This is a genomic window from Ornithinimicrobium cavernae (assembly GCF_003121625.1).
Classification (GTDB): Bacteria; Actinomycetota; Actinomycetes; order Actinomycetales; family Dermatophilaceae; genus Ornithinicoccus; species Ornithinicoccus cavernae.
Genome location: NZ_QDDJ01000019.1, coordinates 1 through 112,582, shown reverse-complemented (window position 1 = coordinate 112,582; position 112,582 = coordinate 1). Strand labels below are relative to the sequence as shown.

The 112,582-nt window shown below is 70.6% G+C and carries 105 protein-coding genes; 33 read left to right on the top strand and 72 right to left on the bottom strand.

Annotated features, from left to right (window positions below):
* Positions 1-164 precede the first annotated feature (164 nt).
* Positions 165-1,661: a UDP-N-acetylmuramoyl-L-alanyl-D-glutamate--2,6-diaminopimelate ligase gene (locus DA085_RS19350; RefSeq protein WP_109474627.1), complete on the bottom strand. Its 1,497-nt coding sequence runs from the start codon at positions 1,659-1,661 to the stop codon at positions 165-167.
* Between the two features lie 138 nt (positions 1,662-1,799).
* On the opposite strand from DA085_RS19350, the gene DA085_RS19345 reads away from it, so the two are divergent.
* The gene (locus DA085_RS19345) at positions 1,800-2,375 is read left to right on the top strand and encodes a DUF4262 domain-containing protein (RefSeq protein ID WP_109474626.1); all 576 of its coding nucleotides are present in this window, start codon (positions 1,800-1,802) and stop codon (positions 2,373-2,375) included.
* Positions 2,376-2,591: 216 nt separating this feature from the next.
* Positions 2,592-3,557, top strand: coding sequence for a peptidoglycan DD-metalloendopeptidase family protein (locus DA085_RS19340; protein ID WP_202619328.1), 966 nt, complete (start codon positions 2,592-2,594; stop codon positions 3,555-3,557).
* 42 nt (positions 3,558-3,599) lie between these two features.
* Here the strand turns inward: DA085_RS19340 and DA085_RS19335 are convergent, their stop codons facing one another.
* From DA085_RS19335 to DA085_RS19320, 4 genes are all read right to left on the bottom strand, one after another.
* Positions 3,600-4,343 (bottom strand): HAAS signaling domain-containing protein, encoded by a 744-nt coding sequence (locus DA085_RS19335; RefSeq protein WP_109474625.1) that lies wholly within the window; start codon positions 4,341-4,343, stop codon positions 3,600-3,602.
* Complete coding sequence (locus tag DA085_RS19330) at positions 4,340-4,687, bottom strand: PadR family transcriptional regulator (RefSeq protein WP_109474624.1); 348 nt, start codon at positions 4,685-4,687, stop codon at positions 4,340-4,342. The genes DA085_RS19335 and DA085_RS19330 overlap by 4 nt, the downstream gene beginning before the upstream one ends.
* A gap of 60 nt (positions 4,688-4,747) precedes the next feature.
* Positions 4,748-5,149, bottom strand: a complete 402-nt coding sequence (locus DA085_RS19325; protein WP_237565620.1) for a VOC family protein — start codon at positions 5,147-5,149, stop codon at positions 4,748-4,750.
* Between the two features lie 75 nt (positions 5,150-5,224).
* Positions 5,225-5,407, bottom strand: a complete 183-nt coding sequence (locus DA085_RS19320) for a hypothetical protein (RefSeq protein WP_109474623.1) — start codon at positions 5,405-5,407, stop codon at positions 5,225-5,227.
* Between the two features lie 129 nt (positions 5,408-5,536).
* On the opposite strand from DA085_RS19320, the gene DA085_RS19315 reads away from it, so the two are divergent.
* On the top strand, positions 5,537-6,289 hold the full coding sequence (locus tag DA085_RS19315; RefSeq protein ID WP_237565619.1) for a class I SAM-dependent DNA methyltransferase: 753 nt from the start codon (positions 5,537-5,539) through the stop codon (positions 6,287-6,289).
* 87 nt (positions 6,290-6,376) lie between these two features.
* Here the strand turns inward: DA085_RS19315 and DA085_RS19310 are convergent, their stop codons facing one another.
* Genes DA085_RS19310 through DA085_RS19290 form a run of 5 tightly spaced genes read right to left on the bottom strand, consistent with a single transcriptional unit; the run spans position 6,377 to position 10,931 of the window.
* Positions 6,377-7,183, bottom strand: a complete 807-nt coding sequence (locus DA085_RS19310) for an amino acid ABC transporter ATP-binding protein (protein ID WP_109474621.1) — start codon at positions 7,181-7,183, stop codon at positions 6,377-6,379.
* Entirely contained in the window at positions 7,180-8,142 is a 963-nt protein-coding gene (locus tag DA085_RS19305; protein ID WP_237565618.1) for an amino acid ABC transporter permease, read from the bottom strand. The genes DA085_RS19310 and DA085_RS19305 overlap by 4 nt, the downstream gene beginning before the upstream one ends.
* A 2-nt stretch (positions 8,143-8,144) precedes the next feature.
* Positions 8,145-9,110, bottom strand: coding sequence for an ABC transporter substrate-binding protein (locus tag DA085_RS19300; protein WP_109474620.1), 966 nt, complete (start codon positions 9,108-9,110; stop codon positions 8,145-8,147).
* Positions 9,111-9,132: 22 nt separating this feature from the next.
* Positions 9,133-9,957, bottom strand: a complete 825-nt coding sequence (locus tag DA085_RS19295) for a carbon-nitrogen hydrolase family protein (RefSeq protein ID WP_202619327.1) — start codon at positions 9,955-9,957, stop codon at positions 9,133-9,135.
* Entirely contained in the window at positions 9,954-10,931 is a 978-nt protein-coding gene (locus tag DA085_RS19290) for an ABC transporter substrate-binding protein (protein ID WP_109474619.1), read from the bottom strand. Before DA085_RS19290 ends, DA085_RS19295 begins: the two co-directional genes overlap by 4 nt.
* 71 nt (positions 10,932-11,002) lie before the next feature.
* Here DA085_RS19290 and DA085_RS19285 point away from each other — a divergent pair, with 71 nt between their 5' ends.
* From DA085_RS19285 to DA085_RS19275, 3 genes are all read left to right on the top strand, one after another.
* Positions 11,003-12,349: an aminotransferase class I/II-fold pyridoxal phosphate-dependent enzyme gene (locus DA085_RS19285; RefSeq protein ID WP_109474618.1), complete on the top strand. Its 1,347-nt coding sequence runs from the start codon at positions 11,003-11,005 to the stop codon at positions 12,347-12,349.
* Positions 12,350-12,468: 119 nt separating this feature from the next.
* Complete coding sequence (locus tag DA085_RS19280) at positions 12,469-13,263, top strand: enoyl-CoA hydratase (RefSeq protein WP_109474617.1); 795 nt, start codon at positions 12,469-12,471, stop codon at positions 13,261-13,263.
* Between the two features lie 3 nt (positions 13,264-13,266).
* Complete coding sequence (locus tag DA085_RS19275) at positions 13,267-13,737, top strand: TIGR00725 family protein (RefSeq protein WP_109474616.1); 471 nt, start codon at positions 13,267-13,269, stop codon at positions 13,735-13,737.
* Here the strand turns inward: DA085_RS19275 and DA085_RS19270 are convergent.
* Complete coding sequence (locus DA085_RS19270; protein ID WP_109474615.1) at positions 13,728-14,144, bottom strand: YccF domain-containing protein; 417 nt, start codon at positions 14,142-14,144, stop codon at positions 13,728-13,730. The two genes, DA085_RS19275 and DA085_RS19270, sit on opposite strands and share 10 nt — an antisense overlap.
* A gap of 99 nt (positions 14,145-14,243) precedes the next feature.
* Between DA085_RS19270 and DA085_RS19265 the strand changes: the two genes are divergently transcribed.
* Positions 14,244-14,609, top strand: a complete 366-nt coding sequence (locus DA085_RS19265; RefSeq protein WP_109474614.1) for a PRC-barrel domain-containing protein — start codon at positions 14,244-14,246, stop codon at positions 14,607-14,609.
* 21 nt (positions 14,610-14,630) lie between these two features.
* On the opposite strand, the gene DA085_RS19260 is transcribed toward DA085_RS19265, so the two are convergent.
* The gene (locus tag DA085_RS19260) at positions 14,631-15,386 is read right to left on the bottom strand and encodes a DinB family protein (RefSeq protein ID WP_109474613.1); all 756 of its coding nucleotides are present in this window, start codon (positions 15,384-15,386) and stop codon (positions 14,631-14,633) included.
* A 198-nt stretch (positions 15,387-15,584) separates the two neighbouring features.
* On the opposite strand from DA085_RS19260, the gene DA085_RS19255 reads away from it, so the two are divergent.
* Together DA085_RS19255 and DA085_RS19250 are read left to right on the top strand one after the other, a co-directional pair.
* Positions 15,585-15,944: an SPW repeat protein gene (locus tag DA085_RS19255; RefSeq protein ID WP_109474612.1), complete on the top strand. Its 360-nt coding sequence runs from the start codon at positions 15,585-15,587 to the stop codon at positions 15,942-15,944.
* A 62-nt stretch (positions 15,945-16,006) separates the two neighbouring features.
* Positions 16,007-16,567: a TetR/AcrR family transcriptional regulator gene (locus DA085_RS19250; RefSeq protein WP_109474611.1), complete on the top strand. Its 561-nt coding sequence runs from the start codon at positions 16,007-16,009 to the stop codon at positions 16,565-16,567.
* A 54-nt stretch (positions 16,568-16,621) separates the two neighbouring features.
* On the opposite strand, the gene DA085_RS19245 is transcribed toward DA085_RS19250, so the two are convergent.
* Genes DA085_RS19245 through DA085_RS19210 form a run of 8 tightly spaced genes read right to left on the bottom strand, consistent with a single transcriptional unit; the run spans position 16,622 to position 24,253 of the window.
* Positions 16,622-17,719: an ABC transporter substrate-binding protein gene (locus DA085_RS19245; RefSeq protein ID WP_109474610.1), complete on the bottom strand. Its 1,098-nt coding sequence runs from the start codon at positions 17,717-17,719 to the stop codon at positions 16,622-16,624.
* 30 nt (positions 17,720-17,749) lie between these two features.
* The gene (locus DA085_RS19240; protein ID WP_161958575.1) at positions 17,750-18,454 is read right to left on the bottom strand and encodes an SDR family NAD(P)-dependent oxidoreductase; all 705 of its coding nucleotides are present in this window, start codon (positions 18,452-18,454) and stop codon (positions 17,750-17,752) included.
* Positions 18,447-19,271, bottom strand: coding sequence for a polysaccharide deacetylase family protein (locus DA085_RS19235; RefSeq protein WP_109474608.1), 825 nt, complete (start codon positions 19,269-19,271; stop codon positions 18,447-18,449). The genes DA085_RS19240 and DA085_RS19235 overlap by 8 nt, the downstream gene beginning before the upstream one ends.
* Complete coding sequence (locus tag DA085_RS19230) at positions 19,268-20,686, bottom strand: amidase (protein ID WP_161958574.1); 1,419 nt, start codon at positions 20,684-20,686, stop codon at positions 19,268-19,270. Before DA085_RS19230 ends, DA085_RS19235 begins: the two co-directional genes overlap by 4 nt.
* Entirely contained in the window at positions 20,686-21,468 is a 783-nt protein-coding gene (locus DA085_RS19225; protein WP_109474606.1) for an SDR family NAD(P)-dependent oxidoreductase, read from the bottom strand. Before DA085_RS19225 ends, DA085_RS19230 begins: the two co-directional genes overlap by 1 nt.
* Positions 21,458-22,219: an ABC transporter permease gene (locus DA085_RS19220; RefSeq protein ID WP_109474605.1), complete on the bottom strand. Its 762-nt coding sequence runs from the start codon at positions 22,217-22,219 to the stop codon at positions 21,458-21,460. Before DA085_RS19220 ends, DA085_RS19225 begins: the two co-directional genes overlap by 11 nt.
* Positions 22,220-22,235: 16 nt before the next feature.
* Positions 22,236-23,138 (bottom strand): ABC transporter permease, encoded by a 903-nt coding sequence (locus tag DA085_RS19215; protein WP_109474604.1) that lies wholly within the window; start codon positions 23,136-23,138, stop codon positions 22,236-22,238.
* On the bottom strand, positions 23,135-24,253 hold the full coding sequence (locus DA085_RS19210) for an ABC transporter ATP-binding protein (RefSeq protein ID WP_202619326.1): 1,119 nt from the start codon (positions 24,251-24,253) through the stop codon (positions 23,135-23,137). The genes DA085_RS19215 and DA085_RS19210 overlap by 4 nt, the downstream gene beginning before the upstream one ends.
* Positions 24,254-24,398: 145 nt before the next feature.
* On the opposite strand from DA085_RS19210, the gene DA085_RS19205 reads away from it, so the two are divergent.
* Positions 24,399-25,133 carry a FadR/GntR family transcriptional regulator gene (locus DA085_RS19205; protein WP_161958573.1) on the top strand — a complete coding sequence of 245 codons (735 nt, stop codon included), beginning with the start codon at positions 24,399-24,401 and terminating at the stop codon, positions 25,131-25,133.
* Between the two features lie 679 nt (positions 25,134-25,812).
* Here the strand turns inward: DA085_RS19205 and DA085_RS19195 are convergent.
* From DA085_RS19195 to DA085_RS19175, 5 genes are all read right to left on the bottom strand, one after another.
* Complete coding sequence (locus DA085_RS19195; protein WP_109474601.1) at positions 25,813-26,487, bottom strand: hypothetical protein; 675 nt, start codon at positions 26,485-26,487, stop codon at positions 25,813-25,815.
* A gap of 51 nt (positions 26,488-26,538) precedes the next feature.
* Complete coding sequence (locus DA085_RS19190) at positions 26,539-26,796, bottom strand: type II toxin-antitoxin system RelE family toxin (RefSeq protein WP_109474600.1); 258 nt, start codon at positions 26,794-26,796, stop codon at positions 26,539-26,541.
* Positions 26,796-27,077 carry a type II toxin-antitoxin system Phd/YefM family antitoxin gene (locus tag DA085_RS19185; protein WP_237565617.1) on the bottom strand — a complete coding sequence of 94 codons (282 nt, stop codon included), beginning with the start codon at positions 27,075-27,077 and terminating at the stop codon, positions 26,796-26,798. The genes DA085_RS19190 and DA085_RS19185 overlap by 1 nt, the downstream gene beginning before the upstream one ends.
* 187 nt (positions 27,078-27,264) lie before the next feature.
* Complete coding sequence (locus DA085_RS19180) at positions 27,265-28,476, bottom strand: ATP-binding protein (protein ID WP_109474598.1); 1,212 nt, start codon at positions 28,474-28,476, stop codon at positions 27,265-27,267.
* The gene (locus DA085_RS19175) at positions 28,460-29,320 is read right to left on the bottom strand and encodes an alpha/beta hydrolase-fold protein (protein ID WP_161958572.1); all 861 of its coding nucleotides are present in this window, start codon (positions 29,318-29,320) and stop codon (positions 28,460-28,462) included. The genes DA085_RS19180 and DA085_RS19175 overlap by 17 nt, the downstream gene beginning before the upstream one ends.
* Before the next feature lie 62 nt (positions 29,321-29,382).
* Here DA085_RS19175 and DA085_RS19170 point away from each other — a divergent pair, with 62 nt between their 5' ends.
* The 3 genes from DA085_RS19170 to DA085_RS19160 all read left to right on the top strand — a co-directional run bounded on the left by DA085_RS19170 (position 29,383) and on the right by DA085_RS19160 (position 31,249).
* The gene (locus DA085_RS19170) at positions 29,383-30,300 is read left to right on the top strand and encodes an AEC family transporter (protein WP_109474596.1); all 918 of its coding nucleotides are present in this window, start codon (positions 29,383-29,385) and stop codon (positions 30,298-30,300) included.
* A gap of 152 nt (positions 30,301-30,452) precedes the next feature.
* Complete coding sequence (locus DA085_RS19165) at positions 30,453-30,689, top strand: putative acetyltransferase (RefSeq protein ID WP_109474595.1); 237 nt, start codon at positions 30,453-30,455, stop codon at positions 30,687-30,689.
* A gap of 128 nt (positions 30,690-30,817) precedes the next feature.
* Positions 30,818-31,249: a hypothetical protein gene (locus DA085_RS19160; RefSeq protein WP_109474594.1), complete on the top strand. Its 432-nt coding sequence runs from the start codon at positions 30,818-30,820 to the stop codon at positions 31,247-31,249.
* 81 nt (positions 31,250-31,330) lie between these two features.
* Here the strand turns inward: DA085_RS19160 and DA085_RS19155 are convergent, their stop codons facing one another.
* The 4 genes from DA085_RS19155 to DA085_RS19140 form a co-directional block, all read right to left on the bottom strand.
* Entirely contained in the window at positions 31,331-31,660 is a 330-nt protein-coding gene (locus tag DA085_RS19155; RefSeq protein ID WP_109474593.1) for a rhodanese-like domain-containing protein, read from the bottom strand.
* 102 nt (positions 31,661-31,762) lie between these two features.
* Positions 31,763-32,623, bottom strand: a complete 861-nt coding sequence (locus tag DA085_RS19150) for an Fpg/Nei family DNA glycosylase (protein WP_109474592.1) — start codon at positions 32,621-32,623, stop codon at positions 31,763-31,765.
* Positions 32,616-33,761, bottom strand: coding sequence for an App1 family protein (locus DA085_RS19145; RefSeq protein WP_109474591.1), 1,146 nt, complete (start codon positions 33,759-33,761; stop codon positions 32,616-32,618). Before DA085_RS19145 ends, DA085_RS19150 begins: the two co-directional genes overlap by 8 nt.
* A 61-nt stretch (positions 33,762-33,822) precedes the next feature.
* A complete protein-coding gene (locus tag DA085_RS19140; protein WP_109474590.1) occupies positions 33,823-34,170 on the bottom strand; it encodes a UBP-type zinc finger domain-containing protein in 348 nt (115 codons plus the stop codon).
* Positions 34,171-34,236: 66 nt separating this feature from the next.
* On the opposite strand from DA085_RS19140, the gene DA085_RS19135 reads away from it, so the two are divergent.
* On the top strand, positions 34,237-35,328 hold the full coding sequence (locus DA085_RS19135; RefSeq protein ID WP_237565616.1) for an NAD(P)-binding domain-containing protein: 1,092 nt from the start codon (positions 34,237-34,239) through the stop codon (positions 35,326-35,328).
* Position 35,329: 1 nt separating this feature from the next.
* On the opposite strand, the gene DA085_RS19130 is transcribed toward DA085_RS19135, so the two are convergent.
* The 10 genes from DA085_RS19130 to DA085_RS19085 all read right to left on the bottom strand — a co-directional run bounded on the left by DA085_RS19130 (position 35,330) and on the right by DA085_RS19085 (position 47,310).
* On the bottom strand, positions 35,330-37,516 hold the full coding sequence (locus tag DA085_RS19130) for a thiamine pyrophosphate-dependent enzyme (protein ID WP_109474589.1): 2,187 nt from the start codon (positions 37,514-37,516) through the stop codon (positions 35,330-35,332).
* Between the two features lie 61 nt (positions 37,517-37,577).
* Positions 37,578-39,113, bottom strand: coding sequence for an L-piperidine-6-carboxylate dehydrogenase (gene amaB / locus DA085_RS19125; protein ID WP_109474588.1), 1,536 nt, complete (start codon positions 39,111-39,113; stop codon positions 37,578-37,580).
* Between the two features lie 19 nt (positions 39,114-39,132).
* A complete protein-coding gene (locus DA085_RS19120; RefSeq protein ID WP_109474587.1) occupies positions 39,133-40,299 on the bottom strand; it encodes an NAD(P)/FAD-dependent oxidoreductase in 1,167 nt (388 codons plus the stop codon).
* Positions 40,296-41,093: an SDR family NAD(P)-dependent oxidoreductase gene (locus DA085_RS19115; RefSeq protein WP_109474586.1), complete on the bottom strand. Its 798-nt coding sequence runs from the start codon at positions 41,091-41,093 to the stop codon at positions 40,296-40,298. The genes DA085_RS19120 and DA085_RS19115 overlap by 4 nt, the downstream gene beginning before the upstream one ends.
* Positions 41,090-42,367, bottom strand: a complete 1,278-nt coding sequence (locus DA085_RS19110; protein WP_161958571.1) for an NAD(P)/FAD-dependent oxidoreductase — start codon at positions 42,365-42,367, stop codon at positions 41,090-41,092. Before DA085_RS19110 ends, DA085_RS19115 begins: the two co-directional genes overlap by 4 nt.
* Before the next feature lie 24 nt (positions 42,368-42,391).
* Entirely contained in the window at positions 42,392-43,234 is an 843-nt protein-coding gene (locus DA085_RS19105; RefSeq protein WP_109474584.1) for a substrate-binding periplasmic protein, read from the bottom strand.
* Between the two features lie 52 nt (positions 43,235-43,286).
* Positions 43,287-43,940, bottom strand: coding sequence for an amino acid ABC transporter permease (locus DA085_RS19100; protein WP_109474583.1), 654 nt, complete (start codon positions 43,938-43,940; stop codon positions 43,287-43,289).
* Positions 43,937-44,581, bottom strand: coding sequence for an amino acid ABC transporter permease (locus tag DA085_RS19095; protein ID WP_109474582.1), 645 nt, complete (start codon positions 44,579-44,581; stop codon positions 43,937-43,939). The genes DA085_RS19100 and DA085_RS19095 overlap by 4 nt, the downstream gene beginning before the upstream one ends.
* Positions 44,578-45,333: an amino acid ABC transporter ATP-binding protein gene (locus DA085_RS19090; protein WP_109474581.1), complete on the bottom strand. Its 756-nt coding sequence runs from the start codon at positions 45,331-45,333 to the stop codon at positions 44,578-44,580. The genes DA085_RS19095 and DA085_RS19090 overlap by 4 nt, the downstream gene beginning before the upstream one ends.
* A gap of 27 nt (positions 45,334-45,360) precedes the next feature.
* Positions 45,361-47,310, bottom strand: a complete 1,950-nt coding sequence (locus DA085_RS19085) for an oxidoreductase (RefSeq protein WP_161958570.1) — start codon at positions 47,308-47,310, stop codon at positions 45,361-45,363.
* A gap of 178 nt (positions 47,311-47,488) precedes the next feature.
* Between DA085_RS19085 and DA085_RS19080 the strand changes: the two genes are divergently transcribed.
* Complete coding sequence (locus DA085_RS19080; protein WP_161958569.1) at positions 47,489-48,412, top strand: LysR family transcriptional regulator; 924 nt, start codon at positions 47,489-47,491, stop codon at positions 48,410-48,412.
* On the opposite strand, the gene DA085_RS19075 is transcribed toward DA085_RS19080, so the two are convergent.
* The 3 genes from DA085_RS19075 to DA085_RS19065 form a co-directional block, all read right to left on the bottom strand.
* Entirely contained in the window at positions 48,393-49,376 is a 984-nt protein-coding gene (locus DA085_RS19075) for an ornithine cyclodeaminase family protein (RefSeq protein WP_109474578.1), read from the bottom strand. The two genes, DA085_RS19080 and DA085_RS19075, sit on opposite strands and share 20 nt — an antisense overlap.
* A gap of 51 nt (positions 49,377-49,427) precedes the next feature.
* Positions 49,428-50,597, bottom strand: a complete 1,170-nt coding sequence (locus tag DA085_RS19070; protein ID WP_237565615.1) for a Glu/Leu/Phe/Val family dehydrogenase — start codon at positions 50,595-50,597, stop codon at positions 49,428-49,430.
* A gap of 71 nt (positions 50,598-50,668) precedes the next feature.
* Positions 50,669-51,301: a TetR/AcrR family transcriptional regulator gene (locus DA085_RS19065; RefSeq protein ID WP_109474577.1), complete on the bottom strand. Its 633-nt coding sequence runs from the start codon at positions 51,299-51,301 to the stop codon at positions 50,669-50,671.
* A 132-nt stretch (positions 51,302-51,433) separates the two neighbouring features.
* Between DA085_RS19065 and DA085_RS19060 the strand changes: the two genes are divergently transcribed.
* The gene (locus DA085_RS19060; RefSeq protein ID WP_109474576.1) at positions 51,434-52,615 is read left to right on the top strand and encodes an acyl-CoA dehydrogenase family protein; all 1,182 of its coding nucleotides are present in this window, start codon (positions 51,434-51,436) and stop codon (positions 52,613-52,615) included.
* Positions 52,616-52,667: 52 nt separating this feature from the next.
* Here the strand turns inward: DA085_RS19060 and DA085_RS19055 are convergent, their stop codons facing one another.
* From DA085_RS19055 to DA085_RS21435, 9 genes are all read right to left on the bottom strand, one after another.
* Positions 52,668-54,149, bottom strand: coding sequence for an FGGY-family carbohydrate kinase (locus tag DA085_RS19055; RefSeq protein WP_109474575.1), 1,482 nt, complete (start codon positions 54,147-54,149; stop codon positions 52,668-52,670).
* A gap of 30 nt (positions 54,150-54,179) precedes the next feature.
* Complete coding sequence (locus tag DA085_RS19050; protein ID WP_109474574.1) at positions 54,180-55,154, bottom strand: aldo/keto reductase; 975 nt, start codon at positions 55,152-55,154, stop codon at positions 54,180-54,182.
* Between the two features lie 51 nt (positions 55,155-55,205).
* Positions 55,206-57,248, bottom strand: a complete 2,043-nt coding sequence (locus DA085_RS19045; protein WP_109474573.1) for an oxidoreductase — start codon at positions 57,246-57,248, stop codon at positions 55,206-55,208.
* A 29-nt stretch (positions 57,249-57,277) separates the two neighbouring features.
* Entirely contained in the window at positions 57,278-58,561 is a 1,284-nt protein-coding gene (locus DA085_RS19040; protein ID WP_202619325.1) for a TRAP transporter large permease, read from the bottom strand.
* The gene (locus DA085_RS19035; protein ID WP_109474572.1) at positions 58,558-59,109 is read right to left on the bottom strand and encodes a TRAP transporter small permease; all 552 of its coding nucleotides are present in this window, start codon (positions 59,107-59,109) and stop codon (positions 58,558-58,560) included. Before DA085_RS19035 ends, DA085_RS19040 begins: the two co-directional genes overlap by 4 nt.
* A 69-nt stretch (positions 59,110-59,178) precedes the next feature.
* Complete coding sequence (dctP, locus tag DA085_RS19030) at positions 59,179-60,141, bottom strand: TRAP transporter substrate-binding protein DctP (protein WP_272914505.1); 963 nt, start codon at positions 60,139-60,141, stop codon at positions 59,179-59,181.
* 91 nt (positions 60,142-60,232) lie between these two features.
* Complete coding sequence (locus DA085_RS19025) at positions 60,233-60,970, bottom strand: GntR family transcriptional regulator (protein WP_161958567.1); 738 nt, start codon at positions 60,968-60,970, stop codon at positions 60,233-60,235.
* A gap of 427 nt (positions 60,971-61,397) precedes the next feature.
* Positions 61,398-62,195, bottom strand: a complete 798-nt coding sequence (gene ddaH, locus DA085_RS19020) for a dimethylargininase (RefSeq protein ID WP_109474569.1) — start codon at positions 62,193-62,195, stop codon at positions 61,398-61,400.
* A 5-nt stretch (positions 62,196-62,200) separates the two neighbouring features.
* Positions 62,201-63,985: a peptidoglycan-binding protein gene (locus DA085_RS21435; RefSeq protein WP_154402257.1), complete on the bottom strand. Its 1,785-nt coding sequence runs from the start codon at positions 63,983-63,985 to the stop codon at positions 62,201-62,203.
* A 328-nt stretch (positions 63,986-64,313) separates the two neighbouring features.
* On the opposite strand from DA085_RS21435, the gene DA085_RS19010 reads away from it, so the two are divergent.
* Both DA085_RS19010 and DA085_RS19005 read left to right on the top strand, forming a co-directional pair.
* Complete coding sequence (locus tag DA085_RS19010) at positions 64,314-65,411, top strand: sensor histidine kinase (RefSeq protein ID WP_237565614.1); 1,098 nt, start codon at positions 64,314-64,316, stop codon at positions 65,409-65,411.
* A complete protein-coding gene (locus DA085_RS19005) occupies positions 65,408-66,046 on the top strand; it encodes a response regulator transcription factor (protein ID WP_237565613.1) in 639 nt (212 codons plus the stop codon). Before DA085_RS19010 ends, DA085_RS19005 begins: the two co-directional genes overlap by 4 nt.
* A gap of 34 nt (positions 66,047-66,080) precedes the next feature.
* Here the strand turns inward: DA085_RS19005 and DA085_RS19000 are convergent, their stop codons facing one another.
* A complete protein-coding gene (locus DA085_RS19000; RefSeq protein ID WP_161958566.1) occupies positions 66,081-68,855 on the bottom strand; it encodes an AfsR/SARP family transcriptional regulator in 2,775 nt (924 codons plus the stop codon).
* 153 nt (positions 68,856-69,008) lie between these two features.
* Between DA085_RS19000 and DA085_RS18995 the strand changes: the two genes are divergently transcribed.
* On the top strand, positions 69,009-69,641 hold the full coding sequence (locus DA085_RS18995) for a LysE family translocator (protein WP_109474565.1): 633 nt from the start codon (positions 69,009-69,011) through the stop codon (positions 69,639-69,641).
* A 112-nt stretch (positions 69,642-69,753) separates the two neighbouring features.
* The gene (nadE, locus tag DA085_RS18990) at positions 69,754-70,581 is read left to right on the top strand and encodes an ammonia-dependent NAD(+) synthetase (protein ID WP_109474564.1); all 828 of its coding nucleotides are present in this window, start codon (positions 69,754-69,756) and stop codon (positions 70,579-70,581) included.
* A 13-nt stretch (positions 70,582-70,594) separates the two neighbouring features.
* Here nadE and DA085_RS18985 read toward each other — a convergent pair whose 3' ends face one another.
* Together DA085_RS18985 and DA085_RS18980 are read right to left on the bottom strand one after the other, a co-directional pair.
* On the bottom strand, positions 70,595-72,112 hold the full coding sequence (locus DA085_RS18985; protein WP_109474563.1) for an ATP-dependent DNA ligase: 1,518 nt from the start codon (positions 72,110-72,112) through the stop codon (positions 70,595-70,597).
* Positions 72,113-72,141: 29 nt separating this feature from the next.
* Positions 72,142-72,927 carry a VOC family protein gene (locus DA085_RS18980; RefSeq protein ID WP_109474562.1) on the bottom strand — a complete coding sequence of 262 codons (786 nt, stop codon included), beginning with the start codon at positions 72,925-72,927 and terminating at the stop codon, positions 72,142-72,144.
* A 133-nt stretch (positions 72,928-73,060) separates the two neighbouring features.
* Between DA085_RS18980 and DA085_RS18975 the strand changes: the two genes are divergently transcribed.
* Positions 73,061-74,227 (top strand): dipeptidase, encoded by a 1,167-nt coding sequence (locus tag DA085_RS18975; RefSeq protein ID WP_237565612.1) that lies wholly within the window; start codon positions 73,061-73,063, stop codon positions 74,225-74,227.
* Positions 74,228-74,344: 117 nt separating this feature from the next.
* Here DA085_RS18975 and DA085_RS18970 read toward each other — a convergent pair whose 3' ends face one another.
* The 4 genes from DA085_RS18970 to DA085_RS18955 all read right to left on the bottom strand — a co-directional run bounded on the left by DA085_RS18970 (position 74,345) and on the right by DA085_RS18955 (position 79,823).
* Positions 74,345-77,071 carry a cell wall-binding repeat-containing protein gene (locus DA085_RS18970; RefSeq protein WP_161958565.1) on the bottom strand — a complete coding sequence of 909 codons (2,727 nt, stop codon included), beginning with the start codon at positions 77,069-77,071 and terminating at the stop codon, positions 74,345-74,347.
* Positions 77,072-77,308: 237 nt separating this feature from the next.
* Positions 77,309-78,811, bottom strand: a complete 1,503-nt coding sequence (locus DA085_RS18965; RefSeq protein ID WP_109474559.1) for a DEAD/DEAH box helicase — start codon at positions 78,809-78,811, stop codon at positions 77,309-77,311.
* 212 nt (positions 78,812-79,023) lie between these two features.
* Positions 79,024-79,569, bottom strand: coding sequence for a DUF6328 family protein (locus tag DA085_RS18960; protein WP_202619324.1), 546 nt, complete (start codon positions 79,567-79,569; stop codon positions 79,024-79,026).
* A complete protein-coding gene (locus DA085_RS18955; RefSeq protein ID WP_109474558.1) occupies positions 79,566-79,823 on the bottom strand; it encodes a DUF7218 family protein in 258 nt (85 codons plus the stop codon). The genes DA085_RS18960 and DA085_RS18955 overlap by 4 nt, the downstream gene beginning before the upstream one ends.
* A 152-nt stretch (positions 79,824-79,975) precedes the next feature.
* Here DA085_RS18955 and DA085_RS18950 point away from each other — a divergent pair, with 152 nt between their 5' ends.
* The 4 genes from DA085_RS18950 to DA085_RS18940 all read left to right on the top strand — a co-directional run bounded on the left by DA085_RS18950 (position 79,976) and on the right by DA085_RS18940 (position 85,186).
* Positions 79,976-81,061, top strand: coding sequence for a winged helix DNA-binding domain-containing protein (locus tag DA085_RS18950; protein WP_161958564.1), 1,086 nt, complete (start codon positions 79,976-79,978; stop codon positions 81,059-81,061).
* Between the two features lie 168 nt (positions 81,062-81,229).
* A complete protein-coding gene (locus DA085_RS21430; protein WP_202619323.1) occupies positions 81,230-82,456 on the top strand; it encodes a S8 family serine peptidase in 1,227 nt (408 codons plus the stop codon).
* Positions 82,453-83,724 (top strand): S8 family serine peptidase, encoded by a 1,272-nt coding sequence (locus DA085_RS21425; protein WP_202619322.1) that lies wholly within the window; start codon positions 82,453-82,455, stop codon positions 83,722-83,724. Before DA085_RS21430 ends, DA085_RS21425 begins: the two co-directional genes overlap by 4 nt.
* 130 nt (positions 83,725-83,854) lie before the next feature.
* Complete coding sequence (locus tag DA085_RS18940; RefSeq protein WP_109474556.1) at positions 83,855-85,186, top strand: YjiH family protein; 1,332 nt, start codon at positions 83,855-83,857, stop codon at positions 85,184-85,186.
* A gap of 44 nt (positions 85,187-85,230) precedes the next feature.
* Here DA085_RS18940 and DA085_RS18935 read toward each other — a convergent pair whose 3' ends face one another.
* Positions 85,231-86,169, bottom strand: coding sequence for a phosphotransferase (locus DA085_RS18935; RefSeq protein WP_109474555.1), 939 nt, complete (start codon positions 86,167-86,169; stop codon positions 85,231-85,233).
* 78 nt (positions 86,170-86,247) lie between these two features.
* On the opposite strand from DA085_RS18935, the gene DA085_RS18930 reads away from it, so the two are divergent.
* The gene (locus tag DA085_RS18930) at positions 86,248-88,299 is read left to right on the top strand and encodes a M3 family metallopeptidase (RefSeq protein WP_237565611.1); all 2,052 of its coding nucleotides are present in this window, start codon (positions 86,248-86,250) and stop codon (positions 88,297-88,299) included.
* On the opposite strand, the gene DA085_RS18925 is transcribed toward DA085_RS18930, so the two are convergent.
* Together DA085_RS18925 and DA085_RS18920 are read right to left on the bottom strand one after the other, a co-directional pair.
* Positions 88,289-89,659, bottom strand: coding sequence for an MFS transporter (locus DA085_RS18925; RefSeq protein ID WP_109474554.1), 1,371 nt, complete (start codon positions 89,657-89,659; stop codon positions 88,289-88,291). The two genes, DA085_RS18930 and DA085_RS18925, sit on opposite strands and share 11 nt — an antisense overlap.
* A 9-nt stretch (positions 89,660-89,668) precedes the next feature.
* On the bottom strand, positions 89,669-90,376 hold the full coding sequence (locus DA085_RS18920) for an RraA family protein (RefSeq protein ID WP_109474553.1): 708 nt from the start codon (positions 90,374-90,376) through the stop codon (positions 89,669-89,671).
* 180 nt (positions 90,377-90,556) lie between these two features.
* On the opposite strand from DA085_RS18920, the gene DA085_RS18915 reads away from it, so the two are divergent.
* Positions 90,557-91,288 carry an IclR family transcriptional regulator gene (locus DA085_RS18915; protein WP_161958563.1) on the top strand — a complete coding sequence of 244 codons (732 nt, stop codon included), beginning with the start codon at positions 90,557-90,559 and terminating at the stop codon, positions 91,286-91,288.
* Here DA085_RS18915 and DA085_RS18910 read toward each other — a convergent pair.
* A complete protein-coding gene (locus tag DA085_RS18910; protein WP_202619321.1) occupies positions 91,282-92,253 on the bottom strand; it encodes a DMT family transporter in 972 nt (323 codons plus the stop codon). The genes DA085_RS18915 and DA085_RS18910 overlap by 7 nt on opposite strands.
* A gap of 83 nt (positions 92,254-92,336) precedes the next feature.
* On the opposite strand from DA085_RS18910, the gene DA085_RS18905 reads away from it, so the two are divergent.
* The gene (locus DA085_RS18905) at positions 92,337-93,251 is read left to right on the top strand and encodes a LysR family transcriptional regulator (RefSeq protein ID WP_109474551.1); all 915 of its coding nucleotides are present in this window, start codon (positions 92,337-92,339) and stop codon (positions 93,249-93,251) included.
* Positions 93,252-93,343: 92 nt separating this feature from the next.
* On the opposite strand, the gene DA085_RS18900 is transcribed toward DA085_RS18905, so the two are convergent.
* Positions 93,344-95,692 carry a glycoside hydrolase family 3 protein gene (locus DA085_RS18900; protein WP_109474550.1) on the bottom strand — a complete coding sequence of 783 codons (2,349 nt, stop codon included), beginning with the start codon at positions 95,690-95,692 and terminating at the stop codon, positions 93,344-93,346.
* A gap of 593 nt (positions 95,693-96,285) precedes the next feature.
* Between DA085_RS18900 and DA085_RS18895 the strand changes: the two genes are divergently transcribed.
* A complete protein-coding gene (locus tag DA085_RS18895; RefSeq protein ID WP_109474549.1) occupies positions 96,286-98,217 on the top strand; it encodes a hypothetical protein in 1,932 nt (643 codons plus the stop codon).
* Positions 98,218-98,336: 119 nt separating this feature from the next.
* Positions 98,337-99,284, top strand: coding sequence for an NADP-dependent oxidoreductase (locus DA085_RS18890; RefSeq protein ID WP_109474548.1), 948 nt, complete (start codon positions 98,337-98,339; stop codon positions 99,282-99,284).
* A 7-nt stretch (positions 99,285-99,291) separates the two neighbouring features.
* On the opposite strand, the gene DA085_RS18885 is transcribed toward DA085_RS18890, so the two are convergent.
* From DA085_RS18885 to DA085_RS18855, 7 genes are read right to left on the bottom strand one after another with little or no spacing between them, the layout of a single operon-like run.
* Positions 99,292-100,260: a LacI family DNA-binding transcriptional regulator gene (locus tag DA085_RS18885; protein ID WP_161958562.1), complete on the bottom strand. Its 969-nt coding sequence runs from the start codon at positions 100,258-100,260 to the stop codon at positions 99,292-99,294.
* Positions 100,261-100,262: 2 nt separating this feature from the next.
* Positions 100,263-101,417, bottom strand: coding sequence for an N-acetylglucosamine-6-phosphate deacetylase (locus DA085_RS18880; protein ID WP_109474547.1), 1,155 nt, complete (start codon positions 101,415-101,417; stop codon positions 100,263-100,265).
* Positions 101,414-102,136: a 6-phosphogluconolactonase gene (locus DA085_RS18875; RefSeq protein ID WP_202619320.1), complete on the bottom strand. Its 723-nt coding sequence runs from the start codon at positions 102,134-102,136 to the stop codon at positions 101,414-101,416. Before DA085_RS18875 ends, DA085_RS18880 begins: the two co-directional genes overlap by 4 nt.
* A 50-nt stretch (positions 102,137-102,186) precedes the next feature.
* On the bottom strand, positions 102,187-102,933 hold the full coding sequence (locus DA085_RS18870; RefSeq protein WP_109474628.1) for a sugar isomerase domain-containing protein: 747 nt from the start codon (positions 102,931-102,933) through the stop codon (positions 102,187-102,189).
* Positions 102,934-102,993: 60 nt separating this feature from the next.
* Positions 102,994-104,277, bottom strand: a complete 1,284-nt coding sequence (locus DA085_RS18865; RefSeq protein WP_109474546.1) for a TRAP transporter large permease — start codon at positions 104,275-104,277, stop codon at positions 102,994-102,996.
* Positions 104,277-104,852, bottom strand: a complete 576-nt coding sequence (locus DA085_RS18860; protein WP_109474545.1) for a TRAP transporter small permease — start codon at positions 104,850-104,852, stop codon at positions 104,277-104,279. The genes DA085_RS18865 and DA085_RS18860 overlap by 1 nt, the downstream gene beginning before the upstream one ends.
* Entirely contained in the window at positions 104,849-105,850 is a 1,002-nt protein-coding gene (locus DA085_RS18855; RefSeq protein ID WP_161958561.1) for a TRAP transporter substrate-binding protein, read from the bottom strand. The genes DA085_RS18860 and DA085_RS18855 overlap by 4 nt, the downstream gene beginning before the upstream one ends.
* Before the next feature lie 311 nt (positions 105,851-106,161).
* Here DA085_RS18855 and DA085_RS18850 point away from each other — a divergent pair, with 311 nt between their 5' ends.
* On the top strand, positions 106,162-107,721 hold the full coding sequence (locus DA085_RS18850) for a SulP family inorganic anion transporter (protein WP_419866525.1): 1,560 nt from the start codon (positions 106,162-106,164) through the stop codon (positions 107,719-107,721).
* Positions 107,722-107,781: 60 nt separating this feature from the next.
* Here DA085_RS18850 and DA085_RS18845 read toward each other — a convergent pair whose 3' ends face one another.
* Positions 107,782-109,821 (bottom strand): ElyC/SanA/YdcF family protein, encoded by a 2,040-nt coding sequence (locus DA085_RS18845; RefSeq protein ID WP_161958560.1) that lies wholly within the window; start codon positions 109,819-109,821, stop codon positions 107,782-107,784.
* A 139-nt stretch (positions 109,822-109,960) separates the two neighbouring features.
* Between DA085_RS18845 and DA085_RS18840 the strand changes: the two genes are divergently transcribed.
* Both DA085_RS18840 and surE read left to right on the top strand, forming a co-directional pair.
* Positions 109,961-110,908 carry a PfkB family carbohydrate kinase gene (locus DA085_RS18840; protein WP_109474541.1) on the top strand — a complete coding sequence of 316 codons (948 nt, stop codon included), beginning with the start codon at positions 109,961-109,963 and terminating at the stop codon, positions 110,906-110,908.
* Entirely contained in the window at positions 110,908-111,747 is an 840-nt protein-coding gene (gene surE / locus DA085_RS18835; protein ID WP_109474540.1) for a 5'/3'-nucleotidase SurE, read from the top strand. The genes DA085_RS18840 and surE overlap by 1 nt, the downstream gene beginning before the upstream one ends.
* 108 nt (positions 111,748-111,855) lie before the next feature.
* Here surE and DA085_RS18830 read toward each other — a convergent pair whose 3' ends face one another.
* A complete protein-coding gene (locus DA085_RS18830; protein ID WP_109474539.1) occupies positions 111,856-112,362 on the bottom strand; it encodes a low molecular weight protein-tyrosine-phosphatase in 507 nt (168 codons plus the stop codon).
* Positions 112,363-112,582 lie beyond the last annotated feature (220 nt).

Sequence of the window (112,582 nt, the reverse complement as noted above, 5' to 3'; positions counted from 1 at the left end):
GGCGACCCAGCGGCATACCCCCGCTCGTCCGCCACCCCCGCCTGCCGATCCATACCTCGAACATACATACGACCACCGACAGAGCGCTGACCAGCACGTTTGTCGGAACGGCCACTGAGCGCGGGCGGCTCAGCAGTAGCCCTCAGGCAGTCCCGCCAGCGGGGTCAGGGCCGCGGTTCGGCACGACCGGCGCCGGGCGCCTCGCGTCGCAGCGCAGCCCGCGCCTCCCCCATCTCGTCCCACGGGATCGTCTCGGTGTCCCGCTCGAGCGTCTCCTCCGGGCCCTTGCCCGCAAGGACGACGGTGTCGTCGGGGCCGGCCGCGCCCACGGCATACGCGATGGCCTCCCGGCGGTCACCGATCGCGACGTAGTTGTCCCGTCCGGCCTCGCGCGCGCCGCGCTCCATCTCGTCGAGGATCTCTTGCAGGGGCGTGTCCCGGTGGTCCTCCTCGGTGAACACCGCGACATCCGCGAGGGTGGTCGCCGTCGCGCCGAGGGGCGCCCTCTTGGAGGGGTCGCGGGGGCCACCGGCGGACCCCAGCACGACCCAGAGCCGTCCGGCGGTGGTGACCCGCACCGTCGTCAGCGCCTTCTCCAGGCTCGGCGGCGTGTGCGCGAAGTCCACGATCACCCGCGGCGCCCCGGCGGTGCGCTCCACCATCTCCATCCGGCCCGGCACCCCGCCGAACGTCGCCAGGCCGGCCACGAGGGTCGGCACGTCGACGCCGAGCGAGTGCACACCGGCCAGCGCGGCCAGCGCGTTGGCGACGTTGAACCGGCCGATCATCGGCAGCACCGCGTCGAACTCGCCCTCGGGCGAGTGGACGGCAAACCGCAGGTCGTCCGGCCCCTCCACCACACCGGTCGCCCGCCAGTCGGCGTCGGTCCCCTCGGCCGAGTATGCCGTGTGGCTGGGGGCCATGGGCCGCAGCCGCTCGGTCCACGGGTCGTCGGCGTTGAGCACGGCGTGCCGCGCCCGCTGCACCAGCTTGGCCTTGTCGGCGAAGTAGCCCTCCATGGACCCGTGGAAGTCGAGGTGCTCCCCGGTGAGGTTGGTCCAGACGGCCACGTCGAAGTCGACCGCACGCACCCGGTCCAGGGCCAGGGCGTGGCTGGAGGCCTCGACCACCACGTCCTCCGCCCCTGCGGCCAGCTGGTCGGCGAGGATCTGCTGCACCTGGGGCGCCTCGGGAGTGGTGAAGTGGGCCGGCGGCTGGCGCAGCACCCCGTCCGGCAGCTCGTAGCCGATCGTGGACAGCAGGCCCGTGGCCCGGCCCGCCTCGCGGAGCAGGTGACGGGCCAGGCAGGAGGTCGTGGTCTTGCCGTCGGTGCCGGTGACACCGAGCACCTTCAGCGACCGGCTCGGGTGGCCGGCCAGCTCCGCCGCGGCGTCGGCGAGCGCGGCCCGCGCCCCCGGCACCACGACATACGGCACGGGACAGTCGACGCCCTCCGGCAGCCCTTCCCCCAGGACCGCCACGGCACCTCGCCGGAGCGCCTCGGGGATGAAGGTGTGGCCGTCGACCCGTGTGCCGCGGATGGCCACGAACGCGTCCCCGGGCCTCGCCCAGTCCGCCTGGTGGGTGACGCCCGTGACCTCGACCGCCGGGTCGCCGTCGAGGGTCAGGTCGAGCGCGGCCGCGAGGTCACCCAGTCTCATGGCGCCACCCTAAGACGTGGTGGGCACCAGACGGTCCACGCGCCGGTGGCGGGACTGTGGATAACCGCGTCGCGGTGTCGGATCGCGGCCCTAGCGTCCTGGACAGAGCGCGCACCGGGTGCGCACGGGGAGGACGACATGGACGACTCAGCAGCACTGAAGGCCTTCGAGGACCGCCAGCGGAGCCTGATGACAGAACACATCCGCACCTACGGGGTGCATCTGACGTACGTCTTCGGCGGTGAGGAGGCCGACTGCGACTGTTGCCGCGTGCTCGGCGACGCGGCCCCCGACGTGGGGGACCCGGTCGCCGAACAGCTCGGCGGACCCGAGGGACTCCCGCAGCGGCTCGGTCAGCCGTTCTGCTACACGACGGGCCTCTACGGCGTCGGCCACCCCGAGCTCGTGGTCCTGGGCCTGCCACAGGACGTCTCGATGGCGCTGCTCAACACGGCAGCGCACCAGGTCACCGGCCACCACCAGGACCTCGTGCCCGGCCAGCTGGTCCCCCACCTGTCCCTGGCGGTCCTGGTCGAGGAGATCCCCAACCCGGGCATGGTGGTCTTCGAGGCCAACAACTACTACCGCCGACCGTTCCTGGAGTCGGTGCCGGCCTATCAGCTCACGTGGGCGGATCCTCAGGGCAGGTTCCCGTGGGACGAAGGACACGAAGGACCCTGGGCCCAGCCGCGACCGGGCACCTACCGCGCCTAGGAGAGGGGTCCCTTCCTGGCTGGGATCCCGTCCGGATCCGTTCCGGCAGACCGCGACACGGCTGACAAGGCAACGCCGTGAACCACGGGTCAACGTCTGGTCTGCACTGGCCTAAATCTTCGTCCGTGCCCTGGCTGGCCGAGTCGGTTCACTGGCAGGCTCGGGCCGACGGGCTCGCCGCCTGGTGGCCCGCACTGTCACTGGAGGGGATCCACCATGAACCACATCACCACACCACAGGACCCGGCGCGGGACGAGGGGCTCTCTCGGCGCACCGTCCTGATGGCACTCGCCGGCGGGGTCGCCCTGACCGGCGCCACCACCGCGTGGGGCCCGGGACTGCCGGCCGCCAGCGCCGCGACCCTGCGCAACGGCCGCTGGTGCAACCCGGCCAGGGGGAGGTTGTCGTCCGCCTACGGGTGGCGCACCCTCAACGGGAAGACGACCTGGCACGCGGGGTGGGACATCGCCAACTCCACCGGGACGGCGGTGTATGCCGCGGCGGCCGGCACCGTGGTCCGGCGCGGCTGGAATGTCGTCACGGGGCGCACCGGCAACGGCCTGGTCGTCTCCCACGGGGGTGGCGTCTACAGCTACTACGGCCACCTCAACACCTTCCGGGTCTCCAACGGGGCCTCGGTCTCGGCGGGCCAGCGGATCGCCGACATGGGCGCGACCGGCAACGTCACGGGACCGCACCTGCACTTCGAGGTGCAGATCGGGTCCATCGGTGATGACGTCAACCCGCGCACCCATCTGACCAACCGGGGCGCCGTGATCGGCGGCGGCTGGCCGACGCTGGACCCGGAGGCACGCGGCCAGCGGGTGAAGGCGATGCAGTACCTGCTGCGCCAGCGCGGCCGGTCGATCACGGTCGACGGCTACCACGGCCCGAAGTCGACGGCCACACTGGCGGCCTGGCAGAAGGCTGTCGGGCTGGTCGGGGACGGGCAGGCAGGCCCCAAGACCTGGCCCGTCCTGGACTACGTGCTGCGCAAGGGTCATGGTGGCGACCACGTGCGGGCACTGCAGACGGTGCTCAACAAGCACGGTGCCGGGCTGTCGGTGGACGGCGCGTTCGGCAGTGTCACGGACTCCGCTGTCCGGACCTATCAGTCCGTCAACCGCCTGGTGATCGACGGCGAGGCCGGCGGCGTGACCTGGCAGGCGCTCACGTCCTGAGGCGCCGACCCACCGGCGGGCGGGTCGAGCCCGTCGGTGGGTCTACGCGTCCGCCGGGAGACTCTGGCCGTCGAGCCGGCGCCGCGCGGCAGAGGTGAGGCGCGCGAGCAGCCAGCCACCGCCGAGCACGACGAGGGCGATGGTGGTCCAGGAGGCGGCCACCAGGCCGATGGGTCCGCCGAGCGCCCAGCCGAGCGTGGGGAGGGCGGCCAGCAGGAGCACGGTCACGGGCAGGAACAGCAGGTGGGCGGCCTTCTGCGGTCCGACCCACAAGCGGGAGCTGCCGACGAAGAGGGCCACGGCGATCCACAGGGGCAGCGCCATCACAGCCCCCGTGACCGCGCCGACGAGCGCCCCGCCGCCGTAGCTATTGGTCGTCACCACCTCTGCCCCGTCAGAGGTCGACGTGGCCTCGACCATGAAGGCCGCCGTGCCGCCCACCGTCAGCAGCACGATGACAACGGCGAGCACCTGGAGGACGGCGACCGTCACCGGCACCCAGCCCCGGTCGGCGATCGGCCGCCTCACTGGAGGTGAGGGGTGAGGTGAGCGGACGGCATACTGCCCGGACTCGTAGGCCTCGCGGGCCACGAGATCTGGTGGCCCCAGCTCCGCGAGGACGGACTGCACGTCGGTCTCGGCGCCGGGACGCTCGGCCAGCGCGGCGTCGATGTGCTCACGCACGCCCGCCAGGACCTCGGCGCGGTCCTCGGGGGGCAGGTCGGCCAACATGCGGGCGAGGTCGTCAAGATACGTGGACACGAGGCGGTGCTGGGTGCTGTTCATGAGGTTGCTCCCTCGCTGAGGACGGTGTCGACGGCATCACGGAATGATGGCCAGGTGCGGTGGAACGCCTCGAGGGCGGCGGCCCCCGAGCCGGTGAGGGCGTAGTAGCGGCGGGGGGGCCCGCTGGTGGACTCCTGCCAGGTCGTGTCGACGAGACCGGCCTTGCGGAGGCGGGACAGGAGCGGATAGAGGGTGCCCTCGCTGGTCATGAGCACGCCGTCACGGGTGAGGTGGCGGGCGATGTCGAAACCGTAGGTGGGCCCGTCGCGGAGCATGGCCAGGACGCAGTACTCCAACGCACCCCGCCTGAGGTGGGTGAGGATCGCACTGTCGCTAGGTACCATGCGTCACAAGGTAGCGCTTAGATGACGATGCCACAAGAGGGTGTGCCGACCGTTCTCGTCCTACCTGTCCAGCGCAGGGCCCTCAGGAGGCGGCGCGTGGAACACTGCCTCCACGTTGTTTCCGTCGGGATCGCGCACGAACGCGCCGAAATAACCCGGGTGGTACTCCGGGAACAGCCTGGGCGCGTGCAGCTCCTCGGCGCCCAGGCTCAGGGCAGCCTGGTGGAAGGCACGGACCTGCTCCTGGCTGTCCGCCCTGAAGGCGATGTGCACCTCGCGGTTGGGCCCGTCCGCGGCGCCGTTGCTGATCCAGAAGCTGGGAAACCGGTCGCCGTAGCCCATGGCGACGCCGTGGTCCATCATGCGGCGCAGCCCCAGGGTGGCGAGCACCGTGTCGTAGAACGTCGCGCTCGCCGTGAGGTCCGCGCAGTTGATGCCGAAATGGTCGATCACAGGTCGCATGCCGCGTCCTCCTCGGGTCGGTGACGGCCAACCGGTCGTCGTTCGCGAGTCAAGCACCGCCCGCCGACAGCCCCCTCAGCCGCGACCAGGGGTCTCGTCGTCGCGGCCCAGCATGCCGACGCTCACCCAGGAGACCGCGACCACGATGGCGCCGACCACGGCGTAGGTGGTGCGGACGTCGTCGCCGACCACGGCGAAGAGCCCCCCATAGATGATGGTGATCACGAGCGCGATGTATGACAGCTTCTTGCGTTCCATGGGCGCCATCCTGACTGGTGCCGTGCCTGCTCACCCGTGACTGGCCGCCCGTGTGCGGCAGGACAGATGTCACGGCCGACCGGAGTTAACCCGTCGACAGCACACCACGGGTCTGACAGCGTGGCACGCGTGCGTGACCTCTTCGACGCCAGCCAGGACGAGCTGTGGGACGCCGCCGCCGCGGCCCGCTACGACACCCCGGGCAGCGGCATGTTCGCCCCCGAGGTGCTCGGTCCGACGATCGACACCCTCGCCCGCCTGGCCGGGGACGGAGCCGCCCTGGAGTTCGCCGTCGGGACCGGACGGGTCGGCATACCACTGTCCGAGCGGGGCGTGCCGGTGACCGGCGTCGAGCTCTCGCGGCCGATGATCGCCCGCCTCCGGGAGAAGGTCGGCGAGCAGACCCTCCCCGTCGTCCACGGCGACATGGCCACGACCCGGGTGCCGGGCGAGTTCACCCTCGTCTACCTGGTCTTCAACACGATCGCGAACCTGCTCACCCAGGCCACGCAGGTCGAGTGCTTCCGCAACGCGGCTCGGCACCTGCGCCCCGGCGGTCGCTTCGTGATCGAGCTGTGGGTGCCCGAGCTGCAGGCCCTGCCACCCGGTCGAGCGGCGACCGTGTCCGCCGTGACCGAGGGCTACCTGGGGCTGGACAGCTACGACGTGCTGCGCCAGCGGGTCGTCTCCCACCACGTCCGGTTCGGGGACGGGCCGGAGGCCCGGATCGGTCGCACGCCGCACCGCTACATCTGGCCGGCCGAGCTGGACCTGATGGGCCAGCTGGCCGGCTTCGAGCTGGAGAGCCGCTCGGCGGACTGGGACGGTGTCGAGTTCACCGCGGAGTCCCGCTCGCACGTCTCGGTCTACCGGTTGGCCTGAGGGTCCGTATGCCGTGCGGCCGGCTACGGCGACCCGTCGACCTGACCCGTGGGCACCGGTCGGCACCCACGGGTCACGTCGGTCGGCTCAGAGGAAGCGGGCGAGGAACGCCTTGGTGCGCTCGTGCTGCGGGTTGTCGAGCACCTGGGCCGGGGGGCCCTGCTCGACGATGACGCCCTTGTCCATGAAGACCACCCGGTCGGCCGCCTCGCGGGCAAAGCTGATCTCGTGCGTCACCACGGCCATGGTCAGGCCCTCGTTGGCGAGGTCCCGCATGGTGGCCAGCACCTCACCGACCAGCTCCGGGTCCAGGGCCGAGGTGGGCTCGTCGAACAGCATGAGCTGGGGCTGCATCGCCAGCGCCCGGGCGATCGCCACGCGCTGCTGCTGCCCGCCGGAGAGCTGGCGCGGGTAGGACTTCTCCCGCCCGGACAGTCCCACGCGCTCGAGCAGCGACTGCGCCGTCCGGATGGCCTCCGCCCGGTTCTGTCCGCGCACGCCGACGGGGCCCTCGATGATGTTCTGGAGCACGTTCAGGTGCGGGAACAGGTTGAAGTGCTGGAACACCATGCCGATGTCGGCCCGGCGACGGGCCAGCTCGGCGGGCGCCAGCTCGTGCAGCCGGCCCTTGCGGACCTCGTAGCCCACGTCCCGTCCACCCACCTGGATGCGCCCGGCGTCGAGCGTCTCCAGGAGGTTGATGCACCGCAGGAACGTCGACTTGCCCGAGCCCGAGGGCCCGAGGATGACCACGGTCTCGCCCTTGGCGATCTGCAGGTCGATGCCCTGGAGCACCTCGAGGTGCCCGAAGCTCTTGTGCACGCCCCGAGCGTCCAGGACGGGGCCGGAGCCGGCCGCTCCGGCGGACCGGTCGAGCGTGGTTGCCGAGGTCATGCGGTCACCCCTTCGGTCACCGCGGGAGGCGTCGGCCTGCCCTTCGGACGGATCCGGAGGAAGTCCCAGAAGCTCGTCCTCTGGTGACGGTCGCCACGGCTGTAGTGGTTCTCGATCCGGGACTGGACCACGTACAGGATCGAGGTGATGATCAGGTACCAGACGCAGGCGACGATGAGCATCGGGATGGTCTCGAAGGTCCGGTTGTAGATCGCCTGCACGGTGTAGAGCAGGTCGGCCAGGGCGATGACACTCACCAGCGCCGTCGCCTTGACCATGCTGATGACCTGGTTGCCCGTCGGCGGCACGATGAACCGCATCGCTTGCGGCAGCACGATCCGGCGCATGATGCGACGGTCCGTCATGCCGATCGCGGCGCCCGCCTCACGCTGCCCGTGGTCCACCGAGAGCAGGCCACCACGGACGATTTCGGCCATGTAGGCGCCCTCGTTGAGCCCGAGGCCCAGGATCGCGGCCAGCATCGGCGTGATGAGGGTGTTGGTCTCGAAGACCACGAACTCCGGCCCGAACGGGATGCCGAGGGAGATCTCGGGCATCAGCGCGGACAGGTTGTAGAAGAAGATCAGCTGCACCAGCGTGGGCGTGCCGCGGAAGAACCAGATGTAGGCGTTCGCGGTCGAGCTCAGCAGGGGGTTCGCCGAGAGCCGGCACACGGCGAGGAGGACCCCGAGGACGATGCCGATCACCATCGCGATGACGGTGAGCAGCAGGGTGACGCCGAGTCCCTTCATGATCGACTCTGCCGTCAACCAGGCGAAGACGACGTCCCACTCGAAGTTCTCGTTGGTGATCAGCATGTTCACCAACATCGCGAGCAGCACCAGCACGACGCCCGCGCCGATCCAGCGCCAGGGGTGGGGCCGGCGGCTGGCGTCCTTGACGTCCAGCTCGGGCGGGTCCTGGGTCACCGCCTGCTGGCTACCTGTGGTGGCCGTCACGGTCACTGCCCCAGGTTGATTCCGGGCGTGTCGAGCGTGTTGCCCTCGAGGCCCCACTTGGTCATGATCGCGTCGTAGGTGCCGTTGGCGTGCAGCTCCTCGAACGCGGCCAGCAGGACGTCCGCGGTCGGCGAGTCCTTGGGGACGACGGCGCCCTGGAAGAGGTCGTCGAAGCCGTTGGCCTCACCGGTGCCGGCGAGCTCCAGCTCACCGTCGGACTGCTGCACGAAGTAGGTCAGCGGGGCCTGGGAGGAGAAGAAGGCGTCGGCGCGACCGGACTGCACGGCGAGGATCGAGGAGGGCTGGTCCTTGTAGGACTGGACCTCCACGGGCTCCTCACCGTTCTCCTCGCAGGTCACGGACTGCTCCTTGATGGTGCGCTCGGCCGAGCCCGCGGCCTGGACGGCGATGCGGGTGCCGCAGGTGGAGGCGATGTCCTCGATCTCGGCCGGGTTCCCGGCGGGGACGGCGAAGACGACGTACTCCTGGACGTAGTCGACGAAGGTGGCCTGCTCCTGGCGCTCGGGGAAGTCGCCGATCGGGCCGAGGTCGAGGTCGTAACGACCACCGTCCATGCCCTGCAGCACGCTGGCCAGGCCGTCGATGGTGGTGTGCTCGATCGTGATGTCGAGCATCTGCTCCAGCGCGGTGGCGAGGTCGGCGGTGGCGCCGGTGACCTCGTTGTCGCCCTGGACGATCGTGTAGGGAGGGAAGGAGCCGGTGTTGACCGACACCATGGTGCCGCTCTCCTGGACGTCCTCCGGCAGCTGCGAGCGCAGGTCCTCGTTGAGCTCCTGGGTGGGGATCTCGACCTCGGCTGCGGCCGAGGCGGTGGAGCTGTCGGTGTCGGCGCCGGTGGAGCCGCCCCCGGCGCCGCCGGTCGACGGCTCGGGGTCGGAGGTGCAGGCCGCGAGGACCAGGGCGGGGACAGCCAGGAGGCTCAGGGCGGCGGTGCGGGTGCGGGACATAGCGGGTTCCTTTCGGGGCGCGTCAGGACGCGGGGACGACAGTGAGGGCGCGAGGCGTGGCCTCGACGTTGAACCGGTAGTTCTGGAGGACGGGCAGGCGACGGCGGGCGTCGTCGAGCCGGTCCCTGGTCAGCGTGGCGGTGATCGAGCCCGGGGCCTCGGTGCCCTGGGCCAGGGCGACGCCGAGGGGGTCGACGATGAGGCTCTGCCCGATGTTCGCCTCGCCGCACTCGCCGCTGGCGACCAGGTATGCCGTGTTGTCCAGGGCGCGGGCGGTCACCAGGGTGCGCCAGTGGTGCTCCTTGAGTGGACCCTTCACCCAGGCGGCGGGCAGGACGAGGACGTCGGCACCGTTGAGGGTCAGGATCCGGGCCAGCTCGGGGAAGCGGACGTCGTAGCAGGTCATCAGGCCGACCTGGAAGCCGTTGACCTCGACCAGCGGCGGGATGTCCTCGGCCGCGGTGACGTTGTCGGACTCGAGGGCGTTGAAGGCGTCGTAGAGGTGCAGCTTGCGGTAGACCTCGATGACCCTGCCGCCACGCAGGACGACCAGGGTGTTGAAGGGCCGCTCGGTGGCGGACCGCTCGTGGATGCCGACGACGACGGTGACCTGCTTGCCCTCGGTCAGTGCCGCTGCGCCGGTGACGAACGGGCCGTCGAGCGGCTGGGCGAGCTCGCGGATCCGCTCCTTCTGGTCGATGAACCGCGCCATGACACCCTCGGGCAGGACGAGGAGGTCGACGCCGTCGACCTCGGCCTGGTCGATGATCGGGCCGATCGTGGCGAGGTTCTCCTGCCAGTCGATGCTGGCGGCGAACTGGCTGGCACGCACGTTCAGGGTGCTCACGCGACATACTCCTTGCTCGTGGACGGGGCCACCTGGTGGGGGAAGAGCTCGTGGTCCGGCACCGGTGCCGGGAGCAGGTCCTGGGTGACCAGGGCCTGCTGGAAGTCGGCGACCATCGGTTGGTCACCGGGCCACCCGTAGGGCAGCCAGTCGGTCCCGAACGTGCGCGCGGTGCGGGCCTGCTCGCGGTCGTGCCACGGGAAGGCGTCCTGCAGCTTGTCGCGCAGCCGGGCGTTGTGCTGCTTCGCCTCCTCGAAGGCGTCGACCAGTCCCTGGGCGAGCGCCGGCTGACGGTCCAGCAGCGCGGTCCGTACGGCGATCAGGTGCATGCCGGGGAGGTAGCCACGCTCACGGTAGTACGCCTCCTCCGCCGACTGGGAGTCGCGGTGCAGGGTCCGCAGTCCCGACCGGGTGTAGAAGCCGGGTGGCATGAAGGGGGTCATGATCGCGTCGAGGTGACCGCGTTCGAGGGCGTGGGTGAGCCCGTCGCCGGCCTCCAGCTCGTGCACGTTGCCCGCGAGCTCGACGCCACCACTGCGGTCGAACTGTGGCGCGTCCGGGGTGAGCGGGCCGAGGAACCACTCGATCCCTCCGAGGTCCACCCCCTCGCGGGTGAGCAGCTCACGGGTCCACGTGTTGCCGCTGTCGGGCCAGCCGGTCAGCCCGATCCGGCGGCCCGCCAGGTCGGCCGCGCTCTCGAGCGGGCTGCTCTCGGGCACCAGGATGCAGCGCTGGCGGAACCCACGCATGACGAAGATCGGCAGGCCGGTGACGCTGTCGTCGCCCGCCGAGCGGGCGCGGACGTACTGGCTCAGGGAGGTCTCGGCGACATCGAGGTCGGGCTCGTCCCAGATCCGCGGGGTGGTCGCCAGGGCGTGGTAGTCGACGGCGTGTCCGGCGACCGTCACCCCGGCGCCCAGGGCTGTGACGTGCGCCCAGGGGCGCGCGCCGACACGGAGAGGTTTCAGGGCCATGCTGCGAGACTTTATGTTCAGTCGTGCATGATTACAATACGATCGAATGTTACTGAACATAAGGGGATTCCATGACGCGGGACGCTGAGGAGGCCGCCCCGGCCGCCTGGCTGGCAGCGCAGATCGAGGAGGCCAGTGCGGCGGGCATCGCGGCGACGGTGTCCCGACTGATCCGCGACGGCACGCTGGAGGCGGGCACGAGGCTGCCCACGGTCCGCGATCTGGCACCGCGGCTCCACGTCGGTCCGGGCACCGTCTCGGCCGCCTGGCGGGCCCTGCGCGAGCAGCGGTTCGTCGAGGGCGGGGGCCGCGGCGGGATGCGCGTGGCCGGCAGCGTGGGCGGCCCGAGTCCGTTGCGCTACACCAACATCACGAGGTACTGGAGCCCGGACACCCTCAACCTGTCCCGCGCCGTGCCGGACCCCGCGCTGCTGCCGGACCTGGCGCCCGCGCTGCAGCACGCCCTCACCGACCCCAAGCTCCACTCCTACGAGGTGGACCCGATCACCGCGTCCCTGCAGGCCGCGGCCGCGTCGACCTGGCCGTTCCCGGCCGAGGCGTGGCTGTGCAGCCGCGGCGGCTACGACGGCCTGCTCGGCCTCATCTCGACCTCGGTCGTGGCCGGCGAGACGGTGGCGATCGAGGAGCCTGCGACGCCCCGGCTCCTCGACATCCTCGACCACGTCGGAGCGCGCGTGCTGCCGGTCGCGCTCGATGACGACGGGCCGGTCCCCGAGCGGCTCGCCGCGGCCCTGCGCCACAAGCCCGTGGCCTTCATCTACGAACCGCGCAACTCCTCCTGGGCGGGCGCGACGGTCACGCCGACCCGGCAGGCCGAGCTCGCGCAGCTGCTCGAGCACGAGAACCTCCTCGTCATCGAGGACGACGCCTGGGGCACGCTGAGCGCCGAGCCCTACCACGGCGTCGGGGCCCTCCTGCCCCACAAGACGGTGATGGTCCGCAGCTACTCCAAGTCCCACTCCCCGGACCTGCGGATCGGCGTCGTCGGGGGGGCCGCCTCCCCCATCGAACGCGTGCGGGTGTTCCGGCAGTTCGGCGACGGGTGGACGAGCCGGATCCTGCAGGACGCCCTCGCCTGGCTGCTGACCGACCCGGAGAGCCAGGCGACGGTCACCCGGGCCTCCGAGGTCTACACGGAGCGCCGCCAACGGTTCGCGGCCCTGCTCCGGGAGCGCGGGCTGGAGGTGCACGGCGGGGACAACCTCGCCCTGTGGGTGCCCGTCCGCAACGAGCACCAGGCGATGCTCGTCATGGCCTCCCACGGCATCGCCACGATCGCCAGCAGCGCGAGCTGGTCCGGCAGAGGGCCCGAGGGCGTGCGCGTGGTGACCGCCCACCACGTGCCGGAGCTGGAGAAGGTCGCCGACGTCATCGCCCTGGCGGCGCAGGCACACTGACCCGCTGCGTCCGTATGCCGTCGCGCCGGCCGGGTGCCAGGGGCCGGCTGACCGGGGGCCTGCCCGGTCTGCGCGTCCGTGCGTAGGCTGGCACGGACCGCCGCCGAAAGGATCCACCGATGACCACCACCGTCGCCGCCCCCACCGTGCTCACCGAGATCGACGCCGAGGCCCGCGTCGCGACGGTGACGCTCAACCGCCCCGAGAAGCGCAACGCCCTCTCCCTGGCGCTGATGAGCGAGCTGATCGAGGTGCTGCGCGGGCTCGGCTCCCGCCGGGACGTCTCGGTCGTGATCCTGGCCGGGGCGGGTCCGGCCTTCAGCGCCGGCCACGACCTCGGGGAGATGACCGGCCGCAGCGTCGAGGAGTACCGCGAGATCTTCGACCGCTGCTGCGAGCTGATGGAGCTGGTCCAGTCCATCCCGCAGCCGGTCATCGCCCAGGTGCAGGGCATCGCCACCGCCGCCGGCTGCCAGCTCGCGGCCACCTGCGACCTGGTCGTCGCCGAGGAGGGGGCCCGCTTCGGCACGCCGGGTGTGAAGATCGGCCTGTTCTGCTCCACCCCGATGGTCGCGATCAGCCGCGTCGTGGGCCAGAAGCGCGCCATGCAGCTGCTCCTCACCGGTGTCCCGATCGACGCGCCGACCGCCGCCGACTGGGGCCTGGTCAACGAGGTCGTCCCCGCCGACCGGCTCGCCTCGCGCACCCGTGAGCTGGCCGGGCAGATCGCCGCCGCGAGCTCGGTGGTCACGGGCATCGGCAAGGAGGCGTTCTACGCCCAGATCTCCCGGGACCAGCACTCGGCCTACGACTACGCCAAGACGGTCATGACGATGAATGCCCTCGCCGCCGACGCCCAGGAGGGCATCTGCGCGTTCCTGGAGAAGCGGCAGCCCACCTGGTCGGACCGTTAGGACGTGTCACGCACAGCGCAGTATGTCGGCGTGGTCGGGCCCGGCTCCGACGTCACCGAGGAGGTGCTCGCCGAGGCGGCGGAGGTCGGCCGCCTGCTCGCCATCGCCGGGTGCATCGTGGTCACCGGCGGCCTGGGCGGCGTCATGGAGGCCACCTCGAGAGGTGCCTCGGTCGCTGGCGGGGTGACTGTCGGCATACTGCCCGGTGCGGTGCGGGACGAGGGGAACGAGCACCTGACGATCGCCCTGCCCACCGGGATGGGTGAGATGCGCAACGCCCTGCTCGTCCGCACCTGTGACGCGATCATCTGCGTCGGCGGCAGCTGGGGCACGCTCAGCGAGGTCGCCCTCGCGGTGCGGACCGGCGTCCCGGTCGTGATGGTCCGCGGCTGGGACCTGCCCGAGGGTCCCCTCCCCGCACCGGACGCCAGCGCGGCGGTGGAGCTCGCCCTCACGCTCCTGGATCAGCGCTGAGGCTGGGGCACCGCGAACCGGTCGTGGTGTGCGCGGGCTACCGGCACGACCTCCTGACCCAGGGGGAGCAGCGCCAGCGGCACCATCTTCCAGCAGGCGATGCCGAACGGGATCCCCACGATGGTGAGACAGAGGAACAGCCCGGCCAGCAGGTGACCGATCGCCAGCTCCCAGCCCAGCAGCAGGATCCAGATGATGTTCCCCACCACCGACCAGAAGCCCGCATCGCGCCGCCAGACGGCCGTCCGCCCGAACGGCCAGACGACGAAGCCGGCCAACCGGAACGAGGCGATGCCGAACGGGATGGTGATGATCAGCACGCACGCGAAGAGGCCGGCGACCAGATAGAGCAGCGCGAGCCACCAGCCGGCCAGGAGGAACCACAGGACGTTGCCGAGGGTGCGCACGCCCCGAGCCTAACGATCCGACCGGCGGACGGTGTTGCGCACCGACCCGGAGAGTGGTTGCGTTGAGCGGGTCAGCCCCCTGAACGGGAGGAGCAAGCCATGATCACCAAGGAGCAGCTCCACGACCTCATCGCCAACCAGGCGGAGGTGGAGGACAACCACGGCCGGACGGTGGGCCGCATCGGCCGGATGTTCTTCGACGAGAGCACCGGGGACCTGGAGTGGGTCACCGTGCAGACGGGCCTGTATGCCGGCCACGAGACCTACGTCCCGCTCCGGGGGGCCGAGATGGACGGGGAGAGCGACCCGCCGCGGTTGAGGGTCGGGTTCGGCAAGGGCCTCATCGAGGACGCACCCCTGGTCGCGGAGGAGTACATCTCCCACCACGAGCACCACCTCTCGGCTGCGCAGGAGAAGCAGCTCTACGCCTACTACCGGTACGACACGCACGGCAGCGACGACTGACGCCCCCTCGGGTGCCGACGCTCAGCCGGGGCGCGCCTCGAGCGCGTCGAGGTCGCGCACCGCGTACCTGTGGTGCTCCCATTCCTCCTCGAGGATCGTGTGCAGGCAGGACAGGACCGTCTCCGCGTGCTGCGGCGCCCAGGGGTTGGTGCGCGGTTCTGCCAGGACGGCCGGGGTCACCTGCCCGAGGAAGTCGCGCACCATCCTGACTCGCTCGGACCTGGCGCGGAGCACGTCCGGGTAGCTCGGGGCCTCCGTCGTGAAGGGCGACAGGTCAAGCCCGTCCTCCTCCGCCCCGGCGTTGGCCAGGCCGAGCGGGTGGTAGGGCTGCTCCGCCCGCAGGACGGCTTTGCCGAGCCAGGTGTCCGTGGCCATGACCAGGTGGCGCAGTGTCTGGCTGAACGACCACTCGCCGGCCACCGACTCCTCGACCGTGCCCTCCGGCATACCGGCGACGCGGGCGAGCGTGCCCTCCCAGGTCTGCTCGAGGGCGGCCCACGCGGACCGCAGCCCCTCGGGGTCGCTCGCGCGCCGTTGTGCGCGGCCCGGGAACCGGTCGTTCAGCGCCGCGTCCACCAGGGGCACGATGTCGACGCCGTTGACGAGCAGGGAGCCGTCGCCCTCCGTCAGCCACGGTGAGTCGAGCTCGATCCCGGCGATCTCGCTGCCCCGCACCACGACGCCGGTCAGGTCACTGTCGCGGAAGCGCGCACCCCTGAGGTTCGCGCCGACGAACTCGGCCCCCTCGAGGTCATCAGATCGGCCGAACGTCGTCATGAGCTCTCCTCCGTGGTCCCGGAACGCCCGTGTGGACCCGGCCCCGGCGGCGCGCCGTCCGTCGCGGTCGTCCGCTCCGACACTAGCGACGAGACCTGCTCACCGCACCTCTTGACCGGGCGGTCAATCAGGCCGGAGAATAAGAGCACCCGCCTCCAGGACGGTCGACGGGTACCGGCTCAGAGATGGAGGTTTGCCATGAAGAAGTGGACACGATGGCAGGACTGGGCGGCGCTGCTGGCTGGCGCCTACGCAGCCCTCGCACCGCTGTGGACCGAGACGACCACCAGGGCGACCTGGACGATGGTCGCGCTGGGAGTTCTCACCGCAGCAGTCTCACTGTGGTCGCTGGCGACGCCGGACGACCGCAACTCCGAGATCGCCCACGTCGTGCTGGGCGCGCTCTTCGTCATCTCACCGTGGGTGATGGGCTTCAGCGACATGATGCCGATGGCCTGGACGGCCTGGATCGTCGGCGCCGTCGCCATCATCGCCGGCGGCCTGGCTCTGCCGGAGAGCAACCGGCTGCACCGGGAGCACCACGCCGTGGCGCACTGACGCCCGCACTGCCGGCGGACCGGCCCGGTCCGCCGGCACACCCGGGCGCTGAGAGGAGAGCTATGGCCCAGGACCGTCGCACGTCGATCCTCGATGCCGCCGAGCGGCTCTTCGCCGAGTCCGGCTTCGACGCCACCCCGACCGCCCGGGTCGCCGCGGAGGCGAAGGTGCCCAAGGGTCTGGTCTTCTACTACTTCCCGCACAAGATCGACCTGCTGCTCGCGCTGGTCACCGAGCGGCTGCCGACGCACGGCCCGGACGAGGCCGACCGGGTCGTCGAGCCCGGCGACGCGACCACCTCTCTGATCCGCCTCGATGAGCACGTCGGCCTCGCCGAGCACGCCTCGGCGACCCTCCGCACGATCCTGTTCCGCGAGGCAGGGACCCACCCGGAGGTCGGCAAGCACCTCCGGCACCTCCGCCAGAACCTCGTCGCCCTCACCGAGAACGTGCTCGACCGCACCGTCGGCGTGGTCCTGGACCCCGGGCTGCGTCGGGACGCCGCGCACACCTTTGTCGCGGCGATGCTCGACCGGGCGAACACCGTGCGGACCGGTGAGGTCGCTCCGGACCTCGCCGGCGTGGCACGCGTGGTGTCGATGGCGCTGCAGCCGGCCCGCTAGACCACCGGCCCGACGACGCGGCGGCGCTGCCCGACCGCGTCGTCGACGCCTGCCTCAGTTCGCGATCTCGGACTGCCAGCGGGTGACCCAGTCGGCCAGGTTCTCGGCGATCGCCTGGTTGTCGAGGGCGACCAGCTGCTCGATCGCCTCCGTGCCGTAGGGGATGTAGTTCTCGTCCAGGAAGGCCTGGTCGAGCTCGACCGTGCTGTTGGTCGGGCCCTCGGCGATCGTGGTGATGAACTTCTTGTTCACCTCCGCGGAGATCTGGAAGTCGATGTAGTTGTGGGCCAGGTCGAGCTGGGAGGTGCCCTTGGGGATGCACATCGAGGACAGGATGGCCATCGCCCCCTCCTCCGGTGTCACGAACGCCACGGGCGCGCCCTGGCGCTTGAGGGAGCTGAGCCGGTCGGCGTACCAGGGGCCGAGCCACGCCTCCCCGCTCGAGAGCAGCCGGCTCATCTCGTCCGGGGTGTTGTAGATCGCGGCCAGGTTGGGCTTGAGCTTGGCGACCGCCTCGAACCCCGGGTCGATCTCCGTCTCGCTCCCGCCGTGGATCCGGGCCATCTGCGCGAGGAACTGGTAGCCGGCGGTGCCCGAGACGTTGCTGATCGCGACCCGGCCCTCGTACTCCTTGTCCCACAGCTGCTTCCACGACGTCGGCGGGGTCTTGACGTGCTCGGTGTTGTAGGCGATCCCGGTCATCGAGACCAGCTCGGCCACCCAGTAGCCCTCCTCGTCGACGGCGAGCGGGTACATCTCGCCCAGGCTGGGGATCTTGGCCCGGTCCATGGGCTGCAGCAGTCCTGCGGCCCTGGCCTGGTAGATCGGGACGAGGTCCATGTAGGCCACGTCGAGAGCCGGCTTGCCCTCGGGGGACGAGCGCAGCTGGGTCAGCGCCTCGCTCGAGATGGCGGTGGTGACGCTGACCTGTGCGTCGAACTTCTCCTGGAAGGGGTCGACAACGACACTCTGGACGGCCTCCTGGAAGGTGCCGCCGAAGCTGTTGATCTTCAGGACGTTCTGGGCACCTCCGTTGGCGGCGCCCTCACCGCCGGAGCGGGCACAGGCGCCGAGCGAGCCGGCCAGGCCTACGCCCATCAGGGCCAGACTGCTGGCCTTCAGGAAACCGCGGCGGTCAAGGTGGGGATACATCGGTGACTCCAATCGGGGTGGGGGTGGGGGTCAGTGCATCGTGCGGCCGCCGTCGACGGCCAGGGTCGAGCCGGTGACGAAGCCAGTGCGCGGTGAGGCCAGGAAGCTGATCGCCGCCGCGATCTCGTCGGGGGTCGCGGACCGGCCCAGGACGTTGCGCTCGCCCGGGACCCCCGCATCCACCGGCTCGCGTTGCGAGCGGACCAGGTCGTTGAGCGGGCTGTCGACCGGTCCGGGAGCCACGCAGTTGACGCGGATCCCCCGCCCGGCAAGGTCGAGGGCCAGGGAGCGGGTCAGACCCACGACGGCGTGCTTGGAGGCCACGTAGGCCGCCATGCCCGGGGCCGGTCGCAGCCCCGCCCCGGATGCGACATTGACGACGGACGCCCCCTCCGGCATGAGCGGCGCCAGGTGCTTGGTCATCAGCCAGGCGCCGGTGACATTGACGGCAAAGGCGTCGTTCCACTCGGCCACCGTGCAGGCGAGGCCGTCCCCGACCGGCGCGACGCCGGCGCTGTTGACCAGCACGTCGCACCGGCCGTGGGTGCGACGGACGTGGTTGGCGAAGGCCACCACGGAGGTCTCGTCGGTGATGTCGACCGACACCGCGTCGCCGGGTGCCAGATCGGCCACGACCACGTCGGCACCCTCGTGCCGCAGGGCCGTGCACACCGCCGCCCCGATGGCCCCCAGGCCTCCGGTGACGACCGCGATCCGGCGACCCGGGTCAGGCACGGCCGACACCGGCATGACCGTCGGTCAGTCGCGGGCGCACCCGCTCCGCATACCCCGCGCAGCCGAGGAACTCGCCGGTGCCGGCCTCCTGGATGTGGCGGATGGTCTGCTCGAGGACCCACAGCCGTGAGGGGCGGCCCACGACCTGCGGGTGCATGCCCAGCATGAAGTGGGTGTCGTCCTCCTGGCTGATGCCGTCGTACTCCAGCGTCCAGGTCTCCAGCACGGCGCTGGGCGCCGACATGCTCCTGCCCGGCAGCCGGTTGCTGTAGAGGAAGAAGGGTGCGTCGTCCAGCGCCCAGGCGAACGGCAGCTCGACGATCTCGGTCGTCCGGTCACCGTCGGCCAGGAAGTGGGCCGAGTCCGAGCCGAACAGGTTGCTGGAGAAGTCGAACCCGAACTGCTCCATGAGTCCCACCGTGTGCGGCGTCAGCTCCCCGGCAGGTGAGCGCCAGCCCCGCGGCTCGCGGCCCGTCGCGGAGACGATCGCGTCCCAGCCGCGCTGGAACTCCTCGGCCTCCTGCTCGGCCGTCAGCGTCTCGGACCAGGCGTGGGAGTAGGAGTGGTGCTCGATCTCGATCCCGGCCTCGAGGATGCTCTCCACGGCGGCCGGGTAGCGCTCGACGACGAGACCCGGGATGAAGAAGGTGGCGGCCACCTCGTAGCGCTCGAGGAGGGACAGGATGCGGGGCAGGCCGACGTTCGGTCCGTAGTGTCCCTGGGAGAGCCAGACGGGCCGGTTGGTCGACTCCGGGTCCCGGGCCGTCCACAGGGTCTCGGCGTCCATGTCGAAGGTGAGCAGGACCGGCGTGGTCACGGGGTGACTCCTTCTGTCAGGGTGGATCGGGCTGGCAGCCCGACGGGGGCGGTGCCGTCCTGGAACTGCCTGGCCAGGTCCAGCAGCATCGGCTCGGACCCGGGCCGACCGATGAGCTGCAGGCCCACGGGCAGCGAGCGCACCGTCCCGCAGGGCACCGTGACCGCGGGGAAGCCGGTGTAGTTCATGAGGAAGGTGAAGGCGACGAAGCCCCGACGGGCGTCCTCGGGGAGTGCCTCCGGCCCCTCGGGGACCGGAGGCGCCACGAACGCCAGGGTGGGCGTCAGCAGTGCGTCGTGCCCCTCGAGCAGGCCCAGCAGGTGCTCGGTGGCGACCAGCTGCGTCTCCAGGGCGCGGGAGTATGCCGCACCGCTCACCTGGGTGCCCCGCTGGAAGTGGTGCCGGGCATAGCCGGTCAGCTGCTCCCTGGTCCCCGGGTCGGTGAGCAGGTCGCCACCACCCGTGGAGATACGGTCCGCCTGCATCATCACGTAAAAGTCGTCGCTGAACCGCGACGAGTCGAGGCTGACGGGCTCCGCCGTGAGGGAGTGTCCGGTCTCTGCCGCGAACCGGCGGACGCCGGCCGAGACGTGGCTGACCACGTCGGTCTCGGCCCCGGGCACGCCGCTGTCGCCGACCCACCGCAGCCGAGCCGGCCGGTCCTGCGGCCACGGCTCCGCGAGGACGCCGGTGGGGCTGAGTCCCCGCGACACGGGGTCACTGTCGGAGGGGCCGGCCATGACGGCCAGCACCGCGGCCGCGTCGTCCACCGTGGTGGTGACCGGGCCGGAGGACGAGAAGCGCCGGGTGCCGATGAAACCACCGCGTGGGACCGTGCCCCGGGAGGGCAGGATGCCGACCAGCCCGCACAGTGCCGAGGGGATGCGCGTCGAGCCACCACCGTCGCTGGCGACTGCGAAGGGCACCATGCCGGCGGCGACCGCCGCAGCGGAGCCGCCGCTGGACCCGCCGGTCGTGCGGCTCGGGTCCCACGGGTTGCGCGACTCGGGCTGGAGGTCGTTCACCGTGCGGATGTAGATCGCGAACTCGGGGGTGTTGGTCTTGCCGACCAGCACCGCACCCGCGGCCCGCAGCCTGGCCACCACAATGGCGTCCCGGTCCGGCACGTTGTCGGCGAAGGCCCGGGAGCCGTAGGTCGTGCGCACACCCTTCGTCTCATAGAGGTCCTTCACCCCGAACGGCACGCCGCACAACGGGCCCGGCTCCTCCCCGGCCGCCAGGCGGGCGTCCAGCTGGTCGGCCTGCGCCAGGGCCTCGTCGGCACAGACCGTGAGGAACGCGTGCAACGGTCCGTCGCGCTCCTCGATGCGCCGCAACGCCTCCTCCACGACCGCACGCACCGTCGTGCTCCGTTCGGCGACCGCGCGACGGATGCCCAGGACCGTCCACTCCATCAGGACCAGCCTCCCCAGATCGACCATCCACCATCGACGGCGAGCACCTGCCCGGTCACGTAGGACGCGTCGCCGGACAGCAGGAACGCCACGGCGGTGCCGATCTCGCCCGCCTCGCCGAAGCGCCCGAGCGGTGTGCGCTCCAGCACCGCCTCGGGGTCCAGGAGGCCGCGCTCAAAGTTCCGCTGCACCAACGGGGTGCGGATGGTGCCCGGCGAGATGGCGTTGACCCGCACCCCGGACGCGGCCCACTCGGCGGCCAGGCCCCGTGTGAGACCCTCCAGGGCGGCCTTGGCCGTGCCGTATGCCGTGCGGCCGGGGAGGGCACGGGTGGCCGCGACCGAGGACATCACCACCATCGCGCCGCGGGCGGCGGCCAGGTGCGGCCCCGCCTCCCGCGCCAGGCGCACAGCCGTGTCGAGGTGCACCGACAGCACGGTGTGCCAGTCGTCGTCGGTCAGGTCCGCAAAAGGCTTCGTGAGCCCCGACCCGGCGTTGCTGACGACCGCGTCGAGCCGACCGAAACTGTCGGTCGCGCACCCGACGAGACGCCGCGGCATACCCTCCTCGCGGACGTCACCCACCACGGCGGCGACCCGGGCACCCGCCGCCTCCACCTCGGCCCGGGCCGACTCGAGCTCGGGACCGTCGTCGAGGCCGTGCAGCACGAGGTCGTAGCCCCGCGCCGCGAGCACGGCGGCCGTGCCGCGCCCGATGCCGGAGGAGGACCCGGTCACCACGGCGACCTTGCGCTCGGGGCCGGTCGTGGGGTCAGCGGTCATCGGAGTCCTTCGGGGAGCGCATGGTGAGCGCCACGAGCACGAAGCTGATCGCGATCAGCACGGTCGAGACGGCGGCGATGGTGGGGTCGTTGGAGTACTGCACGTAGGTGAAGATCGTCACCGGCAGGGTCTCGAACGAGGGGCCGGTGAGGAACAGGGTGACCACGGCCTCGTCGAAGGAGATGACGAAGGCGAAGACCAGCCCGCTCATCGCGCTGCCCAGCACCGAGGGCAGGGTGACTGTGAGGAAGGCCCGCAACCTGCTGGCCCCCAGCGACATCGCGGCATCTTCCAGGTGCGGGTCCATGTCCCGGAACCCCGCCAGCACCGACCGGATGACGAAGGGTGAGGCGATGATGACGTGGCCGAGGAGCCCACCGACGAAGGTGCCGCGGTAGCCCAGCGCCGACAGCACGAAGAGCAGGCCGAGCCCGAAGACGACCGCTGGCAGCATCAGGGGCGAGAGGAACACCTGCTCCAGCAGCGTGGCGGTCCGACCCGGGTGCCGGGCGATGGCGTAGGACGCGGGGATGCTGACCAGGGCGCAGATCGCGGCGACCGCCAGCGCCAGCTGCAGGCTGGTGAGGAAGGAGTCGACGAAGGTGCTGTTCCGGGCCGCCGCGCCGTACCACTCCAGGGAGAACCCCTCGGGCGGGAAGGCGAGGTAGCCGGTCGCGGTGAACGAGCTGGCCACCACGACGGCGAGCGGCGCGACGATGAAGGCGAGGACGGCCAGCACGGTCGCCCACATCGCCACCCTGACGGGCCTAGTTCCGGGAGCCACGGCCCATCACCACCGAGTTCAGGAGCAGGATCAGGAAGGTGATCGCCAGGAGCACCAGGCCCAGCGCCGAGGCCAGCGGCCAGTTCTGTGCCGAGGTGGCCTGGGTGTAGATGACCGTGACCAGGGTGTTGACCCGCCCGCCACCCAGCAGCTGGGGTGTGACCAGTGCGCTCATGCTCGTGACGAAGGTGAGCACCATGCCGGCGGCCAGCCCGTTGCGGGTCTGCGGGAGCGTGACCTTGAAGAAGACGCCGAGCGGACCGGAGCCGAGGGAGGTGGCAGCCTCCTCGGTCCGCCGGTCGATTCTGGCCAGGGCCGCGACCAGGCTCAGCGCCATGAACGGCATGTAGGTGTGGACCAGGCCGATGACCACACCCAGCGGGGTGAATAGCAGCTGCACGGGGATCCCGAGCGAGTCCAGCACCCCCTGGAGGAACCCCTCCCGGCTCAGCAGCACCGTCCAGCCGAAGGTCTTCACCACGACGCTGGTGAGCATCGGCATCAGGGTCAGCGCCATCAGGATGCCGCGCAGCCGCCGCGGTCCACGCGTGATCGCCAGCGCCAGGGGGTAGCAGATCAGGATCGACACCAGGGTCGTGACGAGCGCCAGGAGCAGGGTCCGCACCAGCAGGTCGCGGTAGACCTCGGTGCCCAAGATCGCCGAGAACTGCTCGGTCGACCAGGCCGGGATCTGCCCGACGGCGGACTCGAACCGGTCGAAGGCGAACCTGCCGACCGTGAGGAGCGGGTAGGCAAAACCGAAGGCGAAGACGAGGAGCAGCGGGGTCAGCAGGAGCAGGAAGGTGCCGCGACCCACCGGCTGGTAGGCCGATCCCTTCGCCTTCCGTGAGCCCGCCCGCGACGCGTCGGGGACCACCGCCGTCATGTGTCACCGCCCGGCACGAGCACCGCCACCTCCGGGCTGTAACCGAGCGTGACGACGGACTCCTGCGCCGGAGCCGGCGTCGAGCCCGGCAGATCCACCGTCAGCACCACCCCGGCCGTCTCGACCTCGGCCACCAGGCTGCTGCCGTAGTAGAACGTGTCCACCACCCGGCCCTGCAGCCGCGGACCGTCCTCGGTCCCGGACACGAGGTGCAGGTCCTCGGGACGCACGAGCAGCTGGGCCGACTCCCCCGCCACGGCCTGGCCCCGGCCGGGGAGCGTGCCGGCCGCCGTGCGCACCCACGCCAGACCGCCGTCGGACCGCTCGACGGTGCCCGGGATCAGGTTGGCCTCTCCGACGAACCGGGCCATGAAGGGCGTGGCCGGCGTGGTGTACAGCTCGCGGGGAGTCCCGAGCTGCTCGATCCGCCCACCGCGCAGCACGGCGATCCGGTCGGCCATCCCGAACGCCTCCTGGCGGTCGTGGGTGACCATGATGGCGGTCGTGCCGGTGCGCTGCTGCAGCCGCCGGATCTCCTCACCGACATCCCGTCGCAGGTTCGCATCGAGGTTGGACAGCGGTTCGTCCAGGAGCAGGACCTCCGGTCCCATCGCCAGCGCCCGGGCCAGGGCCACCCGCTGCTGCTGACCGCCTGAGAGACGCGCCGGCTTCTTGTGCCCCTGGCCGTCGAGGCGGACCAGCTCGAGCAGCTCCGTCACCCGGGTGCGGACCTGCTCGCGCCGGGTGCCCTGCACCTTCAGGGGGTAGGCGATGTTCTGCTCGACCGTCAGGTGCGGGAAGAGGGCATAGCTCTGGAAGACGAGGCCGATGCCGCGCTTGTTGGGGGCGGTTCGCGTGACGTCCTTGCCGTCCAGGCGCACCCGACCGGAGTCGGGTGTGAGGAAGCCGGCCAGGATGCGCAGCGCCGTGGTCTTGCCGCTGCCACTGGGACCGAGCAGCGCCACGAGCTCGCCCCGCGTGACCTGCAGGCTGAAGTCGTGAAGGACCTGGTGAGCCCCGTAGCTCTGGGTCACTCCGTCGAACTCGACGACGACAGCGCCTGCGCCCGTGTCGGGCCGCCCGGGCTCCGCCCGCTGTTCCGAGATCTGACTCAACCTTCGGCTCCATCACATCGTTGTCCGGTGAGCTACTGGTCAGACCAGTAGTCGAAGTCGTGCCAGTTTCGTGGCAGAGTGATCCCTTGTCAACCCCTCCGACGGCAAGGAAGCCGTGGGCGGCAGGGTCCGGAAGGAGTCGCGGGTGTTCCAAGAGGTGGAGCGATCACGGGCGTATGAGCAGGTCGTGGAGCAGATCGAGCAGGCCATCCACGAGCAACGCCTGCGCCCCGGGGACCACCTGCCGTCCGAGCGCAACCTCGTCGCGCAGTTCGGGGTCGGACGCTCCACGATCCGGGAGGCGCTGCGCGTCCTCGAGAGCCTGGGCCTGGTCGAGACCGTCCACGGCAGCCCGAAGGGACCGCGCGTCTCGAGCTCGACCGCCGGCCTGCGTCGCGCCCTGATCGGTGCGGTCAAGCTGGAGCAGACCGGACTGGTGGACCTGGTGCAGTACCGCATGATGACCGGCTCCACGGCCAACCGGCTCGCGGCACGGCTGCGCACCGAGGAGGACCTCCTCGAGATGGAGGCGAGCCTGCGCGGGATGCAAGACTCCTCCACGTCGCCGGAGGAGTTCGCCCGCAACGACTGGAGCTTCCACGCCGCCATCGCCCGGGCCTCGGGCAACGTCATGCTCAGCGTGATCGGGCGGGTCGTCGAGCAGGCCATCGAGGAGCTGGTCGCGACCCGGGTGGCCACGGCCACGGAGGGCGCCGAGGCGACCCGGGCCCAGTTCATCGCCGTGCACGAGGAGATCCTGCAGCGGATCCGGGACGGCGACGGGGACGAGGCGGCACGCCTGTCCCGCGCCACCCTCTACGAGGTCTATGCGCCGATGCTCCCCGAGGACGAGCGCGAGCGGTTGCGGCTGCTGCTCTGACCACGCCACGGCCGTGCGAGGCGATCGAGGCGGGTGGCGACCGGCTCGGCGGCGTGGTCATCACCCACGCCCAGTGGGACCACTGCTTCGCCCTCGAGTCGCTGGCGGGCCTGCCCGCCCATGCGCACCCGACAGCCATCGAGGGGCTCCGCGAACACGGCGAGGCACAGCGGTCTGCTGTTCTCGGGATGGCGGGACCGGAGACCACCGCGCCACTGTGCGAACTGACCATCACCCTGCCCGACGTGGCGATGGCTCGACCGCTGACGCTGCACGTCGGGAGCCGTGAGGTCGCGAGCGTCTCGAGCACCACCGGACGCTGTTCACGCAGTCGTCGGAATCCGCACCCTGAGGTGCCGAAGGCAGCCTTGACCCCGCCCGTCGGAACCAGTGGAGGCCGAGGTCGGTGACCGCGGACGTCACGCAGAGTTGGATCACGTCTCCATGACTGTCAGCGATGAAGCGTCATACCACCCAGCAGATCAGCGCTCGTTGGACCAGATGAAGGGCGGCGCATCCGCCCGCATATACCGAGTGTCGGACGTGCTCCTTCGGGCTCCGATGTCGTCTTGGAGCCGCCAAGCGTTCTTCGAGCCGGCTATTTCACGCTCTGAGAACGATGCGCGGCTCCAAGACGACATCCGCGCCGCCCACACGGTCGTATCCGCATCTGCCGCGCTCAGGCTCGTGACAGTCTCTCGGTGAGTTTCAGGACGTCGGCAGCGACGGTTGCTGGGTCGAAGAGGAAGTGCAGGTGACCGCCGGCGACCACCGTGTACGGCCACCCGCTTTTCTGCGCGAAGGCGAGCTCCTCCGCATAGGTACTCCCGAAGGCCAAGTAGGCGTTGGGTGCATCAACCCACCCTTGGGGCGCAACTATCTGAGCGTCGAAGTAACTCACCGGCAGCCGGGGACAGTCACGATCGAGCTCGTCGAACCTGTCCGCCGGGATGACACCGTCCAGGTCCTCAAGGGACCACCAACGGGTCCAAGGCGGGAGCTGGCCGTCATCACTAGCCAGGCTCGAGATGTGGTCGCGGAACTGGCTCGGCGCGAGGAGTGTTGGCCCGGACTCCGGAGGAAGTGCGGCGTCCATGAAGATCACGCGCCCGCCCCTGCCCGCAAGGTCCCTGACCGCGGGTGCGAGGTAGCCGGCGTTGCTGTGGGCAATCAGGGTCGCGCCTGGGCCCGCCAACGCTGCCCAGGTCCGTACGAGGGTCCTGGCGTCAGCGGCCTCCCCGGATGTAACCGACGCCACCGTGACGTCGGCGCCTGCCTGCACCAGTGACGCGGCAAGCCCGCCATAGGCCGACACCGGCAGCAGCGGGCTGGGCAACAGGAGGGCGCTCTCCACAACTCGACTCTACGTCCCTCAGGAACGTCCTGAGCTGCCGCGGACGGTATGTCACCGATAGACGTCAGCGCGGTGCTCGATAGCGGTGATGGTGACGCGCGTGTCGATCCGGTAGATGATCCGGTAGTCGCCGCGGCGTGCGCTGTGGAGCCCCTCAAGATTGAGGCGCAACGCTTTGCCGACGCGTTGGGGGTTACTGGCCAGGGGGCCGTAGATGAACTCGATGGCCGCCGTCGCGACCTTCTCGGGAAGTCGCTGGAGTGCGCGCTTTGCGGTAGGGGTCCACGCGACCTCGTACGCGTTGGCCATCAGTCGCGCAGCGTCCCGAGGATCTCTTCCTTGCCCAGAACCTCCGCTTCGCCGGCGGCGAGCTCAGTGAGACTGTCCCGGACCTGCGCCATGAGCTTCGGCCGGCTCATGACTTCCAAGGTCTCTTCCAGGGAAGCCAGGTCATCGGTGCTGATGACGACCGCTGCCGGCTTGCCGTGGCGGGTGATGACGACCCTGTCATGCTCACGCTCAACCTGGTCTACGACCTCGGACAGGCGGTTCTTCACATCCCGTAGGGCCATTGCAGCGTCCACACTCATAGCCACAAGTGTAGCCACATTCTGTGAGCCGTCAATGTTCCGCTCTTGCCGCGGCGGGCGCTTGGGTCGTGGCCTCATCCGCGCGAGTTCCACCGCATGCCTCGCAGGGTCCACCCCCGAAGCGCCGATCTGTCGCAGGCAGTCGCGAACTCTTCAGGGTGGCGCAGAATCCCCTGTTGGCAGCGGGTTACGCCTGGGCGCGCAGGTACCGCCCGAAGTGCGGCACGGTGAAGGCGATACGCCCGCGCTCGCCGGAGTAGATCAGGCCCTTCTTCAAGAGCGCGTCGCGAGCCGGTGAGAGCGACTGCGGTTTGCGGTCCAGGTGGGCCGCGACGTCGGCGGTCGGCACCGACTCGACGACGTCGACGGACTCCGGGTCCTCCGCGGCCGCCTGCGCGCCGAGGTCGGCCATGGCGCGCAGGTACTCCCGCTCCCCCGGCGTGGCCCGCTCATAGCGCGACCCGAAGAAGCCGACGGCCAGCTCCTCCTCCGCCTCGGGTGAGGCGACCCGCACGTCCTCGGCGGTGATCGGCGTCTCGGGCGCGTGGTCCCAGACGGCCTTGCCGTAGGCCTGGATGAAGTACGGATACCCACCGGTCGCGGCATACAGGGCGTCGAGAGCCTCCGGCGTGAAGTCGGCGTCCTCGTCCTGGGCCGGCATCCGCAGGGCCTTCTCGGCATTGTCGCGGTCGAGCCGGTCGATCCGGCTGTAGCGGAACAGCCGCTCGGAGTAGGACTTGCTCGCCGAGAGCACCGCGGGCAGGTGCGGCAGACCGGCCCCGACGACGATCACCGGCAGGGCCGACTGGGACAGCTCGTGGCACGCGGCGCAGATCGCCGAGATGTCCTCCGGCGAGAGGTCCTGCATCTCGTCGATGAAGATCGCCACCCCCTTGCCGACGTCCGCGGCGAGCCCACCGACATCGGTGAACAGCTCGACGAGATCGATCTCGATGTCACCGGAGTCGGCTCGTCCCGTGATGGCCGGCACGTCGATGCCGGGGTTCCAGCGGTCCCGCAGCTTCGACCCGGGCTGGTCCTTCTGCGCGAAGGCCTTGATCACGCCGAGGACGTGGTCGACCTCCTCGCCCTGCGGGTGGCCCAGCTCGCGCACCGCCATGTGCAGGGCGGCCGCCGTCGGCCGACGCATCCCCTGGTCGGGGCGTGCCTCGTACTTGCCGGTCCCCCACCGGGACCGCACGGCGGTCGAGCGGAGGGCGTTGAGGAGCACCGTCTTGCCGACCCCGCGCAGACCGGTGAGGATCATCGAGCGCTCCGGTCGCCCCCGCTGGATCCGCTCGAGGACCACGTGGAAGCGGTCGAGCTGCTCGTCGCGGCCGGCGAGCTCGGGCGGGCGCTGCCCGGCACCAGGGGCATAAGGGTTACGGATCGGGTCCACGATCGGAGCGTATCCGGCTATCTAGGGGCTTTCTGATATCTCGGGATACTGCGCGATCGGCGTGTCGGACAGGAACTCCGCGCCCCGGGGCCAGTGGGCCTCGAGGTAGTCCCGGTCGTGACCGCCGTCGTCGAACTGCGTGACGGCCCGGGGCAGCTGGTCGGCGAGCGCCCGGTTGGTCTCGGCAAAGCTGTCGTCGTCGCCGCAGGCCAGCCAGACGGGCAGCCCGCAGCGCGCCGACCCGCTCGAAGAGGTCGTGCCGCGCGAAGTCGTGGGCGTCATCGAAGGCTCCGGGCGCCGCCTCGGCCGCGGAGAGGTAGACCGCGGCGCTCACCGCGGCCACACCCAGGACGCGTTCGCGCGGCAACCGGGTGGCGAGCAGGAGCGCGCCGTAGCCACCCATCGAGAAGCCCGTCAGTCCCACCCGGTCGACGGGCGCACCGGCACGCTCGAGCACGGGCAGCAGGTCGTCGATCACCATCGTGCCGGTGTCGGTGCCGTCCGCTCGGGCGTGCCAGTAGCTGTTGCCACCGTCGACGGCCGCCACGGCGATCCCGAGCCGCTGCGCGGTGCTCGGCGCGAGCGGCGGGTCGAACCACCACCCCGCGTCCCCGCCGTAGCCGTGCAGCGCGATCACCGTCGCGCTGGCCGCCTCGGGCAGCGCCAGCATCCAGCGCGGTTCCACCCCGGGCCAGTGGGCCGTGATCAGCCGGCCCTCCTCGACCGGGGCCAGGTCACCACGGGGCGAGCCGCATCCGGAGAGTCCAGCCGCACCCGCGAGGGCGAGGAGGCCGCCCTCCAGCACCGCCCGGCGCGCGGGGCGAGGAGGCGGGAGCCGGGTCACACGGTCCATTCTGAGCCGACCCGACCCAATCCACCACGGACCGATGAAGCAGAGTTCCTCCCGTGGAACTCGTGGTGACGGCCATCGTGCCGATCGTGCTGCTGCTGGCCCTCGGTTGGACGCTGCGCCACCGCCTGCTCACCGACGCGGGCTTCTGGCAGGGACTGGAGTGGACCAGCTACTACGTGTTCATGCCCGCCCTGTTCATCAGCTCGATCACCGGAGCGGACCTCTCCGCCGTCTCGCCGGGACCGCTGCTCGCCAGTCTCGTCGCGCCGGTGCTCGCCGTGGCCACCATCGTGGTCGTGCTGCGCCGGCCGCTCCACGCGGACGGGCCGGCGCTGACCTCGCTGGTCCAGGGAAGCATCCGCTTCAACACCTACCTCGGCCTGGTGCTCGCCGCGGCCCTGCACGGTCGGGAGGGCATCGCGACCTTCGCCCTCGCCGCCGCCCTGATGGTGCCCCTGGTCAACGTGCTCAGCGTGAGCCTCCTCGCCGTCCACGGCGACCGCGGTGCGCATCGCCCGCGCCTCTGGCGGGAGCTGGCCGGCAACCCGCTCATCCTCAGCTGTGTCACGGCGCTCGTGCTCACCGCGCTCGACATCCCCCTGCCCGGCCCGCTCGGCACGACGGTCGACCTGCTGGCCGGGCCGGCCCTGGTGTGCGGCACGCTCGTCGCGGGGGCCGCCATCACACTGCGCGTCGACCGCCGCGACGTGCTGCACATCGTGGTGACCTCGCTCCTCAAGCTGGTGCTGCTACCCCTCGGCGCCGGGGCACTGGCCAGCACCCTGGGGATCTCCGGCGTGATGCTCGCCAGCATCGTGATCATCACCGCGATCCCGACCCCGCCGACGGCCTATGTGCTCGCCAGCCGGATGGGCGGCGACACCCGGTTGATGGCCTCCCTCACCGGGGCACAGACGGTGGTGGCCATGCTCTCCCTGCCCGTCATCGTCCCGCTCGCGACGAGTCTCTAGCCGCTCTCCCAGTCAGTGCCCGGTGGTTTCGCTCGCCGTTGATCCCCTTGTATGCCGGAGTCTCACCTGATTCGTAGAGGTCCAGATAATCTTCGATCGTCGGTCGATCACGGCCGATAGCCTTCTCTACCGGTTGTGACAGAGTGACCGATATGACGGCAGCGAGACTCCGGACACTCCCGCTCGGGAGCCGCGTGGTGGTGCGCTACCTGATCGAGGAGGGCGAGCGCGCGACCGACGCCCTGGGCGAGCTGGTCGAGCGCACCGAGGACCACGTGGTGGTCCGGACGCGACGCGGCACCGAGCGGGTCCCGCTGGCACAGGTGCTGCTGGCCAAGCCCGTGCCGCCTCCCCCTCCGAGGCGGAGCCGGGGTCCGGGCACGGGCTGAGGGCTGCACAGTCATCCGCAGGGATGACACGGATCATCCGTGCGGACGATGCCGCACTCCTCCCACCACCGGTTGAGTGTCACCAGCAGTTCCGTGACACACCATCCGCACACCCCTGGAGGAAAGCTATGTCCCGCTCAACCATCGTCCGTCGCGGCGTCGTCGGCGGAGTGGCCGCGTTCGCGGCCGTCGCCCTCGCCGCCGGCCCGGCCCTCGCGCACCACTGTTACGTCCCGATGTACTCGTTGAACGGCCCGACCTCAGCCAACTGGGAGGTCTACACCGCTGAGGACGGAGCAGCCCTGTTCTTCGGGTTCATGGCCGAGTGCGACGAGCAGGTCGACGCCGGCTACGACGCCCTGCGGGCCGAGGGCCTGCCCGTCGGCATCAAGATCAACGCCAAGATGACCATCGGTGACCCCAAGGGTGAGGAGCGGATCCCGAACCCCAACGGCGCCAACGGCAAGGGCCTGGAGTACTTCGGTGCCGGCTCCACCCTGGCCGACCAGATGATCGTCACGTGGGTCGGAGCCGCCGAGGAGGTCGACTGCGGAGCCTGACCACCCGGGCCGCCCCCGGCTCACCGACGATGTCGGTGCCGGGGGCGTGTCCGTGTCAGCGTGGGAAGGCAGCCACGCTGGTCAGATGACGGTCGGCTCGCTGCCGTCCTCGCTGCGCATCTGCTTGCCGGCGGCGGCCCAGGCGCGCATGCCGCCGTCGACGTTGACCACGTCGAAGCCCTGCTGGACCAGCCACTGGACCACGCGGCCCGACCGGCCGCCGCTGCGGCAGATGACCGGGACGGGCTCGTCGGTGGCTGGCAGCGCCCCCAGGTTCTCCGGGACGGTGCCCATCGGCACATGGATCGCGTTCGGTGCGTGTCCGGCGTGCCACTCGTTGTCCTCGCGGACGTCCACGACGACAGCGTCATCGGGCAGGTCGGACACGGAGATCAGTGGCGTCTGGCTCATGGGCCCATGGTCACACGACGCGCTCGGTCGGACGAAAACCCGGGCGACGATGCGCCCGGTCGGAGAAGAGCCCAGGCGACGACGCGGCCGGTCAGTGGCGGGTTACTTCAGCAGCCTCGACATCCGCCGGTCGGCCAGGGGCTTGCCCCCGGTCTGGCAGGTCGGGCAGTACTGCAGCGCCGAGTCGGCGAAGCTGACCTCGCGCACCGTGTCGCCGCAGACCGGGCAGGCCTCCCCGGTGCGTCCGTGGACGGCCATCCCCTTGCGCTTGGCGTCCTTGAGCTCCGCGGCCGGCTTGCCCGAGCTGTGCGCGACCGCAGCCTGCAGGATGTCCCGCAGTGCGGCATACAGCGTGTCGACCTGCTCCTCGGTGAGCTTGTCGGCGAGCGCGAAGGGCGACAACCTCGCCGCGTGGAGGATCTCGTCGGAGTAGGCGTTGCCGACGCCGGCGATCGTCCCCTGGCTGCGGAGCAGGCCCTTGATCTGGGTGCGCCTGCCCGCCAGGATCTGCCCGAAGACCTCGCGGGTGAAGCCCTCAGCCAGCGGGTCCGGCCCCAGGGAGGCGATGGCCGGCACGTCCGTGGGGTCGTCCACGACATAGGCGGCCAGCCCCTTCTTGGTGCCGGCCTCGGTCAGGTCGAAGCCGGAGTCGTCGTCCAGCCGCACCCGCAGCGCGATCGGCGACTTGCCCGGGCGGACACGGGTCTGCGGCATGGTCTCGGAGTAGCGCAGCCACCCGGCGCGGGCCAGGTGGAAGACCAGGTGGGTGCCGTCGACGTCGAGGTCGATGAACTTGCCGTGCCGGCTCGCCCCGTCGATCGGACGGCCGATCAGCGAGTCCGGCGGCGGGTTGAACGTCTTGAGGACCGCGATCGACCCCAGCTCGACGTCGGTCACGACCCGGCCGGTGACCCTGCCGTGCAGGAAGTCGACCAGCGCCTGCACCTCGGGCAGCTCAGGCATGCTCCACGCTCCGGGAACGCCGCCCGGTCAGCGACACCTTCGGGCGCAGCCGCTCGAGCTCGGCGCGGCTGCGGCTCAGGATGGTGTGCAGCATGAAACCGTCGGGCGCGCGCAGCATCGGCACACCGGAGTAGTCCTTGCCGAGCAGCTCGTCGTTGGCGATCGGCAGACCGTGGCTCAGCACCTGCTGGGCGGTGGTCAGCTGCCGGATCAGCACCGCCTCGATGGCGTCGGGGTGCTGCCGCGTGAAGTCACCGTAGATCGTCGGGTCGTGCTGCCCGTCGTCGCCGATGAGGATCCAGCGCATCCCCGGGAAGTCGCGCAGCAGCCGGTGCAGCTCGTTGATCTTGTGCTGCTGGCCGCTGCGGAACCAGCCGGTGTTGGTGGCTCCCCAGTCGGTCAGCAGGAGCGGACCCTCCGGGTAGTGGTGGCGGCGCAGGAAGCGGGTCAGCGTCGGGGCGGTGTTCCACGCACCCGTGGAGAGGTAGAAGACGGGGGTGCCGGGCCGCTCGGCGACCAGCGCGCGCAGCAACGGCGCCATCCCCGGCACGGGCTCGCGCGCCAGCTCGTCCCGGAAGAAGGTGTTCCACGCCGCGATGAGCAGGCGCGGGAGGTGGGTGACCATCACGGTGTCGTCGATGTCGCTGACCACGCCGGCGCCCACCGCGGGGTCCAGGATCCAGACCGGAGCCCGCACGGTGTCGCCGTTGTCGCTGCGGACCAGCGCCTCGTGCCAGCCGGGCCCCAGACCGTGCCCGCTCAGCTCGACGTCGAGGTAGCCGCCCCGGTCGACGGTGGCCTCCAGCGTGGCGTCCCCGAGCACCACCGTGACCGGCGCGCTGATCGCCGGGGCGGTGACGAAGTTGCGCCAGCCCCTGACCGCGCTCTGCAGCGCCTCGGCAGCCTGCTCCACCGCGTTGCCGCCGGCGGGCTCCGGGCCGATCTCGTCCTCGAAGGAGCCGGACTCCCGCGGGACCGCGCGGCTCAGCAGCACCCGCCCCAGGACCCTGGCCTTCTCGGCCGTGCCGTAGCCGGTATAGCCCGTCACCCGTTCCTGCCAGCCGCGGCGCCGGAGCACGGCCTCCACCCGCCCGAAGAAGGTGTCCTCGAGCACGGCAGCAATGTGCGGTCTCGCCATGGTGCAACCCTAGTGGTCGGTGCCGACCCCGGCCCCGCGACCGCCACCGGTGACGCGGTGCTCAGCGGTGGATGCGGTCCCGCCAGTCCTGCGGCACCGCGCCGGCAGGGCCGGGCACCGGCTGGTCGTCGGGGCGGGCCCCTGGGGGTGCCAGCTCCGGACCGTCGGTCATCTCCTGTGCCCCGTAGTCCCAGAACCAGTCCTCGCCCGGCTCGAAGCTCTGCACCAGTGGGTGCCCGGTCTGCCGGTAGTGCGCGGTCGCGTGCTGGCTGGGGGAGCTGTCACAGCAGCCGACGTGGCCGCACGCGGCGCACCGGCGCAGGTGCACCCACCACCCGCCGTCCTCCAGGCACTCGGCGCACCCGGTGCCGCTCGGTGGGGCCTCGGGATTGATCGTCGCCTCGGTCATCTGCCCAAACTACGCCGGTATGCCGACCCGCGCCTCTCCCCTGACGCGCCGGGTAGCGTGCCCACCGTGCACACCGTCGACGTCCTGGTCATCGGCGCCGGTCAGGCGGGCCTCTCGGCCGCCTTCCACCTCCAGCGGCGCGGATTCCGCCCGGCCGCGCCACGGCATACGGCAGGGGGTCCCGAGCCGACCTATCAGGTGCTCGACAACGAGCAGGGGCCCGGCGGGGCGTGGCGGCACCGCTGGCGCTCCCTGCGGATGGCGACGGTGAACGGCATCAGCGACCTGCCCGGCATCGCGGCGCCGGACGTCGACCCGTGCGAGCCCAGCTCGGAGTTCATCACCAGGTACTTCAGCGACTACGAGGACGAGCTGGACCTGGCGGTCCAGCGGCCCGTCCGGGTGCACCGGGTGTCCCGTGAGGACGACGACCCGCGCGGCAGGCTGCGGGTCGAGACCTCCGAGGGCACCTGGTCCGCACGCGCGATCATCAACGCGACCGGCACCTGGACCAAGCCGTTCTGGCCGCTCTACCCCGGCCAGGAGACCTTCGGCGGTCGACAGCTGCACGTGGCGGACTACGTCGCGGCCGAGGAGTTCCGGGACCTGCACGTCGCCGTCGTCGGGGGTGGCATCTCCGCGGTGCAGCTCCTCGAGGAGATCTCCCGTGTGACCTCCACGAGCTGGTTCACCCGCCGGGAACCGGTGTGGCGGGACACCCCCTTCGACGCGCGGGCCGGGCACGACGCCGTGGCGATGGTCGAGGAGCGGGTGGCCAGGGGGCTGCCGCCGCTGAGCGTCGTCTCGGTCACCGGGCTGCTGTGGACCCCCTCGCTCCGGGAGGCCGCCGCGCGCGGCGCGCTGGACCGCCGCCCGATGTTCACGGAGATCCTGCCCGAGGGCGTCCGCCTGGAGGACGGCAGCGTGCTGGACGTCGACGTGATCCTCTGGGCGACCGGCTTCCGGGCCGCCCTGGACCACCTGGCACCGTTGCGGCTGCGCGGCCCCGGTGGCGGCATCGCCATGGAGGGCACCCGGGTCGCCGACGAGCCGCGCGTGCACCTCGTCGGCTACGGCCCCTCGTCCTCGACGATCGGCGCCAACCGGGCCGGGCGGGCCGCGGTCAACGACCTGCTGCGGTTCCTCGACGGCACCTGAGCTAGAGGAGGTCCCGGGCAGCCTTCTCGATCGTCTCCTCCGACAGCAGCACTTGCAGTGCGGCGTCGCCCAGCGGGATGAAGCTGTCCTCGCTGGTCACGCGCGCGATCCGTCCGTCGAACCGGTGATCCACCAGCGCGGTGACCACGCCCTCCGAGACACCGCCGGTGCGCCGGGTCTCGTCCACCACGAGGACCCGCCCGGTCGCACCGGCCTCCCGCAGCAGGTCCTCCACCGGGAGCGGGCGGAGCCAGCGCAGGTCCACCACCCGCGTGCCGATCCCGTCCGCCTCCAGCCGCGCCGCCACCCGCAACGACATGGGCACGCCGTTGCCGAAGGTGAGGATCGTGAGGTCACCGCCCTCCCCGTAGGTGCGCGCCCGGCCGAGCAGCGGTTCCGACACCGTGCCGGGGGCCGGGTAGGGCGCGGCCCAGGCGCCGTCGCCCGGCTCGTGCAGGTCGGTGGTGTGGTAGAGCGCGATGGGCTCCAGGAAGACGCACGTCGACCCGTGGCTCCGCGCCGCGGTCAGGCAGGTGCGCATCATCGCCGCCGCGTCGTCCGGGCGGGACGGCGACGCGATCACCAACCCCGGGATGTCGAGCAGCACCCCGAGCGCGTTGTCGTTGTGGAAGTGCCCACCGAAGCCCTTCTGGTAGCCGTAGCCGGCCACCCGCACGACCATCGGGTTGGTGTACTGGCCGTTGGAGAAGAACGGCAGCGTCGCCGCCTCCCCCCGCAGCTGGTCCTCGGCGTTGTGCAGGTAGGCGAGGTACTGGATCTCCGGGACCGGCAGCAGCCCGGAGACCCCGGCGCCCAGGGCGATGCCGAGGATCGACTGCTCGTCCAGCACCGTGTCGAACACCCGCGCCCGGCCGAGCCGTCGCTGCAGGGTCCGGGTCACGCCGTAGACCCCGCCCTTGCGGCCGACGTCCTCCCCGAAGACCAGCAGGCCCGGGTCGGTCGCCGCGCCCTCCAGCAGGGCGCGGTTGACGGCCTGGGCGAACGTCAGCGGTCCCTCGTCCTCCGGCAGGTGGTCGCCGAAGACCGCCCGCCGGGCGGGGCCGTCGGCGGGCCGCTCGGCGAGGGTGGCCACGCCCACGGGGTCCGGCCCGGCCAGGGGCTCCATCACCTGCGCCGCCGTCTCCAGCTTCGGCAGGGCGGTCACCTCCGCCGCCACCTCGCGCACCTGCTGCCGGACAGCCTCGTAGCGGTCCAGCACCTCGGCCGGTGAGAGTACGTCCGCGCCGACCAGCAGCCGGGCCGTCGCGAGCACCGGGTCCCGGCCCATCTCCGCGGCGACATCAGCCGGCGACCGGTAGGCGGACTCCACGTCGGATCCCGCGTGGCCCATCAGGCGCACGGTGCGCAGGTGCAGGAAGGCGGGTCGGCGCCGGGTCCGCACGTAGCGCGCCGCCTCCCGGGAGACCCGGACCGCCTCGGCGAGGTCGGAGCCGTCGGCGCTGAAGTACTCCAGCCCGGGACGGTGCCCGTAGGCCGACTCCACCCAGCCCGCCGAGGTGCGGACGCTGATCCCGATCCCGTTGTCCTCGCAGACGAACAGCAGCGGCACGGGCAGCCCCTGGTAGGACGCCTGCACGGCGGCGTTGACCGCGCCCACCGCCGTCGAGTGGTTCGCCGAGGCGTCACCGAAGCTGCAGACCACCACCGAGTCGGAGGGCCACGGGCAGTCGACCCCCAGCTTGGCCGCCCGGGACACCGAGAAGGCCACGCCCAGCGCCCGCGGCAGGTGCGAGGCGATCGTCGAGGTCTGCGGGATCACCGCCAGGTCGTGGTGCCCGAACACCTTGTGCCGACCGCCGGAGATCGGCTCCGAGGCGGCGCCGACCAGCCCGAGCAGCACGTCGCGCACCGCATCGTGGCCGGGCACCTGCGCCGCCCGCTGCAGGTAGAACCCGCCCGAGCGGTAGTGCAGCAGCGCGGGGTCGCTCGGGCGCAGGGCGGCCGCGACCGCCGCGTTGCCCTCGTGACCCGAGGAGCCGATGGTGTAGAAGCCCTCACCCTGACCCCGCAGCCACCGGGCCGCGAGGTCGAGGTGCCTGCTGCGCAGCTGCGCGTCGAACAGCTGCAGCGCCCCAGCGGGTTCCAGCCACTCCGGGAGCGTGGCACCCGGTGCCCGGGCGAGCGCCTCGGCCTGCTCCAGGAAGAAGGTGTCGATCTGCTCGGTCACTGCGACCTCCGATGATCCGGACGGCGGGTGCCCAGCACGCCTGGTGTCGTCATGCGGCTGGTCATACCGAGAAGTCAACTCCCTGGGCCAGCGGCAGCTCGCCGGAGTAGTTGATGGTGTTGGTCGCCCGGCGCATGTAGGCGCGCCACGCGTCAGAGCCGGACTCGCGGCCGCCACCGGTCTCCTTCTCGCCACCGAAGGCGCCGCCGATCTCCGCGCCGGAGGTGCCGATGTTGATGTTGACGATGCCGCAGTCCGACCCCTCCGCCGAGAGGAAGATCTCGCTCTCGGCCTGGTCCCGGGTGAACAGCGACGACGACAGCCCCTGCGGCACGTCGTTGTTCAGGGCGATGGCCTCCTCGAAGCGGTCGTAGGACAGCACGTAGAGGATCGGGGCGAACGTCTCCCGGGTGACGATGTCGCTCTGGGCGGGCATCCGCACGACGGCGGGTCGCACGTAGTAGGCGTCCTCGGCGCCGTCCGCGAGGACCCGCTCACCGCCGACCACCACCGTGCCGCCCTCGGCCGTGGCCTGCTTCAGCGCAGCCTGCATGGCGTCGTGGGCGTCGCCGTGCACCAGCGGACCGACCAGTGTGCCGTCCTCGAGCGGGTTGCCGATCGGCAACCGGGCGTAGGCCTCGGTGAGGCGCTCGGTCAGCTCGTCGACGACCGAGGAGTGGGCGATGACGCGGCGCATCGTCGTGCACCGCTGGCCGGCTGTGCCCGCGGCGGCGAAGACGATGCCGCGCAGGGTCAGGTCGAGGTCGGCCGTCGGCGAGACGATCGCCGCGTTGTTGCCGCCGAGCTCGAGCAGGGAGCGTCCGAACCGGTTGGCCACACGGGGCCCGACGGCCCGGCCCATCCGGGTCGACCCGGTGGCGCTGACCAGCGCCACGCCGGTGTGGTCGACGAGCGCCTCGCCGACCTCCGGGCCACCGACGACCACCTGGCTGACGGCGGCCGGTGCACCGGCCTCCTCGAGGGCGCGCCCGAGCAGCGCCGCCGACGCGTGGGCGCACAGGGGTGCCTGCTCGGACGGCTTCCAGATCACGGTGTCACCGCAGACCAGGGCGATGGCGGTGTTCCACGACCAGACGGCCACGGGGAAGTTGAAGGCGCTGATCACCCCGACGACGCCCAGCGGGTGCCAGGTCTCCATCAGCCGGTGACCCGGACGCTCGGAGACCGACGTGCTCCCGTAGAGCTGGCGGGACAACCCGACGGCGAAGTCGCAGATGTCGATCATCTCCTGCACCTCGCCCTGCGCCTCGGAGGTGATCTTGCCGACCTCCAGGCTGACCAGCGTCCCGAGGTCTGCCTTGTGCTCGCGCAGCAGCTCGCCGAAGCGCTTGATCACGGCGCCGCGCTGCGGTGCCGGGACGGTGCGCCACTGCAGGAAGGCCTCGCGAGAGCGCTGGACGGCGGCGTCGATCTCGGTGGCCTCGCTCCACCGGACGCCGCCGAGGGACTCGCCGTTCACCGGGGACCGGTGCGGCCGGTCCCCGGACACGGCGGCCACGTCGACACCGCAGCGTCGGGCGGCCTCGTGGGCCAGCTGCTGCAGGGTCTGTGCCGAGGGGATCTGCGTGCGGGACATGGTGTCGCTCCTTGTGTGGTCAGACGATGTTGAGCTCGGGACGGACATCGGCGCGCTCGAACCGCGCCAGGTCCAGCGCGGTGACGTCGATGAAGGGTGTGCGGTCGAGATAGAGGTCGCGCATCACCTCCCCGACCGCCGGCCCCATCAGGAAGCCGTGGCCGGAGAAGCCGCACGCATAGAAGAAGCCGGGCACCTCGCGCGAGCGCCCGATGAGAGCGTTGTGGTCCGGGGTCATCTCGTACAGACCCGCCCAGCCGCTCTGGATCCCGACGTCGGCGACGGAGGGCATCCGGTGCACCATCGCCTCGGCGAGGCCCGGCAGCCACGCGCTGTCACGGCTGGTGTCGAAGCTCCAGGAGTCCTTGTCCTCGGACATGCCCACGAGCAGGCCCTGGCCCTCGTTGTGGAAGTAGAGGCTCGAGGAGAAGTCGATCGTGAACGGGGTGGCGGGATCCAGGTCGGGCACGGGCTCGGTGATGACGATCTGGCGGCGCAGCGGCTCGACCGGGAGGGGGACGTCGACCCAGGCGCCGACCTGCTTGGCCCACGCGCCGGCGGCGCACACGACCGAGGAGGTGGCGATCGTGCCGCCGGGGGTGAGGACGCCGCGGATGTCGGTGCCCTCGGTCTCGATCCCGGTGGCAGGAGTGCTGGTCAGGATCGTCACGCCCGCGGCCCGGGCGGCCCGCGCGTAGCCCTGCACGACCGACTCCGGGGTGCAGTGGCCGTCCCGCGGGGACCACAGCGCCGCCTGCAGCCCGTCGGTGTCGATCAGCGGCGAGAGCCGTTTCGCCTCCGCCACGGAGATCATCCGGCTGTCCACGCCCATGGCGTTCTGCAGCTCGGCGTTGCGGGTGAAGGTCTGCACGTGCTCGTCGTTGTCGAGCAGGAACAGGTAGCCGACCTGGTGCAGGTCGATCGGCTGAGCGAACTCCGGCTCGAACTGCTCGAAGGTGGCCAGGCTGTGCAGGCCGAGCGCGATGTTGATCTCGTCGGAGAAGACGGCACGCACCCCGCCGGCGGCGCGGGACGTGGACCCCTCGCCGAGGGCCCCCTTCTCGAGCAGCACGACGCGCTCCACCCCGGCGCGGGCCAGGTGGTAGGCGGTGCTGAGACCCATCACACCGCCGCCGATGATCACGACGTCGGCGCGGGCCGGGAGCTGACGGTTCTGGATGGTCACGAGTCTCTCCTGGGAGTTGTTGGGCCGGGCAGGGGGGTCGGCTCGGGCAGGTGGTCGGTGTGGGCACTCTGCCCACCGTCCACGACGAGGGTCTGACCGGTGAGGGTGAGGGGCGCCTCGAGCGCGAGCCAGACGGCGACCCCGGCGATCTCCTCCGGTTCGCTGGCCCGCCCCGCGGGGATCAGCCGGGCGACGGCCGCCGGGTCCGCGGAGTCCAGGTAGGGCGCCGCCATCGGCGTGCGGATCCACCCGGGCGCCACCACGTTGACGGCGATGCCCCGGCCGGCCAGCTCCACGGCCGCCGACCGGCTCAGCGCCACCAGGCCCGCCTTCGCGGCCTCGTACGCCGCGTAGCCGCCGCGGCTGACCAGGCTGGTGACGGAGCCGATGTGCACGATGCGACCTCCGCCCGCCAACCGGGGCGCGGCAGCCGCGGTGAGGACCATCGGTGCGACCAGGTTCGTGTCCAGCACCTCGCGGGCCACGCCGGGGTCGAGGTCGTCCAGGGGCGTCGCGGCATACCGGCCGAGCGTGGTGATCACGCCGGCCAGGGCGTCGTGGTGCTGCACGATGGCGGTCAGCGTCTCCTCCACCGCTCCGGGGTCCGTCGGGTCCGTCAGCTGGTGGGTGGTCAGGGTGCCGGCACCGCCGGACGCCGTGCCTGCGGCCAGCTGGTCCAGCTTCTCCGTCGACCGCCCCACCGCCGCCACCCGCACCCCGCGTGCGGTGAGGGCGGCGACGCAGGCCGTGCCGACCCCGCCGTAGGCACCGAGGACGACCACGGCGCCGGTCATCGCGACCACCCGCCGCGGGTGGGCGCGAGCGCGGCCAGCCGCGGGTCCGGACGCTCGTCGAGCAGGTCGGCGACGAGCACACCGGTGACCGGGGCCAGGGTGAGTCCGAGCATCGCGTGACCCGTGGCGAGGGTGATCCTCGGCTCCCCGGGCAGCCGGCCGATGAGCGGCAGCCCGTCGGGGGTGCACGGGCGGAAGCCGGACCAGATCCGCTGCACGGTCGCGGCGGACCAGGCCGGCAGTGCGTCGCCTCCCGAGCGCAGCACGGCGTCGACGCGGCGCCGGTTGATGGAGTCGTCGAAACCGGCGAACTCCATGGTGCCGGCCAGGCGGAGCCTGCCCTGCAGCGGCGTCACGGCGACCCGTGCCTCCTGGAGCATCAGGGGTCGCTGCAGGGGCGCCCGCTCACCTGCCGTCAGGTCGACCGTGTAGCCCTTGCCGGGTTGCAGGTCCAGGCGGGTCCCGAGCCGGCGGGCCAGCGGCCGCGACCAGGAGCCCGCGGCGACGACGACCTCGTCGGCGGCGAAGGTCCCCTGGGTCGTGCGCAACCGCACGTCACGGCTGCTGCTGTCGGCGTCGAGGACCTCGGCCCGGCCCACGAACCGGGTGCCGGCGCCCACTGCCCGGTCGGCCTCGGCCCGCACGTAGGCCGCCGGCTCACAGTGGGCCTCGTCGGGGAAGAGCACCCCACCGACGACGTCCTCGGCCAGGTGCGGCTCGGCCTCGCGGACCGCGTCCCGGTCCAGCACCTGGCAGGTCACGCCGTTCGTCAGGTGCTCGGCCGCCCCGGCGTGCCCGCGCGCCAGGCCCGCCTCGGTCCAGTAGGTGTCGAGCAGGCCGTCGCGACGGAAGCCGGTGTCGGCCTCGGCCGCGAGCTCCTCGTGCATCCCCAGACTCTGCAGGCACAGCTCGCGGGACAGGGACCGGCTCTCGGCGACCCGGGACGCCGACATGGCCAGCAGCCGGCCGAGGAACGGGACCAGCACCGGCTGCGGCCGCACGCCCAGGGGGCTGTCCGGACGGGTCATCCACCGGATCCCCTGGGCGACGTCGGCCGTGCTCGCCCACGGGCCGGCGTGGCTGGGGCAGAGCAGGCCGGCGTTGCCCCAGGAGGCCCCGGCCGCCCAGTCCGGCCCGCGGTCCAGCACGAGGACCGAGCGGCCGCGACGGGACAGCTCTGCCGCGGTCGCGGCACCGACCGCACCCGCGCCGACGACGATGACGTCGGCCCGGTCGCGGGGGGCAGCTCCCGCCCACTGCACGCGGCTCGTCACGATCCTGATCTCTCCCTTCCCCGGTCAGTCGCCGATGAGGCGGGCCTCGCCGGGCTCCGCCGCCGACTTGTCCAGGTCGTGCTCGACGAGGATCTCGGCCAGCCGGCCGCTCTCCCGCAGCTCGGCGATGTCCTCGTTGATCGCGGTGAGCAGGCCCTCGCTGCCCTTGGGCACCGGGAAGCTCGACTGGGCACCCTCGGTCGAGGCGGCGACCTCCTCGAAGCTGTCGGCCACCACCACCTCGACGTCCTCACCCTCGGTGTTGAAGACGCCCGAGCCGTAGCTGTCGATGGCGTAGTCGATGCGGCCGGCGTTGAGGTCCTGGTACATGTTCAGCGGCGAGTTGTAGATGCTGAGCGAGTCGCCCAGGTAGGCCTTCATGTCGGCGACCCAGAGGTAGCCGTCGACGGTGCCGACCTTCTCACCCTCCAGCTCGGGGATGGCGGTGGGCGCGACCTCGCCGACGATGGCCATCTGGTCGGTGTAGATGGGGTCGCTCAGGTCGACGATCTCGGCCCGCTCGGCCGTGCGGTACCAGTCACCGGCCGCCACGTCGGCGCGTCCGGCCTGGACCGCAGGGATGATGGCGGCGGCCGCGGCCGACATCACCTCGATCTCCAGGCACTCCATCGCGGCGATCTCCTGGAGGATCACGCCGTCGACACCGACCAGCTTGTCGCCGTCGATCCGGGTGAACGGCGGCAGGTCGTAGGCCGCGACCGTCAGCTTGCCGTCGCTGATCGTCTCGAACTCGTGGGCGGGCTGGCAGTCGTCGGGGACGGACCCGGCCTCTGACCCGCCGCCGCACGCGGCGAGCAGGGCTGTGCTGGCGGCCAGGGTGGCTGCCATGACAGTGCGCTTGGACATGAGTTTCTCCTCGGGTTGGGCGGTGCGGGTCGGGGTCTGTGGGTGGTCGGGTCTAGAGGTGGCGGGACAGGCGCAGCTCGACGCGTTCGGTCAGCATGCTCATCGGCACGGTGATGGCGACATACATGAAGCCGGCCAGGGTGAGCACGCTGAGATAGCGGAAGGTGGAGGACCCGATCGAGTAGGCGGTGGCCAGCAGCTCGGGAAGCGCGATGGTGTAGGCCAGAGCCGTGCCCTGGAAGATGAGGATGGAGAAGCCCATGAGCGAGGGCACCGCCACCCTCATGCCCTGGGGGATGACGATGAAGCGCAGGGTGTCGAACCGGGACATGTTGAGGGCCTCCGCCGCCTCGACCTCACCGGCGGGCACCGACTGCAGGCCACCGCGGATGATCTCGCTGGTGTAGGCCGCGGTCGTCAGGGTCAGCCCGAGGGCGGCGGCGGTGAAGGAGGCGAACGACACCCCGAGGCTCGGCAGGCCGAAGTACACCAGCTGCAGCATCACCAGCGCCGGCATGCCACGGCCGATCTCGACCAGGACCACGGCGACCGAGCGGACCACCCTGCCTCCCGAGCCGTTCGCGATGGCCAGGGCCAGACCGATCGGGATCCCCACGCCGAGGCTGATGGCGGCCAGCCGCAGGCTGACGAGCAGCCCCTGGAGCAGCTGGGGGAAGTAGGTGCCCCACTCGCTCAGGACAGTCATCGGGCCACCCTCCTCCGGAGCCGGGCGTTGAGCGTCCGTGCTCCCCAGGCGCTGAGCACCGAGAGCAGGATGTAGACGGCGGCGACGGTGAGGAACGGGCCGATGGCGTCCGTCGTCGCGCGCGACTCGGAGCTGGCGAAGTAGAGCATCTCGTTGACCCCGATCGTGAAGGCGATGGACGAGTCCTTGAGCAGTCCGATGCCGTAGGTCGCGACGGCGGGCACCGAGACGCGCACGACCTGCGGGCCGACGATGCGCGACATCATGTCGGGGGTGGACATGCCGAGGGCCATCGAGGCCTCGTACTGGCCCTGGTTCACCGCCGCGAGACCACCGCGGTAGATCTCGGCCAGGTAGGCCGCGGAGATCGCCCCCATGCCCAGGATGCCGGCGGTCAGCGGCCCGAGACGCACTCCCAGCGAGGGCAGCCCGAAGAAGATGAGGAACAGCCACACGATCGGCGGTATGCCGCGCAGCACCTCGATCAGCAGCCGCACCGGGAGGCGGATGAGGGCGACCGGGGACCGGCGGAGCAGCACCAGCGGGATGCCGCCCAGCGCCCCGAGCGCGAGGGCTCCGGCCGTGAGCACGAGGGTGGTCGGGAGCCCCTGCAGGATGGACAGGAGGACCTCGGGTGTCACCGGTCCAGCACCGCCCGCAGGAAGCGCCGCGTCCGGGCGTGGTGCGGGTCGGAGAAGATCTGCTCCGGCTTGCCCTGCTCGATGATCCCCCCGTGGGCCATGACGATCAGGTGGTCGGAGACGTCCCGCGCGAACTGCATCTCGTGGGTGACGACGACCATCGTCATCCCCTCGGTGGCGAGCTCCCGCATCACGGCCAGCACCTCCAGGCCCAGCTCGGGGTCCAGGGAGCTGGTCGGCTCGTCGAAGAGCATCACCTCCGGGTCGAGCGCGAGGGCCCGCGCGATGGCGATGCGCTGCTGCTGACCACCGGAGCAGCGGCTGGGGTACTGCGCCGGCTTGTCAGCCAGGCCGACCCGCTCGAGCAGCTCCATGCCGCGGGCCTCGGCCTCCGCCCGGGACCGGCCGAGCACGCGCTCCTGGGGCAGGGCGACGTTGCGCAGCACGGTCAGGTGCGGGAACAGGTTGAAGGACTGGAACACCATGCCCAGCGACCGTCGCAGCTGCTTGACGTCCTTGGGTCTGATCGGCGCCGAGGCGTCGATGGTGGTGTCCTGGACCCGGAAGCGTCCTCCGTCCGGTTTCTCCAACAGGTTGAGGCAGCGCAGCATGGTGCTCTTGCCCGCGCCGCTGGGGCCGATGACAGCGGCGACCTCACCCTCGGCGACCTGCAGGGTGACGTCATCCAGGACGACGTGCTCGCCGTACTGCTTGCGCAGCGACTGGACGTCGATGACGGGGTGCGGTTCCATGCGGGACTCCTCGGGTGGCATCAGGTCTCAGGGCACCTGGGCGGGTGTGGGTCGCAGGGCATCGGTGGCGTTCTTGGCGTCGGCGGTGGCGTCCGCGACGCGGCGGGGTCTCAGGAGGTCACCGATGAGCAGGGGGTCGAGGCCGGCCGAGCGCAGCTCCGCGCGCAGGGAGGTGTCCGGGTCGCCGCCGGCCCAGGCGACGACGACGTCGGCCGGCACCCGCGTGGCGGGGCCGCCGAAGACCCCGTCGAGCACCACCTCTCCGTTCTCGGCCCGCACGGGCCGGACCCGCTCGATCGTCGGGATCCCCTGCTCGGCCAGGTGCCGGAGCATCGGGACCAGGGTGTTGATGCCCTCCCCCTCGCCGACGTGGATCCGGGGGGTGGTCAGCACCACCTCGGCGCCGGTCGAGGCGAGGTAGTCGGCGATGAGGGCCCCGTCCAGCTCTCCCACGCCGTCGTGGACCAGGACGCGTCCGGACACGGCGCCCTCGTCGAAGGCGGTGTCCGGGGTCAGCACCTCGACGCTGCCGTCGCCGGGGAGGGCGACCGGCGCGGCCGGGGCACCGGTCGCCAGGACGACGGTGTCCGGCGCGAGGGCGGTCACGCGCGTGGCGTCCGCCGCGACACCGAGCCGGACGTCGACGCCGAGCTCCTGTAGCTGGCGCTGCTGCCACCGCAGCCACTTGGTGAACTCCCGCCTGCTCGGCGCCCTGCCCCACTGGGCCATCCGGCCACCGAGCACCAGGGACCGCTCGAGGAGCGTCACGCGGGCGCCCCGGACGGCCAACCGGCGCGCAGCCTCCAGGCCCCCGGGTCCTCCACCGACGACGACGGCGCTCTGCCCGTCCAGCCTGGGGGCGGCGGTGAGCGCACCGGAGTCGGCGACGTCCGGGTTCACCAGGCAGGTGAGCGGCTTGCGCAGCATCAGGGAGTTCACGCAGACGCTGGCACCGATGCAGGGGCGGACGTCCGCCGTGCGCCCCGCGCGGGACAGGGGCAGCAGCTCGGGGTCGGCGATCTGGGCACGCACCATGCCCACCAGGTCGGCGTCCCCGGAGGCGATGAGGTCCTCGGCGAGGTCCAGGGTGAGGATGCGACCCACGGCAGCGACGGGCACGGAGCTGACGTGCTGCTTCACGGTGCGGACGACATCGCGGAACAGGCCCGGCCGGGCGGGCGTCGGCGGCCAGTGCCGGGTGCGGGCCTCCAGCCGGTTGTTGTTGCCCACCATGATGCTGAGGTAGTCGACCCGGTCCTCCAGGGCGGCCGCGATCCGGCCCGCCTCCTCCGGCTCCAGACCGCCGGGTACCAGGTCGTCGGCCCCGAGCCGGACGCCCAGGACCAGGTCCGGTCCGATCGCCTCCCGCACCGCGTCCAGCACCTGGACGGGGAAGGTGAGGCGGCGCTCGAGGTCGCCACCGAACTCGTCGTCGCGGTGATTGGTGAGGGGCGAGAGGAAGGCGGCCAGCAGCAGGCCGTGCGCCATGCTGATCTCGACCCCGTCGAGCTCACCCCGACGGCACCGGTCCGCGGCCCGTGCGTACTCCCCGACGATCCGCTCCAGCTGGTCCGGGGTCGCGGCAACGGCGACCTGCCGGCTCACCTCCGAGAAGTCACGGGAGGGCCCGATGACCTCCACGCCCTCGAACTCGGTCGGACCGGGGTGGGCGAGCTGGGCGATCATCCGGCCGCCCTCGGCGCGCACGGCCTCCCCGAGACGCTGGTAGCCGGGGACGATGGACTCGTCGATGTTCCACAGGCAGATGTCCGCCCACTCCACCGACGGTGCGATCGGGGTGGCTCCGGTCACCTGCATGGCGGCACCGGCACGGGCCCGCTCCCGGTGGTACGCGACATACCGGTCCGTGACCTGGCCGTTGGACGCCAGCCCCGGCTGGTGGGCAGGCAGGTACACCCTCCCGGGGAGAGTGAACGGTCCGACCGTGATGGGCCGGTCGACCTGCCGCTGTGTCACGACGCCTCCTTGAGTCGATGCGGACCGGGCCGCGATGCCCGGTCCCCAGTCACCCTGCCCGGCTGACCGCGCCGGCGAAAGGCATCGAGGCGCAGGATTGGTCGGGGTGGCATAAGAGGTCCTTAACCTTGCCTGGTCGTCAGGGGGCCGGGAGGTAACCTGCCCCATGCTCAATCCCGTGCACCTCCGCACCCTGCACACCGTGCTGCGCACCGGGTCGTTCGCCGACGCCGCACGTCAGCTCAGCTACACCGGGTCCGCGGTGTCCCAACAGATCACGGCGCTGGAGCGCCAGGTGGGCACCACGTTGTTCGAGCGGGAGAGCCAGGGCGTGCGGGCCACCCCGGCCGCGCACTTCATCGGAGAGCGCTCCCTCGACGTGCTGGGACGGCTCCAGGCCCTGGAGGACGACATCGCCCTGCTCCGCGAGGGTGGCACGGGCCGGCTCCGGCTGGGGAGCTTCCCCACGGCCAGCGAGCGCCTCCTCCCGGAGGCCCTGTCCCTGTTCCGTCAGGAGCGCCCCGACGTCCAGGTCCGCCTCGACGAGGGCGAGGAGTCCGAGCTGACGCCGCTGCTGACGGCCCGGGAGCTCGACGTGGCGATCATGTACCGCTACGGCCTGGTGCCCCGACGGCACCCGCGGGGCTTCCGCACCGAGCGGCTGCTGGTGGAGGACCTCATCGTCCTCATGCCGACCGACCACGCCCTGCTGGGCGGCTCGGCGTCCATCACCATGGACCAGCTGGAGCAGGAGACCTGGATCACGCCGCGGCTCGGCACGCCCGGGGCCGCCATGATGCGCCGGCTGTGCGCCAACGCCGGCTTCCTGCCCGACATCGTCTACCGCACCAACAACTACGCCACGGCAGGCGGGCTGGTCCGCGCCGGGATGGGGATCGCGCTGGTCCCGGCCCTCGGTCACACCCCGCAGAGCGGGGTGGTGGGGCTGCGGCTCGCGGACCACGGTGCGCACCGTGAGGTGATGGCTGTGCGTGCACCCGCCACGACGGAGGGTGCGTGGCGCAGCATGGTGCAGGCCCTGCACCGTGCTGCGGCGACGCTGGCCGACAGCGCTCCGGGCGTCAGTCTCCCCACGGCATGAGGTGCCCGAGCCCGGCCTCGCGGGCGGCCGGCAGCAGGGCGGCTGCTGCCGCGGCGTCCTGGGCACCCAGGCCGACCGTGGTGTAGACCACCAGCTGGTCCGCAGTGGTCCGACCGGGGGCGTCCCCGACGAGCACCTGGCCCAGGGTGCAGACCTGGTCATCGCTGAGCAGGCCCTCGGCCAGCGCCCGGGCGACCGGCCCGGCGTCCGTGCGCGCCGTCTCCAGGTCGTCCACGACGATGACATCCGCCCGCTCCAGCACGTCCTGGTCGTACTCGTGCCGGTCGGGGGCGAACGAGCCGACGCTGATGAGCGTCGCCCCCGGAGCCAGCCAGGACCGCTCGAGGACCGGTGTCGCGCTCGTGGTGCAGGTGATGACCAGGTCGGCGTCACGGACGGCTTCCTCGGCCGAGGGCGCCCCGCTCACGTCCACCCCGGTCTCGGCGCCGAGATCGGCAGCCACCTGTGCGGTGTGCTCGGCGCGTGGCCCCCACAGCCGCACCTGGCGCAGCGCGTGGGTGTGGTGCAGGGCCCGGACGTGCGCGACGCCCTGGGTGCCGACGCCGATGACTGCCAGCGTCTGCGCGGTCCCGGCCAGCGCCTCGGCGGCGACCGCGGAGGCCGCAGCGGTGCGGATCTCGGTGATGCTGGTGCCGTCCATGAAGGCTGCCGGCCTGCCGGTCGTCTCATCGAGGACCACGATGACCGCGTGGATCGCGGGGAGGCCGCGGCTGCTGTTGCCCGGGTTGACGCTGCCGAACTTGCTGACCGCTGGCCCGTCCGGACGGATCCGTGCGGCGTAGCAGAAGGAGACGTCAGGGCCGGTCCCCGGCACGAGCAACCGTGGTGGGAGCACCGCCTGGCCGCCGCCCAGGGCCCGGAAGGCCTCCCGCTGCGACTCCACCGCCAGCGGCACGGTGAGGACCTCGCGCACCTCGCGCTCGTTCAGGACCAGGATCGACATCACGGTCTCCTTCGTGGACGGAGGGCTGTCTCCTTCGGTTGTAAGGAGAGCTCAGCGGACCAGCTGTCCCCGCAGCTGCATGGCCTCCCGCACGCGCGCCTGCGCCAGGAGCCGGGCCGCCTCGTGGGTATGCACCCCGCGCCGGGCGCCCTCCTCGAGCACGGTGGTGGCGTTGGCCCGCATCTTGGTCGAGATCATCTCCAGGACCCCCGCGGGATCCACGGTGAAGGCGGACCGCCGGGCGTCCATCGAGTGGGCGGCCGCGACCACCCCACCGGCGTTGGCGATGAAGTCCGGCACCACGGCGACACCGCGCTCGTGCAGGATCTGCCGGGCCTCGGGGGTGGTGGGGAGGTTGGCACCCTCGACGATGAGCGAGGGCGTGATGCGCCGGGCGAGGTCCTGGTCGATGACGTCCTGCAGGGCCGCGGGGACCAGGATGTCGGCGTCGACCTCGAGGACCGCGGCGGGGTCGGTCACCGCTCCGTAGGCGGTGACACAGTCGTCGCCGTGCTCACCGCGCAGCTCCACGAGCTTCGCCACGTCCAGGCCATCGGGGTCGGTGACGGTGCCGGTCGCGGTGGCGACCGCGACCACCACCGCACCGAGCTCCGAGAGCCGTTGGGTCGCGGCCTGCCCGACCGCGCCGAAGCCCTGCACGGCGACCCGGGCACCGGCCATCGGGACGCCGAGGGTCGCAGCCGCGGCGTCGGCGGCCTCGGCCACACCGAAACCGGTCACCCCGAGCTGGTCGTAGGGCAGCCCGCCCAGCGCGCTGGGCAGCCCCACGGCGGCACCGCGGTCGCCCAGCTCATCCATCAGGATCGCCGCGTCCCGCTCGGTGAGGCCCACGTCCAGCCCGAAGACGTACTCCTCCGGGACCTCGTTCCGCAGCGCCCTGGCGAAGGCGCGCAGGACGGCCTCCTTGTCGCCCGAGCGGGGGTCCCCCACGAGACCCGCCTTGGCACCACCGAAGAACAGGTCGACGGCGGCCCACTTCCACGTCATGGCCCGGGCGAGCCGCGCCACCTCGCCGACGCTCAGGTCCACGCGCATCCGGGTGCCCCCCTTGCCCATGCCGCGCGCGGTGTTGTCGATGACCAGGACGCCCTTCATGCCGGTGCGTCGATCGGACACGCAGACAACCTTCTCCGGACCCCACTCATCAACGAGGTCGAACACGTCACTCACCGCGGCTGCTCCCTTGGACCGTTCGGGCATGTGCGCTCCATCGTGGGCGCCAGCGCCACCCTTGGCCAGGCCTGCCAGGGCTCGCGTCTCGGGGGCCGCCGTTAGCGATCCTTATCGCTGTCCGGCGCTTCCGGCTCCAGGCCCCGGATCAGGCTGCGGATGCCGAGCTCGAAGCTGTCGCGGTCGATCCGCTCGGCCTGGTCCCTGAGCCGGTGCGCCTGCGTCAGGTGCGGGTAGCGGTCCAGGTAGACCTGCACGTCGTCAGCGAACCCCGAGGCGAAGGGGGTGGAGGCCGCCCCGATCACCAGGTACTTGACCGCCCCGGAGATCTCGGTGGCCCGGCGGGGCGACCACCCCGCGCGCAGCAGGCCGCCGTGGACGGCGTCGGCCATGGCGAGGAACTCGGTGCGCTGCTGCGTGCCCGACGCGATGAGCGGCACGGCGTTGGGGTGGGCGTGCAACGCGGCGCGGTAGGACCGTGCCCACACCAGCAGTCCCCGGCGCCAGCCGTGCTCGAAGCCCGTGGTGTCCACGTCGGCGACCAGGAGGTTGGTCACGGCGTCGAGGACCGCGCTCTTGGTGTCGTAGTGGCCGTACAGCGACGCAGCGCGCACCCCGAGCACCTCGGCCAGCCGCCGCATGGACAGCGCCGGCAGGCCCTCCTCGTCGATCAGGGTGAGGGCGGCGTCCCGGATCCTGTCGCGACTCAGCAGCGCACTGGGCGGGCGGGCCATGGTCAGCTCCTCCTTCTCCGGGGCGGGCGGGTGGCACCACCGACCGGGGGCTGACAACCTTACCGAACGCTGTTAGGTTTAGCCGCACCAACGCACGACACCCGCAGACCACCACTTCGGACGGAGACCCGGATGCCCCGGACGCAGACCCCCACCCGACCCCTGGAGCTCTTTGCCACGGATCACCTCGTCTCCGAGGAGGACCGGGCCATGCAGGCCACGGTGCGCCGCTTCGTCGACGACCGCATCAGGCCCGAGATCGGCGCCTGGTTCGAGACCGGCACGATGCCCGCGCGTGAGATCGCCCCGGAGCTGGGCCGACTCGGCCTGCTCGGCATGCACCTCGAGGGGTATGGCTGCGCGGGCACCAGCGCCACGGCATACGGCCTGGCCTGTCTGGAGCTCGAGGCCGGTGACTCCGGACTGCGCTCCCTGGTCAGCGTCCAGGGGTCCCTCGCCATGTTCGCGATCTGGAAGCACGGCTCGGAGGAGCAGAAGCAGGAGTGGCTGCCTCGCATGGCAGCCGGTGAGGCGATCGGCTGCTTCGGCCTCACCGAGCCCGACTTCGGGTCGAACCCGGCGGACATGCGCACCCGGGCGACCCGCGACGGGTCCGACTGGGTGCTGCAGGGCACCAAGATGTGGATCACCAACGGCTCGGTGGCCGACGTGGCCGTCGTGTGGGCACAGACCGACGACGGCGTCCGAGGCTTCGTCGTGCCCACGGACACCCCGGGCTTCTCCGCACCCGAGATCACCCGCAAGCTGTCGCTGCGCGCCTCCGTGACCAGTGAGCTGGTGCTCGACAACGTCCGCCTCCCCGACTCGGCGGTCCTGCCCGGGGCCAAGGGTTTGTCCGGGCCGCTCTCCTGCCTGAACGAGGCCCGCTTCGGGATCGTGTTCGGCGCGCTCGGCGCGGCCCGGGACTGCCTGGAGACGGCGATCGACTACGCACAGGGCCGGGAGATCTTCGCGCGTGCCCTGTCCTCCTACCAGCTGACCCAGGCCAAGTTCGCCGACATGGCCCTGGAGCTGGGCAAGGGCATGTTGCTGGCACTGCACCTGGGGAGGCTCAAGGACGAGGGACTGCTCTCTCCCCAGCAGGTCAGCCTGGGCAAGCTCAACAACGTCCGCGAGGCGATCGCGATCGCCCGCGAGTGCCGCACGGTGCTCGGCGCGGCCGGGATCACCCTGGAGTTCCCCATCCTGCGCCACGCCAACAACCTGGAGTCCGTCCTCACCTACGAGGGCACCTCCGAGGTCCACCAGCTGGTGATCGGTCAGGCACTGACGGGCCACGCCGCCTTCCGGTGAGATTCAGCCCTCGCGACTCCAGCCCTTCGGCGTGGGTTGTCGTGCGACTCCCTCAGGGAGTTAGCTCGTTCACGATGTGCTTGGTCGACGGGTAGAGCTGCGCGTAGAGGTTGAACATTTCCTCGTACCGTTCGTGGGTAGACCCGTCGGGGATGACCCGCTCAGCAACTGTGGCCCAGTTGGTGCCAGGCGGCACGAGGCCGACCCCCGTCGCCGCCAGCAGGGCATCGCCGTAGCTCGCACCGATAGTCTGCGCAGGCACCTCCTGCTCGAGTCCGCAGACATCGCTGACGATCTGCGTCCACAGTCGTGCCGTCGTACCACCGCCGACCGCCACGGCACGTCGCACATAGTCACCACCGTCCTGCATGACCTCGAGGATCTGTCGAACGCCGTAGCCCACACCTTCGTAGGCTGCCCGGTAAAGGTGCCCTCGACCATGACGCAGGGTCAGACCTGCGATGACGCCGCGTGCCTTTGCGTCAAAGACGGGAGTTCGCTCACCCGCGAAGTACGGCAGCACAAGCAGACCCTCGGCCCCCGGAGGCACCTGACCGGCTTCGTAGGCAAGCTGGTCAAATGGGACATCGCCCGTGAGACGCCGCACCCAGGCGGTGAGACTGCCTGATGTCCCCATCCCCGCAGCCATGGTCTGCTGTCCCGGTTCCACGCCGTTCGTCTGCCAGAGCAGCGGGTGGACGCGAGGCACGTCGGGAACGTGAATCATGAACATCGTCGAGCCGTACATCACCATCAGGTCGCCCGGGTTCCGCACACCGGCGCTCCACGCCTCCGCCCAGGCATCGATGGTTCCCGTCATTACCGGTGTTCCTCTGCGCAAACCTGTCTGTGCAGCGGCCTCCTCCGTCACAGTGCCTGCCGTCTCACCTGGCCACGCCAGACGAGGCATCTGGAGATGCTCGGCAACGTCGGTCGCCCAATCCGTCGCCCAGGACGAGCGACGGATGTCGTATAGCGGGTCGCACTGGCTCGCCGTGTGGTGGTCCATGACGTACTCGCCGGTGAGGCGCGAGACCGCGAACGAACTTGAGCCGTACCAACGGTTGGCACGCCTGAAGTTTTCGGGCTCATGTCGGCTGGCCCACAGCATCTTGGGCCCTACTGCCTGGGTTGACAGCAACTTTCCGCAGCGTCTGAGGATGGCGTCGTGTCCGAACCGTTCCGTCAGCTCCTCAATCTCGGCGGTAGCGCGGAGGTCGATCCCGTAAAGGATCGCCGGCCGAACCGGCTTGTCACCCTCACAGAGCAGCAGGCATGGCCCGACGCCGCTGACGCAGACGGCGGCGACCTCTGCACCGCTCGTCTGCGCCAGGAGTTCCTGACAGAGGGCCACGACGTCGGCCCACCACACACCCTCTGCGTCGAACTCGGCCCAGCCTGGGCGCGGCAGCGACATGTCGTGGTGTCGCGTCGCTTGAGCCATCACCTCGCCGGTGGGCGTGGTGAGCACGCCCTTGCTGCTGCCGGTGCCGAGGTCGATGCCGAGGAGCAGATTGGGCACTGCCTCAGTCATCTCCTGCTGCGATGGGGCCTCCCGGGGAGCTCATCGACTGAATCCAGACAGCGAGCGCGGCGTGTAGTGCTTCTCTAAGCGCTGAACCTCGTCCTCCGCGAGCTGGACGTTCAGGGCTGCCACAGCATCGTGGATGTGCTGGGGCTTGGTCGCGCCGACGATAGGTGCCGTGATGCCCGGGCGGGTCGCCACCCATGCCAGGGCAACTTGGGCCATAGGGATCCCCCGCGCGGCGGCGATGGCCTCAACCTCGTCGATGATCTGCTCGTCCTCGGCGACGTACAACGAGTGACTGAAGGGGTCCAGCCGACTCCGGTTGCTGTCCGCGTGGAACGGCTTGGCGACACGCCCGCGTGCCAACGGGCTCCACGGGATGACAGCGATCCCCTGGTCCTGGCACAGAGGGATCATCTCCCGCTCCTCCTCGCGGTAGAGGAGGTTGTAGTGCGGCTGCATGCTCGAAAAGCGGGTCCAGCCGTGCCTATCGGCCAGGTAGAGCGCTTTGGCGAACTGCCAGGCGAACATCGATGACGCCCCGATATACCTCGCCTTCCCAGCTTTGACGACGTCGTGCAGCGCCTCGAGCGTTTCCTCGATCGGGGTGGTTGGGTCCCACCGGTGGATCTGATAGAGGTCGATGTAGTCGGTGCCCAGTCGGCGGAGGCTGTTGTCGATCTCTGTCATGATGGCCTTGCGGGACAGGCCACCACCATTTGGTCCAGGACGCATCGGGGCGTGCACCTTGGTGGCGATGACAACTTCCTCGCGTCGCGCGAACTCGTTTAGTAGTGTGCCGACGACCTCTTCGCTGGCGCCTCCGGAATACACGTTCGCCGTGTCGAAGAAATTGATGCCGGCTTCGATTGCCTGCTTGAAGAAGGGGCGGCTTGCATCCAGGTCCAGAGCCCAGTCATGCGTAGCAGCCTTCGGGTCGCCATAAGTCATGCATCCCAGCACGACTCGGGACACGTCCAGACCTGTTCTACCCAGCTTCACGTACTCCACTTTTGTCTCTCCTCGTCTTCAGGGTGTGCACGGCGGTTATCCGCCGCTTGTTCAGATCGGCATACAGAGGCGGACTGCGTCATACATGGCTGCATGCACGTTTCTACTTGCCACAGCGTCACCGATCCGGAAGAGCTGGAAGCCTCCCGCGGGGTTGCGTTCCAGCGTCTGGGGACGCAGCTCGACGAAGGCCGCCTGGTCCAGGACTCCGTTGTTCAACGAGTGCGGCTTCAGCGCCTCGTAGAGGTCGTCATTCGGCGATGTTCCTTGCTCGACGACCACGTGATCGACTAGGCGCTGCAGTCCCGGCCCGTTGTACTCGTTTTCCAACGTTGCCATCAGCAGACCATCGGCTGCCCGACTCACTTCTGTCAGGCGGTGCCCGAGGGTTACCCGGACGTCCTTCTCTGCGAAGTTCCGCAGGTACCCAGGTGAGGTGAGGGGACCGACTTCGGGTGCGATGGTGCGCCCGCCGGTCACGTACTCGAGTCTCGCCCCCTGGTCGAGGAGCTTCTCCGCAGCATCTAGGCCGGCGTGACCGCCGATAGCGTCGAAGAGCAGGACCTGGCCTGTGATTCGGCTGCCACCGGACATGACGTCCCACGTGTCGTCGACCAGGTCCTGTCCCTGCCGGAGGGACGTCGCGTTCGGCAACCCGCCAGTCGCCACGACGACGATCTCCGGGTCGAGGGCAAGGATGTCCGTCTTCTCTGCCAGGACTCCGCACCGGAGCTCAACTCCCAGGTGTGCTAGTTCTGCGACCCGCCAGTCAACAATCCCGATGAGGTCTCTACGACGGGTGGACCGCGCTGCGATGGTCAGTTGCCCACCGGGCTCCGTGTTGGCTTCGAGGACGATGACATCGTGTCCTCGTTCGCCCAGGATCCGGGCGGCCTCGAGGCCGCCCGGTCCAGCTCCCACGACCACGCAACGACGCCCAGGTGTATCGCTGCGCGGTACGACGTGGGGAATGGTCGCCTCCCGACCCGTGGCGACGTTGTGGATGCACTTGCTGTCGCCAGTGCGGTGCAGTGCGTCGAGACAGTAGGTGGCTCCCACACAGGGACGTATCCGGTCGGCTCGTCCATCGGAGATCTTGCGGACGAGGTGCGGGTCTGCCATCTGCGCCCTGGTCATCCCGACGAGGTCGACCAGTCCTTCCTGGACTGCATGGCGGGCGGTCTCAACGTCCGCGATACGTGCGGCATGCATGACCGGCACGTCGAGTGACCGCTTGACCAGGCCGGCAAAGTCTAGGAACGGTGCCGACGGTGTGCCCATGGGCGGGATCACTGCCGCCAGCCCCTCATCGTCTGCGATCGTTCCCTTGATGACGCTCAGGAAGTCGATTCCTTCACCGATCAGCGTCCTCGCTGCAGCGAGCCCGTCATCCGGCTGCAGGCCATCCGGATGCCCCTCGTCAACCGCCATCCGCAGGCCCACGATGAACTCTTCTCCGACCGCCGAACGGATCGCCCGAACAACGGCGCGCGGGAACTCGAGCCGAGCCTGGGGGTCGCCGCCCCATTGGTCGTCACGGTGATTGGTGAGCGGGGAGAGGAAGCCGTCGAACAGGTGGCCGTAGGACTCGATCTCGATACCGTCCAAGCCCGCTTCCTGGCAGCGCGAGGCTGCCGATGCGTAGTCGGCGATGACTCGCTCAAGATCCCAGTCCTCCGCCACCTTCGGCACGGCGCGGTGGAATGGCTCGGCGATGGCGGACGGGGCCAGCGCAGGTAGCCACTCGCCTGTGTAGTGACTCGTGCGGCGACCCAGGTGGGTCACCTGGATCATGACTGCCGCCCCCTCGGAGTGCACGTCCTCGGCGAGCTTGCCGAGCCAGTCGACGACCTCGTTTCGGTGAAGGACGAGGTTGCTACCAAAGGACGACGGGCTGTCTGGTGAGACCATCGACGTGCCGATCATGGTGAGCGCGCACCCGCCACGAGCCTTCTCCAGGTGGTAGAGCCGATAACGATCCTTCGGCATCCCGTCCTCACCGTACGCCGGCTCGTGAGACGTGCTCACAATCCGGTTGCGCAAGGTGAGGTGCTTCAGTTGGAACGGCTGAAGCAGGGGATCGTTAGATGACATGGGAGTCCTCCTGTCGTCGGTCCGACGGGTTAGTTCGCACCAAACCACGAAGGAAGAGCGGTGGTCAGCGGCGGAAAGAGAATGATCAACAACAAACACAGGACAAGTCCTGCGAAGAATGGCAGGAAGGCGCGAGTGAACTCCCCTATTCGGACTCCGGTAATCGCCGCGACGGTGAAGGTCACGGTCCCGACCGGTGGCGTGACACCGCCGATGCTGAACGTCAGCACGAGAACGAGGCCGAAGTGCACCGGATCGATACCCAGGCCAGCGCCGATCGGAGCCAGGACCGGAATCAGAATGATCATCAGGGACAGTCCCTCCATGAATGTTCCAAGGAACAGCAGGAGGGCGCAAACGGCGAACATGAACACGATGGGGGAAACCGATGCGGCAGAGAGTATGCCCTGCAGTGTCTCAGGGATCCTTTCGTAGGAGACCATGAGGCCGAAAGCGCCTGCCGCAGCGACGATGAGCATGATCATGGCGGTTGTCAGGGCCGCCTCACGCAGGATGGAGGGCAGGTCCCGCCATGTGATCTCTCGGTAGCCGAAGAGCGCAACGATGAGGACGTAGATGACAGCGACCGCGCCGAGCTCCGTCGGGGTGAAGATGCCCATCCGCAGGCCGACGAGCAGCAGAACCGGCATGAGAAGTGCCAGCGCAGCAACTCGGGCACCTTGTCCGATCTCGCGCAATGATGCGCGGTGTGGCCGGGACGGCGCGAACCCGTGGCGCCGTGCCATCAGGTAGACCGTCGTCATCATGAGGATGGCGAGCACAGCGGCCACACCGATGCCGGCGACGAAGAGGTCACCGATGGAGACGTTGGCCATAACGCCGTAGATGATGAGGCTGATGCTCGGCGGAAGGAGCGGCGAGAAGATGCTCGACGTGGCCGTCAGGGCACTGGCGAACCCGTTGGTGTAGCCCTTCCTGCGCATGACCGGAACAAGGACCTTGCTGTCGATCGCCGCGTCGGCGCTGGCAGACCCCGACATCCCGCCGACCATGACGCTGTTCAGGACGTTGACCTGGGCCAAACCACCCCTGAAGTGACCGACCAGGGTGTCAGCAAAGCCGATGAGCCGCTCGGCGATGCCGCCGCGCGCCATGATCGTTCCGACGAGGACGAAGAAGGGCACAGCCATGAGGGGAAATGAGTCCAGTGCCGTGATCATTCGTTGAGCGACGATCGTCTCGAGGCTAGGTGTGATGAAGAAGTAGGTCAGTGACGTCGCTAGCATCGCGAAGGCGATGGGTACTCCGACCGCAATGAGCGCAAGCAACACAAGGACCATCAGGAAGATCACGATGAAACCGTCCCTCGCTCGGCGGCCCCGATACCCAGCTCGAGTTCATCGTGCTCGCCAAACGTCTCCCTGTCCCCCGAGTAGGAGCGGCCGGCCACTCCCCTGAGCGCCTGCACGAGTTGGAGGGTCGCGTGGAACAACATGCCTGCCGCAGCCACAAGCACCGCAGCTCCCACGTAGCGCCGTGAGAGACCCGTCGCGGGGAGATCGGTAAAGTGCGTTGTGGCGACGAAGAGGGACGCCTGCCACGTCAGCATCGTGAGCACCGTGCCAACCACGAGAGCTGTGACTGCGTCGAGGATCGCCCGGTATCGCCCGCTGACGTGCTGATGCAGGATATCGATAGTGACATGCCGCCGCCGGCGCATCACACCGATGGAGGCTAGGTAGACCAGCCAGATGAAGCAGATCTGAGCAATTTCTGCCGCCCAACGGATCGGGTGGTCGAAGGCGTATCGACCGACGACATCTGCTGACAGCAGGCAAACCATGAAGGCAAGCAGAACTGCTGGAATGTCGTCCTCAACGGTGCGAACGAGTCGGGTCATGGCTTCCTCCTTCGGATCTTCTCGTGAGTGAGGGACCGAGCGCCCACTGGACACCTCGGCACTGCCCGCTCATGAGTCTCCGGCTGCTGCCCGGACCTCGTCGACCAGGCCCGGCTCCCAGTTTGGAGAGTTGGCGTAGAACTCCTCTGCGATCTCCCGAAACGCGGCTACGTCGATCTCGTGCACCTGGACGCCGCCGTCCTTCATGGCCTGAATGTTCTCTTCAGTCAGGTCCGCGTGGCGCTGAGCGGCTTCCTCACCAGCGGCTTGAAACTCTTCCACCAGGATCTGCTGGTGCTCCTTGCTGAGGTTCATGAACGCGTCGTTCCCCATGGCGTAACCGAGCCACGGACGGATATGTCCGGTCCGAGTGAGATGCTTGGCTACTTCGTGCCACTTGGCGGCGTAGATGGCGTTGGGAGAAGACTCCGCCCCGTCGACCACTCCCTGCTGGAGAGCGCCATATGTCTCGCCGTATGTCAAGTTGGTCGGAGTGACCCCGAGTGGGGAAAACGTTTGAACCCAGGCGTCCAGTGGGGGTAACCGCAGCTTGGTCCCATTGAGAGACTCGGGTGTCGTGTATGGCGCATTCCCGATGATATCTCTCGGAGCATCGAACCAGTTGAGCGCCAGAATGCGCAAGTTAGCCTCGGAGGCAAGAGTTTCAGTCCACTCGCCAAAGAGCTCGGACTTACTGAACTCGTTTGCCTGCTCGACGTCATCGAAGAGCCAAGGGCCGCTCAAGATGCCCATCTCTGGCACTCCCTGCTCAGCCGCCCCAGAGGCATCCACGAACACAATGAGATCTCCGCCGGAAACCGCTTGTTCAACGACGTCAGCGTTTGTCCCCAACTGGTTATCCGAGAAGACCGACAAGTCAAGCTGTCCATCAGTCCGCTCCCGGATGCTGTCCGCTGTTTCCTCGAGCACCTCGTGCTCCACAGAGTCATTAAAGTAGCCGTGGGCAACGCGGATTGTGATTGGCGTGTCTGCTCCTGCCTCATCGTTCGTCGACGAACATGCGGTCAACATCATGCAAAAGGCTGTTGTGGCCGCAAGAGGGTACGTTAGACGCCGATCCTTCTTTGTCGTACAGCGCATGGGTTCCGCCTTCCGTGGAGGGTTAGTCATTCTGATCCTGCAGCGCGCGGACTACTTGTTGTGCTTGCCACTGAGGTCGTGCCTGATGGGCGGCGACCGCCTTCTCGACCGCAGAGATCCCGCGCGAACGCATGTTGTCAAGGAGTCGGATGATCTTTTCGGTCTCGGCGGCGCGGATCAGCTCGATGAGCTTTTCATGATCGGCGAAGACGATCTCCCTATGTTTTGCGTCAACCGCAAAGATGAATCCGTAGTAGATCGTCCGCCAGGCGTCGGTCGAGTCCCACAGGTTTCCGAGGATTCGTAGGATGATCGGGTTCTCGCAGGCGCCCAGGAGTGTGAAGTGCAGGCTGCGAGTTAGGCCGGCGACCCTGCTGATGTCGGTCAAAGGATCTGCCGTAAGTTGCTCTTGGATCAGGCGCGTCGCCTCGGCAAGTTCGGGGCCAAGGCGTCCTGCCGCTCCCGCCTGCCGCACGGCTTCGGCCTCGAGCAGCTCCCGGACCCGCTGGATGTTTTCCAGCGTCTGGACGTCGATGCGAGCGACGAAGAATCCCCCCGACTCCTGGTGCACCACGAGCCCCTCGGCCTCGAGCGTCCTCAGGGCCTCGCGCACGGGAATCCGAGACAGTCCAAGGCCTGCGGCCAACTGTTCCTGGACCAGACGGGCACCCGGAAGGAGCCTGCCCTCCAAGATCCACTCACGCAGAGTCGTCACGGCCGCCTGCCGGGCTGAGCCACCGCTACCGGTTCGCTGCGTCATCTGGACCACCTTGTCCACTTGCTCGATGTGTGTCGACCCACTGTATTCGTTGACTGGATACAGTGAGTGTATTCTTAACATGCCTCTCAGCTGACGTCAAGGGAACACGGCTCACAAGAGCCGCCGACTCATCGAGCCCTCCCACACCGAGAGTTGCGGCCGCAAGGCCGCGGACCTAGGCAGAGACTCTCTTGGACCACGACCCGACCATCACCGTCATCCCCGCGGCCAAACCGAAGTGGCCCTCGCCCTCCTCACTGAGGGCTATGCCAGGGCTGCACCCGGTCACGTGTTGGTGAATATCAGGCGATCCGTCACGTGCGGAAGGACGCCGTTCCGAGAAGATCCCTCGGACGTTCCCACGCTCAGAAGCGATAAGTCCGTCCGTAGCACGGCGCCGTAGACCCCTCTTCCGAACCTCGCCCGGTCAGTCGTAGGGGTGGAGCCGCACGGACAGGCAGGTCACACAGCCCTCCAGCTTCACGAACTCACTCACGTCGAGGGCGACCACGGACAGGCCACGCTCCGCGAACAGCTCGGCCGAGCGGGGTGCCGCGTCGGACATCAGCACGGTCTGCTCGTCCAGCACCACTACGTGCGCGCCCTCGGGCTCGGGCACCGGGAGGAACGGCGACCACCGGGCCACCTCGTCCACCCGCGGTGGGTAGCCCACGACGGTGCCGTCCGGCAGGGCGGTGACCTGGCTCTTCAGGTGCAGGGTCTGCCGGACCGGCACCGGCACCACGACCCAGCCGAGGTCGGCGAGCAGCCGGCCCAGCGCGTCGGCACCGGCCCGGGTGGTCCGGCCACCGACCCCGACGTAGCAGGTGGTGCCGATCTTGAGGACGTCACCGCCGTCCAGCCTGACCGGCTCGTCGTGCTCCCCGCGGTGGCCGTGCACCAGCTCGACGGTCTCCAGACCGAGCATGCGCGCTGCGACCCGGGTGCCGTTGACCTCGTCGCGGCGCTCCCTCGCCCCCGGCGCGGTGACCACCGCGAGGTCCTGGACGACCAGCAGGGCGTCCTCGACGAAGACGCTGTCGGGGTGCTCGGGGGCCGGGCTGACCTCCGTGACGGCAAAGCCCGCCTCCGCCAGCGCGGCGCGGTAGGCCTCCCACTGCCGGACCGCACGAACGGGATCGACGGTGTCACTGCGCTCGACGTGGGTGACCAGCCCCTCGGCCAGCCGCGGGCTCGGTTCCCGGACCAGCGCGCGGGGTGCCACCGGCCTCAGCGCACGGGGCTCGCGGAGAGCCTGTCGTCGACCGCCCCGTCGGGGGCACCCGCACCAGGCGACAGCGCCGCCTTCACCCTCGCGGCCTCAGCCTCCGCGTCCGCCTTGGCCTTCGCCTCTGCAGCCCTGGCCGCCTCGGCCTCGGCCTCCGCGCGGGCGGTGGCGGCCTCATCGATCGCCTTCCAGGTCGCCGCGTCGACGACCCCGGTCTGCTCCAGCTCAGCAGCAGCCTGCGCGTCCAGCACGGCCTGCTGGGTGATCGGTCCGAAGATCCCGTCGCCCTCGACGCCCAGCAGCTCCTGCAGCACCTCGACCGCGTGGCCGGTGTCCTCGATCTCCAGCTCGGTCGTGCGCAGGGCCAGGTGGGGGTAGGCCTCCTGCTCGAGCAGGTGCCACACCAGGGTGTCCGTCGCGGTGAGGTCATCCGGCAGCAGCGGCTGCTCCTCGGCGAACTCGGTCAGGGCCGCAGCGGTCAGCGGGCCGAAGATGCCGTCGCCGTCCACCCCGAGGGCGTCCTGCAGCACCTTGACCGCCTCACCGGTGTCACCCTCGGTGAGGACCTGACGCCTCACCGGCGTGAACTCGGTGGTCAGGGCCTCGGACCGGTCGACGGCCAGTGCCCCCTCGGGGAGCTCGGGGAGCTCCTGACCCAGCGCCGCGGCATACGTCAGCTGGTCCAGCACGCCGGTCTGTGGCACGCCCTGCTCACCCTGCCAGACCAGCAGGGCCTCACGGGTCGCGTCGTCGAGGACACCCGTCTGCTCCACGTCGAGCAGTGGCTGGACGAGGCCGACGCCCTCACCCTGGCCGCCCGGTCGCACGGTGGCGTAGCCGGTGTCCTCGGGCCAGAACTCGGCCGGGGCGCAGGCCTCCGTCCGCGGCGCCTGGGGCAGGGCGGCATAGGCGCCACCGATCACCGCGCAGGGGCCCTGGTCGGCATTCTCGGCGGTCACCGCGACGCCGGTCCACCAGGAGGTGCGCATGAAGGCACCGTCCCAGTTGAGGGAGATGTGCACGTGGTCGGTGTGCGCGCTCTGCCCGACATAGGCGCGCCAGGTCGTGTCGCTGGCGTGCCAGGCACGGTGGTTCCAGATGATCGACTGGATGCCCAGTCGCCGGGCCACCTCACCGTCGTTGTCGGTCAGCCAGGTGACGGCAGCATCACCGATGCGACGGTCGTGCGGGTCGTTGGCGTTGAGCGTCCAGTCGACCGCCCTGCCGTCGTAGTGCTCCGAGCGCTGGTCGATGCAGGAGCGGGAGAGCGAGTGCGCGGGGCGGTCGTAGTGCTCACCGAGCAGGTTGGCGACGGCGATGACTCCGGGCTTGGCCACGGGGTCGCAGATGACGTTGGACTGGAAGACGCCCGCTTCATCTACCTCCTCGGGCAGCTCGACACCCTTGGGCAGGAACTCGTTGGTCGGGGGCTCCGGGACCGGGTATGCCGGGTCGGCCGGCAGCGTCTCCAGGGGCGCCGGCCCCAGCGAGCGGCCGCCGTAGCGCAGGCCGCCGCCGTCCGCTGGCGGGGTGCTGCCCTGCCCCGGCGGGGTGCCCGGGTCCTCCGGAGCGGTGCCCTCCTCGGGCGGGGCCCCCTGCTCAGGAGGTGCGCCTGGGTCGGCCGGTGCCTCGGAGCCCCCGGGCTCCCCCTCGGCCCACACCGGGAACTGGGTCATCGAGATCGCGAGTGCCGCCTCCAGCACCGCGATCGCCCCACGCCGAAACTCCCGGTGCCGGCCCGCGGCGTGCCGCGCCCCGTCACGCCCCGGAGTGCCCCCTACGGTCATGACTGATCCTGCTCCCTCTCACGGTGACTTCAGACAACTGCCAGCGACTCTATGCTCCGGAGACGGTGCTTGACTACCGCAGGCGTCGAATCTCTGGGGCTCCGGTCGCCAAATCTTTACCTGTCACCCCTCTCTGTGTGACAGGTGGTGCTGATGTGACTACAGAGGCCCTGGAGACGTCACCCAGACCGCGCCGTGCGGTTGGGCCTGCTCGCGCTCGGCTCGGGTGCCCGCCAGCGCACAGGCGGTCCAGCTCGTGACGGGTGTCACTCGCCGCGGATGACGCCCGGACGTGACGTCCCCAGTGCCGATGGGGCAGGCTCGGTCCATGACCCCCAGCCCCGGCACGGCCACCTCGACAGTGGACCCGTGGGACCGGTTCGGCTGGCTCATGGGCGCGATCTGGCTGGTCTTCCTCGTGTTCCCCGTCGTCGCCCTGGCGACCTCTGACCTGCACCCGGTATGGCGCGTGGCCGGGATCGGCGGGATCGTCGCCTTCGGGGCGGTCTACATCCGGGGCTTCCTGCGGGTCGGCAACAGCGACACGTGGCAGCAGGTGATGCGCACCGGCATCGGCCACCTGGCCGTGATGACCGTGCTCGCCCTGGCCCTCGTCCCGCTGCTGGGCGTCGGCGTCCTGTCGCACGTGCCCTACATCATCGCCCTCTCGATGTTCTGTCTGCCGCTCGCGTGGGCCCTTGCCGTCGCCACCCTGGGGATCCTCCTGTGCGTCGCCGCACCGCTCCTGGACGGCTCGTTCGGCGAGAACTGGTTCTTCACGCTCATCGTGGCCCTCGTCGCGATCTCCACCGGTCTGGTCCGGGTGCTGGAGCAGCGCGGAGGCCTGGCCCGTGCTGCGGCGGCCGAGCTGGCGCTTGCTGCGGAGCGGGACCGGGTCGCCCGCGACGTGCACGACGTGCTCGGACACAGCCTGACCGTCGTCACGGTCAAGGCAGAGCTCGCCCAGCGGTTGATCGAGTCCGACCCGGACCGGGCGCGGGACGAGCTGGACCAGATCCAGTCCCTGAGCCGCGCCGCCCTCGCCGAGATCCGGGCCACCGTCGCCGGGCTGCGCGTGGCCAGCCTCGCCGACGAGGTCGCCGCGGCGGAGGCAGCCCTGTCCGGCGCGGGGATCAGGGCGGAGCTGCCCGACAACCTGGGGGCGGTCGACCCGCGCCACCGCGTGCTGCTGGCCTGGGCGCTCCGTGAGGCGGTCACCAACGTCGTCCGGCACAGCGGCGCCACCCTGTGCACGGTCGAGCTGGAGTCTGGTCGCCTGCGCGTCATCGACAACGGGCGCGGGACCACCGGCCGCAAGGAGGGCAACGGGCTGCGTGGGATCCGGGAACGGGTCGCTGCCGCCGACGGGACCCTCACCCTCACGCCGGGACCCTCCGGTGGCACCGTCCTGGAGGTATCCCTGTGACCGACAGCCGTATCCCCACCTCCGCACACCCGATCAGGGTGCTCCTCGCCGACGACCAGGCACTGGTCCGCGGCGCCCTCGCGGCCCTTCTCAACCTGGAGCCGGACCTCACGGTCGTGGCCGAGGTCGGCCGCGGCGACGAGGTGGTCGATGTCGCCCGGAGCTCTGGGCCGGACGTGTGCCTGCTCGACATCGAGATGCCTGGTGCCGACGGCATCGAGGCGACCGCCCAGCTTCGCGAGCAGGTGCCCGGGGTGCGGGTGCTGATCGTCACGACGTTCGGTCGGCCGGGCTACCTGCGGCGCGCGCTGGACGCCGGCGCGAGCGGCTTCGTGGTCAAGGACACCCCGGCCCGGGAGCTGGCCGAGGCCGTCCGCCGGGTCCACGCCGGCCTGCGCGTCGTCGACCCGGCCCTCGCCACCGAGTCGCTGCTGGGCGGTCCGAACCCGTTGACCGACCGGGAGCGGCAGGTCCTGCGGGAGGCGATCGCCGGCGGCACCGTCTCGTCCATCGCCGCGCGGGTCCACCTGTCCCAGGGCACCGTCCGCAACTACCTGTCCTCGGCGATCGGGAAGACGGGGACCGCCACCCGCGTCGAGGCCGCGCGCACCGCGCAGGAGCGCGGCTGGCTCTGAGCCCGGCACGGCGCACCTACGTGTGCCGGACCGACTAGCGCTGCGCGAGGAGCTGCTCCACCGCGCCACGTTCCGAGACCGACCCGCCAGCGCTCTCCACCTCCTCGATGAGTCGGAGGCAGCGGGTGAGTGCCCAGCGCCCATGGTCCTCCCGACCGGCGGCGCGCTCGGCCCCGCCGAGCTCGTAGAGCGCCCGCGTCTCACCGGCCACGTTTCCGACCGCGCGGTACAGCTCGACCGCCTCCGCGAACGCACGGCACGCTCCGTCCGGGTCGTCCAGCGCGAGCAGGGCACTGCCGACACCGTCCATGGCCAGTGCCTCCGATGCGGTCACCCCCAGCTGCCGGGCGAGGCGTCGGCACTCCTGGGCCCTCGCGAGCGCGTCGTGCGGGCGTCCACCGTGCAGGTGCGCGTTGGCCAGGTTGCTGAGGGTCGCCAGCATCTCCCTGCGGTCGGCCCCTCGCTCGGCCATCGCACGGAGCAGACGAGTGAACTCCTCGACGGCCTCATCGTGGCGGCCAGCCTGGTCATACAGCAGCGCGATGTTGCTGCGGGCGCGGGAGGCACTCAACCAGTGGTCGGCTGACTCGGCGTGCCGGATGCTCAGCTCGAAGCACTCCCTCGCCTCCGCCGTGCGCCGTTGTCGGCCATAGGCGATGCCGAGGTTGTTCGCGGCCCCGGCAATCGCTTCGTCCGTGCCGAGGAGCTGCGCGCTGTCGAGTGCGATGGTGTCGAGCGCCAGCTCCTCGGGGCGCACCTCGAGCAGGGACAGGTAATAGCTCACCCGGGGCACCAGCTGGCACACCAGCGCGTGGTCTCCCTCCTCGACTGCACGGTGGATCGTCTGCGTCAGCGAGCGCCGGTGTCCGGCGAACCACGCCTGCGCGCGTCGTGCGCCCGTGAAGGTCTCGGGGGTGATGTCCCGCTCCAGTGGCCCGACCTCGATGAGCGCCGGGTACCGGCCCAGCGCCAGGCACGCCGCTTCGGAGGAGTGCCGGTACCAGCTGTGCAGACGGCGGCGGGCCGCGGCCTCCTCCGTGCCGTCGTGCTCCACCCGCAGGGCCTCGGCCGCGTAGTCGCGGGCCAGGTCGTGCAGGTCGAACCAGCCGGGCCGGAGGAGCCGCAGCAGGTGGAGCTCCACCAGTCCATCCAGAGCCTGCTCCGCCTCGCCGGGTCCGACGCCCCAGAGGGCCGCCGCGGCGCCCGTGCTGATCGGCGCCAGCGGGTGCAGGGCCAGCAGGCGGAACATCGCCGCCCCGTCCGGTTCCAGGGAGTCGTAGGTCGTGGCAAAGACGCCGCGGACGTCGGTGAGGGGGTCCGGACCGCGGCTCAGCAGGCCGAGCCTGGCCCGGTCGTCCCGGAGTCGCTCGATCAGGGCACTGACCGCGCCCTCGCCCTCGCGTGCCACCCGCTCGCCCGCGACCACCAGCGCGATCGGCAGGTTGCCGCAGAGCTCCGCGACCTCCGCGATCCGTTCGTCCGGAGGGCTGGGGCCCCGGAGCCGCCGACGCACGAGCGCGACCGCTTCCGGTGGACTCATCGACCCGACGGTCAGGGGAACGGCACCCTCGATGGCCGTGAGGCCCCGCAACTGGTTGCGGCTCGTGACGATCACCGCGCTCGGTCCGCCCGGGAGCATCGGGCGGACCTGCTCGGCGCTCTCCGCGTTGTCCAGCACAATCAGCATCCGGCGATCGGCCAGCTCGCTGCGCAGTCGCGCTCCCCGCTCCTCCACGCTCTCCGGGATGTCACTGCCGTGCACGCCCACCCCCCGCAGCAGCAGCTCCAGAGCCAGCGGAACGGGTACGGTCGGCCCCCGGCCGAAGCCTCGGAGATTGAGGAAGAGCTGCCCGTCCGGGAAGCGGTCCGCGGACCGGTTTGCCCAGTGCAGCGCCAGGCTGGTCTTGCCGCTGCCACCCGGACCGTGCACCGTCACCAGTCGGGAGTCCGGATCAGCCCCGAGCAGCAGCGCGTCCAGCTGCTCCAGCTCCGGTGCGCGGCCGGTGAACCCCGGCACGTCCGACGGGAGCTGCCGAGGGACCGTGCGGACCGGCGTGCGGTCTGCCGCATGCCCCGGCAGGTCCCCCTTCAGCAGGAGCTGATGGAGCTCCTGCAGCGCCGGCGACGGGTCCACGCCGAGCTCGTTCGCCAGCCTGAGGCGGACCTGCTCGTAGGCCTCCAGCGCGTCCGCCGGGTGACCGTCCGCCCACAGCACGCGCAGCAACCGGACCCACAGCGTCTCCCGCAGGGGATGCTCATGGATGAGCGAGCGCAGCTCGACCGCACACCGGTCGTGCTGACCTGCCTCCAGGTCCAGGTCGACCCGGCGCTCGAGGGCCCGCAGCTGGGCCCCCACCAGACGCGGTGTCTCGTGCCGACTCAGCCACTCGGAGAGCTCCTCCCCGAAGGGGGCGGCGTCCCACCGGTCCAGGGCCTCGGTCAGCAACCGCCGTTCCTGCGCCGGGGAGGTCGCGGCGGCGGCCCGGTCGAAGGCGTCCACCAGCGCCAGGACGTCCACCTGTTCGCGGGGCACGTGGAGCCGGTAGCCCGTCGGTTCGGTGACCACGGCCCCCGCGCCGAGGACCTGGCGCAGCCGCGCGACCAGCGTCTGGAGGGCAGGCCGGGGGCGGGCCGGACGCTCGTCCTCGTCCCACACCCGTGCCGCGAGAACGTCGACCGGGAGAGTGCGCCCGGCAGACAGGGCGAGCACCGCCAGGAGGGCACGGACGCGGCGTCCGCCCAGAGGCAGCGGCACCGTCTGTCGTTGGGCCAGCACCCCACCGAGCAGCCGGATGACGAGTTCGTCCATGACACCCCTCGGTCCGTCGTCCGATCGTCCCAGGTCACCGAGCATGCCAGGCCCGAACGCCCCCCTGACAGTGGTTTAACAGCGATCGGGCAGTGCCCCGTCCTAGCGTCCGCGCCGTCAGCACACCAGCCGCACCGTCTCCGGGGGGAGCCCATGCCGAGCACCACCACCCTCGTGACCTTCACCCTTGCTGCCGCCGTCCTGGTGGCGGTCCCAGGACCGTCGGTCGTCTACATCACGGCCCGCGGGGTCGAGTTCGGCCGCAGGGCTGGTCTGGTGTCCGTGGCCGGCCTCGAGGCCGGCTCCCTGCTGCACCTGGTCGCGACCGTCGCCGGACTGGCCACCCTGCTCGCCGCCTGGCCCACCGGGTTTCGTCTCCTGCAGTGGGCGGGTGCCGCCTACCTGCTGTGCCTGGCCCTCGACCGCTTCCGGACCGCGCGGGGAGCGGCGGGCCAGACCGCTGCGGGCACCGTCAGCAGCCGCCCGTCCACCTTCCAGCTCTTCCGGGACGGCCTCCTGATCGACCTGCTCAACCCGGGCACGGCCCTGTTCTTCCTCGCGGTCCTGCCCCAGTTCGTCGACCCCGACCGCGGCCCGGTCGCCGGGCAGGTCCTCGTGCTGGGCGCCTGCTACCTCGGGTTGGCAGTGGTCAACGACAGCGCCTACGCGCTCGCGGCAGGCGGGCTGGCGGGCCGGTTCACCGCCTCAGCCGCCTCCCGGCGGCGCACCGCGATCGTGACGGGCGTCGTCTACCTGGGGCTTGCCGGAGTCGCCCTGCTCGTGTGACCGCACTGCACGCAGTGCCGCCCAGCTCCTCGTTCCCGCAGCGAGGGCTCCACGGGAGGGCGGGCTACCCGTCACACCCGCGGAGGCGCGGGGCCGCAGGTAGATTCGGGGCATGAGCACCAGCAGGCAGCAGGAGATCATCGCCGAGCTCGGCGTCCGGGCGGAGTTCGACGCGGCGCAGGAGGCGGAGCGCCGGATCCAGTTCCTCGCCGACTACCTCCGGGACAGCGGGACCAAGGGTTATGTCCTCGGCATCAGCGGTGGGGTGGACTCCACGACGTGTGGTCGGCTCGCCCAGCTCGCCTGTGAGCGGGTGCGCGAGGCCGGGGGTGAGGCCACCTTCCTGGCCATGCGGCTGCCCTACGGCACGCAGGCCGACGAGACCGACGCCGCGGCAGCGGTCGCCTTCATCGCGGCCGACGAGACCGTCACGGTCAACATCAAGGACTCGACGGACGCGATGTTCGCCGAGGTGGACGAGGCGGGCATCGACTTCACCGGCATCGGGCACGCCGACTTCGTCAAGGGCAACGTGAAGGCCCGGCAGCGGATGGTGGCGCAGTACCTCGCTGCCGGGGCCCGGTCGATGCTCGTCCTGGGCACCGACCAGGCCGCCGAGGCCGTCGTCGGCTTCTACACGAAGTACGGCGACGGCGCCTGTGACCTGACCCCGTTGGCCGGCCTCACCAAGCGCCGGGTGCGCGCGGTCGCGGCGCACCTCGGCGCACCGGAGCACCTGGTGACCAAGGTCCCCACGGCCGACCTCGAGGACGGCAAGCCGCTCAACCCGGACGAGGCAGCGCTGGGCGTCAGCTACGACGCGATCGACGACTACCTGGAGGGCCAACAGGTCTCCGACACCGACCGGGAGGTCATCGAGGGTTGGCACGCCCGCACCGCCCACAAGCGGGCCATGCCCGTCACGCCGGACGACGTCTGAGCAGCCGACACCCTCAGGCGGTCGGCACGGCGTCGATCTCGGAGACCGGTTTGTCGTCGCGGTAGCGCAGCACGCGGGCGAAGCGGAGCGCGACGCCGCCGGGGTAACGGGGTGAGCGTTGCACGCCGTCGTAGGCGACCTCGACGACCTGCTCCGGTCGCACATGGACCACGTGGCCCTCGCGGTGCGTCTCCAGCTCCAGGAACCGCTGGGTCTGCCAGGCCAGCATCTCGTCGGTCATGCCCTTGAAGGTCTTGCCGAGCATCACCAGGTCACCGGTCTGCGGGTCACGCGCCCCCAGATGGATGTTGGACAGCCATCCCCGGCGCCGACCGCTGCCCCACTCGACCGCCAGCACCACCAGGTCGAGGGTGTGCCTCGGCTTCACCTTGACCCAGCCGGCGCCCCGCCGGCCCGCGGCGTAGGGCACCTCCGGGCTCTTGACCACCACACCCTCGTGGCCGGCCGCGACCTGCGCGGAGAAGAACTCCTGGGCCACCCCCGGGTCGGCCGTCAGCGTCCGCGGCACCAGCAGGGCCGGCGCGAGGGCCTCCAGGGCCGCCCACCTCTGGTGCGCCGGCTCGTCCACCAGGTCGCGACCGTCCACGTGCAACAGGTCGAACAGGAACGTCGTCAGGGGCACCCCTGCACGCAGCGCGGCCGGGTCGGCCGTGCTCGCGGTCCGCGCTCCCGTCACCTGGAACGGCTCGGGCCTGCCGTCGGCAGCGAGCGCGATCACCTCACCGTCGAGCACCGCCCGCTCGGCGGGGAGCGCGGCAATGGCCTCGACGACCTCGGGCATCCGGTCGGTGACCTCCTCGAGGGTGCGGGTGAACAGGCGCACCGTGCCCTCGAGCAGATGGGCCTGCAGCCGGATGCCGTCCACCTTGGTCTCGACCGCCACGGGTCGCTCACCGTCCACCACCTCGGCGACCTCGGCAGCCGAGCCGGCCAGCATCGGCCGGAGGGGACGTCCGACCTCCAGCCGGATCGCCGCGAGCGCCTGCACCGCCGCCTCGCCACCGCCCGCGCCGAGGGCAGCCGCCGCCACGGGACCGGCGAAGCCGGCGAGCATCACGGCGCGACGGACGTCCGACTCGGGGACCTGTGCCGCCTCGGCGACGGCCTTGAGCAGCACACCGTCCCCGGCACCCTGCCGCAGCTCACCGGTGATCAGTCCGACGAGCCACTGCTGCTCGGCGGCGGTCGCCCGACCGAACAGGTCCGCGACCGCCGCGCCACGGCTGACGCCCGACCCGACGCCGGCCAGTGCCGAGAGCGCGGACAGCGCAGCATCGACCTCGCTCACCGTCAGCGTCGACTGACCGGCAGGCTCCGGCAGTGACCGGAGCCCACGCCAGCCGACACCCACGGTCCGCTGTGGCAGACGGCCGGCGAGGTAGTCGGCAACGACACCGACCTCGGCACCATCCGCCTCGCGCAACGTCTGCGCGAGGGCCGCCACCTTCGCCGTCCGGGACCTGGTCCCAGCGACCGCTGCCGATGTCTCGATCACCCGGGCGAGCTGCATACGCCCAGCATCCACCCGAGCACCGACGCTCACCCTGCCGGCGCCTCCGCGGGAGGCTGGATCACGCCGAACGGCTCCCCGTCAGGACCACTGATCACGGCGACCCGGCCGAACTCGAAGTCGTAGGGCTCCATCAGCACCCGCGACCCGCGCGCCGTGGCGCGCTCGATGGCGGCGTCGGTGTCGGGGACGTTGAAGGTCACCGCCCAGTAGGGCGGCTGCTCCCCGTCGACCAGACCGATGCCACCGGCGGGGCGCTCGCCGCCGGGCACGCTGAACATCGCGTAGCTGAAGCCGTCGCCGGACATGTCCTCGTAGCTGAAGTCGAAGGCGCGGGCATAGAACTCCTTGCCCGTCTCGAACTCGCCGACCATCGCCTCGCACCAGGAGACCGACCCCGGGGAGTCGTAGACGTTGAAGCCGGTGTGGTCGCCGTACTGCCAGACCCCGAACACCGCGCCGGTCGGGTCGGTGTACAGCCCCATCGAGCCCAGGGTCTCCAGCTGCATCGGCGGCAGCACGACGCTGCCCCCGGCGCCGGTGACCGCCTCGGTGGCGGCCTCGATGTCGTGGCTGCCCAGGTAGGTGGTCCAGACGTGCGGCCCCTGGTCCATGCCCTCCATGGGCGGTGCCAGGCCGGCCGCCGGCTCACCCTCGACCAGCGCCATGAAGTAGCCACCGAAGTCCTCACCCGACGCGGTGAACTCCCAACCGAGGACGTCGGCGTAGAACTCCCGGGAGGCCTGCGGGTCGGAGACGGACAGGTCCACCCACACGGGGGTCCCGGCGGGCCAGCTGTCCTTGTGAATCGCCATGCGCACTCCTTCGTGGTGGCGCCGGCCGGGACTGCGAGCGACGACCGGTGCGGAGGTGTGCCGGCAGGTGGACCCCACCGGCTCCGAGGGCTCCCACACTAGGACCGGGTGCCGACAGTGGAACACTCATCGGGTGAACTCCCCGGAACGTCTTCGTGACCTGCTCCGCCAGCACCCGCTCGTCGACGGCCACAACGACCTGCCGTGGCGGGCACGTGCGCTCGTCGGCTACGACTGGGACGCCCTGGACATCGCCGGCCCGACGCCCAACCACACGGACCTCCCGCGCCTCGACGCCGGCGGGGTCGGGGCGCAGTTCTGGTCGGTGTTCGTCCCCTCCGACCTGCCCGCAGACCAGGCGGTGGTCCAGACCCTGGAGCAGGTCGATGCGGTGCACGCGATGGTCGACCGCTACGGCGACCGGCTCGGCCTGGCCACGGCGGCCGACGAGGTGGACGCGGTCTTCGCCTCCGGGAGGATCGCCTCGCTGATGGGCGCGGAGGGCGGGCACTCGATCGGCTGCTCCCTGGGCGCACTGCGGATGCTGCACCGTCTCGGCGTGCGCTATCTGACCCTCACGCACAACGACAACGTGCCGTGGGCCGACTCGGCCACGGACGAGCCGGTGCTCGGCGGGCTGTCCGACTTCGGTCGGGAGGTGGTCCGCGAGATGAACCGCCTGGGGATGCTCGTCGACCTCTCCCACGTCTCGGCCGACACGATGCGCGACGCCCTCGCCGTGTCCGAGGCGCCGGTGATCTTCTCGCACAGCTCGGCCCGCGCCATCTGCCCGTCCCCGCGCAACGTCCCGGACGACGTGCTGGAGACCCTGGCCGCCGGGGGCGGGACCTGCATGGCGGTCTTCGCGCCGCAGTTCGTCTCGCCCGACGTCTGGGAGTGGCGGGTCGAGGCGGCCGCCGCCGCGGCGCTGGAGGGGGTCGCCGCGACCGACCTGGTCGCCTTCGAGCCCTGGGTGGAGCAGTATGCCGCCACGCACCCCCGACCCCGGGCGACCCTCGAGCAGGTGGTCACCCATGTCGAGCACCTGCGCGAGGTCGCGGGGGTGGACCACATCGGTCTCGGCGGTGACTACGACGGCGTGGCCAGCCTGCCGATCGGGCTGGAGGACGTGTCGGGCTATCCCCGGCTCCTCGCTGCCCTCGCCGAGCGCGGCTGGTCCGACGAGGACCTGGTCAAGCTCGCCGGTGGCAACGTGCTGCGCACGCTGCGCGACGCCGAGGCGGTGGCGCGCGACCTGCAGACCCAGCGCGGGCCGAGCCTGGTGCGCTTCGCGGGCTGACGAGCACCGCACCCCGCCGGGTGGTGCACGTCCGCGGGACACCGTTGGGGCCGCACCAGACGGTGCGGCCCCAACAGCCGTTCAGCGTGCGCTGACCGTGGTCAGCTCACGTGGTGCTCACAGACCCTCGACGCGGTCCTCCGGAGCGGTCAGGCCCGGGTGGGCGCCCAGGAACTCGACCAGGTTGGCCAGGTCCTCCGGGCCACCCGTGAGGTTGGTGCCCTCGGTGAAGGCGGTGAAGCTGTCGCCACCCTCCTGCAGAAAGTTGAGCGTCGAGACGCGGTAGGTCGCGTCCAGCTCCAGCGGAGCGCCGTCAAGCGTCATGTTGCTGGCCCGCTCACCCTCCGGCTTGCTGGCGTCCCAGGTGTAGCTGAAGCCCTCGGACACGCCCAGCGCCAGCATCGGACGGCTGCCGCGGTCCGGGTTGGTCGGCTGGTACTGCTGCTCCAGCACCGCGTCGATCTGCGCGCCCGTCAGGTCGACGGTGACCAGCAGGTTGCCGAACGGTGCGACGTCGTAGGCCTCGGCGTAGGTGATCTCACCCACGGCCTCGTCATACTTCGGAGCCATCTCGAAGCTGGCGCGCACGCCACCGACGTTCATGAAGGAGATCTGCGCACCGCCGTCCTCCGGGGCGGAGGTGCCGAACAGGATCGCGTCGGCGACCAGGTCGGCCATCGGGGTCTCGATGCCGCGGTCACCGCCGGAGTCTCCGGTGATGTCCTCGGAGACCGTGCCCACGACCTGGGCAGCCATCTCGTTGGCGAGCTCGCCCCACTTGGTCAGGACCTCGGTCTCGGCGGGGTCGGCGACCTCGCGCAGGACGAGGTGGTTGGCACCGACGAGGTCCTCACGGATCACGTCACCGGTGGTCCGGTCGATCGGCAGGTTGGAGGCGGTGACGACGCCGCCGTACTGCGCGGCGGAGGTCATCAGACGCGGGTTGCCAGCCGGGTCGTCCAGGGTGCAGACGTAGGGCTGGTGGGTGTGGCCGGTCACGACCGCGTCGATGGAGGCGTCCAGGCCGTTGTGGATGTCCACGATGGCGCCGGAGATGCCCTCACAGCCGTCGTAGGTCGTGGTGGAGTAGCCACCCTCGTGCAGGAGCACGACGATCGACTCGACGCCCTGGTCCTGCAGCTTGGCAGCCTCGGCGTTGGCGGTCTCGACCTCGTCCTTGAAGTCCACGGACTCGACACCGGCCGGGCTGACCAGTGAGGGGGTCGACTCGAGGGTCATGCCGATGAAGCCGACCTTGACGCCGTCGAGCTCACGGATCTCGGTGCCCGGCAGCAGCGTGCCGCTGCCGTCCTTCTTGACCACGTTGGCGGCGAGGTACTGGTAGTCCGCGCCGGCGTAGGGCTCGTCGGGGAAGTAGCAGCCGTCGACCGGGTGGCAGCCGCCGTTCTGCATGCGCAGCAGCTCCTCGGTCCCCTCGTCGAACTCGTGGTTGCCGACCGAGGAGATGTCCAGGCCGAGCACGTTGAGGCTCTCGACCGAGGGCTCGTCGTGGAACATGCCGGAGAGGAAGGTCGAGCCACCGATCAGGTCGCCGGCGGCGACGGTGAGCGACTGGTCGTCCTGGGACCCGACGCGCAGCTCGTTGAGCTTGGTCGAGAGGAACTCGACCCCACCGACGATGTGCTGCTCGGGGTCCTGCTCCTCGGTGAGGGTCTGACCCTCCTCGGCCTCGAGGTGGCCGTGGTAGTCGTTGAACGAGAGCATCTGCACGTTCAGGGTGTTGGCCCAGCCCGGCAGCCCCACGTTGACCTGGGCCTCCACGGTGGGGGCAACGGCGGCCTCGCCACCGAAGATGGCGACGCCCTGCGGCGAGGCGCCCTTCAGCGCGGCCGCGGTGTCCGAGGGCAGGGCGCCGGCGCGCGACAGCACCAGCGGTGCCGCCTCGAAGCCGGCCAGGCTGGAGCCGGTCAGCGCGTCGGGGAACTGGACGCCGGTGGCGAGGAAGGCGCGCTCGCCGTCCTTCTCGTAGCGGTCGGCCAGCAGCTTGGCGGTCTCGTAGCGGTCCTTGCCACCGACACGACGCGTATCGTCGACGAGCTCGGCGACCTCGGCCTCGACCTCTGCGCCGATCGCGGCCTCCCGACCGAGGATGACCACGGACGAGGGCTGGAGGGTCTCCAGCGCCGCGCGGGTCGCCTTCGGCAGGTGGTCGTCCTTGGCCAGCAGGATCGGGGCGTTCGCGCGGGTCGCGACGGCACCGCCGGTCAGGGCGTCGGGGTAGTTCTCACCGGACGCCAGGAACACGATCGGCGTCCCGGTCGGCCAGCGCTCGGCGATCGCGGCCGCGGTGGCGTACCGCTCCGCACCGTCCAGCCGCTCGGTCTCCTCGGCGTAGTCGCCCAGCTCCTCGGCGATGGCCTCGCTGACGACCTCGTCGCCACCGACCACGATGATCGTGCTCGGCGCGAGGTCCTCCAGCGCGGCGCGGGTGGCGCTCGGCAGGTGGTCGCGCTGCGTCAGCAGGACCGGAGCGGCGTTGCCGCCGTCCTGACCCTCGGTCCACAGGTTGTCACCCAGCGGGGCCGGGCCGGCCTCCGCGCCGGCGGGGTGCCGGGCGCTCAGCGCGTCGGCGTACTTCTCGCCCGAGGCGACGTACACGACATCGGCGCCGTCGGGGTACTCGGCCGCGACCGCCGCCGCGGTGGCGTAGCGGTCGGCGCCTTCGATCCGCTCTGCCACAACAGCATCAGGGGTCTCGGACGGTGTGTCCTGGGGGTCGGCCTGCGCGACCGTGGTGGACAGTGCTGCGCCACTGGCCACCAACGACGCGGCTGCGAGCGCGGCGAGAGGGCCGCGACGCCACCGGCGGTGGGAAAGGGTCATGAACTCGCTCCTTCTAGATGGACGCCGTGGACCGGCGCTCACGGGCGACGCGGTGGACCGCCTCCGCGGTCGCGCGCCTCCGGCGAACCTAGTCGGAGTCGGTGACATTTGGCTACCCCCACAGTTGACTCCGCGTGAACAACGCAGGCCCCTGACCATGCCGTATGTCGGCAGGTCAGGGGCCTCGTGTCCGTCCCCGGGGGTTCCGGGTCGGGTGGGTTCCGTTGCGGGAGTGGGTCAGCGGCTGCGGCCACCCCGGGAGCCGGCGGAGAAGGACGCGGCGCTGCCGCCGGAGCTGCTCGAGTAGCGCACGGCCGAACCGGAGCGCTGACCGCCGGAGCGACCCGCCCCGGAGCGACCGGAGCCGGTGCCGGACGCGGAGCGCTGACCGCCCTGTCCCCGACCACCACCGGAGCGCTGACCGCCGGCGCCGGCGCCACCGGAGCGCCCGCGACCGCCGCCCTGGGGGCGGCCGCCTCCACGCTGACCGCCACCGGAGCGCTGACCGCCACCGTTGCGCTGGCCACCGTTGTCCTGCCCGCCGGCAGGGACCGGCGGGACGTACGCCCCGGCATACTCCCGCTCGCCCGGCGCCAGCTCCTGCAGCAGCGGGTGGCTCGGGTCGACGCGGGTGGTCGTCGGCTTGATGCCGGCCTTGCGGGTCAGGTCACGCACGTCGCGGACCTGGTCGTCCATCATCAGGGTGACAACGGTGCCGGAGTTGCCGGCCCGCGCCGTGCGGCCCGAGCGGTGCAGGTAGGCCTTGTGCTCGACCGGCGGGTCGGCGTGGATGACGAGCGCCACGTCGTCGACGTGGATGCCGCGGGCGGCGATGTCGGTCGCCACGAGAGTCTGGGCGGCGCCGCTGTGGAAGGCGTCCATCGTGCGGACCCGGGCGTTCTGGCTGAGGTTGCCGTGCAGCTCGACCGCGGGGACACCCGAGGAGTTCAGCTGGCGCGCCAGCTTCTTGGCGCGGTGCTTGGTGCGGGTGAAGACGACGGTGCGGCCCGGCGCGGCGGTGAGGTCGAGCAGCACCTTGAGGTGCGCGTCGTTCGTCACGTGCAGCACGTGGTGGCTCATCGCGTCGACCGGCGACTGCTCCGAGTCGGCCTCGTGGGTGACCGGGTTGGACAGGAAGCGCTTGACGATGACGTTGACCCCGGCGTCCAGCGTGGCGGAGAACAGCATCCGCTGGCCGTCGCGGGGCGTCTTGTCCATGATGCGCTTGACTCCGGGCAGGAAGCCCAGGTCGGCCATGTGGTCGGCCTCGTCGAGGATGGTGATCTCGATGTTGTCGAGTGAGATGTGGCCCTGGCCCATCAGGTCCTCGAGACGTCCGGGGCAGGCGACGACGACGTCGACACCGGCCGCGAGCGCGCGGACCTGCGGGTTCTGGCCGACACCACCGAAGATCGTCATGGTGCGCAGCCCGGCGATCTGGGCCAGCGGCGCCAGGGCGGTCTCGAGCTGACCCACGAGCTCGCGGGTCGGCGCCAGGATCAGCGCGCGGGGGCGCTTCGGGGTGCGGCGCCGGCCGGAGCCCATCAGGCGGGTGACCATCGGCAGCAGGAAGGCGTAGCTCTTGCCCGAGCCGGTGCGGCCGCGGCCGAGCACGTCTCGGCCGGCGAGGCTGTCGGGCAGCGTCGCCGCCTGGATCGGGGTGGGGGTGGTGATGCCCTTGCTCGCGAGGTGGTCGCACAGCGGGGCGGGCACGCCGAGGCGTGCAAAGTCCTGGGACACAGGGAGACTCCGAGTCTGAAAAGTGGTGTCTCACCCATCGCGCCAGTCACTGCCTCGTTGCAGAGAGTGAGGGCGCAGCGGCACTGAAATCGTGATCGCACTGCAGGCAGCCCGCGGCAAGACGGATCGGGGTGCTGCGACCAGTGTACGCCAGTCAACGGCGTCGCCTGACCACCGACACCAGGGGTGTCCCGCCCCTGGGCACCTCCGTCTCAGACCTGGTGCCGCGCCAGCCGCCGGGTGAAGACGTAGAAGACGGCGGCCCCGAGGAGCACGGCGACACCGATGCTGACCGCCGGCACCGTGCCGAGGACCATGTCGAAGATGAGCACGGCCGTGCCCGCGAGCATGAGGACGACACCGGCGATCACGACGCGCAGGATCCGGTGCCCGAGCTCCACGGTCTCGCGCTTCATCCGGCGCCGGAACAGGGCGCGGTGCAGGCTGACCGGCGCCAGCCCGAGCGCGGTGGTGGTGACGCCCAGGACGACCAGGACCAGGTAGACGGTGAGCTGGAACGCTGTCAGGTCACGCATACGGTCCTGGAAGGCCGCGGCCAGCAGGAAGCCGGTCATGATCTGGGTGCCCATCTGGGTCACCCGGATCTCCTGGAGCAGCTCGACCCAGTTGCGGTCGTAGCGCTCCTGGTCCGTCTCGTGCCGCCCCTTCTCGACGTGCCCGGCGTCGTCCGAGTCGTCCCGGTCGTCCGCTGAGGGTCGTTCGTCCCGCTCCTGCCGGCCGTCCGGCGGGTCGGTCAATGCGACCTCAGCGCGTCGATCAGCTCGTCCTTCTTCATGTCGCTGTAGCCCTCGATGCCGAGCTCCTTGGCCCGGTCCTTCAGCTCCTCGACGGTGCGGTCCTCGTAGTTCTCCGCCTCGCCCCCGCGGCTGCCGACGGTGTCACGGCCCTCCGCGGCCGCCGCGTTGCTGATGCGGGCAGCCTTCTCCTTGGAGTTGCCCTCCTCCCGGAGCGACTCGTACATCTCCTCGTCCTTGATCGAGTTCTCACTCATGGAGCCTCCTTCGGGTTCTCCGCCACGCTGCGGCGGACCCCTCCAAACTACGACCGGGTATGCCGTCGCGCACCTGCTCGTGGCAGGGCGCCGACCGGCCCGGCGCGGGGTCTGACCCCCGGTCTCCGGCCGGGGACCGGGGTGAGGGACGGGTGTCGGTGCGTGACGGCATACTCGTCGGCATGTGGTCGGGCAGGGAGGTCGCGCTGCTGCGGATCGTGGCACAGGGGCTGGCGGGGCCCCGACGCGCCAGCCCGCTGGAGGTGGTGCGCCACCTGGGCGCGGCCCAGGCGCAGGACCTGCCCGGGGCCCTGACATCCGTCGCCCTGCGCGTGGCGGGTGGCACCCGCGCCGGCGTGGTCGCGGCCCTGGACGCCGGCGAGCTGGTGCGGTCCTGGCCGATGCGCGGCACCCTCCACCTGGTGCCGGGCGCGGACCTGGGCTGGATGCTGGCGGTGACGTCGCCCCGGAGGGTCCACACCGGCGGCGCACGCCGCAGGCAGCTCGGCATCGACGACGCGACCATCGCGACCGCGCGGGAGATCGCCCTCGAGGTGGTCAGTGGCCGCGCCGTGTCCCGGAGCGAGCTCCTCGGTGCGTGGTCCGCGGCCGGCCTGGGCTCCCACCCGCAGGCGGGCATCCACCTCCTGGGCCAGCTGTGCCAGGAGGCCCTGCTCGTGCTCGGCCCGATGCAGGGCACGGAGCAGCTGATCGTGCTGCTGCACGAGCACGTGCCCGAGCACCACGAGCTCGACCGCGAGGACGGGCTGGCCGAGCTGGCCCGCCGGTTCTTCACCAGCCACGGACCGTGCACCGAGCGCGACCTGGCACGGTGGGGCTCGCTCACCCTGGCCGACACCCGGGTCGGCATCGAGGGCGCGCGGGCGCACCTCGCCTCGATCCAGGTCGAGGGCACCGAGCACCTCATGGCTCCGGATCTGCCCGACCTGCTCGCGGAGCACCGGGCGCAGGCACGACGGCTGATGCTGCTGCCGGGCTTCGACGAGCTGGTGCTGGGCTACGCCGACCGCAGCTTCCTCGTCCCCCCGGCCCACGCGGAGGTCATCGTCCCGGGCAACAACGGGATGTTCCGCCCCACCATGGTCAAGAACGGCGTCGTCATCGGCACGTGGAAGCGCCCCAGCGCCAGCCGGCCCCGGTTCGAGCCCGAGCCGTTGGGCGACTTCGGCCCGCGGCTCCGCGCCGCAGCCGAGCGAGCCTTCGCAGAGCTGCCCTGAGGGCCTGCCCGGCTCGCCACTCTCCCACCAGAGTTCATTCTTCCACCAGGTGCGCGAGCCAGACGTGCGGCGGCGTGTCCGGTATGGCATGGTCACCCTCGCGAGATCGCCGGTGGTGATCGCCTGGTCCCCCGACCAGCAGCCCCTCACAGACGGAGCACACACGCAATGGAGCGTCGTACTGTCCTCAAGCTGTCGGCCGTGGCCGCAGCCAGCATGTTTGCCGGTTCCCTGCCGCTCGGCCAGGCCCTGGCCACCACGCCCCCGAGCGCGCGGCTCGACCCACAGCTCGCCGAGCTGTTCGCCGCGCAGCCGGGCGTGCCCCAGCAGGCGATCGTCACCTTCCGCCAGTCGGGGCCACCGACGGCGACGCAGAGCCGGGCCCTGAGCGCCCTTGGGATCGACACCGGGGTCCTGATGCATGCGCTGCCGATCGCCGGTGTGGTCGCCACTGCGGCTCAGGTCGAGAGCCTGTGCGCGCGCGACGACGTCGTCTCGGTCTTCCACAACGCACGGCTGACCTACTTCAACAGCGACTCGAGGGAGATCACGGGTGCGCGGCGCGCCGTGGACAACCCCAAGGACTTCGGCCGGACCCTGCCCTTCAGCGGCAAGGGCGTCACCGTGCTGGTCAACGACTCCGGCATCGATGCCGCGCACGACGACGTGAAGTTCGGCCCGCACGTCATCGAGAACGTCCTCGCCCCACAGAACGTCCTCAACGAGGTCGTCGGCCAGGGGATCCTGCCCCTCTCCTACGTCGAGGGCGTCGTGAACACCGACCTCGGCTCCGGACACGGCACCCACTGCGCCGGCACGGTCGGCGGCACCGGCGCGCGCTCCAACGGCTACTACCGCGGCGTCGCCCCGGGGGCGAAGCTGATCGGCTACGGCTCCGGTGCGGTGCTGTTCATCCTCGACGCCGTGGGAGGCCTGGACTACGCGGCGGTCAACCAGTTCCGGTTCGCCGACCCCATCCGCGTCACCAGCAACTCCTGGGGCAGCTCGGGCCCGTTCGACCCGACGCACCCGGTCAACGTCGCCTCCTACGAGCTCTACAAGCGCGGGATCGTCAGTGTCTTCGCCGCCGGCAACGACGGGCCCGGGGAGGACACGCACAACCCCTACTCGCAGGCGCCCTGGGTCATCTCCGTCGGTGCGGGCGAGAAGGACGGCCGGCTCGCCGACTTCTCCTCGCGCGGCAAGCGCGGCGAGAGCGGGACCTTCACGATGCCCGACGGCACGTCCTGGGTCTACCGCAACCAGCCCGACGTCGTCGCCACGGGCGTCGACGTCATCTCGGTGCGCGACTCCGCCGGCCTCCTGCCCGCCCCGCCGCTGAGCAGGACGCCGCCGCCCTCAGCCCGGGTCAGCTGGCCTTCTACACCCAGATGAGCGGCACCTCGATGGCCACCCCGCACGTGGCCGGGATCGTCGCGCTGATCCTGGAGGCCGCCCCCGGGCTCACCCCGGACGAGGTCGCCGACCTCCTGCAGCGCACCGCGACCAACATGACCGGCCGGCTCCCGTGGGAGGCGGGAGCGGGTTACGTGAACGCCTACGCGGCACTGGCCGAGGCCTCCGGGACCCGCGACGGATGGGGTTCGACCGTCAACCAGCGGCGCACCTTCAACGCGGACGCCATCCTGGTCCCGGGCGAGACGTCGGCGTTCTCGTTCACCTTCTCCCCGGTCGGGCCGACCGGGGAGAAGACGTTCACGGTCGCACCGGACGTCGCCTGGGTGGCCGTGCGCGCCGTCATCGGGGCGAACACCCTGGCACTGGTGCTGATCGACCCCGAGGGCACCCGGTACAGCTCCTCGATCGCCCTGCCCGCCCTGGGCGACACGGTGACGACCGGGGCTCCCGGCAAGCCGGGCACGTGGACCGTGACCGCGCGCGGCATCGGGTCCGTGTCGGGCACGGGGCTCGACCCTGCCAAGGTCACCAACGGTTACGGGCTGCCCGGAGAGGTCAGTGGCGAGATCTCCCTGCTGCTGGGCGGCGGCTACACGGGCCTGACGGACATCGCCGGGCACCCCGGCCGTCAGGCCATCGAGTACGCCGTGGCCAACCGGCTGGTCGACAGCGACCAGGACGGTCGGTTCCGCCCCGACGCCGACCTGACCAGGTCCGACCTGGCGCAGTTCCTGGTCATGGGCCAGAGCATCCGCCAGGCGCTGCCCCTCGCGGGCGGGTCGTCCTTCTCCGACGTCAGGGCCACCTCGCCGCTGGCGCCGTTCGCCGAGGCGGTCGGCACTCCCGGCGGGGCGCTGCCCGACGCCGGTCAGTCGCAGGACGCCGTGGTGCAGCCGGTGTCCGGGGCGTTCCGGCCCAGGGGCGCGGTGACCCGCGCGGCGCTGGCGTACTCACTGGTGCAGAGCACGGGCCGGCAGGAGGAGGCACGCAGCTTCAGCGGTGAGCTCAGCGTCTTCCACGACGGCCAGCGGATCCCCATCGAGGATCCCGGCACGATCGGCGCGGTGCACCCCGGTTACGTCCAGCTCGCGCTGGACGAGGGGATGATCAACGCGCGTTTCACCGTCACGCAGGGACCCTTCGACCTGCAGCCGACGCTCCACGCGTTCTTCGACGGCGACAGGCCGGTCTCGCGCGCTGCCTTCGCGGTGGCCTCGGGACGCTTCATGGAGGCCTACCGGTAACCCGGGCCCACCTGTCCCGAGCACCCTGCGCGCCCGCCGGCCCCCAGCCGGCGGGCGCGCCTCTGGACCACCACCCCCATCGGGAGGATGATCAGGAACCTGACCCACGGCATACGCAAGGAGGCGTGGCATGAGCACGGACCAGGGAACAGTGGCCTCGGAGACCGGTGTCGCGGGGAGGCCCGCGATGTGGAAGTTCTTCGTCTACAGCGCCATCGGCGCCTTCATGTTCTTCGTGCCGATCACGGTGAACGGCAAGAGCTCCATCCCGCTGGACCACATGGTCACCTGGCTGCGCGACAACGTGCCCGGGGTGCTGCCCTACTTCGCGCTGCTGGTGCTGGTCGCGGGTGCGGTCTACCCGTTCGTGTCGGGCACGTGGAACACGTCGGTCGTCAGCAAGGTCTTCTCCGTCCTCAAGGTGCTGGGGATGGTCGTCGGGTTCATGCTCGTCCTCGAGGTCGGGCCTGCCTGGCTCTTCGCCGACAACATGGGGCCGTTCCTGCTCAACAGCCTGGTCATCCCGGTGGGCCTGCTCGTGCCGATCGGTGCCGTGTTCCTGGCCCTGCTGGTCGGGTACGGCCTCATGGAGTTCGTCGGGGTGCTGGTGCAGCCGATCATGCGACCGGTCTTCAAGACGCCGGGGCGCTCGGCGATCGACGCCGTCGCCTCGTTCGTCGGGAGCTACTCGCTGGCGCTGCTCATCACCAACCGGGTCTACAAGGAGGGGCGCTACACCGCCCGCGAGGCCGCGATCATCGCCACCGGGTTCTCCACGGTGTCCGCGACCTTCATGGTGGTGGTGGCCAACACCCTGGGCCTGATGGGCCACTGGAACCTGTACTTCTGGTCCACCCTGGTGATCACCTTCCTGGTCACCGCGATCACCGTGTGGCTGCCGCCGCTGCGCACTGTCCCGGACGAGTACTACCCGGGAGCGACACCGGACCCGGAGCAGAAGGTCACCGGCGGCCGGATCAGGCACGCGTGGACGGAGGCCGGTCACACCGTCGCCCGGGCTCCCGGTCTGGCACGGAACATCTGGGACAACCTCAAGGACGGGCTGGTCATGGCGATGGCCATCCTGCCCTCGATCCTCTCGATCGGGCTGCTCGGACTGGTGCTGGCGGAGTTCACCCCGGTCTTCGACATCCTCGGTTACCTCTTCTACCCGATCACCTGGGCGCTGCAGGTCCCAGAGCCCCTCCTGGTGGCCAAGGCCTCGGCCCTCGGCATCTCCGAGATGTTCCTGCCCGCGCTCCTGGTCGCCGAGTCGGCAATGGCCACCAAGTTCGTCATCGCCGTGACCTCGGTCAGTCAGATCATCTTCTTCTCGGCGCTGGTGCCCTGCGTGGTGGCCACGGAGATCCCGATCTCGGTGGGTCGGATGGTCGTCATCTGGTTCGAGCGCGTGGTGCTGACTCTGATCGTCACGATCCCGTTCGCCCTGCTGCTGTTCTGAGGCGGCGGTGCCCCGGCACTGCGCGCTGCCGGTGCCGGGGCCGGTTAAAGGACCAGCGGCGGGGACTCGCGCCAGGCGCGGAGCGGGAGCTGCAGTCCCTGCTCGAGGACCGGCAGCTGCGGCACCAGCGAGAAGCTGGCCACCGCCTGCAGGCTGCGCGCGGCGTCCATCACACGCTGCACGTCGGGGTCGATGGTGCGCATGCCCAGCGGGCCCGCGGCCTCGTCATAGGCGGCGGCCGCCTCGGGGCCGTGGCCCGCGAGGTCCCACTCGACCGGTCCCAGGCAGACGTCCTCGAAGTCGCCGAAGACCAGGCCCTTGGTCGACCTGATGACGTTGTGGGACGGCGCGTCACCCTGGATCGGCTGCAGGTCGGCCTCGGGGAACCGCTCGCGGAACGCCTTCGCGCTGGAGAGCACCGGCTGCAGCGCGTGCCACTCGGCATGGGCGCGGTCAAGATCGTCGTCGGTCAGGTGCGGCGACCCCTCGAGCGCCTCCATCATCGCCGGAAGCCCCTCGTTGAACGGGGAGAGGAAGGGCAGGACACCCGGGTAGGCGGCGAGCGCCGCGTGCAGCGCCGCGCACACGGCGTGGTCGGCAGCGGCATACGGCTCGTGGTCCTCGGCGACGTCCACCAGCTCCCAGAACGTCATCGTGAAGTCGTCCTCGCGCACCGGGTCCAGGGGCACCAGGGGCGAGGGTCGGACTGCCGGGACACCCTCTCGTGCCAACCAGTCCGCGACATCGAGCTCGCGACGTTGCCGCAGGACGAGGGCCTCCGGGGTGGTCCCCGGAGGCAGCACGAGCGGGATCCGCACCACCACCGGCGAGGGGTGCAGGTGCAGCACGAGCGAGAAGGCATCGTGGAGCACCCGCGTCTCCTCGACCAGGAGGCCGAGGTCGGTGGCGGCGTTGAACGCGGCCTCTGTGGCCACCGTGGTGCGGGCGGTCAGTTCCTCCGGTGTGAGCACGACGTCGGGCATACCCCATCGTGACATCGACCGGTGAGCGCCGCAGCCCACAGCGGGCCGAGTGCCGTCCTGCGTGGCGATAGTGATCAAATGAACCGCATGGGGAATCCGCTGCTGTCGCCGTCCACACTGCCGTTCGGTCTGCCCGACTACGCGTCACTCACCGATGACCACGTGCGTGAGGCCGCGGACACCGGGATGCGGGAACAGCTCGCCGAGCTCGAGGCGATCGCCGCGGACCAGTCGCCACCCACGGTCGAGAACGTGCTGCACGCCTGGGAGCGCAGTGGTGCGACGCTCGAGCGGACCGTCGCCGCGTTCTGGGTCGCGCGCTCGGCGGACACGACACCCGAGCGTGAGGCGATCATGGCCGACCTCTCCCCGCGGATGGCAGCGCACACCGACAGCATCCTGTTGCACCGTGGTCTGTACGACCGGCTCCGGGCTCTCGCCGACCGCGCCGGGCGCGGGGAGATCGAGCTGGACGAGCAGGATGCCTACAACCTCGAGAAGCGACTCATCGACTACGAGCGAGGCGGCATCACCCTGGCGGAGGACGAGCAGCAGCGCTTGCGGGAGCTCAACAGCGAGCTGGCCAGCCTGTCGGTCGAGTTCGAGCAGACGGTCACCGCCGGCCGCAACGCCGCCGCCGTGCACGTGAGCGACGAGGCCGAGCTCGCCGGACTGTCCGAGGACGAGAAGGCCACGCTGGCCGCCGCAGCGAGCGACGCGGGGCTCGACGGCTGGCTCGTCCCCGTCGTCAACACGTCCGGACAGCCGCTCCTCGACGTGCTCGAGGACCGGGCACTGCGGCAGCGGATCTACCAGGCCTCGGTGGCCCGGGGCCTCACCGGTGAGCACGACACCCGCGACACCCTCGTGCGGCTCGCCCGGCTCCGCGACGAGCGGGCGAGGCTGCTCGGCTACCCCCACCACGCCGCATACTCGCACGAGACCACCTGCGCCCGGACCACGGACGCGGTCAACGGACTGCTCGGCCGGCTGGCACCCGGAGTCGTGCGGATCGCCGAGCGGGAGGCGCAGGTGCTCCAGCGGCGCCTGCAGGCGACCGACCCCTCAGCAACACTCGAGCCGTGGGACTGGCAGCTCCTCGCCGCCCGGGAGGCCGCCGAGAACAGCTTCGACACCGACCAGCTGAAGCCCTACCTCGAGTTCGAGCGGGTGCTGACCGAGGGCGTGTTCGCCGCGGCGACCGCCCTCTACGGGATCACCTTCCACGAGCGGCCGGAGCTGGTCGGCTACACCGACGAGGCCCGCGTCTTCGAGGTCCGCGAGGAGGACGGCACCGCCCTCGGCGCTGTCGTCATCGACCCCTACACGCGCCCGACCAAGAAGGGCGGCGCCTGGATGACCTCGCTGGTCAAGCAGGCGCACCTGACCGGTGACCTGCCGGTCGTGACCAACACGTGCAACGTGCCACCGCCGGCGCCCGGCTCGCCGAGCCTGATGACGTGGTCCAACGTGATCACCCTCTTCCACGAGTTCGGTCACGACCTGCACGGCCTGCTGTCGGACGTGCGCTACCCCTCGAGGTCGGGCACCGCGGTCCCGCGCGACTTCGTGGAGTTCCCCAGCCAGGTCAACGAGATCTGGGCCTGGGAGCCGTCACTGCTGGCGCGCTACGCCCGCCACCACGAGACGGGAGAGCCGGTCCCCGCCGAGTGGGTCGACGCGCTCGTCGCCTCCCGGCAGGAGACCGGCTACCACACGCTCGAGCTCCTCAAGGCCATGCTGCTCGACCAGGCCTGGCACCAGAGCCCGCTGCACGAGCTGCCCGAGGACGGCTCCGGCGTCGAGGGGTTCGAGGCCGCGGCGCTGGAGCGGGCGGGCGTGGCCTTCCCGCTGATCCCACCGCGCTACCGCTCCAGCTACTTCGCGCACATCTTCTCCGGTGGCTACTCCGCGGGCTACTACTCCTACCTGTGGTCCGAGGTGATGGACGCCGACTCGGTCGCGTGGTTCCGCGCGAACGGCGGCCTGTCCCGCGAGGCCGGCGAGACGTTCCGGCGCAGCCTGCTCGCGCCAGCCGGCTCGCTGGAGGCCATGGACACCTACCGTCGCTTCCGCGGCGCGGACCCGGACGAGTCCCACCTGCTGGAGCGCCTGGGCCTCACGGACTGACCAGCACCGCCGTCCGCCTCTTGGCGGCCGCCACGGACCGTCCGACGGCGACCATCACCACCGCCGCCAGCGCGAGGAAGGCACCACAGACGAGGACCGCGTTGGTGCTGCCGCTCATGCTGCCGTCTTCACCCTTGATGAGGGCCACCATGTAGGGAGCCACAAAGCCGGCGATGTTGCCGATGCTGCTGATGAGCGCGATCCCGGCGGCGGCCGCCATGCCGGTCAGCAGCTTGGGCGTCTCCGACCAGAAGCACGGCAGCGTCGAGATGCAGCCGATCGCGCCCAGGCTGAAGCCGAGCAGTGCCAGCACGGGGGAGGTGGACAGCGTGAAGGCGGCGAGCACGAGGCCGGCTGCGCCGACGGCGGCCGGCACCGCGTAGTGGTAGGTCCGCTCGCCGAGTCGGTCCGAGCGTCGGGCCAGCAGCACCAGACCCGCCGACGCGAACACGTAGGGGACCGCGGTGATGAACCCGATCTGGAGGGTGGAGTACGACCCCATCTGGTCGACGATCGTGGGCAGGAAGAAGGCGAGCGCATAGATCGGGATGATCATCGAGAAGTAGACGACCGACATGCCGAGCACCCGCACGTCCCGCAGCGCCCCGAACAAGGACCCGACCCGGTGTCCGTGCTGGGACTCCGCCGTCTCCTCCTTCTCCAGCTCCCCGATCAGCCAGCCCCGCTCCTCGTCGCTGAGCCAGTCGGCGTCCGCCGGTCGGTCCGTCAGGTACCTCAGCACGAGGACGGCGATGAAGAGGCAGGGCAGGCCCTCGACGAAGAACATGAACCGCCAGCCGTCCACCCCGAACGGCGTGAACCCCATGAGCCAGCTGGACAGGGGTGCCCCGAGCACCGTGGACAGAGGGACGGCCAGGTAGAAGATGCCGATCATCCGGGCGCGACGGACCGAGGGGATCCACTGGGTGAGATAGAGGATCACACCCGGGACGAGGCCCGCCTCTGCCACGCCGAGCAGGAAGCGCAGGACGTAGAAGCTCCACTCGTCCTGGACGAACGCCATGCCCATGGCGACGAGTCCCCAGGTCACCATGATGCGGGCGATCCACAACCGCGCACCGACCTTGTAGAGGATGACGTTGCTCGGCACCTCGAAGATCACGTAGCCGACGAAGAACAGCCCCGCGCCGAGCCCGTAGGCGGCCTCGCTGAGTCCGAGGTCCGGTTGCAGGTGCAGCTTGGCGATCCCGATGTTGGTGCGGTCGAGATAGTTGAAGATGTAGACGACGAAGAGGAGGAGCACGAGCCGGAGGGTGATGCGGCGCATCGCCGAGCGCTCCACCGCCGAGCCCTCGGCCTTCCTCGGCCGACGGGTCGTGACGTCGTTGTCGTTGATCATGGCGGCGCCTTACGGGAGGACGGTGGTGTCGGGCGCGGTGGACAGGGTCGCGATGAGGTCGTCGACGCCGAGCGACTGGGCAGCCGAACCCTCGGCGCGGATATCGGCCCGCCACCCGGTCTCCCGGTCGCGGACCGCACGGGCGAGCGCGAGGACCGACTCGGCAGCCTCGTGCGGGATGACCACGACGCCGTCCGCGTCGCCCCGCACGATGTCCCCGGGCTCCACGACGACGCCACCGCACTGGACCGTCGCGTTGAGGGCCCCCGGGCCCTCCTTGGACGCGGTCGCCGGGTGCACACCGCGGGCGAAGATGGGCAGGCCCAGCTTGCGGAGGTCACTGAGGTCGCGCACCGCACCGTCGACGACCATGCCGACGGCACCCCTGTCGCGGACGAGCTCACTGAAGATGTCGCCGATGACCGCGGCGTCCAGGCGACCACCACCGTCGATGACGAGCACATCGCCCTGGGTGATCAGGTCCGGTGCCTTGAGGATGAACAGGATGTCGCCGGGCTTGGTCCACAGGGTCACGGCACTGCCGCAGAAGTCGGTCTCCTCGGTGACCGCCAGCACTCCGGGGTCGATGACGGCCACCGGGCCGCCCGAGTCGGCGATCTGGCTCGTGTCCAGCTCACGGAAGGCCTCCACGAGCTCGGGTGCGGCGCGGTCGATGTCCGTGGTGATGGTCCACTGAGCGGGGTGGGAGCGACTCATGTGCCTCGTCCTGTCTGTTGGTGGCTCGGTCCTGAGCAAGGATCGTCAGGGAGCGCAGGCCACCGGCTCAAGGGCGACTGCTCACTCAGTGGACACCAGTTCCTCGTCGGTGGAGGTAACGTCGCGAGGATCATGAGGACCTCGGACCGCCCTGACAGGGCCCCCACGGATGACAGCATCGTGGCGCGCGTTGCGGCGATCCTCGGCACCTTCACGGTGAGCGATGCCGGGATCCCCGTCGCGGAGATCGCCCGACGCGCAGGACTGGCCCGGTCGACGACCAGCAGACTGGTCGGCCAGCTCACGGCTGCGGGACTGTTGCAGAGGGACGGCAGTCGGGTCCATCTGGGGCTGCAGCTGTTCGAGCTGGGGCAGCTGGTGCCCGTGCAGCGGACCCTCCGCGCCGCCGTCAGCCCGTTTCTGCACGACCTGCGGGACGCCACGCGGCACACGGCCAACCTGGCGATCCTCGACGGTTCCGACATCGTCTACCTCGACCGGGTGCCGGGGCCGAACTCCGCCCCGATGCCCTTTCGGCCGGGCGGTCGCCATCCCGCCCATGCCACCGCCCTCGGCAAGGCGATCATGGCCCACGCGCCGGCGGAGGTCGTCGACGTGGTCTGCGGTGCCGGGCTGGGTGCCCTCACGGCGCACACCCTCACGACCCGGCAGGCGCTGGAGAGAGAGCTGGACGAGGCCCGGCGCACCGGCCTGGCGTTCGACCGTCAGGAGACGCGGCTGGGCGTCTTCTGCGTCGCGAGCCCGATCTTCGGGCGGGACGGCGCCGTGCTGGCCGCCATCTCCGTCACCGACCTGCGGGGGCCGAGTGCGATCACCCGCTTCGGCCCGGCGGTGCGCAACGCGGCGCTCAACCTGTCCCGGACGCTCATGCCGACCCGGGGTGCCTACTGAGCGGCAGCCACCGGTGAGACCTCCTCGCCGGTCCGTCCCTGCGGAGCCGGGACACGTCGTGGACGCAGTCGGCTGATCGCGACGCCGACGAGGGACACCGCACCGCCGAGGAGGGCCGGCAGGGTGGGCACCTCGCTGATGAGGAGCCACGCCAGCCCGACCGCGAACGCGGGGACCAGGTAGCTGCTGACGGTCAGCTGGGCCGCGTCGATCCGCCGCAGCGCGAAGGCCCAGAGGCAGAACGCCAGGGCACTGGGGAAGACCCCCATGTAGGCCGCGCCCAGCAGGGCCGTGGCCGGGGCCACCGAGGCCTCCCGCACCAGGTCCGGCGCGAACGGCAGCAGCACCATGGTGCCGACGACGAAGCCCCACCAGGTCGCCGACAGGGCGTCGATGCAGGCCAGGGCACGCTTCTGCAGGAGCACGCCCGCGGCATACAGGGTCGCGGCCACCAGGCCCAGGCAGATCCCCACGAGGCTGCCCCCCGCGGCGCCGTCTCCCAGGGCGATGATGCTCACGCCGGCGAAGGCGACCAGCAGCCCGAGGACCAGCGGCAGCGGGAAGCCGGCTCGCTGCACCAGCCCGACCCAGAGCATGACCAGGATCGGGGCGACGTTGACGAGCATGGCGGTCGTTCCCGCATCCAGGTAGATCTCCGTCGCGTTGACCACGACGGTGTAGACCCCCATCCAGAGGGCGCCATAGGCCACCACGAGCGCCCAGTTGCGCACCCCGCGGGGCCGTCGCAGGCCCAGGCGGAGCGCGAACGGCGTCAGGACCGCTGCGGCGACCGCGAGGCGCAGGAGCGCCAGCGGGCCGGGGGACAGCGCCTCACCGACGACCCGGATCACCACGAAGGTCGAGGCCCACAGGAGCATCGTCACCAGCACCGCGACCACGGCGAGCCGTCCGGCGGCCGGCACGACGGCCGGCGAGGCGGGAGCCGCACTGTCGAGAGTCGTCATGCCGTCCATGATGGACACTCACAACCCATCAGCACAAGCGATGATTCCTTCACAACCATTCAGCGTGACTGTAGTATTGAGAAATGCTCGATGTGCAGCGGCTCCGGATCCTTCGCTCCGTCGTCTCCACCGGATCGGTCAGCGGCGCGGCGCAGCTGCTGGGCTACACGCCGTCCGCCGTCAGCCAGCACCTGAGCGCCCTGTCCAGGGAGACCGGTCTGACCCTGGTCGAGAAGGCCGGCCGCGGGATCGCACCCACCTCTGCCGCCCGGTCCCTGGCGGTGGCCACGGACGACGTCCTCGGGGCCCTCACCGGCGTCCAGGACGTCGTGGACAGCCTGCGGACCGGACGCAGCGGCACCCTGAGGCTGCGCTACTTCGCCTCGGCGGGGCTGGCCTGGATGCCTCACGTCGTCTCGGTGCTGCAGGACGAGTTCCCTGACGTGAGCCTGGAGCTGCGCCACGCGGAGCTCGCCACGGACCAGGAGTCGGCTCCGGCCGACCTCGATGTCCACGTGCTGGGGCTCCACCCACGACCGACCGTCGGGTTCACGTCGCACGACCTGCTCGAGGACCCCTACCTCGTGGCGGTGTCCCGCAGCCACCCGTTCGCGGGACGCGACAGCGTCGGCATGGGCGAGCTGCAGGGCGAGCGCTGGGTCGACAACGACGTGGGTGACGCGCCCTGCCGCGCCATGGTCCTGGACGCCGCCGCGGCGGCCGGCTACCGTCCCCGGTTCGCCATCGAGGCGCGCGACACCGCGGTCGCGCTGGCGTTCGTCGCCCTGGACCTGGGCATCACGGTGATCCCGCGGCTCGCCTGCCGGCAGCTCCCGGAAGGCGTCGTGGCGGTGCCCCTGGTGGATCCCACGCCGGTGCGGACGATCGCGGTGAAGGTGCGCGAGGCGGTCGCCGGCACCCCCGCCGCCCGCCGGGCTCTCGAGCTGCTGCGGGAGGTGGCCGCGGAGGAGTCGGGCAACCATGCGGCATACGGCTGAGCACAGAAGGACCGGCCCGGGCTGCCCCTCGCAGCCCGGGCCGGTTCCCTCATCTGTCAGCAGGGTCGGCCTGACCGGCCCTGCAGGGTGACTCAGTCCTCGTAGGTGAGCCCGTAACCGAACGGGAACAGGGCCCCATCGTCGGTCTCGTCATAGCCCGGGAGGTCACTGGCCTGCTGCTCGATCGCCTCGCGCGTGCCGGCCAGGGCGAACGGCATCCGGCCCTGGGGTGCGAACGCGCCGGAGAGCACGTCGAGGAGGGCCGTGTCGGTGGTGCCGAAGTCGGCCACGATCGCACCGGCGTCCCGCAGACCGCTCTCGGCATCCAGCACGAACGGCTGACGGAAGTAGATGTTGAGCACGACCTTGCTCGGGTCGCCGACCTCCGCCATGACCTGCTGGACGGTGCTCAGGGACGGGGTGACCTGCCACGACTCGGCAGCCTCCATCCCCGTGAAGTCGAGCACGCTGGACTCCCACGGGAAGGACCCGCCGAACCGCAGCCCGTTGTCCGTGCAGGACTCGGCGCCGTAGGAGACACACGCGTCGGCCGCACCGAAGGGGCTCTGGCCGTCCAGACCCAGCACGCCCTCGAGGATGCTGGGGTTGATGTGGTCCGGGTTGAGACCCGACGCCGGGTCGTTGCTGACGTAGGCGTCGGTGCCCTCGTTGACGCCGGTCATCGACACCAGGACATAGTCGTGCCCGGCGGCGCTGGGCCGCTCCTGGCCCTCCTCGACGTTGCCGTCGGTGACCTCGTAGCCGTAGGACTCCACGGCCTCGGGGTCGATGTCACCGAGCAGGTAGACCGAGGAACCAGCCTTCATGGGCAGCGTCTTGCCCTCGCCGGACGCGGACGGCTCGTTCTGCAGCAGGACGGTGGACTTGCGCTGCAGGTCCAGGCCGACCGCGCGGTGCTCCTCGCTGCCGACGGTCTCGGTGGCGTGCTCCTCGTCGACGTAGGGGTTCTCGAACAGACCCATGTCGAACATCGGCGTCAGCAGCCGGGTGGCCGCCTGCGCGACCCGCTCCTCGGACACCAGGCCGTCCTCGACGAGGTCGGTGATGGTGCCCACGTCGTGGAAGCCGGAGAGCGTGTCGGTGCCACCGTTGACGGCGGCGGCCACCCGCTCGGGTACGGTCGCGGTCTCCAGTCCCCAGGCACGGTCGTTGATGATGCCGGTGTCGGAGTTGACGTAACCCTGGAAGCCGAGCTCGTCGCGCAGCAGCTCGTTGACGATCTGGTCGGAGAACGCGAAGCCGACCTCGTCGTACTCCGTGCCGTTGTGGGTCACGTCCACGGGCACGCCGTAGTACGGCATGATCGAGGAGACGCCGGCCGCGATGGCCGCCTCGAACGGCTTGAGGTGCTCGCCGAACGCCCCGCCGGGGTAGACCTGGGCCTTGCCGAAGGCGTAGTGCGGGTCCAGGCCCAGCTCCTGCGGGCCTCCGCCGGGGAAGTGCTTCATGGTCAGGGCGACCGAGGTGTCCGGGCTCAGCGAGTTGCCCGTCCGGTCGACCGGGCCCTGCAGGGTCCGGACCAGCGTGGTCATCAGGTTGGCCGCCAGGTCCGCGTCCTCGGTGAACGTCTCGTGGGTGCGGTACCACCGCGGCTCGGTGGACAGGTCGGCCATGTAGCCGTACATGCCGCGCAGGCCGATGGACTCCCACTCGGCGCCCATCACCTCGGCGAAGTCCTCGACGACACCCATGTCGCCGACGGTCGGCGTCTCGCCGGTCCGCAGGGCCTCCTCGCCCAGGGCTGCTGCGGCGATGCCGGCCTCCTTGGGGAAGGCGGTGAACGCGCCGGCCGACTCGTTGATGCCGGCGCGGGCGTTGGGGTCGATGTGGTTGCGCGCGTTGGACTTGTAGAGCACGGGGATGCCGAGGCGGCTGCTCTCGCTGAGCTCCTGCACGTCGTTCATGAAGCCGGCCGCCTCGGCGGGCGTCAGGCTCGTGCTGGCCCGGAACCCACCCCCGGCCGCCCCGCACTCGGCCTCGTCGGGGCTGGTCACGACGTTGCGGAAGATCAGCCGGTGCATCTGCTCACCGAGGATGTAGTCGTCGGTGTTGTCCGGCAGGGTGCCGCGCACGCCGTCCGTGCACCCGGCGTTGAGGGTGTCGATGAGCATGAGGCCGGCCTGCTCCTCCAGCGTCATCCGGTCGACGAGGTCGGCCACCCGGACAGGGGTCGGCAGGCGCCAGTTCTCGTAGGGGTCGACCGTGCCGTTGGCGTTGAGGTCCCGGAACTGGAACGGGCCGCGCTGGATGAGCGGCTTCACCCGCGTCTCGACCTCGGGCTGCTGCAGTCCCGGGGCGGTGTCGGGTCCCGCTGCGGCGGGCTGCGGGGACGCGGCCTGCCCGCCCGCGACAACACCGAGGGTGAGGGCGGCGCCCGCAGCGGCTACTCCGCGCAGGGCCTTGCGTGATCGTTGCGTCATGACGACTCCTTCGTCTCCACCCCGGCGGGGTCCGGGGCGTGGCCACAGCGTCGGCGGCTACCGCCCGGTCGCACACCGGTTGCCAGATGTTGCCTGGCGTCCGGCCGGCGGGCTCCGCCTCTCCGACCAGATACAACCGACGGGGGCCGTATGCCGGATGCCCGGGCGGGCAGGTCCGGTCACCTTCACCAGAGCTGGTCTCAATCCCGTTGTGCCGCAACCTCACGAGGGTGATGGCGGAGGCTCACGACGGCCTTGCGCAATCCTCCCCGCTGGGAGGATGATGTGCCCCTCCACCGCGAGACCGTGACCCCCGCCGGAGGAGCACCATGTTGTCGACCCCTGAGGGCCCACCCGGGTCCACCTCGACCGCCAGTCCCGATCCACCCCCCGCACGGCCCAGGGCGCCCGTCCCCGGGCCGGCTCCACAGTCCACCCTGCTCTCCGACGTGGCCCCGCTCCAGGCGCGGGGACGGGAGGCAGAGGGTCGTGCCTCGCCTCGGGAGCAGTCCCCCGGTCCCTCGCGCGATCCCGGGCCGGGACGTCAGGGCACCAGTGCCCACCCACTGCTACCGGACACCGGCCTCGGTTCAGTGGGGCACGACGCCGGTGCCGTGGCTCCGTGGCTGGCCCACCACCAGCTCGGGGTGGCTGCCGAGTCCATCGGTGCCGAGGCCGCGCGCCTGCTCGGCGTGGTGCCGCAGACGGAGCGTGAGGCCATGTCGACCGCCCTCACGGAAGCGCTCGCCAAAGCGGCACGTGATCTGTTGGACCGGACGGCCGAAGCCGAGCTGATCGGGCGGCCTCGCAGTGCGCTGGAGCGAGCATGCATGGCCGCCCTGGACAGGGAGGCACGGCTTTCGATCGAGGAGGCACGGCGCAGGAACTCCCTGGAGGCGGAGACGACGGAGTGGCCTGTGTCGTGGGGTCAGTCCCGGGCAGCCCCCGTCGTGCCCGCGAGGGAGCCGGTCGGCGGGAGGCACGATCACGACCGGGTGGAGCCTCGCGGGAGGAGCGAGGACGATGCCTCGCTCCCACTCCGCGTGCTCGTCACCGACGATGCGGCAATCGCGGGCGGCGACTGGCACTCCCAACGACTGCGGGCTCAGGTGCTTGCCCACCGGGAGGCCCTGGAGGCTCTGTCCGAGCAGGTGCGAGCGGCGACAGACGACCTGGAGCGCAGCCTGGACCGCTGGGCCAGTGTCTCTCCCGAGGCGGGGAGCGCTCGACCGCGGTCTGACCTGTCGGGTCGCGCAGCGGACGAGGCCGGAGGCGCACAGACGAATCCCGATGACGGCGGTGCCGCGATCCCCGGCCGTGTGGCAGCCGAGGTCACCAGAGGAGTGACGGGCGGCGCCGCAGGCGGGGTGACGGGCGGCGCCACAGGCGGGGATACCGGAGGCGTCGCGGTGTTCGGCGGCGAGGCAACGCCGGAGACCATGACGGCCGTCGAGCAGACTGCACCCGGCGCCGAGCTCGTCGGTGCCCGCCCCGTCCTCAGGATGCTCTTACGGGCGAGTGCGGAGCTGACCGTGGCCAGCCGTCCGGTGGCTGCGGGTGCGGACGAGCTCCTGCTCCGGGGCGCAGCCGCGCTGGCCGCCAACCTGGGGGACCGCGGCACCGTGGTCGCCGACGGGATCACCACCCTGGAGCCCGCCACCTCACCGCTCCTGGAGTCGGTCACCAGCCTCCTGGCCCGGCGGGCTGAGCTCGCCTCGACCACCGCTGCCCTGACGGGCCTCGTTGCGGTCGCCCGCTCACTGACCGACAGCGACGCGCTGAGAGAGCACCCGAGCGCCACGCACCCGCACGACGCAGGGCACCCACCAGGCACAGGGCACTCCGAGGGCACGGCCCGACCCGAGGGCACGGCCCGACCCGAGGGGACGGCCGGACCCGAGGGCACGGCCCGACCCAAGCACACGGCGCACCCCGAGGGGGCAGTTCACCGAGCAGAGGTCTCAGCACCGACCATCGGCGCCGGCCCGGGGGAGCTGGCCCGGCTCACGCAACGTCACGAGCGGCTGGTGGCGCACGTCGACCACGTTGCCCGCACCGTCGATGGTGACCTCGCCGAGTGGACGACACCACCTGCAGCCGGCGGGCCGCCGCCGCTCCTCACGGCACTGGGGCGCGAGCGGCTGCACGAGGACCCCGGCCGCTTCACGCACGTGCTCATCCTCATCGACGAGGGGCTGGCGGCCGCGATGGTCAGTCGCCGGTCCGTGGTCGGTGCCTCAGGTCGGCTGACGCACGTGGGCACCGCGACCGTCAGCTGGCTGCTCATCTCGGCGACCAGCGGTGAGGTGATCGGTGGCGGGCAGGCCGCACCCGCTCGCAGCCTGACCCAGGATCTCGCGACCGGTCGCGCGTCGGGCCGCGAGCTGCGGCCGGACAGTTCCGCGGGACTGCCGCTGGACTCCCAGCACAGCCTGGAGTTCGCGGTGAAGGCCTTTGCCGTCACCACCGGACTCGCGTTGCTCGTGTTCGCGCTGGTTGCACTCCTCACACTGTTTCTGGACTGAGTCAGACGTCGGTGGACGCCCGGCGAAGGTGCACGGCATGTTCTCTGCGGAGTGAGCCTGGCTGCTCCGGGAGCGAGCCTGGCCACCGTGCCGTTCCGGGCTCCGGATAGGTTCTCGCCATGAGCACCCAGCTGATGCGCAAGGTCACCCAGGACGCCTTTGGTGGACCGGAGGTCCTCCGCCTCGTCCAGGCCGAGAGGCCCTCACCCGGGCCGGCCGAGGTCCTGGTGCGCGTGCACGCCTCCGGGGTGAACCCCACCGATTGGAAGCACCGCGCGGGCGGACGCTTCCTCGGCGAGCCACCGTTCACGCTCGGTTGGGACGTCAGCGGCGTCGTGGAGGCGGTCGGTCTCGGTGTCGCGGTCCTCGAGCCCGGTGACGAAGTCATGGGGATGCTGCCCTATCCGGGCTCCGGCGGCGGATACGCCGACTACGTCGTGGCCAGCCCCCGCACCTTCGTGCGCCGACCCGCCGGGCTCGACGCGACGTCTGCCGCTGCGCTTCCCCTGGTCGGGCTCACCGCCTGGCAGGCCCTGGTGGACGTGGCCGCGGTGCGGCCCGGGCAACGGGTGCTCGTGCACGCCGCGGCCGGGGGCGTCGGCCACGTGGCGGTCCAGATCGCCAGGCACCTCGGCGCCCACGTGATCGGGACCGCGAGCGCGCCGAAGCACGATCTCGTCCGGGGGCTGGGTGCTGCGGAGGTCATCGACTACCGCTCAACGGACTTCGCCGCGCAGCTGTCCGACATCGACGTCGTGCTGGACACGATCGGCAACGACTACGGTCCGCGCAGCCTGGCGACGATGCGGCGTGGCGGCACCTATGTCTCGATCACGCCGGCCAACGTGCACCCCGACCTCGCAGAAACGGCAGAGCAGGCCGGGGTCCGCACAGCCGTGATGCTCGTCGAGCGCGACCACGCCACCCTCCGGGAGCTGGCCCGGCTCGTCGAGCAGGGTGAGCTGCGCATCGAGGTCGCCGCGACCTTCCCTGCAGAGCAGGTCGCGGAGGCCCACGCCCTCGCAGAGCGGGGCGGCACGACGGGCAAGATCGTCCTCACCTGGTGACCTCTCGTCACGTGGTCTCGCGATACTGCAACTGCCCCTGAAGCACCACACGCTCCTCGGGCACCGGATACCCGGGCGCCTCCAGGAGCATGTGCATGGCCCGGTCCACACCGAGTGGACCGTGCATATCGATCGTGGACAGCCGAGGGTGGGTCTGGATCGGCAGCGCGTCATCGCAGCCCAGCACCCTGATCTCGCCCGGGACGCGCGCGCCGGACGCCAGGATGCCGTCGAGAATCCCGTGGGCGACCACGTCATCGAAGGCAATCACCGCCTGGGCACCTGCCCGAACCACGTTCACGGCAAGGTCACGTGCTTCTCCGTAGGTCCCGTTGGTTGTCTGCAGCAGAGACACCTCCATCCCCAGTTCGTGACCCCGTTGCACCACGACCTCCTGGCGCTCCCCGTTCGACCACGACCGGTGAGGTCCCCCGACGTAGCAGACCCGGACGACGCCCTCTGCGCTCAGATCACCCAGCGCCGTGTGCAGGGCCGAGCCCGAGGACAGGAGGACCCGCGCAGTCCCCTGGACGTCCCGGTTCAGGAACACGCATCTCGTGCTGGACGCGGTGCGCACCAACGCCTCGTCTGCCTGTCGCGGTGACGCAAGGATCAATCCGTCAACCTGCGGGACAAGCTGCTCGATCTGCCGCGCCTCACGCTCTGGGTCGTTGTCGGACTCAGCCACCAGCACCCCGTAGGACATGGCCTCGGACACCCGCTGTGCCTGCCGGATGATGGGTGGAAAGAACGGGTTGGTGATGTCCGGCACGACAATGCCGATGGCGCCCGTGCGGCCGGTACTCAGCGCCTTCGCGTGCCGATTCGGAATGTATCCGAGCTCCTGCGCGATGTCGTGAATGCGTTGCACGGTCTCCGGTCTCAGCAGCCGTGGGTGGTTGAAGGCGCGTGACACGGTCGATGGCGAGACGCCTGCCCTGCCTGCAACGTCGATGATCGTCGCGAACTGGGACACTTCTAGCCTTGCGCCCCGAGCAGGCCCCCGGAACGCATCGTGGCCTGAACGCTGCCGTCGGCCGTGAGCAGCACGAGGTCGGCCGGTTGACCGACCCTCAGCAGCCCTCGAGGTCGGGACCCACAGCTCTGCACGATCCGCCCGGGGACGGAGGTGACCAGGCCCAGGGCCTCGGCCAGCGACAGGCCCACGTGGGACACCAGGAACCGCAGACCCTCGCCGAGACTCACGGCAGCGCCCGCCAACAGGTCCGTCCCGACATACGACAGCCTGCCTGAGCCGTCCAGCTCCACGAGCCCGCCGACGGCCGTCTCGTAGCGGCCCGGTGTCGATCCAGCCAACTCGACAGAGTCCGACACCAGGAAGGAACGGTGCGTTCCCTTGGCGCGGATCATGGCCTTGAGGGTATCCGCGGGCAGATGGTGTCCGTCCGCGATGAACCCACAGGTGAGGCGGTCGTCGGCGAGTTGGGTCCAGATGGGGTTGGGATGACGTGGCAGCTCCGGGAAGATGCCGTTCCCGAGGTGGGTGGACAGTTCCGCGCCTGCGTCGACCGCCGCCGTGATCATCTCGCTGTTCGCGTGTGTGTGCCCGATCGCCACCACCGTGCCCCCCTGTCGGATGCGCGCGATCTCCGCAGCACTGTTGCTCCAGTGGGGCGACACCGTGACATAGCCGACCGGCCCGGTCTGTCGCCATCGCTCCACCTCCGCGGCGTCGATAGGTCGGATGGCGTCGGGGGCGTGCACGCCACGCGGGCCGGGGTGATCAGACAGGAAAGGGCCCTCGACATGGATGAATGGGATCGCGGCATGCGCGTGCGGGTCCTGCTCGCGTGCCCGTCGGACGGCGGCGATCGCCGCATGGATGGCATCCTCCGGTGCGGTGACCACCGTCGGAACCCACGTCGTGACGCCCCGCTCTGCGAGGGCTGCGGTGATCGCGACGATAGCCTCCGGCGTCGGCTCCTCGGCATTGACATCGTGACCCACAAACCCGTTGACCTGAAGATCGACCAACCCGGGGGAGACAAATGGCACCTCGGCCGGGTGATCAGCCGCCCGGTGGATCTCTGCGATCACGCCCTGCTCGACCCTGATGCGGAGAAGCTCCCCGGTCGCCGGGTCCCGTCCCTCGATGCCGGTGGGTGCACTCATCGCGGATCAGACTCTCGGTCGAGATACAGGTGGACTCCAGGGCGGAGCTTCAGTGCCGTGCCCGGGACGTCTGGCGTCGGCTCGAGCTCCAGCGTGGCCCGCACCGCCGCGCACTTCTGAGCGCCAGGGACGGAGCAGATGACGTGATCAGCATTGAGGATGCGAGGGATCGTGACAGTGAGCGCCCGGGTCGGCACAGCAGCGAGATGCGGGAAGTGCCCCTCATCGACCTGTTGCCGACGTGAGGCATGGTCCATCTCGATGAGACGCACCGGTTCCGGGTCGTCGAAGTCGCTCCCCGGCTCGTTGAAGGCGATGTGTGCATTGACACCGAGCCCACAGAGCACCAGGTCGAACGGCGCCTCGCCGAGCAGGGCCGCGTAGTGCGCGGCCGCCTCCACGGGAGGCAGGGACATCTGCATCCGGTGAAAGACCGGCGCCTGGGGCAGGTGCCGCAGGAACTCGCGCTGCAACCAGTTGGCGAACCCCTGCGGCGCATCGGACGGAAGGCCGAGGTAGTCGTCCATATGGAAGAACTCCACCCGGCCGAAGTCCACGTCGGCCACCTCAGCGAGCGCTCGGAGGGTTCCCAGCTGGCTGGGCGCCGCTGCCAGAAGGACACGCGCGCTACCGGGCCGGGCCAGCCTCTCGGAGAGGATCCTTCCTGCGTGGTCCCCGGCCCGACGGCCCAGGTCGACGGGGGTCGGGTGACTGTGCACGGTCAGTGGATAGGACCGACCCCCACTGTGACGCCCATGCCCCACCCCGCTCACAGCAGCCTGACCCGTCTGCGGAACTTCTCGATGTAGCGGGCGTTGGCCTCATCACCACCGGGAGCGTTCCCACTCATCCATACCGGAGGTTCGACGTCCTGGGCGACGAGCTTGGCTACGGTCAGGATGGAGAGCAGGTTGATAACAAACGCATTGACGTAGGTCGACACCGCACCCGTCGGCATACCGAACCCCGGGATCTCGATCACCGCGTCGCCCAGTGGCACCTTGGAGTCGATGGCCACATCGACGATGTCGTGCAGGTTCTTCTTGGTGGGGTGCCGGGCCGGATGGTCCGGCCCCACGGCGAGGGCGTGGCCGCGAGAGCTCACTCCGATGGTGCGCGCGCCTCGCTCGCGGGACCTCGTCGCGGCGTCGATCACGGCCGAGTTCATGCCGTAGGAGTTGACGATGACGATGAGGTCGTCCGGCCCCAGGGCCTCGTTGTCGATGACGACCCGCCCATAACCAGGAGTCCGCTCCATCGCCATCGAGCGCAGCGCACCGTCGGACAGGAGGGTGCCGCTGTCCAGGATGGCCGAGATGTGGATGAGTCCTCCGGCGCGGAAGAAGGCCTCCTGCGTCGCGAGGTTGGCGTGACCGCCGGGACCGTAGACGTGGATCAGACGATCGTTCTTGACCTGCTCGACCATCAGGTCCGACGCAGCATCGAGCGAGCTCGACTCCTCGTTCTCGATCTGCTCGAGCAGCACGGCGATCTTCTCTCGGTATACCCGTGCCATGTCGGTCACCTTCACCGCAGTCATGTTGGGATGCCTCCTCGGGTCAGTTGTGTGCAGGGGTCAGAAAAGGGCTTCGGGAATGGCCGTCGAGATGAAGGGCAGGAAGGTGACCAGGACCAGGGTCACGCCATAGACGGCGAGAAACGGTCCGCACTCTCGGACGAGGTGCGCAAAGTCGACGCGTGCCAGCTTTGTCACCACGTAGAGCAGCGCACCCACCGGTGGTGTGATGAGCCCCATCATCAGGTTCACCACCACCGCGACGCTGTAGTGCACCGGGTCGATGCCGAGCTCTATGGCCGCGGGGAGAAGCACCGGCAGGAAGATCAGGATCGCGGGGATCGCATCCATGATGAGTCCCAGGACGACAAAGAAGACCATCGTGGCAAGGAGAAAGGTGATCGGACCCATCTGCGCCCGTGCCACGAAGTCCGAGACGTCCTCACCGAGACGCAGGGTCGCCACGACGTAGGTGAAACCGCCGACCGCGGCAAAGATCATCAGGATCGTCGCGCCGAACTGGGCCGTGTGCTTGAAGACGCTCAGCAGTGCCCCGATGCTGAGCGAGCGGTAGGCAAGGCCGAGCACGAGCACATAGAGCGAGGCGAGGATCGAGACCTCGGTGATCGTCGCGAACCCGGACACCACCCCGACAAGGATCAGGGCCGGCGTCAGGAGGGAGGGGAGCGCCCTCACCAGGAGCGTCGCAAAACTACGATCCCGGGAGCTCGCGGCAGCATCCGTCGACGGCGTGCGACCGCGCGGGGCCATCACGTAGACAGTCAGGACCAAGCCGGTGACCATGATGATCGCGGGACCGACCCCGCCCAGGAAGAGCTGGCCGACAGAGAGGCCCGTCACGAGGGCCACGAAGATGAACGGGACGCTCGGGGGAAAGACCGGTCCGAGCACCGCGGAAGAGGCCGTCACCGCAGCGGAGAACTCCCGTTTGTAGCCCGACCTGCCCATCAGCGGCAACATCGCCGAACCGATCATGGAGGCCGCGGCCGGTGCCGACCCGCTGACCGAGCTCGCGAACGCACTGGACGCAACCACTGTGTAGGCGAGCCCGCCGCGGACACGTCCCAGGAAGAACATGAGCAGGTCGACGATGCGCTCTGTCAACCCGGCGCGGTACATCAACTCGCCCATGAGAATGAAGAACGGGATCGCGAGAAGCTCGTAGGAGTCCACACCGGCGGCCATCTGCGTCGGCAGCACGGTGGCGCTACCCAGCCCGCCGACGAAGAGAGTGGCCAGCACCGCGAGGAGCATCGCCACAAAGATCGGCGTCCCAAGGGCCATGAAGAAGAACATGACACCGAACAGGACCAGGAGTTCCATCAGGCACCGCCGCCCTCGCGTGAGCGACGCTGAGCGGTCTCGATCTCCGTGGCTGCCAGCTCAACCGCCGGGTCCACTTCGGGCGAGGAGGGGGTCGCGCGGAGACGGCCCGTGAGCGCGAAGAGCAGGACGAGACCGGCAAAGACCGGCACCGCCAGGTAGGCGATCCCCGTGGGGACTCCCAGCTGGACGTAGTCGATCCCCATCCTGGTGCTGAGGATCGCCGTGCCAGCGATCAGGAGGATCACGCAGAGGGCGATCTCTGTCAGTCGCACGACCATCGCGCAGGCCGTCCTCAGCCTGGCCGGCGCACGTTCCACAACGAAGGTGACCGTGATGTGGTCGTACAACCCGTAGGCGGCGGCACCGCCGAGCAGAGCGACCCACACGAACATGAGGCGACTGAAGTCACTGACCCAGATCCAGCCGCCCCCGAACGCCCGCTGGAAGATCTGGGCGACGTTGACCGCGAAGATCGCGAACAGACCCATACCGGCGATCCACGCGATCCCGGTGGCTAGGATCTCGCGGATCCGTTGGATCTGGTCGATGGTCGCCGAGAGCCGTTGCCTCACGAGTGCTCTTCGGCCAACGCTCGCGTCTCCTCGAGCAGGCCCTCGGGCCACATCTGACCGTCGAACTGCTCGAACACTCCCTCGAGTGCAGAGCGGAAGGACTCCCGGTCGACGTCCACGACCTCAAGGTGCTCCTCGAGCGTCGCCATGGCCTCGGTCATCTGCTTCTCGGTCTCCTGCGTCGTCACGTCACCAGCCTGCTCGGCCTGCTGACGGAGCACCTCCTGGTGCTCGGCACAGATGGACTGCCACGTGGAGTCGGTGAAGTACCAGACCCGGATGTCCCGGATGTAGTCGATCGGCATGTAGTAGTCCTGCACCTCCATCAGGCTCTGGTTCACCATCGTGATGGCACCGTTCTCCTGTGCCTCGACAACGCCTTGTCGCAGAGAGAAGTAGAGGTCTGAGAACGGGATCACCTGCGGCCTGGCTCCGAGGGCCTTGGCAAACTCCTGGGGCAGCGGCGCATCGGCGATGCGAAGCTTCAGGCCCTTCATGTCCTCCGCAGTCTGGATCGGACGGTCGGCGCTCAGGGCTCGCGGCTCGGCGTCGCCGCCGATCGCGATGACTCTGGCCCCGGTGCTCGTGGCAGCCTCATCCAGGAGCTCGGTGTAGCGGTCGGACTCGAGGACCGCACGGAACTGCTCGTAACTGTCCCAGAGGAACGGAACGGTCGTCACTGTGAACGCCTCCGCGCCCTCAAGCGTCGAGTAGGTGCTGATTCCCTCGTAGAACATGTCGAGGTTGTCGCCCGCGGCGACGCCGGCGTACAGGTCATTGGCGTCTCCGAGCTGACTGTTCGGATAGACCTCTACGGTGACCTGTCCCTCCGTCGCGGCCTCGACGCCCTCGGCGAAGGCTGTGGCGCCGAGCGTTGTCGGGTCATCGTCCGTGCGGATCGTGGCCAGGCGGAGCGTCAGGTCACGGCACTCGCCGCCAGCCGAGTCGCCGGACTCACCGGTCACGAACCCGCAGCCGGACAAGAGCACTGCGAGCACTACTCCACCTCCTAGCGGGACCGTTCGGTGGATGAGTCGGCTTCTGGTGGGGTACATCGCTGGACCTCATTTCGTGCTCTGCGGGAAGCGGCAACCTACTCCGCCACGGGGAATGGCTCCTTCATCGACGCTGGCATGCAAGCGTTTGCATGTCAAGGGTTGCCAACGGCAGGCTGGCTGGCGACATCAACCGCCACCTCGACAGGCACCCCTCCCGGTAGACTGGCCAGGCAGCGATGACGTGCGCGTCATCGCTGTTTCGCTTTTCCCAGGTGCGAGCGCCGCACCCTTCCATCCTGCCGAGGAACCACGTGCCACAGTCGAACCCGTCCACCCTGCCCGCCGAGCCGCATACGACGGTCGTCCCTGAGGCTGGTGAACGAGAGACGTCGACGCGGGCGGCACTGCGCAACCCCCGCCGGCTGCGCACGGAGGTCCTGGCGGGCCTGGTGGTCGCGCTCGCGCTGATCCCGGAGGCGATCTCGTTCTCGGTGATCGCCGGTGTCGATCCGCGCATGGGACTGTTCTCCAGCTTCGTCATGGCGGTGACGATCGCGTTCGTGGGTGGCCGACCGGCCATGATCAGCGCCGCCACCGGTGCCGTCGCCCTGGTCATCGCACCCGTGGCGCGGGAGCACGGGGTCGACTACTTCCTGGCGACGGTGATCCTGGCGGGTGTGCTGCAGATCGTCCTCGCGGTTCTTGGGGTGGCCAAGCTGATGCGGTTCATCCCGCGGATGGTGATGGTCGGCTTCGTCAACGCCCTGGCGATCCTCATCTTCATGGCGCAGATCCCCTACCTGATCGACGTGCCGTGGCTGGTCTACCCGCTGGTCGCACTCGGCATCCTCATCATGGTGGCGCTCCCCAGGCTGACCACCATCGTGCCCGCGCCGCTGGTGGCGATCCTGGTCATCACGACGCTGATGTGGACCGCCGGCTGGGAGCTTCCCGACGTGGCTGACCAGGGGGAACTGCCTACCTCGCTGCCTCAGCTGCTCATCCCGAACGTGCCGCTGACACTGGAGACGCTGCAGATCATCGGCCCGTTCGCGCTGGCCATGGCCCTCGTCGGGCTGCTGGAGTCCCTCATGACGGCCAAGCTCGTCGACGGGATCACCGACACCCACTCGGACAAGACCCGCGAGAGCTGGGGCCAGGGCGTGGCCAACATGCTCTCCGGCGCCTTCGGTGGCATGGGCGGGTGCGCCATGATCGGTCAGACGATGATCAACGTGAAGGTCTCCGGCGCCCGCACGCGGATCTCCACCTTCCTCGCCGGCGTGTTCCTGCTCGCCCTCGTCCTCGGCGCCGGGCCGGCTGTCGGCATGATCCCGATGGCGGCCCTGGTCGCGGTGATGATCATGGTCTCGGTCGCCACCTTCGACTGGCACAGCATCCAGCCGACCACCCTGCGCCGGATGCCGCACAGCGAGAACATCGTCATGGTCCTCACCGTCGGCGTCACCGTGGTCACCCACAACCTCGCCTACGGCGTCATCGTGGGGGTGCTCGCCGCCATCACGCTCTTTGCCCGCAGGGTGGCCCACTTCGCCTCGGTCACCGCGGTGACCGACAGCGACCTCGACGGCGACGGCACCTCCGGCGTGCGGGTCTACAAGGTCGGCGGAGAGCTGTTCTTCGCCACCAGCAACGACCTCGTCTACCAGTTCGACTACGCCGGCGACCCTTCGCGGGTCGTCATCGACCTGTCCGACAGCCACATCTGGGACGCCTCGACGGTGGCGGCCCTCGACGCCATCGAGACCAAGTACGCCCGCCACGGCAAGACCGTCGAGATCGTCGGCCTCAACCAGTCCTCGGCGGCACGCCACCGCCGCCTCACCGGCCAGCTCGGCGAGGGTCACTGACACACTGACTCACGCTGCGCGCGGATCACGTCTCAGTGGTGGCGGCCTCGCCTCGTGCCGTCAGCGTGTCACCAACCAGGCCAACCCGCCGCCGACGACCGCCACGAGTCCCGCGAGCACGCCGTGCAGAAGGGGTGAGCGCGCGAGCACCCCGACGAACTCGCGCAGCACCGCCGAGGGGAAGTAGTACCGGGCGGTCGGGGCCCCGACGACCTGGGCGTCCAGGCCGAGCTCGCGCGCGATGATGGCCGCGCGGAAGGCGTGGAAGTCGTTGGTGGTCACGACCAGAGAGGTGCCTCGCCCCTCGTCGACGAGGAGGTCGCGGGAGAGAGCGAGGTTCTCCTGGGTGTTGCGCGAGGCCGACTCGACGCGGACCAGGTCGGAGTCGGCCCCCGCCCCCACGGCATACGTCGCCATCACCTCACCCTCAGGGGCGGTCTCGTCGGGTCCCTGCCCACCGGAGAGGACCAGCAGCGGGCGGCGCCCCTGCGCCTTCTCCGCCGCCAGGATCTCCAGACCCTTGGTGATGCGCGCTGCCAACAGCGGCGGGACCCGGTCACCGTAGACCCGGGAGCCGAGCACGACGATCGCGTCCATCCCGGGCTGCGCCGGCAGCCGGGCGTAGCCGGCGCCGTAGAGCACGAACGCCCCGAGCAGGAGTCCCAGGTGGGCAGAGACCGCCAGTCCGGCGACCGCCGGCACGATGAGCCACGTCCAGTCCAGCAGGACGCCGACCGCGAGGATCAGCACCAGCCCCAGCACGCCGACCACGGCCAGGAGACTGAGCGCGTTGCCCAGGGACCTGCCCTCGTGGCGCACCGCGACGATCCCGGCGTAGACCAGGTACCCGGCGAGCGCGACGTTAGTCAGGACGAGACCTGCCGCGGTCACTCCGGCGAGGCCGATCCCCACCGCCGGGGACAGCGCCACGACGGTGAGGAGCACCGAGATGCCCAGGTAGGAGACCCCGCCGACGATGAACACCGCCGAGCTCAGTCGCCGGGGGTCGGTGCCCCGCTGTCGCAGGCCGTGGGCCGGTGCGTCATCGCGGGAGTCCACCAGGACCAGGCCCGAGGCGTAGCCACTGATGCCTCTGGTGTTCACGAACATCACCACCGAGGCAGAGAGCACCGCCCACGCCGAGCCGATCTGGTCCGTGCCGACGGACCCGAGGTCGCCGGGGAGACCCAGCAGGACGTAGGCGCCGGCTCCGGTGAGAAAGCGAACGACCCACTGGTGCCAACCCGGCGGGCCACCGTCGGGTCGAACCGGGCGGAGGTAGACCAGGTGCTGTCCCAGGGTGGCGCCCGTGGCAGCCGGCAGCACCAACAGCAGGCCGACCGCCGCAGTGAGCGTGGCCGCGACCTGGATCAGGGCCGAATGGGCCTCATAGTCCCGGCCCAGCACGTACAGGGTGATGCGCATCCCGAGCGGGACACCGACGCCGACGAGAAGGACCGAGAGCAGGTCGACCGCCATGCCCGTCAGCCGTCGCAGCGGCCTCACCGGCTGCGGTTGATCCGCGGGACGCGCGTGCTGGCCGGGCGCGAGGCGGAGCACTGGCGCCAGCCCGACACCGATCGCGGCACCGAGGGTGTTGGCGAGGAGGTCGTCGGTGTCGAAGAGCCGGAAAGCACAGGGATAGATCCACCAGATGCCGGTGAGCTGGGTCAGCTCGATCAGCAGGGAGACGACGAGCCCGCTGGCAAGGCACGTGAGGGGGTGCCAGCGGAACAGGTGCCGGGTCAGCATGCCGAGCGGCACGAACAACGCGACGTTGAGGACCACCTGCCGGACGGCGGGGTCCGCGAGAAGCCCAGCCGGTCCGCGTCCGGGGGCGATATCGCTGAGGAAGTGGAGCGGCAGGAGCTGTGCCCGGAGTGTGCCGTCGCAGACCAGGTCCTCGACGCGGGGAAGAGGAACGATCGTGTAGGTCCACAGGGCCATCAGGTAGACCAACCCCGCGGCGCAGATCAACGCGTGACCCGGTCCGGTGGTGCCGCGGCGGAAGCTCCAGGCGATGTAGGGGATGAAGACCAGCGGGAGGAGCATGAGCCCGAGGAACACAGCGAGCACCGCCGAGACGCTGAACCCTTCCACGGGCCCGAGCCTAGGTGGAACTGACAGGAGCGCCGCCGGTTCCGCGCCGGGGCCACGTCGACCGGCAGCTGTGATGCTGACGCAGGGCCTGGAGACCGCCCGCGTGCGTGCTGGCCACTCCTCTGCGACCGTGGGAGTCATGAGCCGTGAGCCCTGGGTGTGCGTCGTCGCCCCCACCTCGATCCTCATGGTGGAGATCGAGCGCGCGGAGGGACCCGACGCCGGCATCGGCACGCACGCGGAGATCCACGTGCACCGCGGCGGCCAGGGGCTGTGGGTTGCCTCGATGGCCCAGGCGCTCGGCGCCAGGGTGACGGTCTGCGGCCCGTTCGGCGGGGAGACGGGCACGATCCTGCGGCAGAGTGCCGCGTCCGCAGGCCTGGAGGTGACTCCTGTCGCGTATGCCGAGGGGAACCCCGCCCTGGTCCACGACCGGCGCAGTGGGGAGCGTGAGGAGATCGCGAGCATGCCGGCCCGTGCCCTCGGTCGCCACGAGGCGGACGAGTTGTTCGGCGCGGCGCTCGTGGCCGGCACCGAGGCCAATGTCTGTGTGCTGACCGGTCCGCAGCCTGCGTCGGTGCTGGGCGCAGGATTCTTCGGCCGTCTGGCACACGACCTGCTCGTCGGCGGCACCGTGTTGGTCGCCGACCTGTCCGGCGATGCCGCTGTGGCCGTCGCCGAGCAGGGGCCGACCGTGCTCAAGATGGCCCACGACGAGGTGATCGGCGCGGGACTGGCCAAGGAGGACACCGTGCGAGACCTCCGTCTGGCCGCGGAGGCACTGATCAGACAGGGTGTCGGGACTGTAGTGATCTCACGGGCGGACCAGCCGACCCTGACGGTCCGTGACCACAGCGCCTGGCTCGTGCACGCCCCGCCCCTGACCTCCGTCGACCACCGTGGGGCCGGTGACTCCATGACCGCCGCCATCGCCGTCGCCCTCGGGCGGGGCGCGCCGGTGCTGGACGCGGTCCGCCTCGGAGTGGCCGCCGGGACACTGAACGTGACCCGTCGTGGACTGGGCACCGGCAGCCGCGACGAGATCGAGCGGTTCTCCACCAAGGTACGGATCGAGGAGCTGGACTGATGAGGATCCTGGTGACCAACGATGACGGCATCGACTCCCCTGGGCTCACCGTGCTGGCCAACGTCGCCAAGGCAGCCGGCCATGACGTGGTGGTCGCCGCCCCGGCGCACCAGTACTCCGGTGCGTCCGCGTCCCTGATCGGCCACGAGAGCGACGGCCGTCTTGAGCTGACCACCGGCAGCCCACCGGGCCTGGTTGATGGGGTGCGCGCTTTCGGGGTGCGCGCGGCACCGGCGCTGATCGTGTTCGCTGCCAGCTACGGCGCGTTCGGGAAACGGCCGGATCTCGTGCTGTCCGGCGTCAACCTTGGCGCCAACACCGGGCACGCGACGCTGCACTCCGGCACAGTCGGCGCTGCCCTCTCCGCCGCCACCCAGGGCATACCTGCGCTCGCTGCCTCCATCGCGTCAGCGGACCCCGAGCACTGGGAGACCGCCGAGGACGTCTGCCGGGTCGCGTTCGACTGGCTGGTCGAGCACAGCCCGGAGGGCCGGGTGCTGAACGTCAACGTGCCGGACGTCCCCCCGGACCGGCTGCGGGGTCTCCGCACCGCACGGCTCGCGGACTTCGGCGCCGTGCAGGCCGCGGTCAAGGAGCGGGGAGAGCGCTGGGTCCACATGAGCTATGAGGAGATCGACGTCGAGTACGAGCCGGGGACCGACGCCTACCTGCTGGCCCACGGCTGGGCGACGTCCTCCCTGCTGCGCACCCCGATCCATGACGTGCACAAACCGCCCCCACCGGAGTTCACCACCGAGGCGGCCGAGCAGGATGTGCCGGTCGTGGAGGTGAGCCGAGGGCAGACGATGTCATCTGGTTCACAGGAGCCTGACTCCTGACGCGCAGCACGTGTGACGACGTCCGTGCCTCAGCTGCTTCGCCTTCGTGCCAGCATTCGCCACCGACGTCGAGGGCACCCTCCGTCAGCTGTGTGAGTGATGTGCCCCTCAGCTGGTGGCGCGCTGACCGGCGAGCACTTCCCCGATGCGGTCGTCCCGGATGGCTGCCACAAGGCCGTCGATGGCATCCTCGATCTGGTCGTACATCCGCGTGTAGGCCTCCGGCGGCAGGCCCCACGGGTCAGGAACGTCCCGAACGCCCTGACCAGCGTCACTGGCGAACGCACCCAGCCGCACCACCTTGGCCTCATCCTCCGGTCCGCGCACCAGCGCGAGGATGTTGTCCTCGTTGCTGGCATCCATCGCCAGGATGAGGTCCGCCTCCTGGAAGTGGTCGGCCGCGAACTGGGCGGCCACGGAGCTGAAGGCGTAGCCACGTCCCTCGCCCTCTGCGACAGAGAGCTCGTGTGGGCCCTTGCCCACGTGGTAGTCGGCGGTCCCCGCGGACGAGACCGTGACGTCAGTCAGGCCGGCGTCTTCGAGCCTGCGGAGCAGGACCGCCTCAGCGGCGGGGGATCGACAGATGTTGCCCAGGCAGACGGTCATGATGTGCATGGCCAGAGTCTCCCAGGGTCTATGCGCCGGACCGAACCGCGGCTGCAGATCGGCACTTGCACCGGCAAGTGAGGGAACGGTCGGTTCAGAAGGGTGGTGGAGCATCGGGGTCTGATCGCCAGGGAGTGGAGGGGCCGTCGTTGCTCGCGCCGCTGGTCGTCTCGTCGTGGCTCTCGCCGTCACCGGTGTCCTGGTGGTCGGTCGAGCCCGCGGTCTGGCC

Coding starts and splice junctions, on each gene's coding strand:
- DA085_RS19350 (WP_109474627.1), bottom strand. CDS start 1,661: ATGAGACTGGGTGACCTCGCGGCCGCGCTCGACCTGACCCTCGACGGC.
- DA085_RS19345 (WP_109474626.1), top strand. CDS start 1,800: ATGGACGACTCAGCAGCACTGAAGGCCTTCGAGGACCGCCAGCGGAGC.
- DA085_RS19340 (WP_202619328.1), top strand. CDS start 2,592: ATGAACCACATCACCACACCACAGGACCCGGCGCGGGACGAGGGGCTC.
- DA085_RS19335 (WP_109474625.1), bottom strand. CDS start 4,343: ATGAACAGCACCCAGCACCGCCTCGTGTCCACGTATCTTGACGACCTC.
- DA085_RS19330 (WP_109474624.1), bottom strand. CDS start 4,687: ATGGTACCTAGCGACAGTGCGATCCTCACCCACCTCAGGCGGGGTGCG.
- DA085_RS19325 (WP_237565620.1), bottom strand. CDS start 5,149: ATGCGACCTGTGATCGACCATTTCGGCATCAACTGCGCGGACCTCACG.
- DA085_RS19320 (WP_109474623.1), bottom strand. CDS start 5,407: ATGGAACGCAAGAAGCTGTCATACATCGCGCTCGTGATCACCATCATC.
- DA085_RS19310 (WP_109474621.1), bottom strand. CDS start 7,183: ATGACCTCGGCAACCACGCTCGACCGGTCCGCCGGAGCGGCCGGCTCC.
- DA085_RS19300 (WP_109474620.1), bottom strand. CDS start 9,110: ATGTCCCGCACCCGCACCGCCGCCCTGAGCCTCCTGGCTGTCCCCGCC.
- DA085_RS19290 (WP_109474619.1), bottom strand. CDS start 10,931: ATGGCCCTGAAACCTCTCCGTGTCGGCGCGCGCCCCTGGGCGCACGTC.
- DA085_RS19285 (WP_109474618.1), top strand. CDS start 11,003: ATGACGCGGGACGCTGAGGAGGCCGCCCCGGCCGCCTGGCTGGCAGCG.
- DA085_RS19280 (WP_109474617.1), top strand. CDS start 12,469: ATGACCACCACCGTCGCCGCCCCCACCGTGCTCACCGAGATCGACGCC.
- DA085_RS19265 (WP_109474614.1), top strand. CDS start 14,244: ATGATCACCAAGGAGCAGCTCCACGACCTCATCGCCAACCAGGCGGAG.
- DA085_RS19260 (WP_109474613.1), bottom strand. CDS start 15,386: ATGACGACGTTCGGCCGATCTGATGACCTCGAGGGGGCCGAGTTCGTC.
- DA085_RS19255 (WP_109474612.1), top strand. CDS start 15,585: ATGAAGAAGTGGACACGATGGCAGGACTGGGCGGCGCTGCTGGCTGGC.
- DA085_RS19250 (WP_109474611.1), top strand. CDS start 16,007: ATGGCCCAGGACCGTCGCACGTCGATCCTCGATGCCGCCGAGCGGCTC.
- DA085_RS19245 (WP_109474610.1), bottom strand. CDS start 17,719: ATGTATCCCCACCTTGACCGCCGCGGTTTCCTGAAGGCCAGCAGTCTG.
- DA085_RS19230 (WP_161958574.1), bottom strand. CDS start 20,686: ATGGAGTGGACGGTCCTGGGCATCCGTCGCGCGGTCGCCGAACGGAGC.
- DA085_RS19225 (WP_109474606.1), bottom strand. CDS start 21,468: ATGACCGCTGACCCCACGACCGGCCCCGAGCGCAAGGTCGCCGTGGTG.
- DA085_RS19220 (WP_109474605.1), bottom strand. CDS start 22,219: ATGTGGGCGACCGTGCTGGCCGTCCTCGCCTTCATCGTCGCGCCGCTC.
- DA085_RS19215 (WP_109474604.1), bottom strand. CDS start 23,138: ATGACGGCGGTGGTCCCCGACGCGTCGCGGGCGGGCTCACGGAAGGCG.
- DA085_RS19190 (WP_109474600.1), bottom strand. CDS start 26,796: ATGGCCAACGCGTACGAGGTCGCGTGGACCCCTACCGCAAAGCGCGCA.
- DA085_RS19185 (WP_237565617.1), bottom strand. CDS start 27,077: ATGAGTGTGGACGCTGCAATGGCCCTACGGGATGTGAAGAACCGCCTG.
- DA085_RS19165 (WP_109474595.1), top strand. CDS start 30,453: ATGACGGCAGCGAGACTCCGGACACTCCCGCTCGGGAGCCGCGTGGTG.
- DA085_RS19160 (WP_109474594.1), top strand. CDS start 30,818: ATGTCCCGCTCAACCATCGTCCGTCGCGGCGTCGTCGGCGGAGTGGCC.
- DA085_RS19155 (WP_109474593.1), bottom strand. CDS start 31,660: ATGAGCCAGACGCCACTGATCTCCGTGTCCGACCTGCCCGATGACGCT.
- DA085_RS19150 (WP_109474592.1), bottom strand. CDS start 32,623: ATGCCTGAGCTGCCCGAGGTGCAGGCGCTGGTCGACTTCCTGCACGGC.
- DA085_RS19145 (WP_109474591.1), bottom strand. CDS start 33,761: ATGGCGAGACCGCACATTGCTGCCGTGCTCGAGGACACCTTCTTCGGG.
- DA085_RS19140 (WP_109474590.1), bottom strand. CDS start 34,170: ATGACCGAGGCGACGATCAATCCCGAGGCCCCACCGAGCGGCACCGGG.
- amaB (WP_109474588.1), bottom strand. CDS start 39,113: ATGTCCCGCACGCAGATCCCCTCGGCACAGACCCTGCAGCAGCTGGCC.
- DA085_RS19115 (WP_109474586.1), bottom strand. CDS start 41,093: ATGACCGGCGCCGTGGTCGTCCTCGGTGCCTACGGCGGGGTCGGCACG.
- DA085_RS19105 (WP_109474584.1), bottom strand. CDS start 43,234: ATGTCCAAGCGCACTGTCATGGCAGCCACCCTGGCCGCCAGCACAGCC.
- DA085_RS19100 (WP_109474583.1), bottom strand. CDS start 43,940: ATGACTGTCCTGAGCGAGTGGGGCACCTACTTCCCCCAGCTGCTCCAG.
- DA085_RS19090 (WP_109474581.1), bottom strand. CDS start 45,333: ATGGAACCGCACCCCGTCATCGACGTCCAGTCGCTGCGCAAGCAGTAC.
- DA085_RS19075 (WP_109474578.1), bottom strand. CDS start 49,376: ATGTCGATCCTGGTCCTGAACGAGCGCGAGGTGCGCGAGGTCCTCACC.
- DA085_RS19070 (WP_237565615.1), bottom strand. CDS start 50,597: ATGCCCGAACGGTCCAAGGGAGCAGCCGCGGTGAGTGACGTGTTCGAC.
- DA085_RS19065 (WP_109474577.1), bottom strand. CDS start 51,301: ATGGCCCGCCCGCCCAGTGCGCTGCTGAGTCGCGACAGGATCCGGGAC.
- DA085_RS19060 (WP_109474576.1), top strand. CDS start 51,434: ATGCCCCGGACGCAGACCCCCACCCGACCCCTGGAGCTCTTTGCCACG.
- DA085_RS19055 (WP_109474575.1), bottom strand. CDS start 54,149: ATGACTGAGGCAGTGCCCAATCTGCTCCTCGGCATCGACCTCGGCACC.
- DA085_RS19045 (WP_109474573.1), bottom strand. CDS start 57,248: ATGTCATCTAACGATCCCCTGCTTCAGCCGTTCCAACTGAAGCACCTC.
- DA085_RS19035 (WP_109474572.1), bottom strand. CDS start 59,109: ATGACCCGACTCGTTCGCACCGTTGAGGACGACATTCCAGCAGTTCTG.
- dctP (WP_272914505.1), bottom strand. CDS start 60,141: ATGTTGACCGCATGTTCGTCGACGAACGATGAGGCAGGAGCAGACACG.
- DA085_RS19025 (WP_161958567.1), bottom strand. CDS start 60,970: ATGACGCAGCGAACCGGTAGCGGTGGCTCAGCCCGGCAGGCGGCCGTG.
- DA085_RS21435 (WP_154402257.1), bottom strand. CDS start 63,985: ATGACCGTAGGGGGCACTCCGGGGCGTGACGGGGCGCGGCACGCCGCG.
- DA085_RS19010 (WP_237565614.1), top strand. CDS start 64,314: ATGACCCCCAGCCCCGGCACGGCCACCTCGACAGTGGACCCGTGGGAC.
- DA085_RS19000 (WP_161958566.1), bottom strand. CDS start 68,855: ATGGACGAACTCGTCATCCGGCTGCTCGGTGGGGTGCTGGCCCAACGA.
- DA085_RS18995 (WP_109474565.1), top strand. CDS start 69,009: ATGCCGAGCACCACCACCCTCGTGACCTTCACCCTTGCTGCCGCCGTC.
- nadE (WP_109474564.1), top strand. CDS start 69,754: ATGAGCACCAGCAGGCAGCAGGAGATCATCGCCGAGCTCGGCGTCCGG.
- DA085_RS18985 (WP_109474563.1), bottom strand. CDS start 72,112: ATGCAGCTCGCCCGGGTGATCGAGACATCGGCAGCGGTCGCTGGGACC.
- DA085_RS18980 (WP_109474562.1), bottom strand. CDS start 72,927: ATGGCGATTCACAAGGACAGCTGGCCCGCCGGGACCCCCGTGTGGGTG.
- DA085_RS18970 (WP_161958565.1), bottom strand. CDS start 77,071: ATGACCCTTTCCCACCGCCGGTGGCGTCGCGGCCCTCTCGCCGCGCTC.
- DA085_RS18955 (WP_109474558.1), bottom strand. CDS start 79,823: ATGAGTGAGAACTCGATCAAGGACGAGGAGATGTACGAGTCGCTCCGG.
- DA085_RS21430 (WP_202619323.1), top strand. CDS start 81,230: ATGGAGCGTCGTACTGTCCTCAAGCTGTCGGCCGTGGCCGCAGCCAGC.
- DA085_RS21425 (WP_202619322.1), top strand. CDS start 82,453: ATGAGCGGCACCTCGATGGCCACCCCGCACGTGGCCGGGATCGTCGCG.
- DA085_RS18940 (WP_109474556.1), top strand. CDS start 83,855: ATGAGCACGGACCAGGGAACAGTGGCCTCGGAGACCGGTGTCGCGGGG.
- DA085_RS18935 (WP_109474555.1), bottom strand. CDS start 86,169: ATGCCCGACGTCGTGCTCACACCGGAGGAACTGACCGCCCGCACCACG.
- DA085_RS18930 (WP_237565611.1), top strand. CDS start 86,248: ATGAACCGCATGGGGAATCCGCTGCTGTCGCCGTCCACACTGCCGTTC.
- DA085_RS18925 (WP_109474554.1), bottom strand. CDS start 89,659: ATGATCAACGACAACGACGTCACGACCCGTCGGCCGAGGAAGGCCGAG.
- DA085_RS18920 (WP_109474553.1), bottom strand. CDS start 90,376: ATGAGTCGCTCCCACCCCGCTCAGTGGACCATCACCACGGACATCGAC.
- DA085_RS18910 (WP_202619321.1), bottom strand. CDS start 92,253: ATGACGACTCTCGACAGTGCGGCTCCCGCCTCGCCGGCCGTCGTGCCG.
- DA085_RS18905 (WP_109474551.1), top strand. CDS start 92,337: ATGCTCGATGTGCAGCGGCTCCGGATCCTTCGCTCCGTCGTCTCCACC.
- DA085_RS18900 (WP_109474550.1), bottom strand. CDS start 95,692: ATGACGCAACGATCACGCAAGGCCCTGCGCGGAGTAGCCGCTGCGGGC.
- DA085_RS18890 (WP_109474548.1), top strand. CDS start 98,337: ATGAGCACCCAGCTGATGCGCAAGGTCACCCAGGACGCCTTTGGTGGA.
- DA085_RS18880 (WP_109474547.1), bottom strand. CDS start 101,417: ATGAGTGCACCCACCGGCATCGAGGGACGGGACCCGGCGACCGGGGAG.
- DA085_RS18870 (WP_109474628.1), bottom strand. CDS start 102,933: ATGGCACGGGTATACCGAGAGAAGATCGCCGTGCTGCTCGAGCAGATC.
- DA085_RS18865 (WP_109474546.1), bottom strand. CDS start 104,277: ATGGAACTCCTGGTCCTGTTCGGTGTCATGTTCTTCTTCATGGCCCTT.
- DA085_RS18840 (WP_109474541.1), top strand. CDS start 109,961: ATGAGCCGTGAGCCCTGGGTGTGCGTCGTCGCCCCCACCTCGATCCTC.
- surE (WP_109474540.1), top strand. CDS start 110,908: ATGAGGATCCTGGTGACCAACGATGACGGCATCGACTCCCCTGGGCTC.
- DA085_RS18830 (WP_109474539.1), bottom strand. CDS start 112,362: ATGCACATCATGACCGTCTGCCTGGGCAACATCTGTCGATCCCCCGCC.